We start from the raw sequence: 110,422 nt of genomic DNA, 5'->3' as shown, positions 1-110,422 counted from the left end.
CATCGCACACGGCGATGGCCTAAGGGACCGGCGCCCACCGAACCCAGCCGTCACCGAACCCATCCGTCACCGGATCCAGCGTCACCGGATCAATCCAGGCTGCGTCCGCCCTGTCCCAGGTGGGCCCGATTCATGGCTTCGATTTCTTCATCGCTCAGGTCGTCGAAGCTCTTGGCCTCGTGCTTGTCGCTCCGGGAGAACCGGACGAACATCAGGATGATGAGTGGGAGATCCACGGTCTCCGCCAGGAACCACATCAGGTCTCCGGCGAGTTGCTGGTCGCGCAATGGTGAGGGGAACCAGGCTGGCTGATTGCCCAAAACCGACGTGGCGCCGTCGAGGATTCCCGGGCTGAGCCGCATCAGGACCCCAGGCACTGCGTCGGCGAGCAGCTCAATGAATACAAAGATGAACTCGACCACAATGAGCGATCCAGTGCGTCCTGCGCCGTCTTCCATGATCGGCACGGTCATGAGGAGTCCCATAACGGGCACCAGCAGGGTCAGAATGATGTCGGCGGCGGGGTTGGTCCGGAGCACGTAGAAGAACGGGGTCAGGAACAGCGTGAACATGGCGAGGCCCAGCAGCGCCGCCACGAGCGTGTTGCTGAGCATGCGGACAAGTCGGTGCCGGAGGACCGTTTCCAACCTTGCCGCCCCCACGGGGCCAAGGGTCTGCCGTGCAAGCGTGAGCGGCTTGCCCAGGCCAATCAACAGCGGGACCACAAAAAGATAGGACGTCACCTTGAGGGTGAAGGCCCACCGCAGATCGTGGCTGTAGGTGCCCGGGAATCCGAAGCTCAGTGCCGCGAAACTGCCCAGGCCGAGGACGAAGAAGGCCAACGAGTTCCACAGGGGCCAGCGGATATCCCGGCGCTTGGCGGCAAGCAGGCCCTTTGAATACAGGGCGACCGCGGCAACAAGAATGACCAGGGCTGGCCAGTTCATTGACCAGGCGCCCAGCACGGCATCCAGCGGTGGCATGTTCAGCGGCCCCTGCCGGAAGGCAGGGCGCTCAGCCCGGCGCTACGGTGGGTTTTGTCGATCTTCATGGTGTTCCTCCAGCGCGTTCCCGGTTTGCCGCATGGTGCGCGAATCGGCGTTTCGTGTTGTGCCCTGAACCGGGTGCACCGTATCCATGTTACGGAGTCGCGCCAAGCATGGCACGCCGCAGGAGACGCGGGCGCCCGGCCTCGGCTAATCTCGCATTATGGAAAAGGCTGACATCACGTTCCGTACCCGCAAGTGGATACGTCCGGAGGACCTCAACGCCAACGGCACGCTGTTCGGTGGAAGCCTGTTGAAATGGATCGACGAGGAAGCGGCAATCTACGCCATCCTCCAACTTGGAAACGGTCGCGCCGTCACCAAGTACATCTCCGAAATCAACTTCGTCAGCTCGGCCGTGCAAGGCGATCTGGTGGAAATGGGCCTCACGGCGGTCCGTTTCGGCCGGACATCACTGACCATGCGTGCGGAGGTGCGCAACATGATCACCCGGGACAGCATCCTGACCATCGAGGAAATCGTGTTCGTCAACCTCGGGCACGACGGCCGGCCGGAACCGCACGGTTACACGGAAATCACGTATGACCGCGACCGCATCCCCACGCACCACTTGACTCAAGCGCTCCAGGAGGACTGAACGCCCGACGTCGGGCCCTCCGAAAGCGGAAGGCCCGCCTGACGGCGGGCCCCAAAAAGCCTTTTCCCCGGAAACGGGTGCTGGCGGCCGCGAGATTCGCGGCCGCCAGCTTGTTGCGGTCAGCGCCTGTCGAAGGTGAGACCGCCCGGGACCTGGAACGTCGGCATGAGTTCCAGCATGCCCACGTTGACGTGGCGCGGGGTTTCGATGGCGTAGTCGAGTGCGTTGACGATGTCGTCAGTGGTCAGCGACTCGTAGCCTTCGTAGTACGTCTTCCATGCTTCTTCCATGGCTTCGGGCGTGCCGCCCATGTTCCGGCCGAAGATCTCGGTTTCCACCCGGCCCGGGCAGATCTCCGTCACGCGGATGCGCTTGCCGACGGTGTCGTTCCGGAGCTGGCGGGAGATCTGATGCACGGCTGCCTTCGTGGCGTGGTACACCGTGTGGCCGTAGAAGTTGTAGACGCCTGCGATCGAGCTGATGTTGATGATGTGGCCAAGGTCGCGCTCCACCATGCCCGGCAGGACCAGCCGCGTGAGCTGGAGCAGGCCCCGAAGGTTGACGTCAATGAGCTCGTCGATGTCCTGCTCGGACGAGTCCAGGAGGTTGCCGGGCCGGGAAACTCCGGCGCAGTTGACCAGGACATCGACCTTCAGCTCGCTCACGACGGCGGTCAGGGCCGCCGTGTCGGTCAGGTCCACAACGTGCGGGATGGCACCCGTACGATCGGCCAGTTCGCTGAGGCGTTCCTCGTTGCGGGCAACTGCGTGAACAGTCAGGCCCCTCTTGGCCAGCCGCTCGGTGATTGCGGCACCCATACCGGTTGACGCTCCGGTGACGAGGGCGGTGTTGTAGTCGGAAAAAGACATCTGTTCTCCAAAAGGTGGGACTGGAAGGCACGAGCTGTGCCCGGAGGTCAGCGGCGCCTAAGCGTCGCGCAGGGGTTCGTGTGCCCGGTCCTTGACCGTGCTCACGGCTGCAAGCGTGCCGAGGGCCGTGATGACCGCGTAGAAGGCCGGCATGTAGATGTTGCCAGTGCTGCTGATCAGCCAGGTCATCAGCAACGGAGCAGTTCCACCGAAGAGCGCGGAGGAAATGTTGTAGCCGAGGCCGTAGGCGGAGTACCGAACCCGGGTGGGGAACAGCTCAACGATCAGGATGTGGATGACGGCCGTGTGGCCGGCGAAGACGATGGCCATGATGGAGGCACCAAGGATGGCCAGGCCCATGTTGCCCGTTGCGATGAGGGCGTAGGACGGGATGCCCAGGATGGTCATGGCGATGGCGGAGCCGGCGATGACCTTCTTGCGGCCGATGCGGTCGGAGAGGGCGCCCATGAAAGGAATGGCGATGCAGATGACAACCAGGCTGCAGGCGGTGATGAACAGTGCCTCGCCGATGGTGAAGTTGAGCTGCTTGCCCTTGAGGAACGTGGGCATGTAGGAGAACAGGACGTAGTAGCCGGAGCCGTTCATGAGCGGGATGAAGAGCGCCAGAACCATGGCCCGGCGGTGCTCAGCGGACTGGAAGGCTTCCTTGAGCGGGTTCTTGGAGAGGCCGCCCTCTTCCTTGAGCTTTGTGAAGTTGGGGGTGTCCGCGATGGCCTTGCGGATGTACCAGCCGATGACGCCCATGGGAATGGCGACCAGGAACGGAATGCGCCATGCGAAGGAGCCGAAGCCACCGCCGTCGATCGCGGACTGGGTGAGCCACGGAGACATGGAGAACGCCACGAGGGTGCCGGTGAGCAGGGCTGCGAACGACGCGATCTGTGCGTAGGAGGTGATGATGCCGCGCTTGCCTTCGGGGGCGTGCTCAGCGAGGAAGGTCATGGCGCCGGCGGCCTCGCCACCGACCGAGAAGCCCTGCAGGAGCCGCAGCAGGACGAGCAGGATGGGAGCCGCAATGCCGATAGCCGCGTACGTGGGCAGGATGCCGATGCCCGCGGTGGCCACGCTGATCAGCAGAATGACGAACACCAGCAGCTTTTGCCTGCCGATCCGGTCGCCCAAATAACCGCAAACCACGGCGCCAAGGGGGCGGACGAAGAACGACACTGCATAACCTGCGAAGACGAACAACAAGGCGTTGTCCGGGTTGCCTGGGGCGAGGAACACCAAGGCGAGCGTTCCTGCCATGAACGCGAAGATGCCGTTGTCATAGAGTTCCACGAAGATGCCAACGCAGCCTGCGGTGACAACCTTGCGCGTTTGACGGCCTGTGAGCCGTTCATGCTGCACTTGCGCAGCGTTGGTGTTAGCGGTCATGACATTTCCTTCTCGATGTTGAGCGTAGCAACGCCTCTTGGTTTTGACGACAGGTTTTTAGCTGCATGCCGCAACCGGGAGGTCCTGCCACTGGGGTCGGCATCCAATGCCTAGTAGTCCGAAGACTGTGTTGACGGATTCGCGGAGGGTTTCAAGCTGCGCCCGCGAGCGCCGGTGGGCGGAGGTTGCCTCCGCCACGGTTGTTTTCCTGAAGTGGACCTTGTCGCCCGGGCGTGCTTGCGCAAGGACGTCCAGGCCATTACTGGTGACCACTGCGAGGACCGGATAGCCGGCGGTGACGCCGCGTCCCCGATGCAGCACCAGCAACTCTTCCCGGGAAGGAACTTCGACGGCGCCTACCGGCACGCCGCGCGAAAGCACTTCACCGCTTGAGGTTCTTTCGGGAAGCTCGCCGCCGAGCCTCAGGCCGATGTGATTGCTCCGGCCACTCACGGCGTATTCCAAGGTGAAGAGCAGCTCGGCGGAATCGCCGAATTCGGCGACATCCGGACCATCGGTCACGTCGACCATCAGTTGCTGCCCCATGTTCGGCCGTTCCAGACCGAGCCGGAAGAGCGGAAGGTCGAAGTACGGTTGGCGGACAGGGCCCACGCTGCGGCGGGTCAGGAGTGTGGTTCCTTCCTTGAGCTGCAGGCCGAAGCCCACAACGGTGTCCGGAGCACAACTGCCCAACAGCATCGGCGCCTCCACGGAGCCGTGGACGGCCAGGTAGGCACGAAGGCCCCGGTTGATTCCCCGGATAGCCACGGTCTCGCCCGCACGGACCGAAACCGGTTCCCACTGGCTGCAAGGACGCCCGCCGACGGTGAGTGCCAGCGGAGCGCCCGTGACTGCGATCAGGATGTCCGAGTTCGCTTTCATCCTGAAGTCGAGGGCAGTGATCTCCACCAGGGGATCGTTGTCCAGGTTGCCGGCCAGGATGTTGGCGGCTCGGGCCGAGTACTGGTCCAGGGCGCCATTCACGGGAAGTCCGAAGCGGGGTCCACGGAACCGGCCAAGGTCTGTGACCACGGCGTTGCCGGGTTGCTGGATGAGGATGTGCCCGCTCATGGCCTGGGTTCCAGTTCCTTGCCGACGTAAGAGTCGAACTCTCCGGCCTCGATACCGCGGAACCGGAGAATGTCGCCTGGCTTGTAGGGCACCAGTGGTTCGCGGCGAATGTTCAGGACGGTCAAGGGAGTCTGGCCGATGACGCACCAGCCACCGGGCGCGGACGCTGGTGCGATGACGGCTTGGCGTCCGGCCACAGCCACGGCTCCGGCCGGGACGCTGAGCCGGGGATCCTTGAGGCGCGGCACAGGCTTCGGGAAGCCGGGGCCATCCATCATCGGCGAGCCTGCCGGCGCGCCGAGGCAGCGGACGGTGTAGGTCTTTTCGGTGTGGAGCCGGATGACTTCCTCGGTGGAGATGCCCTGATAAGCGGCGACATTCTCCAGGTCGGGGCCGAATTCGCCACCGTAGGCCACAGGAACATCAAACTCACGGGGCGCCGTCGAGGCACCGGCGGACCGGCCCATTTCGAGGAGTCCCAGCTTTACGAACGCTCGAACCTGACGGGCCGACACAAGCACGGGGTCGAATTCCACCAGTACGGAATCGTAGGTGGGTACCGCACCGTGAAGTCCCTCGGCGCCGCAGCTTTCCAGCCAGTCGGCAAGACGGTGGACCGTGAGCCAGTTGTCCTCGCTTGCTTCAGCAAGTGCGACGACACGCAATGCGGAGTCTCCGGATTCGTAGATCTCGGTGGGAGCCGCCGTGAGAACGGACATGTCAGGCCGCCTTCCTCTTGGCATCCATGACTTCGGTCAGCGGGGCGATGCGCACGCCTGCCGAAATGAGTTCCGAGCGGATGAGCCGGGCGAGTCCGACGGCGCCGGGGTTGTCTCCGTGAAGCAGGACAGTGTCCGTAGAGATGTCGATGTCGGTGCCGTTCGCGCACCGGATCTTGCCTTCGCACACCATGCGGACCGTCCGCTCGACAATTGCCGAGGGGTCGTGCAGCACGGCGCCGGGCTGGCTGCGCGGGACCAGCGTCCCGTCTTCCTGGTAGGCACGATCGACGATGCCCACGATGGCCACGTCCAGGCCGGCGGAACGCGCCGCCTTCGCCAACTCGCCTTCCTGCGCGACCACGATGAGTTCGTTGTCCACGCGGGCGGCGGCTTCAGCCACGGCCGCAGCGTAGTCCTCACGGACGGCGACGAGATTTCCCAGCCGGCCGTGCGGCGCAAGGTGGCTCACCTTGGTTCCGTGGAAGGCGGCGAAGCCGTTCAGGGCGCCCAGTTGGTAGAGCACGTCGGCGCGTACCTCGTTGGCAGTCAGGCCCATGTCCCGGCGCCCGAAACCACGCAAGTCAGGGAAACTCGGATGGGCTCCGATACCCACTCCGCGGCGAACGCATTCAGCGACGGTTGCGTCCATGATGTCGGGATCGCCCGCGTGGAACCCGCAAGCGATATTGGCACTTGAAACGATCTCCAGAAGATCGGTGTCGCTGCCTATGGTGTAGGCACCGAATCCCTCTCCAAGATCCGCTACAAGATCAATTGTCGGGTTCACGTGGTTCTCTTTCCATGGTTCTGCATTAGGGTCCGGTATTTCCATTCGAGCGGCTGGAATATCGGAAGAATTGAGTTGCCCCTTCGATTGGAAGTGTTTAGCTAAAATTCTTCAATCAGAGGAACTGCGGTAATTCTTTGGTGATAGAAGTCTCGCACCCGTGAACTTCGGGCACAAAGACCTATTCGCTATCACGGGATAGCCTCTGGTTATGACCTACGGCACACTTGCTGATGGCGGGGTATATTTGGGTATCGGGACAATTCGGTTGATGGGGAGTCAACGAACTGCCAAGCAATGCTTGGGAAACGCCACCATGGGGATGTGGATCTCAAATTTAGTAGCTGAGAGACAGGTCACACAAAGATGGATTGTGTGTCCCTACATAGAATTTCCTTATGGCATCCTGGCCCCATTGAGGGCTTGGAGGAAGGCAGACCCATGGACACGCGGAAGCTCTCGTATTTTGTAAAGATCGTCGATTCGGGGAGCATTACCAAGGCGGCCGCTGCGCTCCACGTCGCCCAGCCTGCCCTCAGCCAGCAGGTGTCGGCGCTGGAAAGCGACCTGAAGCAGCGACTCTTGATCCGCAGCAAGCAAGGAGTCGAGCCAACCGCCGCGGGACACACGCTCTATCGCCATGCCCAGACCATCCTGCGGCTCGTTGAACAGGCCCGGCAGGACGTGGCGGCATCCGGGGCGGCGCCGTCGGGCAGGGTCTCGATCGCCATCGCACCGTACAGCATGGCTTCCAGCCTGACGCCGCAGATCATCCGCGAGGTCGGCCGGCGATACCCGGACATCGTGGTGCACTTGACCGAGATCTTCGGCGGGGTGTTGAGCGAAGCAATCAAGAACGGCCGGCTCGACATGGCGTTGATCTACGAGCCGGGGAAGATCCGCGGGGTGCAGTTCACCACCATGATCGTGGAAGACCTGCACTTGGTGACCCATGAAGACGTCGATGTGGCGCACGGACGCTCTACTGTCACGCTTGAAGAAGCCAGCGGCCTTGGACTATTCCTCCCCGAAAAGAACCACACCCTGCGCCAGATCATCGAGAAAGGACTGGCCGATCAAGGCTTGCCCCTGCGGCTCGTAGGAGAAGTGGAGTCGGTTCCCTCCCTGGTCCGGCTCATCCGTGCAAACCTCGGGGCCACCGTCCTTCCAAAATCCGCCGCTGATGCGCTCTTCCCCGAGGAGAACTTCAAGGTCCTGCGGATCGTCGAACCGGCCCTCCAGAGCAAGATTGCCCTGTGCACCCCCGACCATGAGCCGCTGTCCGAAGCCGCCTCTGCCGTGCTAATCCTGGTCAAGGAGATGCTGCAGCAGCTGATCAGCAAGTACGCAGCCGATCCATCCGAGGCTTGATCCATCCATAACATTGCCTTATCCGGACAGACATCTTTGGTCTTATTCACGGACGCTTTTATTTCCTAATATCGAATTGGCAAGTAATTCGAAAGCGGTTCTCGGATTCCGTGAACCCAATCAAAGGAACAGCGGTGAAAAAGATCAGCCAGACCCGGTGGGCTTCGAATCCAACCCTCGGAACGATCAGCGCACGGACCGGATTCCACTGCCCAAGGAATGGTTTCTGGCGTCCCTTGGGCGGGGTGGGCGAACCCCTCTTCGTCTTCGAAGGAAGCCTCATGCCGGCTCATGCCGGACACAGCATCGAGTGGTACCTGGTGGACGCCCGGCCAGGACACCCCGGACTGGACTGACCCGGCTTTCCACCCAAGGCGCCTTGCCCCCAGGCAAGGCGCCTTCTTCGCGCCCGGAGACTTCGTGCCCGGAAACGGGCACGCAAAAGCCGGCCACCGCATTCGGTGACCGGCCTTGGCATGCCAATCAGTCTTCGACCAGGAGTCCCTTGGCCTTCAGCTTCTCCGTCAACCCGCACAACTCGATGGTGGTGCCTCCGGCGTGGTAAGCCTTGATCAGCTCGCGTTCGGCGTCGTCCCGGGCCTGGGAGAGCGCGATGACCTCCTCGGCTTCCTCACGGCGGACGACCACGACGCCGTCAGCGTCACCGCGGAGGATGTCGCCGGGGTAGACGATTTCATCGCCGAAAACGAGCGGGTGGTTGATGGGCCCGAGGGTTTCCTTGACCGTGCCCTTGATGCAGACGCTGCCCGAGAAGACCGGGAGGCCGAGTTCGATGAGGTCCTGGGTGTCCCGCACGCCCGAATCCGTCACCATGGCCGCGATGCCCTTGGCCTTCATGGCGTTGCCCAAGACGTCGCCGAAGGTTCCGGCGTCGGAAAATTCCTGCGCACCGACCAGGACCACATCGCCGGCCTGGGCGTAGTGGATGGCGACCTGCAGCATGAGGTTGTCCTGGGGTGCGCAGGCCACGGTCACGGCCGGGCCGCAGAAGGACATCGAGCGGTCGATCGGCTTGATCTTGGAGCTCAGGGCGCCGCGGCGGCCTTGGGCTTCGTGGATGGTCGCGGAGGAGAACGCCGCGAGGCGGCTGACGACGTCTGCGTCCGGCCTCTGGAACTTGGTTTTGACGTGGATCATTTCCTGAATCTTTCTCTTGGCTGGCTCTGGGGGTGCCCGTGCGGCTTAGTTGAGGGCGCTGACTGCCTTGCGGATCGAGTCCACGCCGGCGTTGATGGTCTCCAGCGAAGTGGCGAAGGAGATCCGGAAGTAGGGGCCAAGGCCATACGCCGAGCCCTGGATGACGGCGACCGCGGCCGCATCGAGGAGGTACATCGTGAAGTCCTGGTCGTTCTCGATGACCGTGCCGTCCGGAGCTGTCTTGCCGATGACGCCGCCGCAATTCACGTAGGCGTAGAAGGCGCCCTCGGCCGGGGCCACGGACAGTCCGTCAATGGCGTTGAGGCCTTCGACGGCGACGTCCCGGCGCTTGCGGTACACCTCCACGCTGTCCCGGACGAATGACTGGTCGCCGTTCAGCGCTGCTGCCGCCGCCGCCTGACTGACCGACGACGGGCAGGAGGAGGTCTGCGACTGCAGCTTGTTCATCGCCGCGATCAACGGCGCCGGACCCACGCCGTAGCCAAGGCGCCAACCGGTCATGGCATAGGCCTTGGAGACGCCGTTGACCAGGAGGATGCGGTCGCGAAGGGACGGAACAGCCGTGACGAGGCTCGTCACCCGGCCATCCCCGAAGTGGATTTCGTCATAGATCTCATCGGTGAGGACGTAGACGTTCGGGAATTCCTCAAGGACGGAACCGAGCTCCCGCAGTTCTTCGCGAGAGTACACGGCGCCCGTTGGGTTGGACGGAGCGTTGAGGATGAGCCATTTGGTCTTCGGCGTGATGGCTTCGCGGAGGGCGGCCGGTGTGAGCTTGAAACCTGTGTCTTCGCCGCAAGCGACGATCACGGGCGTGCCGTCGTTGGCGAGGACCATGTCCGGGTAGGAGACCCAGTACGGCGCCGGGACGATGACTTCGTCACCCTCGTTGAGCGATGCCATGAGTGCGACGTAGATGACTTGCTTGGCTCCGCCGCCGATGGTCAGCTGGTTCGCTTCGTAGTGCACGCCGGTATGGCCTTCAATCCGGCGGAGGATGGCGGTCTGCAACTCGGGGGTTCCGGTCACCGAGGTGTATTTGGTCTGGCCGGCGTTGATCGCTTCGATAGCGGCCGCCTTGATGTGCTCGGGGGTGTCGAAGTCCGGCTCGCCGACGGTCAGGTCGATGATCGGGATGCCTTCGGCTCGTAGTTCACGGACACGGGCGGCGGCCGCAACGCTCGCTGAGGACTTGATGCGTGTGACCCTCGACGCCGGCAGGTACTCGGACATTGTCTTCTCCAGAATCGTGAAACTCAGGATTCGGGTGTCGAATCCCCAATTTCGAGACTAGGCACTGCCGGGCGCCGTGGATAAGACCTAATGTGCGTGGATCAATAAGAGACTCTTATGACCACCGCTCCCGTATGGGAATTCCACCCACCATTCGGGAACTTTGTGTCCCATATGGGAAATCTTCTATGCACTTTCCTTATGGGTTCACGCGGTATTGGTATTTCCGCAGCCCTGCGAAAGCCGCCTAGATTTCATAGATCAGAACTTCGCGAAGAGTCCGAAAGGGATCCAATGCCAGCCCAATCCGGGTCCCTTCGGGGCGCGCCAACCACCGGCAGGTACACCTACCGGGCCAAGGTTCCAGTCCGTCCCCCAGCCGAGGCCAAGGAGGAGCGCACCAAGCTTACGCATGCCCTCGAGGCGCACAGGCAGCTCCTCTCCCATGCTTTGAGCGCCATCCGCACCATGACCGCAGCGCGGAACGAGATGATCGCCCAGGCCCTTGAAGACGGGCTCAACTTGGCCACAATTTCAGCGCTGACCGGAGAAAACATTCGAGCTGTCCGGACCATTGGCTTGGCTTATGACGACCTCCACCCGAGTGGGCTTCCGCGAAGCGCCCATGTGGATGCCCTGAGGGCGAAAAGCGAGCAACTCAAAGCGGCCGAAAAGCACCGCGACCGGATCGTTAATCAGCGGGAGGCGTTGATCGTCACGGCGCTCCGCACCCAAGCCTGCGATGACCTTGAACTTGCTTCGCTGACCGGGCTGACGCCAGAGCATATCCGCAGATCCACGCGGGGCATCGCGCGCTCCGCCTAGCTTCCGCGGGCGAGCTTCCTGTACCTCTAACCCAACTGACTAACAGTTGTTGTCGTTATGAGGCGTCAAAACGACAACAACTGCGAGCTAGTTGGGAGAGCTCACTTCGTTGGCTCTTTCCTTGCCACGGGCGTCCTGCAGCTGAACAGTTCCTGTGTTCCTGTTTTCCTGGCGATGAGCACCGTCAAGGCGCGGGCTGCCGGAGAAATCGGTTCAAAATGTTGGATCGATCGCGCACCAACGTTCCAGATGCGCAGTACGCCCAGCACCCGGTCGTGCTCATCCGTGGCAACCAAGGGCGGACTTCCCTGCCCTGCCATGGGCCTGCGTTTCCAGCACAGGCTGACCACCGTCGCGTGCTCCCAGAATTCCACGGCGGTAACGAAGAATTCGCGTCCCTCATCGTCCAGGAACAACCCCGACTGCGGGACGTAAACCGCCCGAAGATCGTACTCCACAGGGCCTGACCGCTTTTCAGCCGGCGGTTGGGCGGTGGCTGCAGATTGTTGACGACTGAGATCTGGTTGCGCGACCACGGCATGCTCCATTGAAATTGCGGACGGCCCCTCCACGACCGCCCCCGAGCGGCCTCGGGATATCCAATGTAGCTCCGTCCAAGGACCTCGGGAAGAGTACCGACTACCTACCTAGTTCAGTAGCTCGACGGCGCGACACCTGTCCCGCCAAGGGGCGCTCCGCCGTCGGGCGCTGTTGGGATGAACTTGTCCGCGAGCGCTTCGGTGCCGCGCGCCAGGAGCGCGACATCGGCGCCGACCAGCACGAACGACGCACCGGCGCCCATATACGCACGCGCCGTAGCCTCGTTGAAGGCGTTCACGCCGGCCGGCTTGCCCGCGGTCTTCGCCGCGGCGAGGCAGCGCTCGACGGCGGCACGCACCTTCGGGTGCTCCTGCTCGCCGAGCACGCCCATGGATGCCGCGAGGTCGGAGGGCCCGACGAAGATGGCATCGACGCCGTCGACGGCCAGGATCTCCTCCACGGCGGCGACCGCGGCCTCGGTTTCGATCTGGACCGTGACGCTGACCGTTTCGGAAGCGCGGGCAAGGTAGTCCGGGATGCGGTTCCAGCGCGAGGCGCGGGCCAGGGCCGAGCCGACGCCCCGGACACCGTGCGGCGGGTAGCGCACTGCAGCGACGGCGGCCTGTGCTTCCGCGGCGGAGTTGACCATGGGGATGAGCAGGTCCTGCACGCCCAGGTCCAGGTATTGCTTGAGGAGCACGGTGTCGTTGACCGGAGGGCGGACCACGGCCTGGACGGGGTAGCCTCGGACGGCCTGGAGCTGGGCGAGGATGGATTCGAGGCCGTTGGGGCTGTGTTCGGCGTCGATCAGGAGCCAGTCCAGGCCCGCCCCTGCACACAGTTCGGCAATCAGCGGGCTGCCGGAACACACCCACATCCCGGCAAGGGGCCTGTCGGCGGCGGCCAGGGCTTCGCGGAACGTGCGGTCTGGTTCTACTCGAACCGGCATGTGACAACTCCCAAGGGTCCGTAGTCTGCGTGGACGGTATCGCCTTTGTACACCCAGAGCGGTCGGGTGAAGGAGCCGGCGAGGATGATCTCCCCGGCCTTCAGCCCGTCCCCGTGCGGGGCGATCTTGTTGGCGAGCCAGTGCACGCCGTTCGCAGGGTGGTCCAGGACCCCGGCAGCGACGCCGGTTTCCTCCACGACCTGGTTCTTGTACAGGATGGCCGAAACCCAGCGGAGGTCGACGGCGTCCGGGCGGACCGGGCGCCCGCCCACCACCATGGCGCCCATGGCCGCGTTGTCCGAGATGGTGTCCACGATGGTCCGGCCCTCCATTTCGATCCTGGAATCCAGGATCTCAAGGGCCGGAACCACGTAGTCGGTGGCGTTCAGGACGTCGAAGATGGTGCAGCCCGGGCCCTTGAGCCCGTCCTTGAGCACGAACGCCAGCTCTACCTCGACGCGCGGATGGGTGTACTGGTCCCACGCCACGGAGCAGCCGGTTTCCAGGACCATGTCGTCGAAGATCGCGCCATAGTCGGGTTCGGTGATGCCGGTGGCGTCCTGCATGGCCTTGGACGTCAGCCCGATCTTGCGGCCCACCAGCTTCCGGCCCGCTTCCTCGTTGCGGCTGCGCCATAACTGCTGCACGGCGTAGGAATCCTCCACCGTCATTCCGGGGTAGCGGGCAGTGAGTCGCGGAACCGGGGTCCGGCTCCGGCCGGCCTCCAGTAGTTCGTCCGCAATGGTTTCTATCGTCTTCGGGTCAAGCATCTCCACACTCCGTTCGGCCATCCTGCGGTCAGCATACGTTGAGGGCTGCGGGCCTAGAGCTGCGAGCCGACCTTGAAGCCTGCAGTGGCGCCGTCGTCCTGGCGCGTGTAAGAGAAGCCGTCGGCACCCACGGTGACCGCCATTTCGCTCTTTTCCTCGCGGACGACGACAGGCTGGGGGTTGCCGTCCAGGTCCAGGACGAGGGAGGCCTCGGTGTACCAGGAGGGGACCACCGGGTTGCCCCACCAGTCGCGGCGCTGGTTGTCGTGGACGTCCCAGGTGACCGTGGGGTTGTCCGGATCGCCGGTGTAGTAGTCCTGGGTGTAGATCTCAATGCGGTGCCCATCCGGGTCCAGGATGTACAGGTAGAACGCGTTGGACACACCGTGCCGGCCGGGGCCACGCTCGATCCGGTCGCTGATGCGCAGGGCGCCCATCTTGTCGCAGATCTGGATGATGTTGTGCTTCTCGTGCGTGGAGAAGGCGATGTGGTGGAGGCGTGGGCCGTTGCCGCCGGTCAGGGCGGTGTCGTGCACGGTCTGCTTGCGGTGCATCCACGCGGCGTACGTGACGCCGTCGGAATCCTTGATGTCTTCCGAGACGCGGAAGCCGAGGTCCTCGAGGTAGGCCCGGCCCCGGGGCACGTCGGGGGTGACCTGGTTGAAGTGGTCCAGGCGGACCAGTTCACCGGCGGAGTAGAGGTCGTAGCGCTGGGTGAGGCGTTCGACGTGCTCCACGTCGTAGAAGAACTCGTACGGGAAGCCCAGCGGATCCTCGACGCGGACGGAGTCGCCGACGCCCTTGGTGAAGCCGTCCTTACGGCGCTCCACCCGGCAGCCGAGCTCGCGGTAGTAGGCCTCGGCGGCGTCGACTTCGGCCGGGGACTTCACCCGGTACGCGAACGCTGCCGCGGCGGCCACCGGTCCCTTGCGGAGGACCAGGTTGTGGTGGATGAACTCCTCGAAGGAGCGCAAGTAGATGGTGTTCTCGTCCTCCTCGGTGACGTGGAGGCCGAGCAGGTCCACGTAGAACTCGCGGGACTTGGCGAGGTCCGTGACCACGAGTTCGAGGTAGGCGCAGCGGACGATATCCGGTGCCGGGACGGTGGGAGTGGGGACGAAGTTGGTCATGGGATTCTCTCTTCTTTGAAAGGGTGTCACCCAACTGACTCGCATTTGTTGTCGTTTTGGAGCCCCATAACGACATCTACTGCGAGTTAGTTGGGAAGGGGGAGCGCTTAGGCGCCGAACTTCGGGGTGTGCACAGCGCCCAGGGTGATGTGCACGGCTTGCTGGTCGGTGTAGAAATCGATGGAGCGGTAGCCGCCTTCGTGGCCCAGGCCCGAGGCCTTCACGCCGCCGAAGGGGGTACGCAGGTCCCGGACGTTGTGGCTGTTGAGCCACACCATGCCGGCCTCGACGTTCTGCGCGAAGTTGTGGGCGCGGGTCAGGTTCTGGGTCCAGATGTAGGCCGCCAGGCCGTATTTGGTGTTGTTGGCCAAGGCGAGCGCTTCGTCGTCGTTCTCGAACGGCGTGATCGCGACGACGGGTCCAAAGATCTCCTCCTGGAAGATCCGCGCGTCGGGCGCGACGTCGGCGAACACCGTGGGTGCGATGTAGTTGCCTTCCGGGAGGTGCTCGGGGCGTCCGCCGCCGGCGAGCAGGCGGCCTTCGGACTTGCCGATCTCCACGTAGGAGGCGACCTTTTCGTAGTGCTCGGGGTGGACGAGGGCGCCGACCTGGGTCTTGGGGTCGTGCGGGTCGCCGACGACGATGTTCTTCGCGCGGGCGGCGTACTTTTCGCAGAACTCGTCATAGATGGCGCGTTCGACGAGGATACGCGAGCCGGCGGTGCAGCGTTCTCCGTTGAGGGAGAAGACCCCGAACAGGGCGGAATCGATCGCGGCGTCGAGGTCGGCGTCGGCGAATACGACGCACGGGGACTTGCCGCCGAGCTCCATGGACAGGCCCTTGAGGTTGGCCGCGGCGTTGCGGAAGATCGTCTGGCCCGTGGTGGTCTCGCCCGTGAAGGAGATCAGTGGCACGTCCGGGTGCTTGACGAGGGCGTCGCCGGCTTCCTCGCCGAGGCCGTTGACCAGGTTGAACACACCATCGGGCAGGCCGGCGTCCTTGAAGATCTGCGCCCAGAGGGAGGCCGAGAGTGGAGTGAACTCGGCCGGCTTGAGCACCACGGTGTTGCCAGTGGCCAGGGCGGGGGCGAGCTTCCAGGACTCGAGCATGAACGGGGTGTTCCACGGCGTGATCAGGCCCGCGACGCCGATCGGCTTACGGTTCACGTAGTTGATCTGGGAGCCCGGGACCTTCATGGCGTCGTCGAACTGGGCCACGATCAGGTCCGCGAAGAAGCGGAAGTTCTCGGCGGCACGCAGGGCCTGGCCCTTGGCCTGGCTGATCGGCAGGCCGGTGTCGAAGGTCTCGAGCTCGGCGAGGCGTTGTTCCTGGGCTTCGACGGCGTCGGCGATCTTGTTCAGGACGCGGGCACGCTCGCGCGGCTTCATCTTCGGCCACGGACCGTTCACGAAGGCTTCGCGGGCGGCAGCGACGGCGAGGTCGATGTCTTCCTTTTGGCCGGCCGCGGCCGTGGCGTAGTTGCCGTTGGATACCGGGTCCAGGACGTCGAAGGTCTTCCCGCTGACCGAGTCAACGAACTGGCCGTTGATGAAGTGCTGGATGTGGGAGGGAAGGTCCTTCGGGACGTAATGGGTGGTGGTTTCTGGTGCAGTGAACGTCATTGTTTTTCCTTTGCTATTGGAACGCGGGGTCACTTACGGCCCATGTCGGGGCGCTTAATGGGCGCTAAGTGACCCCGCGTTGCTTTGTGCGAGGTACGCATCCAAGGTTGCGCTGCGGTGGCGGCGGGCGGCTTGTTCGATGGTGTCGGCGTCGGCATGGCTTTCGATGAGCTGTAGCAGTGCCTCGTGCTCCTTGACGGATTCCTGCGCGCGGCCGGGGACAAAGCGGAACGTCGAGGCCCTGATCGAGGCGAGCCGGTTCCAGCCCCGGTGCACAAGGTCCAGGATGTGCGGATTGGGACAGTGTTCAAAGAGCACGCTGTGGAAGTCCTGGTTCAGTGCCGTGAAGCGGACCGGGTCGAAATGCTCCAGGCAGTCGCGCATCTCCGCGTTCACCGCACGGGCCCGCGCGATCGCCACGGAATCGATCAGCGGTGCGGACAATGCCGTCGCCGCTCCTTCGATGATGCTCAGGGTCTGCATCGTGTAGAGATACTCGGTGGGATCGATCCCGGAGACCGTGGCGCCGACGTTGCGTTCGAACTTCACGAGACCTTCGGCCTCCAGGCGCCGGATCGCCTCACGGACCGGAACCACGCTCACGCCGAGGTCCTCGGCGATCTTCGCCAGCACCAGGCGGTACCCCGGGGTGTACGTGCCCTCCACGATGCGCGCCTTCACGGCCGCATAAGCCTGCTCGGACTTGCTCCCGGTCTTCTCGCCCAAAGCGACGCTCCCGACGGCGGTTTCAGTCACCTTCGGCTCCTTCCCACTGTTCGTAACGGGCACGCCACTGGGCGTTCATCGGATAGAGACCGTCTACGCTGTTGCCCTGCTTGACCATCTCGAAGATGAAGGCTTCTTCCTTCTCCTGCTCGATGCACTCATCCACCAGCTCCCCCGCGATGGCCGGCGGAATCACCAGGATGCCGTCCGAGTCGGCCACGATGATGTCCCCGGGCTGGACCGTAGCCCCGCCGCAGGCGATGGTGATGTCCGTGTCCCACGGGATGTGCCGGCGGCCCAGCACGGCGGGGTGCGGATTGGCGAAGTAGGTGGGCATGTCCAGTCCTGCCACCGCGGAATAGTCGCGCACGCCGCCGTCGGTGATGATGGCCGCGGCGCCGCGCATCTGGGCACGCATTGCGAGGATGTCCCCGATGGTCCCCGCGCCCTTTTCGCCGCGGGCCTCCATGACCAGGATCTCGCCTTCGTTGACGGAATCGATGGCACGTTTCTGCGCGTTGAATCCTCCGCCGTGAGTCTTGAAGAGGTCCTCGCGGTTGGGAACATAGCGCAGCGTCCGGGCGAGCCCCACGACGCGGCGGTCCGGACGGGTGGCCTGCAGCCCGTCGATGCTCACGTTGTTCAGTCCGCGCTTGCGCAACTGGCTCGACAGGGTGGCCGTGGCCACGGACTCGAGTTTCTTCTTCAGCTCCGGGGTCAGGACGGGCGCGACGGCGGAGAGCCCGGCCGCTTCACGGGAACCGTAGGCTTCCTCCCGCTGGGTGTCATCGGACTTGGGCCGGGCACCGAAGTCCGCGAACGGCGTCGTACCTTCCGTCACTGTGGTGGCCAGGCGGCCGCTGCTGAGCGCGCCGGCGGTGACTTCGACCTCGACGACGTCGCCGGGCCGGGCGACGGAGGCGCCGGCCGGGGTGCCGGTCAGGATGATGTCGCCGGTTTCGAGCGTGAGGAGCTGGGACAGGTCGGCGACGAGGCGCGCAAAGGGGAACAGTAGGTCTTCGGTGGTGTCGTCCTGGACGAGTTCGCCGTTGTGCCAGGTGCGGATCCGCAGCCCGGAGGGGTCGACGTCGGCTGCCGGGATGAGCGCGGGGCCCACCGGGGTGAAGCCGTCCCCGCCCTTGGACCGGAGGTTGGAGCCTTTGTCCGCGTAGCGGAGGTCGTAGACGCCGAGGTCGTTGCTGGCGGTGACCCACTCGACGTGGCTCCACGCGTCCTCCAGGCTGACCCGACGCGCGGGCTTGCCGATGACCAGCGCGATCTCGCCCTCGTAGCCGAGGAGTTCACAGCCGGCCGGACGTTCCACCGTTGAGCCACTGATCGCGAGGGAGGACGATGGCTTCAGAAAGTACGACGGCTGCTCCGGCGTACGGCCGCGCTGGGCTGCCCGGCTGGGGAAGTTGATGTGCACCGCGATGACCTTGCGGGCCGCGGCCAGGATGTGGTCGGTGACCTGTTCCAAGATTTACTCCTCATCGAGTACGAAATCGTATACGAAAACTATGACCCGGGAGCTTCGGAACGTCAACCCCCTCGGATCCCGGAGCTTGTTTCCCGATCCGGAGCTTCAAGCAGCCGCCCCGGAAACAAGCTTCCGAGCCGAGGACCGCCGCAAAGGCCTTGTCCCCCACCCCACGCCTGCCGTATAGTTTGTATCCAATTCAGGGTTCAGATAGAGAATTTACAGTTCTATAATTGAACAACCACACAACGAAGTGAGGATATCCATGCAGTTCCACCACCACGGTTACGTGTCCGGTGACCCGCGAGTCCAGGCGGCTGCCGGCGTCGGCATCAACCGGCCGGCCGACCTTCCCGACGAGGTCGACGTGCTCATTGTGGGCAGCGGCCCCGCGGGCATGCTCGCCGCGGCGCAGTTGTCCCAGTTCCCGGGAGTCACCACCCGGATCGTGGAACGCCGCCCGGGCAGGCTCGCGATCGGCCAGGCCGACGGTATCCAAGCCCGGAGTGTGGAAACGTTCCAGGCCTTCGGCTTCGCCGAACGGATCATTGCCGAGGCGTACCGGATCACCGAGATGGCATTCTGGAAGCCGGATCCCTCGGATCCCTCCCGCATCATCCGGACCGCGCGGGCCCTCGACGATCCCACGGGAGACATCAGCGAATTCCCGCACCTCATCGTCAATCAGGCGCGCGTGCTGGACTACTTCGCCGAGTTCATGGCGAACTCCCCTGCCCGCATGTCCGCCGATTACGGATACGAATTCCGCGGCCTCGAGGTCACCGGCGAAGGCGACTACCCAGTCACCGTCACCCTCCTCCACACGGCAGGACCCAACGAAGGCCAGGAGCGTGTTGTCCGGGCCAAGTACGTCGTGGGGGCCGATGGCGCGCGGAGCAAGGTGCGCGAGTCGATCGGTTGCACGCTTGCCGGCGACCAGGCAAACCACGCCTGGGGCGTCATGGACGTCCTGGCCGTCACGGACTTCCCCGACATCCGCACGAAATGCGCCATCCAGTCCGGCACGGGCGGCAGCATCCTGCTGATTCCGCGCGAAGGCGGCCACCTCTTCCGCATGTACGTAGACCTCGGCGAAGTGAACCGGAACGACAACCGCTCCGTACGCAACACCACCATCGACGAGATCATCGCCAAGGCCAACGAAATCCTCCATCCCTACACGCTCGATGTCCGCAACGTCGCCTGGCACAGCGTCTACGAAGTGGGCCACCGCCTCACCGACAGGTTCGACGACGTCCTGCCGGACGAGCGCGGCACCCGCACACCGCGTGTGTTCATTGCAGGCGACGCATGCCACACCCACAGCGCCAAGGCCGGCCAGGGAATGAACGTCTCCATGCAGGACGGCTTCAACCTGGCTTGGAAGCTCGGACATGTACTCGAAGGGCGGAGCCCGGAGAGCTTGCTGTCCACGTACTCCGCCGAACGCCAAGTCATTGCCAAGAACCTCATCGACTTCGACAAAGAGTGGTCCACGCTCATGGCGAAGAAGCCCGAAGAATTCGAGGATCCCACCGAACTGGAGAACTTCTACGTGAGCACCGCGGAGTTCCCTGCCGGCTTCATGACCCATTACGCTCCCTCACCGCTCATCGCCGAGCCCGCGCACCAAGACCTGGCCACGGGATTCACCATCGGGAAGCGTTTCAAGTCTGCGCCCGTGGTGCGCGTCTGCGACACCAACCCGCTGCAACTCGGGCACCAGGCCAAGGCTGACGGACGGTGGCGCATCTATGTGTTCGCGGACGCGTGCGAAGCTGGCGCGCCGTCGGCCGTCGTCGACTTTGCCGAGTGGATCGCGAACTCGCCGGGCTCGCCGCTGGCCGGAACGCCGTCGGGCGCTGACCGGGACGCATGGTTCGACGTGAAGGTGATCTACCAGCAGGAGCACACGAGCATCGACATCGGGGCTGTACCGGCGGCATTCAAGCCGCAGGTCGGACCGTTCAAGCTCACGTACCTCGAGAACGTCTACGGCACCGATCCTTCGGCAGACATCTTCGAGCTACGCGGCCTTGACCGCGGCGGAGTTGTGGTGGTGGTGCGGCCGGACCAGTACGTCGCGAACGTTTTGCCCTTGACCGCGACGGCGGAACTCGCCGCGTTCTTCGCGCCCCTCCTGCGATCGGGACGGACAGCGGCAGTGTGAGCCGTTGGCGCGTTCCGGCATGCGGGACCAACGCAAGGGTTCATTCTGTCGGTGCCCCGTCGTAGGGTACCGGCATGGACATCATCATGGTTCCCGGATTCTGGTTGGACGCTTCTTCATGGTCGGAGGTCACGCCGCCGCTTGTTGCCGCTGGGCATACAGTCCACCCGCTCACGCTGCCCGGGCTGGAGGCCGTTGACGCCCCACGGTCCGGCATCGGCCTCAGGGATCACATCGAGGCAGTAGTGGCGGCCGTCGACGCCGTTGGCAATCCCGTTGTGCTGGTCGGCCACTCAGGGGGAGGCGCCATCATCCACGGCGCCGTCGACGCCCGCCCGGACCGCGTGGTCCGGGCGGTGTACGTGGACAGCGGCCCTCTGGGCGAGGGCGGCGTCATCAACGACGAACTGCCGGTTGAGGGCGATGCCGTGCCCTTGCCCCCATGGGAGCTGTTCGAAAATGAAGACCTCGTGGACCTCAACGAGGAGCTACGGGCGGCCTTCCGTGCACGCGCCATCCCGGAACCAAAGAACGTGACCACAGACAAACAGCGTTTGCACGATGTGCGCCGCTACGACGTCCCGGCCACGATCATCGCGTGCGAGTTCCCCTCCAGCCTGCTCGGCGAATGGATCGAATCCGGCCACCCCTTCGTAGCTGAGCTCGCGCGCATCAACGACGTCGAATTCATGGACCTGCCCACCGGGCATTGGCCCCAGTTCACCAAGCCGCTTGAACTCGGCGAGGCCATTCTTGCGGCGGTTGAGCGGAGGGGGTAGTCACCGCACCGAATGACTCGTTGTTGGCTTGCGGTAGCTGTCCACCGTGGCCTCCAACGCTTCCTCCCAGGGTGTTGCCGTAACACCCAACACCTTCCGGGTCTCCTCGGAGTCGATCACGAAGGGCATCGTGAATTGGTAACTGGAAGCTGACATCTCGCGCATGATCGGAAGGACGGTGCCGAGGGCCTTAAGTGACCACTGCGGGATCGCTGCCACCCGGCCTTTCACGCCCCAACGCTCATTCACCTGCCGCACGATTTGCGTGCGCGGGGCGGAGGCACTCGGCACATGCCAAGCGCGGCCCCATTCGCCGGTGTGGTCGGCAGCAGCGATCAGCGTCGCGGCGATATCGGGAAGGAAGCTCCAACTGTGCTCTAGGGCGGGATCCCCAACGACGCGCGCCGTTTTGGAGGCCAGGAGCGGTTCGAAAAAGCTGGCACCGAGGTGGGTCGACATTCCGACCGCTCCTGGGCCGAAGTAGTCGCTCGCCCGAACCTCGACTGCCCGGATTTCACCGCGTTCGTGCGCTGCGAGGACTTTCTCCCAACCCGCTTTGCGCACAAGGCCCTTCTTCTCGGTGGTGGCGAGCCGTGAATGCTCGGTCATCGGGCCGACCGGCTGCCCGTAAGCATAGAGGTTGCCCATGAGCACAAGCGCGGCCCCGGAGTCACGGGCCGCAGTAATCACGGCGTCGAAGATCGGCGGCCAGTCGGCTACCCAGTTGGTATAGGGCGGGTTGGTGCAAACGAAAATCGTGTCGGCTCCCTGTGCAGCCTGTGTCACGTCGGCCGGGTTGCTCGCGTCCAGTTTCACGGGGGTTACCCCGGAGACCGTGGTGCCGCTGCGCGTACCAAGTGTTACCTGGTCTCCACGGGCGCACAGCTGCCTCGCGAGCGTTCCGCCTATAAGTCCGGCCCCGAGGATGAGATGGCTTGCCACGATGGTTTCTCCCTAACTTTCCGGCGATGCTTTACTGGTGACGTCATCCGTAAGCACCACGGAACCCCTCACCCTTGACAAGGTCCGATGGTGGAATGAATGATACGAGCCTCACCAGCTTTGTCCCTACCGGTGGTCAATAGCTGTATTGGTGTCTAACAATGTCGAAAGAGCGCATTGACAGTAATCGTGTGGGCGTGTTTTTCAGTCGGGCTGCTTGGGTTGCTCCTGAACTGGATGAGTGTGATCGGAACGCTCATTGTGCCGCGGCCGCTGCACAGCAACCTTTCACGGGTGACCCATTTGGTCACCGCGAAAATCTTCTTTGTCATCACAAAACCCGTCACCTCGTACGAAGCGCGTGATCGGATCCTTGCCTGGCAGTCTCCGATGGCGCTCTTCGTCCGCCTGCTGGTTTGGGTGATCCTGTTCGATCTGTCGTTCAGTCTGCTGCTCCTTCCTTTCGTCGACGGCGACTTCTGGCAAGCCTCAAGCGAAGCCGGCTCCGCAATGTTCACCCTCGGCTACGCTGCCCCATCCAATGTCGGCAACACGGTGTTGGTCTACATAGCCGCGTACACCGGGTTGATCGTCATCGCATTGCAGATCGGTTATCTGCCCACGCTCTATTCGGCCTTCAACAGGCGTGAAGCGGAGGTAACGCTCCTGGTATCGAGGGCAGGCTCACCCTCATGGGGACCGGAGCTTCTGGTGCGCACGCGGTTTGGCATGGCCGCTCAAACCAGCACCAGCGAACTCAGCGAGCTTTACCAAAGGTGGGAGCGATGGGCCGCGGATGTCGCCGAATCACACAGCACGTACCTCACTTTGGTGTGGTTCCGTTCGCCTTCACCGCAATCGAACTGGCTCAACTCCCTCCTCAGCGTCATGGACGCGGCCGCGTTGCAGCTGTCCCTCAGTCCGGGATCTGCCCCGAGCACCCGGGCGCGGCTGGTCCTTCGGATGGGGTTCACCTGCCTGAACCAAGTGGCGCGGGCCATTCGTATCCCGGTCGAGGAAGATCCCGATCCCGATTCCGAACTCGACGTTAAATTCGAAGACTTTCAAACGGCCGTGGAGCTCCTGCAGACCGTCGACTACCCGGTGGAAGTAACAGCGGAACAAGCCTGGCCCCATTTCAGGGGTTGGCGCGTCAACTACGAAAAGGTCGCGTACGCGCTGGCCTACGCGATCGACGCCCCGCCGTCAATGTGGAGCGGACCACGACGCTTCGCGTCCGAACCGATCCCGCCGCACCGGCCGAAGAACCGCACTTCCAAAGACGTCAAGCCGGATGATCCGCAAATGATTGCCCAAAGGAAGACACGGTGACAGCGAGGTGCAAGGATGGCACCACGAATGACCGTTGAGCCCCATCGAAAAGGAGAAGCACCATGCCCATGATCGACGTGTACGCCACGACAGGGACCTTCGCCGACAAGCACCAGCTCGCGATTGATCTGGCAGCGACGGTGATGCGCGTGGAGCAGGTGCCGGATATCCCGATGTTCCGCAAGAACACCGCGGCGTTCGTCCATGAACTCCCGGCGGGAGACCTGTCGAACGTCGACGGCGACAGCAACTACGTGCGCGTGCAGGTCCTCACGAACGCGGGCGCCTTGGACCGCGACAAGCAGCTCGTCTTGGTCGAACAGCTCACCGCGCTCGTCGCAACCGCCGCCGCGGACCCGACCCTGCCCGATCGAACCTGGGTCCTGCTCACGGAAGCGCCCGACGGCGGCTGGGGCCTCAACGGCCACGCGAACACCAACGAGGAACTCATCGCAGCCGCACGTGCGCAGATTGCCTCCCTCCAAGGGCAAACCCCGCAGGCCTGACTCCGGGCAGCAAATCCGGGCGCAACCGGGGTGGGGGCGCCAAGCGCCCCCAAACGCGAACCTGGCTACTCGGCAAATACCTGCTTGGCGACCGCCATGGCGGACATCGCCTTCGGCCAGCCCGCGTAGAACGCCAGGTGCGTAATAGCCTCGCTCAATTCGGCTTCGCTGAGTCCGTTGGCCTTCGCAAGCCGCAAGTGTCCAAAAAGCTGCTCGGTGCTGCCGCTTGTCACGAGACAGGCAACGGTAATCAGGCTCCGGTCCCGCTTGGCCAACTCGGCCCGTTCCCAGACGTCAGCGAAGAGAACGTCGTCGGTAAGTGAGGCCAGTTTTGGCGAGATGTCTCCAACGAGTTGCTGGGCACGGGATTGTTCGGTCATGGGGTTCTCCTCGTTAGTGATTCGTTCAGGGGTGCGGAAGGTCCGGCTTCAGCGGCCTCCACGGGCGCCCAGCTGTTGAGCAACCGGAGTCCCTCCTCGGACCGGGAACCCGGTTCGGCGGCATAGATGAGCAGGGTCAGGCCCTCGTCCGTGGTCAGCTGCATGGCCTCGTAAGTGAGTTCCAGATCGCCGACCACGGGATGCCGAAGGCGCTTGGTGCCGTTGCGGTGGACGAGGACCTCGTGTGAGGCCCAAAGCTGGCGGAAGGGTTCACTGTGGGTCGCGAGTTCACCGATGAGGTCGGTGAGGCCCTTGTCGTAGGGGTGCTTGCCGGCCTCGGTGCGAAGCGTTGCAACCATGCCGCGGGCCATTTCCGGCCAATCAGGATAGAAGTCCCCGGCGCGTGGATCCAGGAAAAGGAATCGAGCGGTGTTTCCCGGCCGTCGGGGATCGACGAAGATCGGCGCATAGAGCGCCCGTCCCAGGCGATTGCCGGCAAGGAAATCGGCTTTGCCGTTCCTGACCCAGGCCGGTGCGCCGATCGAATCGAGTATGCGCTGCACTGCCGGGCGTACGTGGAGAGTCGCCGGGCGCGCGCGGCGGGTGCCGTTGCTGTTGGCTGTGTTGGCGAGATCGTAGAGGTGGGCGTGCTCAACCTCGCTCAGCTGGAGCGTGCGCGCAACCGCGTCGAGAATGCTCTCCGAAACACCGGAGAGATTGCCACGCTCCATGCGCACGTAGTAATCCACGCTCACGCCTGCCAGCATCGCCACTTCCTCGCGGCGAAGGCCCTTGACGCGCCGGTTACGCCCGTAGACGGGAATCCCGGCCTGTTCCGGGGTGACCCGGGCGCGACGCGATGTCAGGAAGTCCTGCACCTCGGTCCTGTTGTCCATTCCGTACCTTAATTTCGACGACGGCGACACACGGCTACGCGATTCAGGCCTGGCCGGCGGGGCGGAGCAGGATCTCGTTGATGGTCAGGCGCGAGGGGCGGCTGACGGCGAACGCGATCACTTCGGCGATGTCCTCGGCGGTGACGGCCACCTGGCTGTACATCGCCTCGGCGCCCGCCCTGGTCTGCTCATGCGTGATGTGGCTCGGCAGCTCGGTGGCAACCGCTCCGGGTTCGATGACCGTGACGCGGACCCCCGGTTGAAGTTCCTGCCGCAGCGATTCCGACCAGCCGTTGATGCCCCACTTCGTCGCGGCATAGACGCCATTGCCGGGCCGGGCCGTCCTGCCCGCGACCGAAGAGATGTTCACCAGGTCCCCGCCGCCGTCGCGGAGCTGGTCCAAAAAGACCTCCGTCGCGGTGATGGCCCCGATGAGGTTCACCTCGATCATCTGGCGGTAGTCCTCCTGCTGATCCGAAGAGAATGGACCGAGCAGCATGATCCCCGCGTTGTTGACCAAGACGTCGGTCCCGCCGAACTCTGCCTTGACCCGCTCCGCGGCCGCCACCAAGGAGCCGCGATCGGTCACATCCGCCTCAATGGCGATCGCACCATCTCCGAGCTCTTCAGCCAACGCCCGAATCCGGTCGGCCCTCCGTGCGAGCAGCGCGACCCGGTACCCATCGGCGGCCAGGGCCCGCGCCGTGGCGGCGCCGATTCCTGATGACGCTCCGGTGATGACGGCAACCCGTCCTTGTCCAGTAGCCATGGTTTGTCCCTCTTTCAGTGAAAGCTTTTCGACTTGCTTTCCATCCTAGGAACGCACATGGGAATGAGGCAGGGTCGGCTATTACCTGTTTCCCGATGACTCCGTGGGACCGGATTAGAGCCGTGGATATCTTCTGAGGCCAACCACTCCGCCCGCGGCAATCAGGGTTCCGCCGAAGGCCAACAGGATTCCAGCGACCGAGACGCTTGGAGCGATGGGATGGTCGCCCTGGGCGGGGGTGCCGGGGTCAATCCGGGACGCGACCGCGGCCGAGGTTGAATTTTGCACCGAGGGGCTCGGGTTGGAAACGGTCGGCGTCGGAACTGCTGCCACGGTTGTAGCGGGTGGTGCGACCTGGGTGGGGCTCGGCTGCGCGGTCACCGCCGGCGAGGGCGTTGACGCGCCACCGGGAGGAACTACGACGCCGGGATCCGGCTGGGGTTGCGGTTGCAGTGGTGGGCTGGGCGTGGCGGACGGGGTGGGTTTGACCGACGGCCGGGGGGACTGGGAGCCGCTGGGAGCACACATGCCAACCACACCTAAGAGGCCCTGTGAACTGCAGTTTGCGGCCCCTGCGGTCTCCGCGGGCGCCAGTGCCATCAGGCACAACGCGAAAGGGAGCGCGACAAGGGCAACTTGAACCTTCCGGCGAGTCATGGCTTCGACTCTACCTACTCTGCGGCAACTTGGCAGGCAGCCGGCGTTGGCCTCAGTCCCGGAGCTGCCCCAGAATCCGGGCCAGCTCGGCGCGATCTTCTGCGCTGAGCCGGGCAAAGTACTCGGAGGACTTGCCACGCCGTTCGGCGCTGATCTTCGAAAAGAGCTCCTGCCCGTCCGCCGTGGCGGCGACGAGGGTGGCCCGCCGGTCCGTGGGATCCGGATCGCGACGGACGAGGCCTTTGACTTCGAGTTGGTCCACCACTTCCGTGGCCGATCGCGGCGCAATGCGCAGCCGTTCCGCCAGGTCCTTCAACCGCATCGGATCCCCCGGTGCGGGGCGCATGAGCGTCATGAGCGCCCGCCATTGGTGCGGCGTCAGCTCCCACGGCGACAGCTGCTCAGCCCAGGTCCGGCGCAACCCCCGGAAAGCGGCATGGAAGAGATCGCCAAGGTCGGCGGAATCAGAGGGCTGTGAGTGCATGCCGTCAGTCTAACAATTTGACCCGTAACCACATAGTGAGGTAACCTCTGTATTAGTAGGCGCGATTCCCGTGCCCCGCTCGCCACTGGAGGTGGTGCTTATGACGGAGAACATACTCACCCAAAATCCCCATCGACCGGGCGCTGGAGCCCGAGGTCCCGGCCGCGGCCCCGCCCGCCTCAATCCTGCGGACCGCACCCAGCTAAATCAGCATCCCGTGAGCCTCAAACGGATCGCGGCGCTGTTCACCCCGCACAAGGCGACCATCGCCGTCGTCGTACTTCTCATCAGCGCTTCCAGCATCATCGGCCTGGCGCAGCCGTTCCTGGTCCGCCACATCATCGACGTCGCGTTGCCCAGCAAGAATCTGCCGCTTCTCGCGTGGCTGGCCGCCGGCTTGATCGCCGTGGCCGCCGCGACCGCGCTCATTGGCGTGCTGCAGACCTGGATGACCACGGGCATGGGCCAGAAGATCATGCACACCCTGCGCACGCGTTTGTTCACCCATCTGCAGAAGCAATCGCTCGGATTCTTTACCCGGACCCGCAGCGGCGAGGTGCAGTCGCGGTTGAACAACGACATTTCCGGCCTTCAGCAAGTCATCACCTCCACCGCGACCGGCGTTGCCTCCAACCTGACCACGGCCATCGCCACCGCGATCGCCATGGTGGCCATTTCGCCCGGGCTCTCGCTCCTGTCCCTGATAGTGATCCCGCCGGCCGTCTGGTTCACCCGCCGGGTGGCCCTGCTCCGGCGCAACATCACGTCCACACTGCAGGGCGAACTGGCCACCATGAACACGCAGGTCGAGGAAGGGTTGTCGGTCTCCGGCGTCCGGCTTTCCAAAACCCTCGGCACCACCAAGCGCGACGCCCACCGCTATACCGAAAGCTCCAAACGGCTGATTGGCCTGGAGATGCGCTCCCAGCTGGCAGGCCGCTGGCGGATGTCAACCATGGGCATCATCTTCTCGGCCATCCCGGCGCTGATCTACCTGGCCGCCGGGCTGCCCGTCACCAGCGGAGGCATGACCATCGGCACGCTCGTGGCGTTCACCGCACTGCAGGGCGCCATCTTCCGCCCCGTGATGAGCTTGCTGGATCTCGGCGTCCAGTGGGTCACGGCGATGGCCCTGTTCAGCCGCATCTTTGAGTACCTGGATCTGTCTCCCGAGATCACTCCCCCGGCGCAGCCCGTCCCGCTGGACCCGGCCGCAGTGCGCGGCGAGGTCCGCTTCGAGGGGGTCCGTTTCGCGTACGACGGCGGCACTGACGTTCTGCTCGACGTCGACCTCACGCTTCCGGCCGGCACCAGCACCGCAATCGTGGGTCCCACAGGCTCCGGCAAATCGACGCTGGGCTCGCTGGTCCCGCGCCTGCATGACGCCACCGCCGGGCGGATCACCATTGACGGCGTCGACGTGCGCGACATCGCTCCGGAGGAGCTGACGAAAATCGTGGGTGTGGTGTCCCAGGAGACGTACCTGATTCACGACACCATCCGGGAAAACCTGCTCCTCGCTGCACCCGGCGCGGACGACGCTGTCCTGTGGAAAGCGCTGGCCTCGGCCCAGATCGCGGATCTGATCGCAAGTTTGCCCGACGGTCTGGACACGATGGTCGGGGCCCGGGGCCACCGGTTCTCCGGAGGGGAACAGCAGCGCTTGGCCATTGCCCGGACCATCCTGCGCAATCCCAAAGTTCTCGTCCTCGACGAGGCCACGTCCGCCCTGGACAACGCCACCGAAGCCCATGTCCAGGCAGCGCTCGACCGGCTGGCGGTTGGCCGGACTACCCTGACCATCGCCCACAGGCTCTCGACGGTGGAGAAAGCCGATCAGCTCGCAGTGCTCTCCGGCGGTGCCATCGTGGAGTTCGGAACTCCCGGGCAGCTTCGCGATACCGGCGGCGCGTATGCGCGGCTCGTCGAAGCCGGGGAGACCGTGGCGTTGGCCGGGTCCGAGGCGGCCTGAAAGCCCGCCTCACGGCATGAACCGGTACCCGATCCCTACCTCGGTGATCAGGTGGCGCGGGTTCCCGGGCTCCAGTTCGAGTTTCCGCCGGAGCTGCGCCATGTACACGCGCAGGTAATTGGCTTCCTTGGCGTAGGCCGGGCCCCACACCTCGCTGAGGAGCTGCTGCTGGGTGATCAGTTTCTCGGGATTGCGCACGAAAAGATCCAGGATCCTCCACTCCGTCGGCGTCAGCCGGACGTCCTCGCCGTCGCGCGTCACGCGTCTCATGGCCAAGTCCACCGTGAACGCTTCAGTCACGAGCACAGGCGCTTCCTCGCCCGGATCCGTGGTGCGCCGCAGGACGGCCCGGAGCCGCGCCAGCAGCTCGTCAAGCCCGAACGGCTTGGTGATGTAGTCGTCCGCTCCGGCGTCCAGGGCTTCCACCTTGTCGTCGGAGCCGTGACGTGCGGAGAGGACCAGGATGGGCACGCTGCTCCACTCACGCAGGCGCGAGATGACCGTGGTTCCGTCGATATCCGGCAAGCCCAGGTCGAGGATCAAGACGCCCACCGGGTGCTGGGCGGCAGAGCGCAAGGCTGATTCGCCATCGGACGCGGTGGCCACGTTGTAACCGTGGGCTTGGAGCGTAATCCGCAAGGCCTTGACGATATGGGGATCGTCGTCCACTACCAGGACGTTGCTCATATCGTCTCCTTGGAGGCGCTATCCGGACTGCCCGACGGCGGCATGTGGCGGCGTTGCAAGAGAACCGATTGCGCTTCCATGGGTGCTTGCGCGTCCGCGTGCGGGAAAGCGATCCCCGTGGATAGCGGAAGTCGGATCACCATGGTCAGGCCGCCGCCCGGAGTCTCTTCCGCAGTGAGGGTGCCTCCCATCGCTTCCGTGAATCCCTTGGCCACGGCGAGTCCCAAGCCAACCCCGGTGGTGGAAGGGACGTCGTTGAGCCGCTGGAACGGTTGGAACATCCTGACCACGCTTTCGGCGGGGACCCCTTGGCCGTGGTCGATGATACGAAGTTCCCCGGACGGCCTCCCGTCCAGGGTGGACGAACTGAAGCCACCCGCGGCTCCCACCAGCACAACATCGGAATCCGGGGCGTACTTGATGGCGTTCTCCACGATGTTCGCGATGACGCGCTCCAGCATGCCGGCGTCGGCGTCGATCTCCGGCATATTGCCCGGCAGGTCCACCCGCACCCGGCCCGGCGGCACGCCATGGAGGGCTGTGGGGATCACTTCGTACCAGCGCACCGGGCGAATCAGTGCGTTCACGGAGTCAGAGGTAATGCGGGACATGTCCAGGAGATTCCCCACGAGGACGTCCAGCCTGTCCGAGCATTCCTCGATGGTTGCCAACAGCTCCTGTTCCTCCTCCGGCGTGTAATGGACGTTGCTTTGCCGCAAGCCGCCCACGGCCAATTTGATCCCGGCCAGCGGAGTCCGCAAGTCATGGGAGACGGCCCGCAGGATGGACGTGCGCATGGTGTTGCTCTCGGCCAAGCGCATGACCTCACGCCGGCTCGCTGCGAGTTGTCGCCGCTCAAGTTGCGCCGAAAGATGCGCTCCGAAAGCGCTGAGCAATCGGCGGTCGCTGGCCGGCAGGATGCGGCCGGACAGGACCAGCCGGGTCCCGGCGTCGATCTGCTCCGTATTTTCGCCGCCGTCGGCAGGGAACGGCGCCGCCTCTCCGGCCTTCGCGACGAGGCGCCACCCGCTGGCAGGGACGGTGCCGGCCGAACCCGCGGCCCTGTACAACGCCGCGCCGCGCATCTGGAACACGTCCAGCGCTTGCTTCAAGAGTCCTTCGACGGTGTCCTCGGCGCTCGACGCCCCACGCGTGAGGTCACCCAGGGTGGTGGCCTCGGCACGGGCGCGGGCGGCTTCCTTGGAACGCCTCGCCGAGACGTCCACGACGGCGGCCACAGCGGCTGAAACGCCCACGAAGACCAGCAAGGCAAGAATGTTCTCGGGATCGCTGATGGTCAGGGTTCCCACGGGCGGTATGGAGAAGAAGTTCACCAACAGGCTGCTCCACAAGGCACCGAGCAGGGCGGGCCATAACCCGCCGACCAGTGCCACGGCAACCGAGCCCGTGAGCTGGACGAGCACCGCCGTCGCAATGCTGTGCGAAGGACTCGCGGCAAGGAGGAGCTGCAGAAGAACGGGAAGGACCACGGCCATTGCAAGGCCGACGATCACCCTGGTGCGGCCAAAGTCCCGCTGCCGCGGACGGTCGACGCCCCGTCCACCCAAAGGATGCGAAACCATGTGCACGTCAATATCGCCGGAGTCCCGCACCACCCGGTTGCCGATCCCTCGGCCCGTCAGCCGGGCAACGAGGCTCCGGCGTCGCGAAATCCCGACGACGATCTGGGTCGCGTTCACGCTGCGGGCGAAGTCAAGCAAGGCCTTCGCTGGATCCTCCCCCGCCACCGTGTGGTAGCTGCCACCCAAATCCCGGACCAACAAGCGCTGGGCTTCCAACGCCTGCGGGGATTCCGATGCCACGCCATCCGCGGCGCGGACGTGCACCGCGAGCAAGTCGCCGCCGTTGACGCGCTTGAGGATCCGGGCAGCCCTGCGGACGAGGACTTCCCCTTCGGGCCCGCCCGTGAGGCCGATGACTATGCGTTCGCGGGCGGGCCAGCTCGCCTCGATCCCCTGCTCCGAACGGTACTTCGCAAGGCCTTCATCCACGCGGTCGGCCAGCCACAGCAGCGCCAGTTCCCGCAAAGCCGTCAGGTTGCCCATCCGGAAGTAGTTGGACAGCGCGGCGTCGATCTTGTCCGCCGAGTAGATCTTGCCGTCGCCCAACCGCTGCCGCAACAGCTCCGGTGAGATGTCGACAAGGTGGATCTGGTCGGCACGCCGCACCACGTCGTCGGGCACTGTTTCCGCCTGCCGGACGTCGGTGATGGCACTCACGACGTCACCGAGGGATGCCAGATGCTGCACGTTGACGGTGGAGAGGACGTTGATGCCGGCGTTGAGCAATTCCTCGACGTCCTGCCAGCGCTTGGGGTTGCGGCTTCCGGGGATGTTCGAGTGGGCGTATTCATCGACGACGGCGGTGCGCGGCTTACGTGCCAGGACCGCGTCGACGTCCATCTCTTCAAAGCTGGTGTCCCGATACGCGATTCTGTGCGGTGGAATGACTTCCAGTCCGTCCATCAAGGCCCGGGTGTCGCTGCGCCCGTGATCCATGGCGAAAGCCACCGCCAAGTCTTCGCCACGCCCGCGCAGCCGGTGGGCCTCTTCAAGCATGGCGTAGGTCTTCCCCACCCCCGGGGCTGCCCCGAGGAAAATGCGCAGCGTTGCCCGTGCCATGTGGTCATTCTTTCACTTGTTGAACGCGGGGGTTGCCCGCCGGGCTGGCCGCGCTCCCTTGGCCGATTTCCTCTATTTGACGGCCGCTGCTGCGACGTCCAGGTTCAACTCCGTGACGTTCACGGACGGCTGTCCCAGGAAGGCCTCGAGTCCCGTAACCGTCCGGCGGTCCACCATGGCCTGCACGGTTTCAGGACTCAACCCGTGCGCCTTGGCCACCCTGGGCACTTGGAGGCGGGCATAGGCTACCGAGATCTGCGGATCGAGCCCGGAACCGCTCGCCGTCACGGCGTCGGCTGGAACGTCGGGCTCCTTGACCCCTTCCGCGGCGGCGACGGCGGCGCGGTTGGCTTTGACGGCGTCGAGCAGTTTGGGATCGTTGGGTCCCAGGTTGCTGGCGGTAGACGCGCCCGGGTCCCACTTGGCCGCCGAGGGGCGGGCGTGGAACCACAGCGGGTTCTGGATGCCGGCGTCGTTGGCGGAGACTTGGGCAATCAGTGCCGAAGCAGCGGGCTTTCCGGATGCGTCCCGCACGATGGAGCCGTTGGCTTGGAATGGCGCAACGGCCTGGCCGATACCGAAGATCGCCAGCGGGTAGATCAATCCAAGGACGACGGTGGCCAGGACCAGGAACCGCAGGGCCGTTCCTGCTTGCCGCAGATAGCCGGGAAGGGTGTTCATGGTAGCTCCTAGCCGATACCGGGGATGAGGGAAATGAGCAGGTCGATGAGCTTGATCCCGATGAAGGGAGCCACGAGTCCGCCGAGGCCGTAGATTGCGAGGTTCCTGGCCAGCGCCTGGTTCGCCGAGACGGCACGGTATTTGACGCCGCGCAGGGCGAGCGGAACCAGGGCGATGATGATCAAGGCGTTGAAGATCACCGCGGACAGGATGGCCGAAGAGGGCGAGGCCAGGCCCATGATGTTCAAGAGCCCGAGTCCGGGAAAAGCGCCCGTGAAGAGGGCTGGGACGATCGCGAAGTACTTTGCGACGTCGTTGGCCACCGAGAACGTGGTCAGGGCGCCGCGGGTGATGAGCAACTGTTTGCCGATGCCCACAATGTTGATGAGCTTTGTGGGATCCGAGTCCAGGTCCACCATGTTGGCCGCTTCCTTGGCAGCCGGGGTGCCCGAGTTCATGGCGACGCCGACATCCGCAGCGGCGAGCGCGGGGGCGTCGTTGGTGCCGTCGCCGGTCATGGCCACCAGCCGGCCGTGCGCCTGTTCGTCCTTGATGACGGCCAGCTTGTCCTCGGGGGTAGCCTCGGCGACGAAATCGTCGACGCCCGACTCCGCGGCAATTGCCTTGGCCGTGATGGGGTTGTCGCCCGTGATCATGATCGTCCGGATGCCCATCCGGCGCAGTTCGGCGAAGCGGGCGTGCATGCCCGGCTTGACCACATCGGCGAGGTGGATCGTGCCGAGGACCCGGGCTCCGCCGTCGTGCCCGACGCCGGCCACCAACAGCGGGGTGCCGCCCTGGGCGGAGATTTCCCGCACCTTGCGGTCCACCTCGGCGGGCGTCTGGCCGCCGGCGTCCGCCACGAACTTCGCGACGGCGGTTGCGGCGCCCTTGCGGATCTTCCGTCCATCGAGATCCAGGCCGCTCATGCGCGTGCTTGCGCTGAATTCGACAACCGCGAACTCTTCCGAGCCCTTTAGTAGAGCGGCAAGGTCCGGGCCGCCGACGCCCTTTTCCGCTGCGAGATCCACGATCGAGCGACCCTCCGGCGTCTCATCGGCGAGGCTGGACAGCCGGGCCGCTTCGATGAGTTCAGACGTCTCGACGTCGTGGGCGGGGAAGAAGTTGACCGCCCGGCGGTTGCCGTAGGTGATGGTGCCGGTCTTGTCGAGCAAGAGGGTGGTGATGTCTCCCGCGGTCTCCACGGCGCGGCCGGACGTGGCCAGGACGTTGTGCTGCACTAGGCGGTCCATGCCGGCGATGCCGATGGCCGGCACGAGCGCCCCGATCGTCGTCGGGATCAGGCAGACGAGCAGCGCCACCAGGACGATCGGCGACGGGGTTGCCCCCGGCAGTGAAGCGAACGGCGCCAAGCTCATGGTGACCGCCAGGAAAACGATCGTCAGCGAGACAAGGAGGACGTGGAGTGCGATTTCGTTGGGCGTCTTTTGCCGGACGGCGCCTTCCACAAGCTTGATCATCCGGTCGATGAACGTTTCGCCCGCTTCAGCCGTAATGCGCACGGCGATGCGGTCCGAAAGGACCTTGGTACCGCCGGTCACCGAGGAGCGGTCGCCTCCGGATTCGCGGATGACGGGCGCCGATTCACCGGTGATGGTGGATTCGTCCACGCTCGCCAGGCCTTCGATGATCTCACCATCGGAAGGGATGACGTCCCCGGCTTCGCAGATGACGACGTCGTTCTTCCGCAGTTCCGTTCCCGGCACTTCCTTGAGGGTGCCGTCCTCCAGGCGAAGCCTTGCAACGACGCCTTTCCTGCTGGCCCGAAGACTGTCTGCCTGGGCCTTGCCGCGGCCCTCGGCGATGGCTTCCGACAAAGTACCGAAGAGCACCGTCAGCCAAAGCCAGATCGTCACGGAGATGCCGAACACGGCGGGTTTGAGGATGCAGATGGCCGTGCAGAGAGCCGCCCCCACCAACACGGTGAACATCACCGGAGAATGGATCATCTGGCGCGGCCCCAGCTTCCGTACCGCGACCGGCAAGGCGGTCCGGATGCTGGCAAAGTCGAGCTTGGCCGGTGCCTTGGTGTGGTGCTTGTGCTCCCCCGGAGTGCCCAGGGGATTTCCGTCGGCGTAGGTCTGGGCGGCGGTGTCCGAGGCTAATGCCGTGTTGGACCGGGTCATTTGAGGAGTCCTTCTGCGAGGGGGCCTAGGGAGAGGGCCGGGAAGTAGCTCAGGGCGGTCATGATCACCGTGACGCTGAGCAAGAGGGAGCCGAAGAGCCAGCCGTGGGTGGGGACCGTGCCGGACGACGCCGGGATCCTGGGCTGTTTCGCGAGGGAACCCGCCAAGGCAAGCACCAGCACCATGGGCAGGAAGCGGCCAAGCAGCATCGCGATTCCAAGCATCGTTGACAAGTACGGGCCGGAGCTGGTGATCCCGCCGAAGGCCGAGCCGTTGTTGTTCGCCCCGGAGGTGAACGCGTAGAGCACTTCGCTGAATTGGTGCGGACCGGAGGCCGGGGCGTTGGCCATGGCGTCGGGGAGCAGGACCGTGACGCCGGCCGTGGCCAGCACCACCACCGGCGTCACGAGGATGTACATCGCCGTGAGCTTCATTTCCCGGGGTCCGATCTTCTTGCCCAGGAACTCCGGGGTGCGGCCCACCATGAGCCCGGCGATGAACACGGAGACAATCGCGAGGATGAGCAGGCCGTAGAGCCCGGATCCGGTGCCGCCCGGGGCAACTTCGCCGAGCATCATGTTCACCATGGTGATGCCGCCTGCCAGCGGAGGGATGGAATCGTGCGCGACATTGATGGCGCCCGTGGACGTCAGCGTGGTGGCCGTGGCAAAGATTGAACTCTGGGCCGCGCCGAAGCGCTGCTCAAAGCCCTCCCCCAGACCGCCTGCCGCTGCGGTTGCCGTCCCCTCAGCACCGGCAAAGGCCCAGCCCATCAGGACGGTGGACGCCAGCCAGAGCGTGCCCATGACCCCCACTACCGTGTATCCCTGCCGTTGGTCTCCCACCATGCGGCCATAGGCGTACGGCAGAGCGGAAGGGATGAGAAGGATCAGGAAGACCTGGAACATGCTGATGAAGACGTTCGGGTTCTCGAACGGGTGCGCAGAATTGGCGTTGAAATAGCCGCCACCGTTGGTGCCGAGGATCTTGATGGCCTCCTGGGAGGCTACCGGCCCACCGGGGATGGTCTGGGTGACACCTGTTGCTTGGTTGACGACGTCGGTGGACCAGAAGTTCTGCACCACACCGCCGATCACCATCACGACGGCCGCGAGCGCAGCCATCGGGAGCAGCACGCGGAACGAAGTGCGGGCCAGGTCCACCCAGAAATTCCCCAGCTTGTCCGTCCGGGTTCGCGCGATGCCGCGGATCAGGGCCACCACCACCACGATTCCGACGGCGGCGGAGAGGAAGTTCTGCACGGCCAGCAGGCACATCTGCACGAAGATGCCCATGGTGGTTTCAGGCGTGTAGGTCTGCCAATTCGTGTTCGTGGCAAAGGAAATGGCCGTGTTCATGGCCGTCCACGGATCCACGCCCGGGAGGGAGTTGTTCCCAGGGAGGACGCCTTGGAGCCGCTGGAGAAGGAACACCACAAGGATGGACACCGCAGAAAAGACCAATACACTGCGCAGGTAAATCGACCAGCGCTGTTCGGCCCCGGCATCCACCCCGGCCAGCCTGTAGAACAGCCGCTCCACGCGGGTTGACTTCTTGCCCTCAAACACGCGGGCAAGATAGACGCCCAGGGGCTTGTGCGCCAAAACCAACAGCAGGAGCAGGACGGCCACCTGGGTGACGAAGGAGGCAATGCTGAAAACCATCCGGAATCACCACTTTTCCGGGTGGATCAAGACGGCCAGCAGGTAGCCGAACAGACAAAGGCCCGCAATGAACAGGACCAACCACATCACGGCGTCCGCGCTCACTGCCCGTTCACCGGCCCATCGCCGTCGACGATTTTGCCCAGAAGGTGGGCAATCCACATCACGATCCCCATGGACACCACGAAGATCCCCACAACAGCCACGTCGGCCATTGGAACGTCCTTTCATCAACGCCCCGTTTGCGGGGCTGATGCCAGTCAACTCCTCGGGTGGCGGTGAAAATCGGTTCCTGATGGTTCCTTAACACCGCAGGGCCGAATCTTGACGGCTTCTTAACAGGTGCGGCTTCTTTCGGCAGCCCCGCGGCTTCCGGGACATCGCCGTTAAGGATTCATCAAGATCGGCTTCAACCAGCGAAAACACCTGTAGTCGGTGCTATCTTCAGCAATGATCGCGGTGCCTGCGCGTCGCGCGGAAAGGACACCATGACTACCTTGAGCAGGCCACCTGCTGATCCTTCGGCATCACGGCCAGGGGGCATGGCCTCGTTGCGGACATGGCTGCTGTTCGGACTGCAGGACTCCAAAGGATCGCACCAAGGCCCCGGCGCGGTGGGCGATTCCCATCTGAAGAAGCATTCGTGGTGGCAGGTCATGTGCCTCACTGGCGTCGACTATTTCTCCAGCCTGGGTTACGCGCCGGCCATCGCCGTACTCGCCGCTGGCGTGATTTCCCCGATCGCCACCTTGGTCCTGGTTGGCCTCACTTTGCTTGGCGCCCTTCCGGTCTACCACCGGGTGGCGGGCGAAAGCCCCCGCGGTGAGGGATCAATTGCCATGTTGGAGCGCCTGATGCCCCGCTGGACCGGCAAGTTCTTCGTCTTGGTGCTGCTGGGCTTCGCCGCGACGGACTTCATGATCACCATGACCCTTTCCGCAGCAGACGCCACTGCCCACCTGATCGAGAACCCGATTGCGCCCAGCTGGTTGCAAGGCCAGAATGTCGCGGTCACGCAGTTCCTGCTAGCACTACTCGCCGCCGTCTTCCTGCGGGGATTCAAGGAAGCGATCGGTGTCGCCGTCGCCCTCGTCGCCCTTTATCTGAGCTTGAACGTCGTGCTCGTGGTGGTCACATTGGCAGAAGTCCTTACCCATCCCGTGGCTGTCACCGACTGGTGGACGGCGCTGTCCTCCTCCCACGGAAACCCGCTGATGGTGGTTGCCATTGCCTTGTTGGTCTTCCCGAAACTGGCGCTGGGCATGTCCGGCTTCGAGACCGGCGTCGCCGTCATGCCGCAGATCAAAGGGGCCCCCAGCGACACCGAAGACAATCCCGTCGCCCGCATCAAGGGCGCCCGGAGGCTCCTCACCTCAGCCGCGGTGATCATGAGTTCGTTCCTCCTTGCCACCAGCTTCATCACGGTGGTGCTGATCCCGGAGAAGGAATTCCAGCCCGGCGGCCAGGCGAACGGCCGCGCCTTGGCATTCATGGCGCACGAGTACCTCGGGGTGGGGTTCGGCACCGTCTACGACCTGAGCACCATCGCCATCCTCTGGTTCGCAGGCGCCTCGGCCATGGCCGGCCTTTTGAACCTGGTCCCCAGGTACCTCCCGCGCTACGGCATGGCTCCGGAGTGGGCCAAAGCAGTGCGTCCGCTGGTCCTGGTGTTCACCCTCATCGGGTTCCTGATCACTTTCCTGTTCAACGCCGACGTCGACGCCCAGGGTGGCGCGTACGCGACCGGTGTTCTGGTGCTGATGACCTCGGCAGCCGTGGCGGTGACGCTCTCGGCCCGCCGTTTGAGGCAGCGCAAGCGCACGATCGGCTTCGGCGTCATCGCCGTGGTCTTCCTCTACACCACGGTCGCCAACATGTTCGAGCGTCCCGAGGGCATCCGGATCGCCGCGATCTTCATTGTGGGCATCATCGTGATCTCCCTGCTTTCCCGGATCCGCCGTTCCTTTGAACTACACGCCACCCACGTCCACCTGGACCGCCAGGCACTGGAATTCATGTCCACCAACCTGAGCGGCCCGATCGCTCTCATCGCCCACGAACCCCTCCGCCTCACCGCCGAGGCCTATAGGGACAAACTCACCTCAGCCATCGAGGTGAGCCACATCCCGGTGGACTACCAGGCACTTTTCCTCGAAGTGATCGTGGACGATTCCTCCGACTTCGAAACCGCGCTTGAAGTCCGTGGAATCACGCGCCACGGACACCAGATCCTGGAAGTCCACGGCCCCGTGGTCCCCAACACCATCGCGTCAGTGCTGCTGCACATCCGCGACGTGACCGGCCTCATGCCGCACATCTACTTCCGCTGGACCGAAGGAAATCCGGTCATCAATCTCCTGAAGTTCCTGTTCCTCGGCGAAGGAGAGATTGCCCCGGTCACCCGCGAAGTCCTGCGGGAAGCCGAACCCGACATCAGCCGCCGACCCTGGGTCCACGTCGGCTGAGCGCGGCTTCGCGGCGCCCCGGGCGGGTGCTGTCAGGGCCGCTCGGGAACCTCGCCGTTCGCTACCGCCTCTATCCAGTCGACCGCCTCGTCCGAGAAATAGAACCCCGAAGGCCCACTCCGACCAACCCACCACGCATCGGAGGTGACGATGCCTCCAACTTGGGTGATCTCGGCAACCACATCCGGGGGGACCGCGTCGCCGTTGTTCTCGATCAGCCATTTCCGGGTGGACGGCTTCAGCTTCGGCCACCAGTGCTCGATACTCATGGCCGAAGTCTGACATGCCTGCCCCCATTTGCTCGAGCCCTGACCGTTAAGAGAGTGCTAAATCTGTGACTGCGGGTATATGGATCCCATTAAGATCCGGGAGGCCGCTTCGTTTGGTGATGTGATGAAAGCGAGGAATCCAAGACCAGCGGGGCCTTGGACCGGTCCTCCCAGGAGATGGATTCACCATGAAGCGCATTGCCTTGATCAAGGGAACGGCACTCGATGCCGCGGTCCCGGGCACGCGTCCGAAAGACTACGTCGTGGTCGATGACATCGGCGAGTTCACCTACTACCCGTCCGAGACCGCCATGCTGGAAGACCTTGAGTACGTGGACGAAGCGGCCTGCATCCTCGACCGGGAAGGCAACGACTGCAGACTTACCTTGGACAAGGACAGGAACCTGTGCCTTGGCCCGTCGTTCGGGCCGGTGGAATTCAGCTGGCTCCGCCAGGCGTGGATGAACAGCCGGCACCGGAATCTGCAGACTCATCGCTTGCAGCGTTTCTACCCCTTGAGCCGGGAGGCCCTCGTGGCCGAATTGTTTGAAACCCTCACCCTCGAACGCGCCCGCAATGCCAACGGGACACCGTGGGTGCTGGACGTAGGTGGGGAAGAAACGCACCCGGCCACGCTCAGGGATGTCGATGGGGTCCTCGCGGGGCTGGACCATCTTGAAGAGGCCACGGTGCGGGACCCTTTCGGCCATGAGTACCGGCCCGTCCGACACCAAACACACCGCTACCTCGCCCCGGGCGCTGGTTCGATCTACTACGTCGAGGTTCCAGCGCTCAGGACGCGCAATTAGCCAGCTGACAAGGAAAAGGCACGACGACACCCGGATACGCGCCGCGTCAGTCATTCGGGGTGTCGCCGGCGAGCATCCGTGTCGCCAGCCGCGCGTCGCCAGCTACTTCCCGCCCGGCCAACCCGTGTACGACTCAGCCAGGTACGCCCGGGCGTGCCGGGACGAGACCACGGAGCGGAGCTCGCCGAGCTGGCGGGCACGGCCGAAGTCGTCCGAACCGGGAACGGTGTGCAGCATGGACGTCATCCAGTAGGAGAAATGCTGGGCCTTCCAGACACGTTCCAAGGCACGGTCGCTGTAAGACTCGAGCAAGCCGCCGGAACCGTTCGAGTAGAAGGATTCCAGGCCTTCGAAGAGCATTTTGACATCGTGCAAGGCCAAATTGAGGCCCTTGGCACCCGTCGGCGGGACAGTGTGGGCGGCGTCGCCGGCCAGGAACAGGTTCCCGTGGCGCATCGGGGCGTGGACGAAGCTGCGGAACGGCAGGACCATCTTCTCCAGGACAGGTCCCTCCTTGAGCTCAAAACCGTTTCCGTTGACGCGTTTGCGGAATTCGGACCAGATGCGCTCGTCGTCCCAATCGGCCACGTTTTCCTTGGGGTCGCATTGGAAGTACATGCGCTGCACGTTCTCGGTGCGCTGGCTGATCAGGGCGAAGCCGTTCCTGGAGTTGGCGTAGATCAGTTCGTCCGAGCTGCGCGGGGCCTGGGCGAGGATGCCGAACCAGGCGAAGGGGTATTCGTGGAAGTACCATTTCCGGGTGGCCTCGGGGATCTGGAAGCGGCAGTGGCTGCGGGAACCGTCTGCGCCCACCAGGAAGTCCGCCCGGATCTCGAATTCCTGGCCCTCGGCGTCGGTGAACCAGACCTTCGGTTTCCCTTCGAGGTCGTGGATGGCGGTGTCCGTGACGCCGTACCGGACGTCGCCGCCGTCGTCCTTCCGCCGCGCGGCGAGATCGAGGAAGACCTCCGTCTGCGGGTAGAGCCACACGGACTCCCCCACGAGCTCCTTGAAGTCGATCCTGTGGCTTTCGCCGTTGAAGCGCAGTTCGATCCCGTCGTGCCGGTCGCCGTCGCGCAGCACCCGGTCGGATACCCCGCTTTCCACGAGCAGGTTCACCGAGCCGTGTTCCAGGATTCCCGCACGGACTGTTTCGGCGATCTGCTGATGGCTACGGACCTCGATGACGGTGGATTCGATCCCCGAGGTGGCCAGCAGATGGGAAAGCATGAGGCCGGCCGGGCCTGCGCCCATGATGGCCACTTGGGTGGTGATGATCTTGCGTGCCATGGTGTTCCTCGCTTCATTGCGGAATCGCGCCTCACGGGCTGCGGTGGTTCTGCTGATCAGTGTGACCCCCGCCGCATGGTCGGCGTTATACGAATTCCGTTCAACGGAAATACTTAGGCGTCCCGTCGCTCCCCAAGTTGGCGGGCGATGCCGCGTGCCGCAGTCTGCAGCGCAGGCACCAGGGCCTGCAGGCGCATTTCCGCGAGCGGAACCACGACGCCGAGCGCGGCTACCGTGCGCCGCTTGCGGTCCGTGACCGGCACCGCGATGCCCCACGTGTCCGGATCCACCACGCCCGCGAGCTGCGCGTACCCCTGCTGGGCGGTTTCCGCCAAAAGGTGACGGACGACGTCGGCCGTCACCTTTCCCGCGGGGTCGCTGAACTGCTTGAGGTACTCGGCCTGCTGTTCCCGCGGCTGGCCAGCCATCAGTGCCAGCCCGGCCGAAGAGATGTGGACCGGCATGCGGCCGGCAACGCGGGCGCGGTTGGCCACAGATCCCCGGCGGGACAGACGCTCGACGAACAACGCTTCCCAGCCATCGAGCACGGCAAGGTTCACGTTCTGGTTCAGCACCTGCTGGATATCCTCCATGAACGGCAGGGCCGCTTGCCGGAGGGCCAGGGTTGGCGAATTCCGGTTCACGAGTTCCCACAACCGCAGGCCCAAGCGGACACTACCGCCTGCCCCGAGCTCCAGGAGTCCATGATCGGCGAGCTGCCGGACCAATCGATGGGCGCTTGTGAGGGGCAGGCCGGCGGTGTCCGCTACGTCGGAAAGCCGTAGGGACGTGGAGCCTTCGGGGAACGCCTCGATGATCCGGACGATGCGGTCCACCACTGAATCGCCCGATGCCGAGTTTGCCACTGCGCCTTCACCACTTCCACGTTTTCCATTGAATGGTGACCTAGCTTAGACCGGCTCAGGCGCATCCGCTGAGCCGTCCCGGGTTTCCCGCCGCGAGATCTCCAGGCCGATCGCGTCGTAATGCGCCAGCACTACCGGAGAGACAGGCGTGTTGGGCTGGTCCAGGAGGCCAAAGGCGAAATCGCTCGCGGCAAGAAGTTCTTCATCGGAGCACTTGTCGAGCGGCTGGAGTCCTGCCGCATCGATCGAGGCGGCGAACTCGCCGGTGATCTCGATCGATTTCACTCCCGTTGCGGCCCCGAGCGGGAAACCGGCAGGCTTGTCCGTGAATTCGAGTGAAACTCCGGATCCGGTGGCGAGGCCGACTTCCGTGGTACCGCCGTCGATCGCATTGAGATCATTGCGGAGCCCCGCCAAGGCCTGCGATTCGACAATCGCGGCGTGGGAAAAGCCCACTCTGATGTGGGAGGTGATGCCCATTCGCCGGATCCGGCGAACGATGTGTACGAGTGCTGGCCTCGAATCTTGATTCAGGCTCCCCCGAACGTCGATTTCGACGGCGTCGGTGGAAACATCGAATTTTACGAGGGCGTGCAATCTACGGTCCATAGGTACTCCAAATAAGGGTGTCTATGGCCGACGGCTCAACCTTGAGAAGGTTATCCTCTGGCACCGCCGTTGTACACCCCGCGAGGTGACCAACTGCGGGCCGGACTCACCCTGCCCGGGTGCGTCCCGGCTCCTGGGCCGGTTCTTCGAAGTGGGTCAGGGTGCCCGCGGCGTCAACGGAATCCACCAAGGACTTGGCGATATCGCGGAGTTTCACGTTGCGGTTGCTTGAGGCCTCCGTCAGGATCCGGACGGCGTCCTCCTGGCTGCAGCGGCTCTGTGCCATGACAATTCCAACAGCGATATCGATGACCGTGCGGGACTCCATTGCTGCCCGGAGATTCTTTGCACTATCCGCATGCAGGGCGAACCTGATCGCAAGACGCAGGGCCTGCGATACCTCACGGGTGTACCCGCGGGCCCGATCTGCGGCCCTTTCGTCGAACTTGTGCGGGGCCTCGGAGTACAGGTTGAGCGCCGCTTTGGCCTCTCCCTCCAGGTCGAAAGGCAACGACAACACAGACCTCAGTCCGTGCGACGCAACGGCGTTCGCATAGTCAGGACCCCATCGGTTCTCCTCGAGGAGGTCCGGCACGTGGACTTCGCGTTCCTCTTCGGCTGCCGTCAAGCATGGCCCCTGGGCCAAGGAGTACTGGATCTCGTCTACTTCACGGGCTTCATCACTGCTCCAACCAATCGTGAGTGCCTTCCGCTCGCGCAAGAGCGTGATCCCGCAGAGCGCGTCATCGCCGTCGCCCGCCATCTGGTGGGCAGAAAACCGCGCCAGTTCGTTGAGGAAGTCCTCGAAGTCGGCGCTCTCCAGGATCAGGTTCTGGATCCGGTCGATGGTGGTCCAGGTGGAATCTGCAGGAAGCATGGCACGTTCTCCCGATGAATATGCTGATTGGGGCATGTGGAAATAATAAGTCCCTTTACATAAGGTCCCACACCGCTGGCGATTGAGAAATGCCTAACGGGAAAGGAGTTCCCGGAACCGCGACCATGCCCCGGGCGCCAAGACCACCACGAGGCCGACGACGGCCCCGATCACCGTCTCGACGATGCGGTCCCGTAGCAAGACCCCTGGCGGTACGTTGGCAACCAGCAAAGTGGAAATGAGCGCCAGCGGCGTGACGAATATCTGTGCCACAAGATATTGGCGCGCGATGAAGAGTTCGGCCCCGAACTGGCATGCGGCAATCACCAACACCATCTGCCATGGCGCCGGGCCGAGCCAAAGAATTCCGGCCAACACCAGCAATCCCAGCAGGGTTCCCACGATCCTCTGGATTCCCCGTTGCACCCGATGCCGGGTACTGCGCCCTACCAACGGAACCACTGCCGCCACCATGGCCCAATAGCCGTGTCCGAACCCGAGCCATTGCCCGGCCAAGGTAGCAAGCGTTCCGGCCAGACCGGCAGCAACGAAGTAGCCCAACCCCTCCAGCCACGCAGCCCGGATTTCCTGCGGCAACAGCCTTTCCGCAAGTGGCCGCTTCCAGGGTGTCCGATGGCTCGGGACCAGGCGCGCCGACATCCCGATCAGCAAAGCCAACCCAGCGGTCACAACGGCGGCAAGCATCCCCTCCCAAAGCGGCGGCTGCTGGGGCACGGAGGCGATCGCGGCAAAAGCGAAAATGTGGAAGAGGGAACCTGCTGGGCGAAGCCGCCACAGGGCAGTCACCACGGAGCAAAAGGCTGCAACCAACGTGGTGCCGAGCGTGAGGATCCACACGTAGGCGTCCGAGCCCTGTCCAATCCTGGCGGTGAGGGTGGCGAGCAGGATGATGCCGAGCAGGAGCGAGCCGGCCCGGAGCTGGCTTCGAAAACGGTGGCTATGGGGCTCGTTGCGGCCATAGATATTCGTGAACGCCGCAAAGCTGGCGAAAACAACAAGGTCCAGCCGCCCGAACAGCACGAGGGTGATCAATGGCAGGAAGACGCCCACAGCGCAGCGTACAGCCGGGTGATGGTCCTTGTTGCCGGGACCGATCCTGAACATCTCCGCCAGGGCGTTCACTGGATTGCCTGCCTCTGTTTTGTTTCTCTTGAGCGCTGTAGGGCTCAACTAATCCCCACCGCCACCCTCGCCTCGCAAGCTCGGCCAGGGAACCCTGGCGGCGTGGGCCCACGACGGCGGCACCGGCATCCGGTCCGAGCTTACGCCGGACGGCCCCAGGAAGCCCGATCGCCTTCCGTTGAATGACATAAATATTGCCGTGGGTGTGACCCCTGAACGGCTTCGATTGATAGTCTCGTTTCGGTTGTCACCAGCCAGGCCGGGGGCTCATTCCGGCCACCTCACCCGTACCCATTCACCGGAGGTCATTCCATGCTCAAAGGTTTCAAGGACTTCGTTCTTCGCGGCAACATTATCGAGTTGTCCATCGCCGTCGTCATCGGCACCGCCTTCACCGCCCTGGTCGCAGCGTTCACCACCAACATCATCAACCCGGTTATCGCAGCCGCCGGCGGAGTCAACGCGCAGGGACTGGGCTTCTCCATTTGGCCTGACAACGCGAAGACCTTCGTCAACTTCGGCGCCGTCATCACCGCGTTCGTCACCTTCCTGATCACGGCCGCCGTGGTGTACTTCATCTTCGTGGCGCCCATGAACAAGATCAACGAACTGACCAAGCGCCGCGCCTCCATCGAAGAGCCCGAGGACGAACCGCTTCCGGCCGACACCGCCCTGCTTGTTGAAATCCGCGACCTCCTGACGGAGCTCAACGCCGCCAACAAAAGCGACGAGAGCGCCCGCTAAGTTCGGGCCCTAGGGCCAGTTCGGCGCATCCGGTCGGCGCCGAACTGGTCCCGCTCAGGGCTGCCCAAGATCGTGACGCAGGCGCAATCCGCCTGAAACAGGGTTCGGGCACGATGGTGCCATGAAGCCGAACAAGAGGACTTCCGTTACCGCTGAGCTCTCCTGCGAAGTGTGCGGCCAGATGCCCGAGGCTCCGAAGGCCAGGGTCACCGTGGCCCAAATCGCGGTGATGCTTCCCATCGAACTTCTTGTCCACGCCATTGTGGTTGAAACGCAACTGCCTTACCTGGCCAAGGTGCTCCTCCTGACCGTGACCGCAACGGTCCTGGTCATTTGGGTTGCCGAGCCCTCCGCGGCCAGGATCCTGCGGCGCTGGATCCACGCGCCTGCCCTCCGCCATCGCAGGAAGCTCCATTCGGCACCGGCGCTTTGGCGGGCGAGGACTGTGCTCCGCGACCAGCCAGGTTCCCTCCAACGCATCACCCACTCGCTGGCCCGGACGAACATCAACATCCTCAGCATCCATGTGCACCCCATGAATGGGACCGTCATGGACGAATTCGTGCTGTCTGCCCCCGGCCACCTCGGCGAGCAAGAGCTACTGGCAGCGCTCGACGACGGCGGCGGCCGGGATTCGCATGTGTGGCCTACCACTGCACTCGCCATGGCGGACGGCCAGACAAAGGCCCTGAGCCTGGCTGCCCGGATCGCCGGCAACCCGCACGAACTGCCGCTGGCGGTTGCGGAACTCCTCTCGGCGAAAATCGTCACCCCGGACCCTGAAGGATCGGCCGCCAGGGCGCGCGCCGCCGTCGGGCCCTCCACGACGCTCCTCAAGATTCCGACCGCATGGCACGGGCCGCTCCTGTTCTCCCGACCGGACGAACCGTTCACGCCGGCGGAATCGGCACGCGCACATCGGCTTGCCGAGCTGGCGGAAATCCTGGCGCACACCCGGAGAGGCAGCCGACCCTGAGCAGCCCCGCGCCGAGATTTCGACACCCTAAACGCCTCGTGACCCGGAAAATGCCGATCGACACCGGTATTCCAGCGTCGCAGGGTATTTTCCGCGTCGCGTAGCCATTTGCGCGTCGGTATCCCATCCGAGGCACCTTCGCGCACGCCGCCGCCCGGGACCAAGCCCGGCCAGCACTCGGTCACATTCTGTTTCTTCGCTTTGTATACCAAAACTCTTGACAGTGCGCCGGGTCACATCTACTTTTGATTTTGGGATCCCAAGGCGGGATCCCAAATCGAACTCAGCGGACCGGCAGCGTCCCTCCTCCCAGAAAGAGGACCGGCCGCTACAGTTGCCGCCGGCGTGAGTCCAGCTGCCGAGGCAACCCGCACCCAGCTCAACAATTCAAGACTTCCCCGCTCCTCAAACTCCCCCGAAGGAGAAACTGTGTCTCTCCAAAACACCGAAACAGAAGCGCACAACGTCGAAGGAAAAGCAGAAGGAAAGGACGGCGTGCAGCGACGCACGAGTGTCCGCTGGAGGCTCTTCGTCCTGCTGCTGATCCTGGTAGCCGTCAACTACATCGACCGTGGCTCCATCTCTGTGGCGTTGCCCATCATCCAAAAGGAATTCAACCTCGCACCGGAACTCGTCGGACTCCTCCTTTCGGCGTTCTTCTGGACCTATGCCCTCATGCAGATCCCGGTCGGCTTGCTCATCGACAAGTTCGGGCCCCGCAAGGTCGTCACGGCGTCGTGCATCGGCTGGGGTGCCGCAACGGCGGCATCCGGCCTGGCCGGCGGCTTTCTCAGCATGTTCATCGCCCGCCTGGGTATCGGCGTCGCCGAGGCTGGAGTCATGCCGGCCGGCGGCAAACTCAACGCCATCTGGATGCACAAGAAGGAGCGCGGCCGCGGCGCCACGATCCTCGACGCAGGCGCCCCGCTCGGCGCCGGCCTGGGCGGCATCCTCATCACCTGGCTCATCGCTTCAACGGGCAGCTGGCGCTACTCGTTCATCATCGCCGGCGCCGCGACGGTCCTCATGGGCTTGGCTGTCTGGTGGTACGTCCGCGACAATCCCCGCAACCACAAGGGCGTCAACGACGCCGAGGCCGCCTACATCGAGGCCTCCCACGCCGAAGAAGACGCGGAAGCCAAGAGGGACGGTGTCAAGGGCAAACGCGCGCTCCTCCCCTACCTGAAGTTCCGCTCCTTCTGGGCCATGTGCTTCGGCTGGCTCGGATTCAACGGCGTGTTCTACGGCCTGCTGACCTGGGGCCCGCTCTACCTGGCCCAGGCCAAGGGCTTCAACCTGAACGCCATTGGCTGGTCCACCTTCGTGATCTTCGGCGCAGGCTTCGTCGGTGAAATCCTTGGCGGCACCATCGCCGACAAATGGCGTGCGGCCGGAGCCTCGGCAAACAAGGTAATGCGCACCCTGCTGGGCATCTCCAGCGTCGTGGTGGTTGGCGGCCTGGTAGGCGTCACCATCGTGGCCGACCCGACGACGGCGGTTGTCCTGCTGTCCGTGGTCATGTTCTTCCTCCGCTGGGTCGGCCTGTTCTGGAGCATTCCCGCCATCCTGGGCGGCCGAACCAACTCGGGTGTCCTGGGTGGCGCCATGAACTTCAGCGGCAACATCTCAGGCTTCGTCACCCCGATTGTGGTAGGCCTGATTGTCGGGGCCACGGGTTCCTACACCTGGGCGCTCCTGTACTTTGTCGGTTCCGCGATCATCATGGGCGTCTCCGTGCTGACGCTGGACTACGGCAAACGACTTCCGGTCTAACTCGCCTGACCGGACTGGCCGGACGGTCCTGAACCACCGCTAGGCCAGACGCAGCCGGGGCAGCCGGGCGCAATGACTCAAGAGAACACGAATGGAGCAAAGATGCTGATTGCAGATGAAACCCCCGCCACGGACCGCCCCCTCCGGGAAGCCGTGCGGGACACCATCCGTTCGCGAATCTTCGAGGGTCATTACGCGCCCGGCACCCGGCTGGTGGAGCGGGATCTCGCCGCCGAATTCAACGTGTCGCGGCTCCCTATCCGCGAAGCCCTCCGCATGCTGCGCCAGGAAGGCCTCATCCAGGACCGCGCCGCCCGCGGTGCCGAAGTGGCGGGGCTGAGCCCCAAGGACGTAGAGGACCTTTTCGACGTCCGCCAGTCACTCGAAGTCCTCGCCTGCCGCCTGGCAGCGGCCCGCGCCACGGACACGGACCTCACACACCTGGCAGGGCTCCTCGATGAGGCCGATCGCTTCCTGGCGAAAGGCTCCATCCTCGAGGCGCACCGCGCCAACAGCGAATTCCACGATGCGATCACGGCCATCGCCAACAACGATTTTCTCCGCACCGCGTTGGAACCGCTCCAAGGGCGCATGCACTGGCTTTTCCGGCACGTGGACGACCTGCCGGAACTCATCCAGGAGCACCGCGAACTCTATGCCGCCATCGCCAGCGGCGATCCCGAGCGCGCCGCAACCCAATCGGCGTCGCACATTGGAAAGTACCGCGAGCAGTTCCCCCGGAACGAGCCCGCCACGGAACTCAAATTGCAAGGCAAACGACCATGAAATTGCTAGTTATCAATCCCAACATCAGCGCGGATGTCACCGCGCTGATCGACGCCGAAGCCCGCCGCTCGGCGGGAACTGACACCGAGCTGATCGTCAGGACCGCCGGACATGGCGTCGAGTACATCGAGACCCGTTTCGAGGCCCTCATCGCAGCCGGAGCCGTCGCCGAAATCATCGCCGAGCACTCTTTCTCTCCCGACGAAGGCGCCGATCCCGAAGCGGACCGCATCGACGGCGTCGTGGTTGCAGCATTCGGGGACCCCGGGATGCCAGCGCTCAAGGAACTCACCGACGTGCCGGTCATCGGCATCACGGAAGCCGCACTCTGCGCCGCGGCCCTGCAGGGCCAACGCTTCTCCATCATCGCCATTTCGGACCGCATCACCGCTTGGTACAGGGATTGCGTGGAGCATTTCGGACTTGGCAGCCGTCTCGCCTCGATCCGTTCCATCAACCAGAGCCTCAACGGCATCGGCACCGTGCAGCAGGATTTCAAGGAAACCCTCCTGGCACTGAGCCGGCAGGCGGTCGCGGAGGACGGCGCCGACGTCGTCATCCTGGCAGGTGCGCCGCTTGCCGGACTCGCGCGCGAGCTCGAAGGACAGATCCCCGTGCCCGTGGTGGACGGAATCTCCGCCGGGATCCGCATGACCGAAGCGGTCGTGGCCCTGCAATCCGGCTTCCACCGCCAAGGCGCTTTTGCGCCGCCGCCCGTCAAGCATCGCCAGGGACTGTCCGAAAACCTCGACGCCGCCCTGACCGTCATCCAGTCCGCCGCTCGCGCCTCAGTTACCGGCACCGTCGGCGCCCCCGCCGGAAAGTAGGATCACCGTGACCATCCCCGATCTCGTCATCGCCCACGGCACCGTGGTCAACAGCTTCGGCCGCCAGGGCGCCCACATAGTCGTCGACGCCGGCCGCATCACCCAGCTCATCGACGCCGCGGAGCCGGTCCCCGCCGCCTCACGCACCATCGACGCGTCCGGCAAGCTCGTGATCCCCGGCGGCGTGGACGGCCATTGCCACGTGGCCCAAGTGACCGGACGCCTCCGCACCTTGGATGACTACCGGACCACCTCGACGGCGGCACTGTGGGGCGGCACTACCACCATCATCGATTTCGGTATTCCGCGTGACGCCCAGGAATCCCCGCTGGACGCCGTCCTGAACAAGAAGCGCTTGGCCGCCGAGTCCCGCTGCGACGTCGCGCTGCACGGTTCGGTGGTCAGTTGGGACGAGACCGTGCCTTGGCAGCTGGAGCAGCTCGCGGCCGAGGGCGTCCGTTCGGTGAAGATGTACACCACCAACCGCGGCTCCACCATGGCCGACGGCGACACCATCCTGAAGGTCATGCGCGAAATGGTGCGCCTGGACGGACTGACCTACATCCACGCGGAGCACGATCCCATCATCGCCGACTGCACCGAACAGCACGCCGCGGATGGCCGGATCGGCATCGGGCACCTGCATTCCACGCGGCCCGAGCTCGCCGAGGAAATCTCCGTCAAAGAGACCCTCGCCATGGCCGAGTACACCGGTGCGCCCGTCTACTTTGTGCACCAGTCGACGCCCGGGGCGGTGGATCTGGTCACCGAGGCCCGCGGTCGCGGCCAGGAAGCCTACTCCGAGACCTGCCCGCACTACCTGACGCTGGATGACACCGTCTATGGCTCAACATTCCCCGAATGGTACGCGTGCTGCCCGCCGATGCGCAGTGCCGAAACCGTAGCCGCGCTGAAGGAACGCCTCGAAGCCGGAGCCATCCACACCGTGTCCTCGGACCACTCCTGCTACGACCTCTCACAAAAGCGCGAGCGCACCGACGATATCCGCTTCATGCCGCACGGGCTGCCCGGCGTCGAAACCAGAATGCCTGTCACCTTCACCGCGATGGCACCCAACAGCACGGTGGAGGACTTCGTCGAGGTCTTCTCGGCCGGCCCCGCGCGGATCAACGCCGTGCCAGGCAAGGGCACCATCGCGGCAGGGTTCGACGCCGATCTGGTCATCTTCGATCCCGCCGAAGAACGCGAGGTCGACGGCGGCGCGCTCCACATGGGAACGGACTTCTCGCCTTTCGAAGGCAAGACGCTGAGCGGCTGGCCCGCCGTCGTCGTCTCCGCCGGACGCGTGGTAATCGACGACGGCGGTTTCCACGATCCCGGCCCCGTGGGGCGTTTCGTTGCCCGCAACGGCTTCGCAGCCCACCGCGATGCGGGGCCCGCTCGAAAATCGCCCTCTGTCCCCGTCACCGTTTCCGCCTAGGAGAACCATGCCTTCCGCACACCGCCCCACCCGCATCGGCATGATCGTGCCATCGTCCAACACCTGCCTGGAGCCGCAGAGCTATCCGATCCTGGGTGACCGCCAGGACGTCACCATCCACTTCACGCGGATTCCGGTTACCCGGATTGCGCTGGACGATTCCTCGGACAAACAGTTTGATCCGTCGGTCATGAGGGAGGCCGCCGCGTTGCTTGCGACGGCGGACGTCGACGTCATCGCGTGGAACGGAACCTCCGGTTCCTGGCTCGGTGCCGCCCACGACGAAGCCCTGGTCCGGGAAATCACGGAGGCCACCGGGATCCCGGCCACGACCTCCACTTTGGCCTACCTGGAAGCCTTCAAGGCGTCCGGCACGGCGAGGATCGGCATGTTCACGCCCTATACAGGGGACGTGAACCAAGCCGTCATCGAGTCATTTGCGCGCGAGGGAATCGAGACGGTGGACCACCGCCACCTGGACCTCAGCGACAACGAGTCCTTCGCCCGGGTCACGGACGCGGAAATGCTGCCGGGGTCCTTGGAACTTGCCGCCTCGAACCCGGACGCGCTCATTTATTTGTGCACGAACCTTTACGGCGCCAACATCACCGCGGAAGTGGAGGAAACCACCGGAGTGCCGGTGCTGGATTCCGTAGCGGTGACGCTATGGCACTGCCTCAAGCTTGCCGGGGCGCCGTTATTGGCACCCACGTGGGGCCGGCTGCTTGCAGAACTGCCTTAGGAAAAGTGCCCTACTGTCACAGGGGATGGATGTTCTCCGCCTGGGGGCCTTTCGGGCCCTGGACGACGTCGAACTGGACCCGCTGATTCTCGTCCAGTGATCGGTACCCACTCGAGGCGATTGCTGAGTAGTGGGCAAAAACGTCCGCCGAACCGTCGTCGGGGGCAATGAAGCCGAAACCCTTCTCGGCGTTGAACCACTTGACAATACCTGTTGCCACGGCCATGTTCCTTCTCTGAATCTGACTGGCCATCGGCTTCAAACCCGATGCCCCCGGACGCATACGTCCGCTTCCTCAAAGCTACGTGGCGGGGTTCGGGGGCGCAAGGATCCGCGTTGACTGATTGGAATCTTCCTAGAATCGAACCATGACTATGCAGAGCCACTCGAAAGTCGTAGTTGTCACGGGGGTCGGCCGACGGCGCTCAATCGGGGCGAGCCTCGCGGTCGGTTTGGCGCGCGACGGCTGGGACCTCGCCCTCAACTATTGGCGACCGTACGACGATCGGGTCGGACTGGAGCGCAACGCCGACGATCCTGAGTCCATCGCCAGCGAATGCCGCGCGTTGGGAGTCGCCGTCGAGCTCGTTCCGGGCGACTTGAGCGATCCAGCGGTGCCGGCTGAGCTCATCAGGGCCGCAGGAACTCTCGGCCCGATCACGGCTTTGGTCATGTCGCACTGTGAATCCGTGGACAGTTCGATCCTGACGACCGGCCTCGAGAGCTGGGACCGCCACTTCGCCGTCAACGCCCGCGCGACGTGGCTCCTCATCAAGTCGTTCGCGGAGCAACTTCGGGGGCCCGTTGTTCCGGGCGACGTCGGCGGCCGGATTGTCGCTTTGACGAGCGATCACACCGTTCACAATCTGCCATACGGAGCGAGCAAGGGAGCCCTGGACCGCATCGTCACCGCAGCCGCCGTTGAGCTGGCAGATCTGGGTGTGCGTGCGAACGTGGTGAACCCGGGCCCGATCGACACTGGATGGATGGACGACACGACACGCAGCCGGGGCATTGGGGCGACCCCGGCCGGCCGGCTCGGCACGGCCGAGGACACCGCGGACCTCGTCAGATTCCTGTTTTCCGAGCAGGGCTCGTGGATGAATGGCCAGATTCTTTACAGCAACGGGGGCTTCAAGGTCGGCTGACCCGTTAGAGCAGCCCGACCTTGGTCATCAGCTCGGTGACCTTCTCGCTGTTGAGCTTGGCGGGGTCCACCGAAGGTGCCTGGAGATCCTTGAGGGGCACGAGCTTGGAATTGGCCGGTACGTCGGAACCAACGGTGTACTCGAAAGAGTCACCGTTCTGGAGGACCTGCTGACCTGCTTTGCCCGTGATGAACTTCAGGAACTCCTGCGCTTGGGCCTGCTTCTTGCTGGACGCCAGAACAGCGCCGCCCGAAACGCTGACGAACGCACCAGGGTCCTGGTTCTTGAAGTAGTGAAGAGCAACGTTCTTGCTGTTTTCCCCGGTCTGGGCCTGGTCCACGAAGGAGTAGTAGTGGTACAAAACTCCTGCATCGACCTCGCCTGCGTTCACAGCCGCGAGCACCGGGGTGTCGTCCTTGTAGGACTTGAAGTTGGACTTGGCCGCCTCCAGCCATTTCTGGGTAGCGTCTTCCCCCTTGAGCGCAAGCATCGCGCTGACGATGGCTTGGAAATCGGCTCCGCCTGTGGACGCGCCGATGCGGCCCTTCCATGACGGATCCGCGAGGTCCATCAAGGACTTGGGGAGCTGGTCCTCGCTGAGCTTGGTCTTGTTGTAGGCCAGCACGGTGGAGCGGGCCGCAATGCCCGTCCAGTCGCCGGTGGAGGGCCGGTACTGCGCGGGGACTTGGCTGAGGGTCGCCTGGTCCACCGGGGCAAGCAAGCCGGCACTCGCGATGCGGACCATCGCCGGGGAGTTTTCAGTGAGGAAAACGTCCGCCGGGGAGTTCTTGCCTTCCTCGCTGAGCTGGTTGCTCATTTCAAGGTCGTCACCATTGCGGAGCGTAACCTTGATTCCCGTCTCCTTGGTGAAGGCGGCCACCCATGCGCCGGTGAGGTTCTCATGCTGCGCGTTGTATACGACGATGCCGTCGCCGGATGCCGCGGAACTACCGCTTGCGGTACCGCTTGGTGCGCCGCTGCACGCCGAAAGGGCCAGCAGCGTGGCCGTGGCGGCGGCAAGGACCGTAGCGGATTTGATGCCGAATTTCATGGGGGCCTTTCGGTTTCAGGCTGGGACCGGAATGGTTGGGGTAGCCGCGCCCTTCACGCTGGGCAGCCCGACGAGTCGGGGCCGAACGGCAGCGTGATAGGCAAGGCAATCCTTACTCTAATAACAACATGCCATTGTTGCGTAATTCGCAGCGTGCTGCGGACGTCTGTTACAACAGCTGGACAGAACGGGTGCCAGAATGAAGGAATGCCCAACCCTCAGCAGTCCCAGTCCCAGAAGGCTGAGCTCTTCCGCTCGCTTCACGTTCCCGGCAAACCGTTGGTCCTGAGCAACGTGTGGGATTCTGTCAGCGCCCGCACCGTCGCTTCAGCCGAGGGTGTGCGGGCTTTGGCCACGGCAAGCCATGCGATTTCCGAAATGCACGGCGTCCGCGACGGCGAAAACCTGGACCTCGAAACCGTGATCCGCTGGGCCCGCATCATCAGCACCTCGGTGGACCTTCCGGTGTCGATCGATTTTGAAAAGGGATACGCTCCGACGGCGGACGGGGTGGCGAAAAACGTCCGGCGACTCCTTGAGGAGACGCAGGCAGCGGGCCTCAACATCGAGGACACACTAGACGCGGACGACACGCTCTATTCGCTGGCCGAGGCATCAGATCGAATCTCCGCCGCACGTCGCGGAGTGGAAGAAAGCCAAGTGCCGGCCGTCATCGCGGCCCGGGTGGATGCTCTCGTCGTCGAGCCGGAAAACTGGGACGGCGCAATCGAACGCGCAAACGCCTACCTCCTGGCCGGCGCCGACCTGGTGTTTGTCCGGAGGCTGGCGACGGAGGCTCAGGTAGCGCGCGCGCTCAACGACATTGACGGCCCGCTCTCTGTCATATGCAATCCACGCAGCGTTCCCCTGTCCCGCCTTGCCGAGCTCGGCGTGGCCCGCGTCAGTTTTGGTCCGGCGATGATGGGCCTGGCGCAGTCAGCACTCTCGTCTGCCGCGGCGACTGTGACAGCGCTCGGCGAATATCCGCCCGCGCTGTCCTTCCCCGTGTAATCACCGGCAGGCGAAATCTTCACACTGCCGGCGTAAGGAAACCATTAAGGACCGACGCCGGCCGCTCCGTTTGGTGGTCTGATGAAGGCAGGACGCAACGCCTATCCGGGCTTCGGACTGACCCTCCGTAGGAGCTGATTCACCGTGAAACACACCGACCCCAGCAATGGAACCGCAGACGACGCCGAGCTTGCCGGCGCGGATCCGGCAGACTACGTCGTGGTCGATGAGCTCGGTGATTTCACCTACTATCCGTCCAAAGCCGCCATGCTCAAGGATCTTGAGTACGTTGAGGAGGCGGCCAGCATCCTGGACCGGGCAGGCAACAACTTCCACTTGACGTTGGAAGAGGGCCGGAAGCTGAACCTGGGCTCCTCGTTCGGCCGGGTCGAATTCACGTGGCTCCGCCAAACCTGGATCACTGACCGCCGCCGGGAACCGCAAGCGCATCGGCTGCTGCGCCTCTACCCCACAACGCTGGATGCCCTTCTGGGCGGAATTTTCGAAACCCTCACCCTGGAGGTCCCCGGCAGCGCCACCATTTCGCCTTGGCTCGTGGAAGTGGAGGGAGAGGAGACCCGCCCCGCGACGCTCAGGGACGTCGATGCCTTCCTCGCACGGCTCGATCACCTTGAACAGGTAACTGTGCGCGACCCCTTCGGACACGACTACCGGCCGATTCGTCACTCACCGCACCGCCTCCACGCCCCCGGCGCCGGGAAGATCTACTACGTGGAGATTGAACCCCACGGTGGAGAGGCCGGGAACGCTCCCAAGCTTTCCGAAAACTTGCCCTGAGCTCCTCAGATATGGGATTTCCGCCCGGTAGATGCGTTCTGCGATAGTTGGGGACATGGTGAACGTCCAGACCGAAATACTGATCCAGCGGCCCCGTGAGATCGTGGCAAGTTATGCTTCCGACCCGGACAACGCGCCGGTCTGGTACGTGAACATACGATCTGCACAGTGGCAGACGCCGAAGCCGCTCGCGGTCGGATCCCGGGTTGCCTTCACCGCACGATTCCTGGGCCGAAATCTGGACTATGTCTACGAATTCACCGAGCTTGTCCCCGGCCAGCAGCTCACGATGCGCACAAGCCAAGGTCCTTTCCCGATGCGGACCACCTACACCTGGTCCGATGAGGATGGTGGCACCCGCATGACCCTCCGCAACACAGGTGAACCCTCCGGGTTCTCTGCGCTTGCAGGCATCGTCATGGCCCCAATGATGCGCGCGGCAATGCGCAAGGACCTGGAGAACCTCAAGAAAATCCTCGAAGCCCGCTAGAACGACGGCACCCGAACCCTCCAATACAGCCGCGAATCGCGGCCGCATTTATTCGATGCAATTGCTGGCGAATTTCCTCTGTCGCGTGCAAGGATGACCCATACGATCGCCGCGGTCCACATTGGGGGAAACTTGACCGAAAATACCAACCTGCCGGAAAACACGAAGCCCGGCAGTTCCGAAAACGGCGCATCGCAGCGTCCACAGCCTGAGTTCGGAATGGGCGCCCCGGGTGCCTCCGGCCCGCAGGTTCCCTCTTGGCATCCCGAAGCCAACCAAGCCCAGGCACCAGCATGGCCGCCCGCCCGCCCGATTCGAACCGCCGAAAACGTGGGCCGGGGTGCACTTTTCGCCCTCCCGGCCCTCCCGATCGGCGTCGTCCTGTGGCTCGTCATTTGGAATTTTGGCTGGATGTCCTCACTGGTCACCTTCGCCGCCGCCGCGATGGCGGCCCGTTTCTATGTCATGGGAGCCGGCGGCCTCAGCCGAAAAGGCGTGTGGGTGATAGCGGGCATCACGGCTGCTACCGCGATTTTGTCTTTCGTAGCCGGAATCTGGCTCGATGCCGCCAAATACATCACCAGCCAGCCGCTTTCTTTGATCACCAGCTCCGAGCCTTGGGACCTGATGAACTACAACCTGGCGAACAACCCGAATTTCGTGAAGGGGTACATGGGCGACTTCTTCATGGCTCTGCTCTTCGGCGCCTTGGGCTGCTTCTTCACGCTCCGACGCATGTTCGCCGCCACGAGGAACAGCTAAGCGCGCAGCAGGAAGCGGCGGCCGCGAACATTCGCGGCCGCCGCTCCCACCATTAGCGTTGGGCCCTAGGGCACGACGGCGACCACGTCGATCTCGACGAGGAAGTCACCCAGGAATGAACCCACCGTTGTCCGGGCCGGGTAGGGGATTTCGACGAACTTTTCGTAAACGGCATTGAATCCGGCAAAGTCGCGGCCCGGATGGTGCAAGTGCACCGTTGCTTTGACGACGTGGGAGAAGTCCAGTCCGTGCGCGGCCAAGACGGCTCCCAGGTTCTTCATGGCCTGGAGCGTCTGCTCTTCAATGGTGGTTCCCACGGTGTCACCGCTAACAGGGTCGTGTGGGGTCTGGCCAGCGGTGTAGAGGAAGCCGTTGGCGGCGATCGCTTGGGAGTAGGGACCGGCCGGGCCGGGTGCGAGCTCGGTGGTTATTTGCTTACGGGACATTGGATTGGTTCCTTTCCGGTGCCGGGCGTTGGCCGGCCGGGGTGGCAGATGTCTTAGAGGACTTTGGACAGGAAGGCCTGGGTGCGTTCGTGCTGCGGGTTGCCCAGGACGTCCTCAGGCCTGCCGCTTTCAACAACTACCCCTTGGTCCATGAAGACCACTTGGTCGCTGACTTGGCGCGCGAAGCCCAGTTCGTGCGTGACCACCACCATGGTCATCCCGGCTTCGGCCAGGGACTTCATGACATCGAGCACTTCGCCCACAAGCTCCGGGTCCAGCGCCGAGGTCGGTTCGTCGAAAAGCATGAGCTTGGGCTTCATGGCCAGTGCGCGGGCGATCGCGATCCGTTGTTGCTGCCCGCCGGAGAGCTCCTGGGGATAGGAATGCCCCCGGTTGCCGAGCCCTACCCGGTCCAGCAAGGCCTGGGCTTCCACGACCACTTCGCTTCGGGAGCGTCCCAGGACGTGTATCGGCGCTTCCACGACGTTCTCCAGGACTGTCATGTGTGGGAAGAGGTTGAAGCGTTGGAAGACCATCCCTGCGGTCAGCCGGGAACGGGCGGTCTGCCGTTCCTTCATTTCGTAGAGGCGTCCGTTCCGTTCGGAGTAGCCGACCAGGTGCTCGTCGACGTACAGGCGTCCGGCGTCGACCTTCTCCAGATGGTTGATGCATCGAAGGAAAGTTGTCTTTCCGGAGCCCGACGGGCCGATGAGGCAGGTGACGGAGCCCCGTTCGACCTTCAGGTCAATGCCCTTGAGGATTTCCGTCGAACCGAAGCTTTTGCGGACTCCTTGGGCTTCCACCATCGCGGTTGTCATCGTGCTGTCCTTGTCTTGAGCCGGCGCGTCCGTCGCGGTGCGGCGTCGAAGCCGCGGCCGTACCGTCGTTCGAGTTTGCTTTGGAAGAAGCTCAGGATTGTCGTCATGAGCAGGTACCAGAGGCTCGCGACGATGAGCAGCGGGATGGTCTGGTAGTTGTTGGCGTAGATGATCTGCGCGGAATACAGCAGGTCGGAGATGGCCAGGACGCTGACCAAGGCGGTGCCTTTGAGCATCGAAATGACCTGGTTGCCGGTGGGTGGGAGGACCACGCGCATCGCTTGCGGGAGGATGACGCGGCTCATGAGCTTGCTGCCGTTCATGCCGAGTGCGCGGGCGGCGTCGTACTGGCCTTTGTCCACGGATCCGATGCCGCCCCGGATGATCTCGGCCATGTAGGCGGCCTCATTCAGGGACAATCCGAGCAACGCCGCACCGAGCGGAGAGACGAGGACGTTGGCCGAACCAAGGACCACGGAGGGGCCGCCGAAGGGCAATCCGAAGGCGATCACGGGATACAGGGCGGCAATGTTGTACCAGAAGATCAACTGCACCAGCAGCGGGGTTCCGCGGAAGAACCAGATATACGCCCGGCTGATGGTGTTGACGATCGGGTTGGCCGAAAGCCGCATGATCGCCAGGACAGTGCCAAGGGAAATGCCGACGCTCATGGAAACCACGGTGAGGAGGATCGTGAGGCCGGCTCCCGTGATGATCTGCGGGGCGAAGAGATAGGAGGCGACGACGTCCCAGTGGTACCGCTGGTTTACCGCCACGTCCCACGCTGCACTGAAGGCGACAAGGATGAGGACGACGGCGATTGCCAGGCGGACGGGGTGCCGGAGCGGCACCACGGGGATGGAGTCTCCCGGGGCCGCGGAAACGCTTTGCCTTGTGTCGGAAATGGAGTGTTGTTGCATGATGGTCACCTCTTATTGGGCGAAGTTGACGCGGGCGTCGGTAATGGCGCTGGACTCGAGGCCGTACGTCCCGAGGACCTTGGCGTAGGAGTCACTCTTGATCACGGCGTTGAGGGCCGCAGAGACGGACTTGACCAGGCCGGAGTCCTTCGGCATGCCGACACTGACCGGCGCGAAGCCGTATTTGGCGGCGATCTCGATCTGCGGGTTCTGGGTCGCGGCGAAGTTCAGGATGGGCGAATCAGCAAGCACGGCGTCGAGGCGGCCGCTGGTCAGGGCCGAAATGGCCTGGCGGGTGTCCTGGAACTCGTTGGTCTGGATCTTGTCCTTGCCGCCGTCCGTGCACGATTTGTCGAACCCGGGGACGTCGACTGTGAGCTGGTAGGAGCCGGTCAGGACTCCGACCTTCTTGCCACAAAGCGCCTTTTCATTGAGGCCCAGCGGATTACCCTTCGCCACTGCGACGGTGCTGCCCATCTGCATGTAGTCGACGAAATCCAGGACCTTCATGCGCTCCGCCGTCGGGGTCATCGAGGAGACGGTCATGTCATACCGCCCGGCCGCGATCCCCGGGATGATGGAATCGAAATTGGCCACCTGGATCTCGACCTTCACTCCGAGCGCCTCTCCGATAAGCCGAGCGACATCGGGGTTGGCACCCGTCATCTCCTGGGTGCCTTCCCGGTAAAACTGGGTCGGCGGCTCGTTCGTGGGGATGGCCACGCGCAGGACCTTGCTCGCCTTAATGGATTCCGGCAGCAACTGCGCAGCGGCCTGGTTGACGTCGAGAGCGGGGACGCTCGCGTCCTGCCCGGGTGCGCCGCCTGGCGACACTGCCGAGGTGGCGGACGTTGCCGGGGAGCAAGCGGTCACGGCAAACAACAGTGCTGCGGTTGCGACGGCGCCGGTAACACCGAGCCTGGGGCGTTTCATGGTTGGGGATTTCATCGGGAGGACCTCGTTTCTGCGTAGGCCATCTGGGCCTCGGGGGTGGGGGTGATGCCTGGGAATGCCTCGCTGCGGTGCCGGATCAGGTCACGGCCTTCTTCCCGGAGTTCCTGGATCGTGGAGACTCCGAGGAGCATCATGGTGCGGGTGATTTCGGCCGCGAACAGTTTCAGGACGTGGGCTACTCCGGCTTGGCTTGCGGCTGCCAGTCCGTACAGGTAGGGGCGGCCGATGGAGCAGGCGTCGGCTCCGAGGGCGATGGCCTTGACGACGTCGGAGCCGCGGCGGATGCCGCCGTCGACGATGATTTCGAGCCGGCCAGCCACCTTCCCGGCAATCTCCGGAAGCACATCGAGCGGCGATGCCATGTGGTCCAGTTGCCGGCCGCCATGGTTGCTGACCTGGATGGCGTCGATACCAAGTTCGGCCGCGAGGACGGCGTCCTGCGGATTGACGACGCCCTTGAGGATGATGTGACCGTTCCAGCGCGACCTCAGGTCACGGATGTCGTCCCAGTCCGTCGGTTCGTAGGACCCGGCCAGGAGGGTCCGCCACATGTCGGGACTGCTGGAGAGCGGGCCTTCGGGAATCTCGGCGTCGAGATTCGGGAACGCGATCGCATCGTTGGCCAGGAACCCAAAAGCCCACCTGGGATGCAGCGCCCCTTCGACGACAGTCTTGGGCTTGATCGACGGCGGCGCGGTGAATCCATTGCGGTAGTCCCGTTCCCGGTGGCCGATCGCCCGGCAATCGACGTTGACCAGAAGCGCTTCGTACCCGGCATTCGACACCCGGTCCAGAACGCCTTGGAGGAGGCCCTTGTCCGCGGTCGGCTCGATATTGAACCATCGGCGAAGGCCCGGGGTGGCGGCACTGACGTCCTCCATGGTGGTGGTGCTCAAGTGTGCCAGTCCGTAGGGGACCCCTGCTTCAAGGGCAGCGCGAGCGACGGCGGTCTCGCCGTCGGGGTGGAAGAGCCGGGTGCCGCCGGTGGGCGAGAGCGTCAACGGCATCGCGACCGGGCCGCCCAGGAGGGTTGACCCGAGGTCAAGATGCTCCACCGAGCCCCACTTCGGGAGGAAGGCCCAATCGTCGAAGGAGGAGCGGTTGCGCTTCAGGGAGGCCTCGTCCTCGCCGCCGCCCTCGATGTAATCGAACACGCTTCCCGGAAGGCGCTTCGCGGCCAGTTTCCTCATGTCCTCGACGCTGTAGCAGCGCCGGGACAATCGCTCGGACACGGACCGGGCGGGTCCCTGCACCGAGGCCAGCGCCCTGATGTCCTTGAATCTCATTTTTCTGATCCTCTGTTTTTTGGGGGAATTCTCTTTCGGTACCTTCCTCAATGGTGATGTAGATCTCTCCCCTTCTACATGTCGATTCCTCCATAAGATCTCCTTGCAGCATGTGATATCTTCCAAGCATGGATACGAAGGAAGGGCGCCGCGCAGAGCCCGATCTCCAGGCCGCCGTCGTGCGACTGTCCGATTGCATCCAGCTCATGCAGGCCGATTTGGTGCACGCGAATCCCACCCCGGACAACCTCGGACATCCCGTCTCGGACGTACTCATGTACGACCCCATGGACGAATGGGCCAGCATCGACGGCAGGATCATCCTCGCCGTCGGACTCAAGTGCGGTTCGCCGGATTTCGACCAGCTGCTCCACCGGGCGTCGAACAGCAACGCGGCCGGAGTCATCGTCAAGGCCCATGGGGCGCCCTTGGAGGAGCTGCGCTCTGCCGCGATCCGCCACGACCTTGCTGTCCTCATCGCACCTGACGCAGCCGATTGGACACGGCTCGTGGCACTGGCCAGGGCATCAGTCATGGGCGCGGCAGTGGACTCGGTGTCCGGCGTCCGCCTCGGAGACCTTTATGCGTTCGCCAACGCCGCCGCCTCCATCACCAACGGCGCGGCCAGCATCGTGGATCCGCTCGGCAGGATCCTCGGTTACTCCACCCTGCCCGGCCAGCCCATCGACGAGCTTCGCCGCGTCACCACGCTCTCGCTGCAGGAGATCAAACCGCCGGCATTCGACGTGGACTTCAAGACCGTTTACGCGTCCGGCCGGGCCGTGCTCATCCCCGGAATCGATGAGGAGATGGCCAGGCTGGCCCTTGCCGTGAGGGCCGGTGGAGAACTCCTTGGCTCGATCTGGATCATCGACCCAGGCGAGGACAAGCGGGAAGCGGCCCTTGAGGCACTCGACAGGATGGCACCGCTGGCCGGATTGCACATGCTCCACGCCCGCTCTGCTTCCGACTTCGGGGAACGCCGGAACGGCGACCTGATCCGGACCCTCATGGAGGACCCTGGTCACGCTCCCTTTGCCGCGGCCCAACTCGGGCTCGAATCCTCGGGTGGGCTCGCCGTCGCGGCCTTTTCCATCGTCCGGCCCGAAACAGGCAGCCTGGAGTCGGTGCGTGAAATCCATCGCTTGCTGCACTTGGTGACCACTGTCTGCAACGTCCAGTTCAACGCCAGCCACAGCGCCCTCATCGACTCGGTGGTCTACGCGCTTCTGCCCTCCGACGGCGCCACCTCAAGGGCAATCCACCGGCGTGTGGTCCATGAAATCGGAGCCTACGGCCACACGATCAGCTCCTATCCGATCATCGCTGCCGTCGGCGGGATCGCAGCCCGCGTGGAGGAGCTGCCAGGATCCCGGTCGGAAGCCGTGCAGACACTCCAGTACCTGCTCCACCAGCAATCGACGAAGCCTGATCCCGCGGGCTCTCCCTCCGTCGGGCTGTTCGAGGACTACAGGATCCCCCTGAATCTGCTGAAGGTCGGGGCGTTCATCAGCGAGAGCGGATTTGCCGAGCTCGACGACATCGCGAAAATCCAGGCCTACGACGCCGAACAGCAGACCGACTATCTGGACACCTTGCGGGCGTACATGGCCTCGAACGGAAGTATCTCCGCGATGGCGGCCAGCCTCCACGTGCACAACAACACCGTCCGGTACCGGATCTCGCGCTTGGCCAAGGACTTCGGCCTCGATCTGGACGACCCGCAGAAGCGGCTCTGGCTGTGGCTGCGCCTCACCACCATGGACCTCGCGGCTGAAGCGGAATGGCCGGTAGCGTCAACAACGTCCAAGTAGCGGGGAGTTGGTTCAGCCGTTGGTGAGGGTGACGTCGTCGAGGTACATCCAGGGCCGGTCAAGTCCTTCCCGGATTGCCTTCGCCCGGACGTGGGATTCTGCTCAATCATTCGAATGGACAAATTCCGGGCCCGCGGAGTCAAGGGGCCGGCACCTTTGGCGAAGGGAGTGATCCAGCAGAATGCGACGGTGTCCCTCTCGCGCTCACGTTTGTCCTACAGCCCTCGGCGGATTCAGCCGTTGGTGAGGGTGACGTCGTCGAGGTACATCCAGGTGTCGTCGGCGGGGGTGGAGCCGTCGAGGTGGACGTTGAACCAGAGGGTGATGGTCTGGCCTTTGTAGGCGGTGAGGTCGGCGGTGAGCTGGGTCCAGGTGCCGTTGTCATTGCAGAGTTTGAAAAGACTTCCCAGGGTGGTGCCGCTAGTAGATCGGACTTGTGCTTCCATCCAGTCGTATTGGCAGGCCGTGCCGGAGCAGACGTCTTCCTGGCTGTGGGGCTGGTACCAGAAGGACAGGGTGGTGGTTCCCGTGGCGGGGATGGTGATGGTCTGGGACAGGTTGCTGTCTCCGAGGGGTTCGGCCCCGGAGGCCAGGCCCAGGAGCGCGGAGCCGGTGCCCGTGTGGGCGATGGTGGAGGCCACCGGTGCCCTGACGCCGCCGGCGATCCATGAGCTGAGCCCGGATTCGAAGCCGCCGTTGATGATGGCCGAGCTGGTGGTTCCGGTCGGGGTGACCGGTGCGGACGCGGTCGACGCCGGGGAGGTGCCGATCGCGTTGGTGGCGGTGACGGTGAAGGTGTAGGCGGTGCCGTTGCTGAGCCCGGTGATGTTGGTGCTGGTCGCGGGCGGGTTTCCGGTGATGGTGACCGGGGCCAGGGTGGTGGTGCCGGTGTGCGGGGTGATCGTGTAGGAGGTGATCGGGGAGCCGTTGTTGGCCGGGGCGGTCCAGGACACGGCGGCGGAGGCGTTGCCCGCGGTCGCGGTGACCCCGGCGGGGGCGGCCGGTGCCGTGGAACCCGCGGTGGGCGTGACGGGGAGGGAAGCGGTCGACGCCGGGGAGGTGCCGATGGCGTTGGTGGCGGTGACGGTGAAGGTGTAGGCGGTGCCGTTGCTGAGCCCGGTGATGTTGGTGCTGGTGGCGGGCGGGTTGCCGGTGATGGTGACCGGGGCCAGGGTGGTGGTGCCGGCGTGCGGGGTGACCGTGTAGGAGGTGATCGGGGAACCGCCGTTGGCCGGGGCGGTCCAGGACACGGTGGCGGAGGCGTTGCCCGCGGTCGCGGTGACCCCGGTGGGGGCTGCGGGTGCGGTGGGGGTGGTCTGGTTGTTGGTGATGGCGACGTCGTCGAGGTACATCCAGGTGTCGTCCGCGGGGCTGGAACCGTCGAGGTGGACGTTGAACCAGAGCACGACGGTCTGGCCGTTGTAGGCGGAGAGGTTCGCGCTGAGCTGGGTCCAGGTGCCGTTGTTGTTGCACAGTTTGAACAGGCTGGCCAGGACGGTGCCGCTGGCGGTGCGGACTTGTGCTTCCATCCAGTCGTAGCGGCAGGCGGTGCCGGTGCAGGTCTCGTCGGCGGTGTGCGGCTGGTACCAGAAGGACAGGGTGGACGTCCCGGAAGCCGGCATCGTGATGGTCTGGGACAGGGTGCTGTCCCCGAGCGGTTCGGCCCCGGAGGCCAGGCCCAGGAGCGCGGAGCCGGTGCCGGTGTGGGCAACGGTGGAGGCCACCGGTGCCCTGACCCCGCCGGTGGTCCAGGAGCTGAGCCCGGATTCGAACCCGCCGTTCACGACGCCGGGAACCGGTGCGGTCGGTGTCACGGGCGCCGAGGCCGCGGACGGCGCGGACGTCCCGACGGCGTTCGTCGCTGTGACGGTGAACGTGTAGGCGGTGCCGTTGGTGAGGCCGGTGACGGTCGCCGTCGTCGAGGGCGGATTACCGGAGACCGTCACCGGAGCCAGGGCCGTGCCGCCGGAGGAAGGCGTCACGGAATAGGAAGTAATCGGGGACCCGCCGTTGGCAGGCGCGGTCCAGGACACCGCCGCGGACGCGTTGCCCGCCGTCGCAGCCACCCCGGTCGGGGTCCCCGGAACTGACGGAGCCGTGGGGGTGACGGGCGCCGACGCGGCGGACGGCGCGGACGTCCCGACGGCGTTCGTGGCGGTGACGGTGAACGTGTAGGCGGTGCCGTTGCTGAGGCCGGTGACGGTCGCCGTCGTCGAGGGCGGATTACCGGAGACCGTTACCGGAGCCAATGCCGTGCCGCCGGAGGAAGGCGTCACGGAATACGAAGTAATCGGGGACCCGCCGTTGCCCGGAGCCGTCCAGGACACCACCGCGGACGCGTTGCCCGCCGTCGCGGCCACACCGGTCGGCGCGGCCGGCGCCGTCGAGGCAGCGGGACTGACATCGATCATCGAGTAGTCATCCGTGGTGATCGAGCCGTTGGATTGGATGTTCAGTCCGTAGCTGATACCGGAGGCGCCTGCCGGAAGCGCAGGTGTGGTCCAGGTGATCTGGGTCCAGTTGCTGCTCGCGTTGAACAACGGGCTTGCCGTCCAGTAGGTCCAATACCCCGTTCCGGTGCGGTAGTAGACCTCGAATTGGGTGATGACATTGGATTTATACCAGGCGCTGAGTTGATAGATATGGCCCGGAGTGCCCGTGGGTGAGCAGCCGCCAAGGTCCAGGGCCGGCAGGAGTTTCGCGTCACCGCTGACGTAGCCGCTCATGGTCAGCAGTTCCGCGTTGTTGCCCGTGTGGCCGGGCGAGACCACTGAGAAGCTGGGCGTGTTGGTGCCGTATCCGCCCGCGGCCCAGCACAGCGGGATCCCGCTGGTAAGCGTCTCGAGGCTCGGGTTCTGGATCATGTTGGTTCCCTGTGGTGGCGGCGGTGGCACCGGCGGGCCGGAGACGAGGGGCTGGACCGGGCCACCGATTACCTGGTCAACCGTCTTGACGGCAACGCTGCCTGCCGTCTGTTGTTGCGCCAGCCAGGAGGCGAATTGGTTGAACAGACTGGGGCTGATGGTGAGGGTCGGATCGGTCCCCACCGCGATGTGGTGGAACGTCAATTGAACCCAGCCGCCGCCGGCCGCCTGGGCCCTGGTGACGGAGTTTTCAAGGTTGGACAGCGTCCAGGTGCTGTCCACTTCCTCCGGCGCGGCGGTGTCATAAGGGTTGGCGGGCGGGATCGTCTCGGCAGCCGGTAGCCCGGGATCGTCCTTGCTGTAAAGGTCCCCGAGCCCGCGAGCGCTGTTGAAACCGCAATTCTTCACGATGGTCTGCACGGCAGGATCCAAGGAAGCGAAGGGGTAGGCGAAGCTGGTGACTTTGAAGCCCATGTTTGCCAGGGCAACACGGCCGTTGCACACCTGCCGGGTCACTTCATCCGATGTCAAGGTGACCAAGTCGGGGTGCGTGACGGTGTGCCCGGCGATCTCATTGCCGTCCGCATAGAGCTGCTGCAGGTTCGCCGACGTGAAATAGCTCGGCTGATCGATCCATCCGGAGACTGTGTAGAAAGTGCCGTGAAGCCCCAGGTTCTTCATGGTGGTAGCGGCGGTCAATTGGTCCGCGTTGCTGTCATCAAAAGTCAGGGAGATGATGGTGTTCGCAGCCGCATGCGCCGGCAACGCAAAGCCACTAAGGAGTGCAAGGACCATTGCCGCGCACGCTCCGACGGCGGCCCACCGGACCCGGAAGCGCCGCTTAACCGTCTGCTCATGCGTCGAGGAACCAGCCACTCCACTCACCGTCCATTCGAAGCCGGGGCAACCGTCAAGGATGGGAGCATTCCCACCCTAGGTCTTCGGGAATGATAGGGCGATGAATCCGGCCACGTCTTGAGTGGGCTCACCCGGCCGGCAGCAGCTGCGGGCCGCGATCCTGAGTGTGCTCACCTGATTCGGCGGTAGAGAGGCTCGCGAGCAGCCTCGGGTTGGTTAACTAAGCTTGAGCGCCTTGACCGCACTCAACACCTTGGTGAGGGATTCCTTGGCGTCCCCAAACAGCAGCGTGGTCTGGGGTTCGTACATGAGTTCGTTCTCGATACCCGCGAATCCCGGACGCATGGAGCGCTTCAGGAAGACTACTTGGCGCGCATCGGCCACTTCGAGGATGGGCATGCCGTAGATCGGCGAACCCACGGTGGTTTTCGCCGCGGGATTGACGACGTCGTTCGCACCGACAACCAGGGCCACGTCGGCCGTCCGGAATTCCGAGTTGATCTCGCCCATTTCCTTGAGGGACTCATACGGCACATTGGCTTCGGCAAGCAGGACGTTCATGTGCCCGGGCATGCGGCCGGCCACCGGGTGGATCGCGAAATCCACGTCGATCCCCCTCGCCTCCAAGGCGAGGGCCAGCTCCGCCGCCGTGTGCTGCCCCTGGGCCACGGCAAGGCCGTAACCGGGAACGATGATGACCCGTTGTGCATAGCCAAGGAGCACGGCCACGTCTTCCGGGCTGGAAGAGCGGACCGGGCGGTCGCTCACCGCCGTCGACCCCGCCGTCGAGCCGCCCTTGAACGCTCCGAAGAGGATGCCCGCAACACTGCGGCCCATGGCCGCAGCCATAGCCCGGGTGAGGATGGTGCCCGAAGCGCCCACCAACGTGCCGGCCACAACCAACAGCACGTTGCCAAGCACCAAGCCCGAGGCGGCCACGGCGAGGCCGGTGAAGGCATTCAGCAAGGAGATGACGATCGGCACATCCGCGCCGCCAACCGGGAGCACAAGCAGCACGCCCGCCGCCAGACCGAGCAGCAAAAGCACCAGCGCGAGCGCGATGGAACCACTGAAAACAACGGCGACGGCGACACCCACCGCCGCGAGCAGCACCGCTCCCATGAGGGTCGGCAGGCCCGGAAACACCACCGGGCGGGTGGTCATGAGCTCCTGGAGCTTGGAAAAAGTGATGGCGGAACCTGCGAACGACACTGCCCCCACCAGCAGCGTGAAGACAATGGCCACACGCACCCAGTGGTCCTCGGTGTGCGCGAGTTCCAGAAGCGCAACAAGCGCCGCGGCGCCGCCGCCCACGCCGTTGAACAGCGCCACGAGCTGCGGCATCTGGGTCATCTTGACTTGCCGCGCGACCGGCGCGGCCACGCCCGAACCGACCACCATTGCGCCCAGGATCCAGGGAACATTGTCCATCTTGACGGACATGAACACCGTGGCGACGGCGAGCGCCGCACCGAATGCGCCCACGAGGTTGCCTCGCCGGGCGGTTCGCGGGGAGTTGAGACCCTTGAGGGCGAGGATGAAGCAGACGGCAGCGGCGAGGTAGAGGAGCGAGGTCCACACCGGATCGATGGGTGTCATCGCGAACGCTCCTTCGACTCAGCCTCGATGCGCTCGGGCTTACCGCCGGGCGGCGGTGCCATGCGTTTACGGCCGCGGAACATCTCCAGCATGCGGTCCGTCACCACGAAGCCGCCCACCAGGTTGGCGGTGGCGAGGACGACGGCGAGCAACGCCACCGCGAGGACCCACGGATCCGAGGCCTGACCGGCGACGATGATCGCCCCCACCAGGATGATTCCGTGGATGGCGTTGGCCCCCGACATCAAGGGAGTGTGCAGCGTGCTGGAGACCTTGGAGACCACTTCGAAACCAACGAAGATGGCCAGGACGGTGATGGTGAGCAGGGCGATACCGTCCATCAGGAGACCCCTTCGTTGGCGGTGCTGACAGGTTCCGCCGTCTCGGCGGAGAGCGCCGCAAGGGCGTCCGCCGTCGGACCGTGCCGCACCTTGCCGTCGTGCGTCAGGCAAGCACCCGCCACCACCTCATCGCCGAAGTCCGGGACGACGGCGCCGTCACACGTCATCAGTGCCAGCAGGTTCGCGACGTTCTTCGCGTAGAGGCGTGATGCGTCCGCCGGCATGGCGGACGCGGCATCCTTCATCCCCACGAGAGTGACTGTGCCCTGGCCGTCCGCCGTCGGGATTTGAAGATCCAGGCCCGGCACCGAGCCTTCCACGTTGCCGCCGGACTCCGCGGCGAGGTCCACGACCACCGAGCCCGGGCGCATGTGCTGGACCATCTCGCGGCTCACCAGGAGGGGGGCCCGCCGTCCGGGGACCGCCGCCGTCGTGATGAGAACGTCCGCCTGGGCCACGTGCGGGGCAAGCAGCTCACGCTGCAGGGCGCCGCGATCTGCGCTGAGTTCGCGTGCGTAGCCGCCGGACGATTCGGCCGCCTCGACGTCGAGCTTGATGAAGGTGCCGCCCATGGATGCGACCTCGTCCGCCGAAGCGGGCCGGATATCGTTCGCAGAGACTCGTGCGCCCAGCCTCTTCGCTGTACCGATCGCCTGCAGGCCTGCCACGCCCGCACCGAGCACCAGCACACGGGCCGGGGGAATCGTTCCGGCGGCCGTCATGTAGAGCGGGAAGAAGCGCGGGAGGCGCATAGCCGCCTCGAGCACGCAGCGGTATCCGGCCACGAGGGCCTGGGACGTGAGCGCGTCCATGGATTGTGCCCGGGAAATGCGCGGCACCAACTCAAGCGCGAAGGAGGTCACGCCCGCATCGGCGAGCGCGCGGACGGTAGGAAGTTCCGACGACGGCGAGGCCAGGCCCACGGTGATGGCGCCCCGCCGCAGCGCGGCCGCCGTCGTGGCTTCGAGGGGGCGGACGTGCGCGTAGACGTCCAGTCGGGCAAGATCCAGGGCGGGGACGATGAGGGCGCCTGCCTTCCGGTAGTCCTCGTCGCTGTGGCCCGCGGCGGTTCCCGCTCCGCTTTCGACGACGACTTCCAGGCCGAGTCCGGCCAACTGCGTGACGGTCTCCGGCGTCGCAGCCACACGCCGCTCACCGTCCAGGCGTTCCCGAGCTATGCCAAGTTTCACCCGCGCTCCCTTTCCGGAACCCCGATGTCCTTCCGAACATCATCGTCCCGAGCCGTTGTTGGCTTGAGTCTAGGACGGCGAAGGCCCGGGCGGGAGTAGGTTCCGGGGTCGCGAGCCTGATGTATGGATATCCACACTCTGTACGGTGTTGGTATATCCATACACCGACCCGGGCCATTCCCATCTTTGGGCCGCTCAATTAGGCTCGCTGTGGGCTGGGAGCCTCCAGTTACCGCACCGTCGATGAGCCGGTTCCGGCCGCGCCGTCGGGAAGGAACATTGCCATGGCCACGTACAAGATCGGATACTTCGTCGGCAGCCTTTCAAGCCGCTCCATCAACAGGGTCCTGTCGAAGGCGCTCATCAGCGTGGCGCCGGAAGAACTCGAATTCACTGAGATCCCCATCAAGGACCTGCCCCTGTACAGCCCGGACTACGACGCCGACTACCCGCCTGCCGGCCGGGCCCTCAAGAACGCGATCGCGGCGTCGGACGGCATCCTGTTCATCTCGCCGGAATACAACCGCTCCGTCCCCGGCGCCCTGAAGAACGCCATCGACTGGGGATCCCGGCCCTGGGGAACCAACTCCTTCGCGCGCAAGCCAACGGGCATCATCGGCACGTCGCCCGGCAGCATCGGCACGGCCGTGATGCAGGCGTCCATGCGTAACGTCTTGAGCTTCCTTGACGCACCCCAGCTGAACTCCCCGGAGGCCTACATCAAATTCGATCGCACAGCCTATAACGAGGACGGATCGGTCAGGGACGAAGGCTTGGCATCCATCCTCCGCCACTATGTGGAGGAATACTGTGCGTTCGTTGAGCGCGTCTTGGCTGCCAACGCCCCGGGACACATCGGCGACCAACACCCGGATGGCGCCAAGCTGACCCGGTAGCGCGGGCCGGGTTACAGCCTCAGCGCGTCCAGAGAATGACCTCGTGGGTGGGACCGGCGAACTGGCTGGCTGGGTGGAAGCCGAGGTGGGTCAGCTTGGCGGCGTCAGCGCCGGCGTCGGGCTTCTTTTGGGGCGTGGTGACCAGCCACACCCTGGACGATCGGGCGACCTGATCCTGCACCGCATCGAAGGGGAGCTGGAGTGACCACGGGGACGTCAACCGTTCGGGTCCGGTCACTGCAGCGATGTCCCGGACGTTGCGGAAAGACGCCGGGTAGCCGGAGAGCGCGTTTCGTCCGGATTCGATCGGGTCTCCCGGGCTGTCGTCGAACAGGATCCCATCTCCCGGTGTGCTGTGGCCGTCGATGGTGCCGGCGATGAAGGAGAAATCGTCGATGACGAACTTTCCGTTGGGCTGCCGTTGCGAAACGTAGATCGGAGCGGCAATCCCTGCCAGCAGCACCACCGCGGTGACTTTTAGCCAGACCCGCGGCAGGTTCCCGAGGGCACATGCGAGCAGGATCGCAAAGGCGGGAACCGTGGAAATCAAGTACTTCGGCGTGTATGCCGGTGAGACCAGGAAGGAGTAGACGAACACGGCGACTGTCGGCAGGACGACGCCCGGCACCGCGAAGAGCATTGCCCGGGTATACCGCTTCCATCCCGTGACCAGCAAGGCCGCGACGAGTAGCCATGCGATTCCGGCCAGCACGACGGCGAGCGATCGCACCCATTCCTGGTCCGGCGTCGTGAAACGTACCACGGTCTTGTAAGGGAAGAATTGCTCCACGAAGACCTGGGCGAACATTTGGGCCGGAGTGGTGTTGATCCAGCTGATCTGCGCCGCCGCCTGGGTGCGGGCAAGCAGGAAGAGCGGGACGGTCAAAGCGAATATTCCGGCAGTTGCTACGCTCAGGACGATCCTTGACCGCCGCGTTCGGGACATAAGCATGCCGGACAGCCACAGCGATCCGACCGCGAGCACGGCATACATGTGCAGATACACGGCTACGACGCCCACCACAACGTAGACCACAGCAGTGAGGATCCGGGCGCGTTCCGTCAGGAGCAGCATCATCCAGCCAAGAACGGCAACCACTGCGGCGCACATCGCGTAGGAACGGGCCTCGATTCCCATCGCGGTCATCCTCGGCAGCACGGCGAACGCCAAGCCGGCGGCAAGGCCCAGCCAGCGGCTGTGCAGCCGGGTCCCGATCGCGACGACGGCGGCCACGCCGACGCCTACAGCAACGGCACTCGGAAACCGCAAGGTCAAAGGGTTTGTCCCCACAACGCTCAACCAGCCATGCATGAGCCAGTAGTACAGCCCGAAGACACCGTCGATGCGCCCTACGATGGCAAACAGTTCCTGGCTCGAATGGTTGGCCACGTAGGCGGTGGCAGCCTCGTCCCGCCAAATCGATGGGATCCAGCTTCCAGCGAAGGACAAGAGAAAACCGAACAGTCCAGACCATAGGGGATCCAGCCGTGGAGAGAATCGCTGCCGAACCCGATGGCTCTCCAACGCCAGGTCAGACATGGGACTCCTCAGGACGGTGCGACGCTCCAAACCACTCTAACGTGCTGGTTCGGGCCCCCTGACGGCTATCGTGTCCGCCCCTACTCCCCGGTTAGCCCGTCTACCGACTCCCGGAGGAGGTCGGCGTGGCCGTTGTGTCGCGCGTACTCCTCGATCATGTGGAGCACGATCCATCGCAGGCTGGGTGCCCGGCCGTCGGACCACGTGCGGGCGGCCGGCCGGTCCAGGCCGCCGTCGTCCATTGCTTCGGCGGTCAGCGAGCGGGAGCGTTTCACGGTGTCGTGCCAGAGCGTACGGAGCTGCTCCGGAGAGTCCTCGGCGGCCGAGTGCCATTCCCAGTCAGGGTCGGCCTTCCAGTCCACGGTGTCCCACGGAGGCTGGCGGTCCCGGTCGTGCAGGCATTGGGAAAACCAGTGCTCCTCGACATAGGCCAAGTGCTTGAGCAGGCCGCCGAGGGTCATCGACGTCGGAGACACGGTCGCCCCCAAGCCGGATGCGTCGAGCCCCGAACACTTCCACTCGAAGGTGGCTCGCTGGTAATCCAGGAAGCCCAGCAGGGTGGCGGCCTCATCGGCTGCGAGGGGAGGTTCCGGTCGTCCTTGCTCATCCACGTCGGTCATGGGCCGTGAGCCTACGCGCCGCAACGCGCCGTGGCAACGACCCCAAACGCTAATGCTTCGCCGAGACGTCCTGCGATATCGCCTGCGCAGTTCCGACGATCTGTTCCCGGACCGATTCGAGGTACGCCTCGGGGTCCGGCTGCGCGGCGACGTTTTGGGCTTGGAGCGAGACGTTGACCGCCGCTGCCACGTGTCCGGCATTGTGATTCCACACTGGCGCAGCGATGGACATGAGCCCGAGTTCCAGTTCCTGGTCCAGGAGGCACCACCCCTGCTTTCGCACCCGGTCCAGCTCGGAAACCAGCTCTTCGCGGGACGTGATGGTCCGCGGCGTCAGGGCCTTGAACTCCACGTCGCCCAAATATTCGTCCAGTTTCTGCTGCGGCAGCCCGGCCAGAAGCACCCTGCCCATGGACGTGGCGTAGGCGGGGAAACGGGTGCCCACCGAGATCCCCACCGTCATGATCCGGCGCGTGGTCACGCGGGCCACGTAGAAGATGTCCGCTCCATCCAGCACCGCGGCCGACGTCGACTCCCCCAGCTTCAGCGACAACTCCTCAAGGTGCGGCTGCGCGAGCTGGGGCAGGGACAACGCCGACAAGTACGAATAGCCAAGCTGCAGCACCATGGCCGTGAGCGCGAAAGTCTTGCCGTCCGTGCGGACATAGCCCAGCTCCACCAGGGTATGCAGGAACCGACGGGCCGTGGCACGCGTCAGGTTGGTACGCGCCGCCACCTCGCTGAGCGTCATGACAGGGTTGGCCGCGTCGAACGCACGGATAACGGACAAGCCACGTGCCAGCGACTGCACGTACTGGTCACTCGCCTGGGGAGCACCTGCCTGCGGCACTCCGGCTACTGCTGCGTCGGTCATGGTTACCAATCTTATTGGCCCCGTTTAGACGCCGACGACGGCGCCCGCCGCCTTCTCGTCGAAGGGCACCAGCGGGACCGGCACCAGGGCTTGGAGTTCCTCGAAGGTGCAGCCGAACGTCTCACGCACGGTCACGCCGTCGGGCCCTATCAGGAAGACCGCTTTGTCCGTGTACACGCGCGTCACGCAGCCCACGCCGGTGAGCGGGTAGGTGCAGGTGTCCACGAGCTTGGATACGCCCTCGCGGGTCAGGAGCGTCATCATGACGAACACATCCTTCGCGCCGGTGGCCAGGTCCATCGCCCCGCCGACCGCCGGAATGGCGTCCGGTGCTCCGGTGTGCCAGTTGGCGAGGTCACCCGTGGCGGACACCTGGAAAGCGCCGAGCACGCAGATGTCCAGGTGGCCGCCGCGCATGATCGCGAAGGAATCGGCGTGGTGGAAATAGGAAGCGCCTGGGAGTTCGGTGACGGGGATCTTGCCGGCGTTGATGAGGTCGCCGTCGATCTCCTCTCCCTTGGCCTCCGGACCCATGCCGAGCATCCCGTTCTCCGTGTGGAGCGTGATGTTCTGCTCTTCCGTGAGGTAGTTGGAGACCAGCGTGGGCTGCCCGATGCCGAGGTTCACGAACGAACCCGGCGCGATGTCCCGCGCAACGAGCCGCGCGAGGTCGTCGCGGCCGAGGGGTGTTGTTGAGGTTTGGATGCTCATGTCAGGCCACCTTCACGATGCTGTTGACGTAGATTCCGGGGGTCACCACGTTCTCCGGGTCCAGGGCACCGGTCGGGACGATCTCGGACACCTGGACGATGGTGTGCTTGGCCGCCGCGGCCATGATGGGGCCGAAGTTCCGGGCGGTCTTCCGGTAGACGAGGTTGCCCTTGCCGTCGGCCTTGAGCGCCTTGATCAGCGCGACGTCGGCGTGGATGGGCGTCTCGAACACTTGCAACTTGCCATTCAGCAGGCGGGTTTCCTTGCCTTCGGCGAGCATGGTGCCGTAACCGGTGGGGGTGAAGAACCCACCGATCCCCGCGCCCGCTGCCCGGATGCGCTCGGCCAGGTTCCCCTGCGGGACGAGTTCCAGTTCGATTTCCCCGGCCTTGTACTTGGTGTCGAAGTGCCAGGAATCGGACTGCCGCGGGAAGGAACAGATCATCTTCCGGACCCGTCCTTCTTTGATGAGCAATGCAAGGCCCTGGTCGCCTTGGCCGGCGTTGTTGTTCACGACGGTAAGGTCCGTGGCGCCGGAATCGAGCAGCGCGTCGATGAGTTCGAACGGCTGGCCCGCGTTCCCGAAGCCGCCGATCATGACGGTGGAGCCGTCCTTGATGCCCGTGACTGCTTCGCCGACGGTGTCAATGAATTTCAACATGTCCTCTAGGCTCCATTCCCGGCAACGCCAGCGGTGACGTTCTCCAGCACCACGGCCAGACCTTGTCCGACGCCGATGCAGATCGCCGCGACTCCCCAGCGCTCACCGGAAGCCTGCAGGCTGCGGGCCAGGGTCCCCAGGATCCGGGTGCCGGAGGCGCCCAGCGGGTGGCCCATCGCAATTGCACCGCCGTGCCGGTTCACAATGGACGGGTCGATCCCCCACGCATCGATGCAGGCCAGGGACTGCGCGGCGAAGGCTTCGTTGAGTTCGACGGCGCCCACCTGCTCCCAGCCGATGCCTGCCTTCGCGAGTGCCTTGTTGGCGGCCTCCACGGGGGCGTAGCCGAAGAACTGGGGATCGTTTCCGTGTGCCCCGCGGCCGGCGATGCGGGCGAGCGGCTCCAGTCCGAGCAGCCCGGCGGCACTTTCGCTGCCGATCCAGGCTGCGGAGGCGCCGTCGGACAGCGGCGAAGCGTTCCCCGCTGTGACCGTGCCGCCTGTGGTCTTACCTGCGGCGGCGTCGCTGGATTCGGGACGGAAGACGGTCTTGAGCCCGCCGAGCTTCTCCGCCGTCGAGCCCGCCCGGATACCTTCGTCACGGACCAGCTCGGTGCCCGGAACCGGGGTCACCAGCTGGTCGTAAAAGCCCTCATCCCACGCCGCGGCGGCGAGGTTGTGCGAGGCCGCGGCGAACTCGTCCTGCAGCTCCCGGCTGATCCCGTATTTTTCACGCAGGCGTTCCGTGGCCTCGCCCAGGGAGATGGTCCAGTCCTTCGGCATCGCCGGGTTCACCAGGCGCCAGCCCAGGGTGGTGGAGGCCAGGGTCATGTCGCCGGCCGGGTATGGCTTCGAGGTCTTGGGCAGCACCCACGGGGCACGCGACATGGACTCGGCGCCGCCCACCAGCACCAGTTCGGCGTCGCCGGCGTTGATCTGGCGGGAGGCGATGATCGCCGCGTCCAGCGACGAGCCGCACAGCCGGTTGACCGTGGTGCCGGGAATCGACGTCGGGAGTCCGGCCAGCAGCGTGGCCATGCGGGCGACGTTGCGGTTCTCCTCGCCGGCGCCGTTGGCGTTGCCGAACACCACTTCGTCGATGCGCTCAACATCCAAAGCGGGGGCGCGCCTCACGGCTTCGCGCACCACGTGGGCCGCGAGGTCGTCCGGCCGGACCCCGGCAAGGCCCGAGCCGAATTTTCCAAAAGGTGTGCGCACGGCGTCGTACACATACGCCTGGTTCATGGGTCTCCTCTAAGTGTCTGTAGTCCCAACTGACTCGCAGTTAATGTCGTTATGAGGGCTCAAAACGACATCTACTGCGAGTCAGTTGGGTGGGATGGGGGTTTCAGGGGCCGCGGGGGCTTCGGGGGTCGCGTCGAGCTCCTCGAAAACTCCCTGCGCGGTCTTGAATGCTGTGTTGGCGGAAGGAACTCCGCAGTAGATGGCGGTCTGCAGCAGGATTTCCTTGATCTCGTCCCTGCTCAGCCCGTTCGTGATGGCCGCGCGGATGTGCATGGCCAGTTCTTCCCAGTGCCCGTGCGCCACCATCGCGGTGATAGTCACGGCAGAGCGCATTTGCCGCGTCAGGCCGGGCCGGGTCCAGATGCCTCCCCAGGCGATGCGGGTGATCATGTCCTGGAAGTCACCAGTGAATTCGTCTTTCGCGGCATTCGCCCGGTCCACATGGGCGGCGCCGAGCACTTCGCGGCGGACCACCATGCCGGCGTCGTAGATTTCCTGCGAGGAGGCGTCGCGCTGAACGGCGCCCTGCGAAGAATCAGTGCTCATTGTCCGGCCTCCGTCATGAACGTCCGCATGAGGTCCGCGACGACGGCGGGCGCCTCCGCAGGTGCCAGGTGACCGACGCCGTCGAGCGCCACAGCAACAGCGCTGCCGCCGCCTGCGTTGATGCCCGCAGCAATTTCTTCAGCGAACGACGGCGGCGCAACAGTGTCCTCGACGCCCGCCAGTGCCTGCGTGGGGACGGTGATGCTGCCGAGCTCGGCGCGGACGTCGAATCCGGCAAGGGCCTCGCAGCAGAACGCGTAGCTGAAGCGGTCTGCGTCCCGCAGGGCATGCAGGAGGCGGCTGCTGACCACAGGCTGGCGCTCCATAAAACCCGGAGCGAACCAGCGCTCCGCGGAACCCTGGATCATCACCGCGGTTCCTTGCGCACGAACGGTTTCGGCGCGTTCCAGCCATCCCTCGGGCGTGCCTAGCTTCGCTCCAGTGCACTGCACGGACAAGGATTTGAGCCGTTCTCCGTGCTTGATGCCGAGCTGAAGGCCGGTGGCGCCGCCCAGGGAGTCGCCGGCGTAGTGGAACACGGCGCCGGGCGCGATCGAGTCCACCAAGTCAATCACCGCGTCCGCCAGCTCGGCGACGCTGAACGTTTCGGAGGCCGCGGGCGAGACGCCGTGGCCGGGCAGGTCCCAGCCGATGACGTCGAACTCGTTGCCAAGCAGGGCGGCCGCCTCGGTCCACAGCACGGTGGACGTTCCGAGCGAAGGCCCCACCACCAGGAGCGGCTTCTCCCCGAGGGTGCGCTGCGGGGGCAGCAGCACCGCCTTGACGATGGGCTTAGCCACGATCGGCTCCCTTCGGATTGGTGTGTGCGAATTCCGGGTAGGCGGCAAGGATGCGGCGGCTGATCCCGGCAGCCTCGCCGACGTAGTTCGCCGGGTCAAGAAGGTCCTGCAGTTCCTCGTCGGACAGCTTGCTGACCGGGACGGCTTCGCGGAGGAGCTTGGTGTAGATCCGGGCCTGCTCTGCTGCGGGTGCCTGGAGCGTCTCATCCACGACGGCCTGCAGCTTGGCCTTGGCCTCGCCCCTGTCGGCTCCGAGGAGCGGAGCAACCGACGATGCAACGGCTTCGCTGAGCAGCAACGACCCGGAGATTTCCAGGTTGCGGCGCATCGCCTCGGGGAAGACGCGAAGTCCTTCGGCAAGCTCCCGCAGCTGCGTGGCTGCGCCGAGTGCGAGCCGAAGCAAGCCCCGCACGGCAGGCCATTCGCTATGCCAGGCACCGTCCGGGCGTTCGTCGTTGAAGTTCGCCGCTGCCAAGTGCAGCTGCGCCGCCAAGCCAGGAGCCTGGAGCGCCGCGCTGCGGATGAGCACTGAGAACACCGGGTTCTGCTTTTGCGGCATGGCCGAGGAGACGCCGCGGCCCGGGGCCAGCGGCTCACCCAGCTCGGCAACCTCGGGGCGGCTGAGGAAGAGCAGGTCCGAGGCGATCTTGCCGAAGGAATCCGTCAGCGAAGCCAAGGAGTCGCCAAGCGCAGTGACGGGAAGGCGGTTCGTGTGCCACGGCGCAGGAGCGGGAGCCAAGCCCAGTTTCCCCGCCAGGGCATCAGCTAGGTCAAAGGGACTCGACGACGAGCCTTCCGTGAGTACGGTACCGGCAGCCAGGGTGCCGCCGGCGCCGCCGAACTGCACGGGCAACTCCAACGCTTCGAGGCGACGGGCCGCGGCGGCCACTCCGTGGAACCATTGCGCCGCCTTGAGCCCGAAGGTGAACGGAAGCGCGTGCTGCGTCAGGCTCCTGCCCACGCACAGCGTGTCCGCATGCTGCTCCGCAAGGGCGGCGAGCGCCGTCGTCGTACCTTTTACTTCGGCGAGAAGCGCTGAAACCACGCGGTGTGCGAGCAGCATCAGGGCCGAATCCAGGACGTCTTGGCTGGTCAGGGACGTGTGCACGCCGACAAGCGCGCTAGCGTCCAGCCCTTTGACCCTGCCGCGGAGATCGGCCAGCAGCGGAATGACCGGGTTGGCGCCGCCTTGAGCGCGTTCGGCAATGGACGCGGCGTCGTAGGCCCAGGATTCCGCGGCTTCGGTGACGACGGCGGCAGAACCGCTGGGCGCGAAGCCCGCCTCTTCGAGCACGGATGCCCAGGCGGCCTCGACGTCGAGGATGGCGGCGATCACCGCACGGTCACCCGTCAGCGCCACCACCGCGGGCGACGCCGACACCGGGCTGAGCAGCCCGAAATCGCCGTCCCCACTCATCGGGAGGCGCCTTCGAAGTCGAGGAAAACGGTCTCGTTCTCTCCCTGCAGGCGCAGATCCCATGTAAGGCCGCCATCCGCCTCACGGCGCGCGATCAGGGTGCTGCGGCGCTCGGGATCGAGGGAAGTGAGGAGTGGATCCGCAGCGAGCGCTTCCTCGTTCTCCGGCAAGTAAATGCGCGTGAACAGGCGGTTCATCAGGCCACGGGCAAAAACGGCGACTGAAATGAACGGCGCCGCTCCCGCTTCAGTGGGTCCGGGGTTGACCGTGGTGAAGGTGAACACCCCGGAGTTGCCGACGGCGGCACGGCCCCAGCCGGTGAAGGTGTAGCCGTCGCGGACCAAGGAGCCGGTGCGCTGGACCACGTTGCCTTCGGCATCGGGCTGCCAAATTTCCAGGATGGCATCCGGGATGGCTTCGCCGGCGCCGTCGTACACGGTGCCTTGCAGGCGGATGCTTCCTGCGCTGCCCGGGGCGAGGAGCTCGTTGTCCTTATTAAAGGGGAGCGCGTAGCCGTAGAACGGGCCAACCGTCTGGCCGGGTGTGGGTGTCAGCTTGCTCATGTCCTACTCCTCATCTCCGGCGTCGCCAAAGGCTTCGTTCTCGGTCCAGGTCCGCTTCGAGCCGCTCAAGACGATGTCCCAGTTGTAGCCGAGCGCCCACTCGGGGCTCGTGAGGTCGTGGTCGTACTTGGCGACGAGGCGGTCGCGGGCGTCCTGGTCCACGATCGACTGGTAAATAGGGTCCAGCGGGAACAACTGGTCGCCCGGGAAGTACATCTGGGTGATGATGCGCTGCGTGAAATCCGTGCCGAACAGCGAGAAGTGGATGTGGGCCGGTCGCCAGGCGTTGAGGTGGTTCTTCCAGGGATAGGCGCCGGGCTTGATGGTGGTGAACCGGTAGGAACCGTCCGCTCCCGTAATGCAGCGCCCGACGCCGGTGAAGTTCGGGTCGAGCGGCGCGGGGTGCTGGTCGCGCTTGTGGATGTAGCGGCCGGCAGCATTGGCCTGCCAGATCTCCACGAGCTGGCCGGCAACCGGGCGGCCGTCGCCGTCGAGCACTTTGCCTTGCACGATGATCCGCTCGCCCTGGGGTTCGCCGTTGTGCTGGATGGTGAGGTCCGATTCCAAGGCGTGCACGTCCTGGTGCCCGAAGGCCGGCGAATACAGCTCGATGGTCTCCGGGTCCGCGTGATGCAGGCTCTTGGTGGGGTGGCGCAGAATGCTGCTGCGGTACGGCGCGAAGTCCAGGCGGGGCTGGGTCTCCGGCGCGGCACCGTCTTTGAGCGCCCGGGCGTACGCTTCGCCGATGGCCTTGATCTCGGCGCTGAGATCCGCCTGGGTTTCGGCTGCGGCGTCCAACGGCGCGTGCCCGGCATGCGGTTCGGCCGCCGGTACGAGCTCGTCGTCTTGGTAGTGCCCGGCATTTGCGTCTAGCAGCACGGCCGGCTCCTTTCGGGTGGTTGCTTTCCTGTTTTCTGCTTGCGTTTCTGCTGGTGTTTCTGCTTAGCGGTGCTCGTGGCGGGCGTGAAGCGAGTCGTACTGGACGGCGTGCCGCACGGGGGCGTTGGGGGCGCCGTAGCCGTCGTAGTTGCTGCGGCGTTCCACCATTTCGAAGAACACGCTGCCCACCGTGGCGGTGTAGAAGTGGAGGAATTCACCGTTGGCGTCCCTGTCGTAGAGAAGGTTCAGTTCTTTGAGGGTGGCCAGGAACGCAGGATCCAGGGCGAAGCGCGCATCCAGGTCCTCGTAGTAATTGGCCGGAATCCGGAGGAAGTCGAGTCCTCGTGCCCGCGCAGCCCGCGCCGTGGCCACGAGGTCGTCCACCGCGAAGGCGATGTGTTCCTGGTAGCTCTTGCGGGCGCCGTTGCCTTGCTGGCCGGGCCCTTGCTGGCCTGGACCTTGCTGGATGACGGGAGCAAGGTTCAGGACCAGGCGCACGGCGCGGTCCGACGTCACCATGACCTGCGAGCGGACCAGGCCGCTGGGGCTCGGCACTTCAGCGAACGGCTGCGGTTCCAGCGCGAGGGCGCTCGTGTAGAAGAGGACGGCTTCGTCGAAGTGCTGCCACGGCTGGGCCAGGTTCACGTGGTCGATCACGGCTTGCGCTCCCGCTGAAGGGTGCTCGAGGCCTTCGCCGAATTCATGCGTCCATGCCGCGGTCCCGTCCGGGCTGCCTTGGCAGAGGAAGATCTCGGTGGAGTCCGGGGCGGCGATGCCTTGGAACACTTCCTCGTCCGCCTGGACTTTGCGCGGCACCACGGGGGCCTTGAGTTGCTGGGCGCGGGCGGAGGCAATCACCGGAGAGTCGACGTCGAACCCCAACGCCGCGATAGCGGGTTCGCTGTGCGACGGCGCCTGTTCGTTGATGATGACGCGCGCCTGCCCCATGGACCACAGCTGCACGTCCTTGGTCCGGTGCCGGCCGTCGAATTCGAAGCCGAGCTGGCCCAAGAGCGTTTCGAGCTGTGCGGGCTCATCGGTTTTGACTTCGGCGAAGTTGAACCCGGCCGGTTCGGCCACCTTGGGCAGCGTGGCCAGTTCCATGGGATAACGACGGCGGCCGGCAGCGTTGGCGGGCAAGTCACCGCCGGCGCCTGCGGGCACGAGGGATGCCGCATCCAGCCATTTGGCGCTTTGTTCCTCAAGCCAGATCAGCGAGCGCATCGCGTCGACGGCGGTGCGCTCCACATCGGATTGACGGAAAACGTCGTTGAAGACCTCCAGCGAGACCGGGCCGGAATAGCCCGCACGGGCCACGTGGCCCATGAACTTGTCCAGTTCGAACTGCCCTTCGCCCGGGAACACGCGGTAGTGGCGGCTCCAGGACAGGACATCCATGGAGAGCTTCGGGGCGTCGGCCACTTGGACGAAGAAGATCTTTTCGGGCTTGATGGCCTCGATGGGCGCGGTGTCCCAGTCCCGGGAAAGGATGTGGAAGGAGTCCAGGCAGGTGCCCAGGTTGGGGTGGTCCACCGTGTCCACCAAGCGGTGCGCATGTTCGTAGTCGTTGACGTATTTGCCCCAGGCGAGGGCCTCGTACGCTACTTTGACGCCGTGGTCCCCGGCCAATTGGGCGAGGCGGGAGAGCTGCTCGGCCCGGAGGTCGTCGTCGTCGATCGTGGCGGTTCCCACGTTGGTGCACACCAGGATGGTGTCCATGCCGAGGCGGGACATGAGCCTGAACTTGGCGTCCGCCCGGCGGAGGTTTTCCTGCAGGATGTCTTCGGAGACGCTGTCGAAGTCGCGGAACGGCTGGTAGAGATCCAGGCCGAGTCCGAGGTCCGCTGCCATCTTCCGCACGTCCTCCGGGCTGAGCGGCGAGGTGACGAGGTCCTGTTCGAAGATCTCGATGCCGTCGAAGCCCGCGATGGCGCAGGCCTGCATCTTTTCCTTGAGCGTCCCGGAGAGGCAGACGGTGGCGATTCCCGTGCGCATCAGTGCCCCGCTCCGGCGAGTGCCTTGTCGGCCTTGGACTCTTCAGCCTCGGCTTCTTCGGCACCCACCAGCTCGAGGAAATGCGCCCGCATGCGTTCCGGATCGGCGTCGCGGCCGGTGAAGATGCGGAAAGCGTCGGCGGCCTGCCCCACAGCCATGCGACCGCCGTCGAGCACGCGGCAGCCCTTGGCGCGGGCCTCGAGCACCAGCCGGGTGTCAATCGGCCGGTAGACAATGTCGGCCACCCAGTGCCGGGACTCGACGAGGGACATGTCCAGTGGGAGGCCTGGATGCGCGGCCATGCCCACCGGGGTGCAGTGCACCAAACCGTCGGCGAGCGGCATGAGTTGCGGCAGCTCCGCCGTCGTGCGCGCCGTGACGGTGCTGCCCGGGAACAGGGCTGCGAGTTCCGCCGCCCGTTCGGCGCACCGTGCGGGGTCAACGTCCACAAGGTCGAGTGTCTTGACCCCCGCGGAAAGGAGGGCATAGGCGACGGCGGAGCCGGCTCCGCCGGCGCCGAGTTGGACGACGCGCTCCAGGCCGGCGTCGGGAAGGCCGCTGGCCAAAGCTGAACCGAAGCCGGAGAAGTCCGTGTTGTGGCCGATGAAACGCCCGTCCTCGATCAGCACCGTGTTCACCGCGCCGAGCCGCCGGGCGTCCTCGGAAACCTCGTCCAGGAACGGCAGCACCAGTTGTTTGCACGGATGCGTGATGTTGAGTCCGTTGTAGCCAAGCCGGGAGGCGGCGGTCAGCAGGTCGCCGACGGCGGAGCCGGGCAGGGAGAGCTCCAGCAGGTCGATGGGCCGGTACAGGTAGCGCAGCCCCTGGATGTCGGCCTCCCTCTCATGCATGGGCGGCGTCAGCGAAGGCGATACGCCTTCCCCGATCAGGCCCACCAGGAAGGATTCGGCTCGGTTGCTCATGCTCATTGCTCCTTTGACAACTGCACCCGCGGATTGGCTCTCCCTGGAGTCCTTCGGGACGTCCAGAGCCTGCTGCTCCGCCGGGCGGTATGAATCAGACTACACAAATTGTTCATATATTGCACTTGTGTTCTTATCGCGAACAAAAGTGATGGCTATTATCGCTGCGGCAGGCGGTCTGCAAGCTCGGATGCCGCACTCTTCAGCAAAGGGACCACGGCCACGAGTTGCTCCACGCTCATCCGGAAAACAGGGACTGCGGTGGCAAGCGAGGCGAAGGCAACGCCCTGGGAATTGAGGACGGGGACCGCGACGGCGCGCATGCCCACCTCGTTTTCCTCGTCCATGATCGCGTAGCCCTGGCGCCGCACCTTTTCGATTTCCAAGCGGAAAGCGTCGCGGTCGGTAATGGAGAACTCCGTCAGTGGCTCCAACTCGAGCTCTTCCACCAATTGCTGCCGCTCGCCGTCGTCCGCGAAGGCAACAAGCGCCTTGCCCACTGCCGTGGTGTGGAGCATTCCAAGGTGCCCCGGATCGCTGGTGACCCGGAACATCTGCGGGCCGTCCACTTTGTTGACCGTGAGGTGGTGGTGGCCATCGCGCACGGAAAGGATGGTTGCCTCGCCGGTCCCCTCCGTCACGCGTTGCAGGATGGGCCGTGCGGTGCCGGCGAAGCCGTGATGGTTTGATACCCGTTGACCGAGCTGGAAGACCCGAAGTCCCAGGTGGTAGCGGCGGCCGTCGGCCTCATAGTCGACGAATCCATCGCGGGTCAGGGATCCGAGCAGCCGGTAGGTCGTACTGAAGGGCAGCTCCGCCTGGCGCGCGAGCTCGGAGGCGCTGGCGCCCTTCGGCTCATTGCCCAGCAATACGAGGAGGCCCAGGGCCTTGCCGATCATGTCGGTCTTTGTGTCTTCCTTCACATCCATAACTAAAGATTGCCACATCGTGAGAGCTATATCTAGATGGTGAGTAAATATCTTGACAAGTGACTGCGCTCACAGTCATCATTGCTATATCGCACAAGTAGCTCTCACAATGTGGCTACAGTGTGAGGCCGCTGCCGGACCTACACCGACGTTCCAGGTACGCACATTTCAGCCAGATGCGACATCGCCGTCACACAAAGGAACACCATGAGTCACACGATCCCGTCTACGACGCCGGGCACCGCCACGGCGGGAACGCCGAAGAAGGCCGCTCTCGCCAGCTTCCTCGGTAGCGCCGTCGAGTATTACGACTTCTTTATCTTCGGTTCGGCCGCGGCCTTGATTTTCCCGCATGTCTTCTTCCCCAGCGCCGACGCCAACGCAGCCATCATGTCTTTCGCGACATTCGGCTTTGCGTACGTGGCAAGGCCGGTCGGAGCCATCATCCTGGGGCACTTCGGCGACCGCATCGGCCGCCAGCGCGTGCTGATGTTCACCTTGGTGCTCATGGGCGGTGCCACGTTCATCATCGGCTGCCTCCCCGACTTCAAGGCGATCGGCTGGTGGGCCCCTGCGCTACTGGTCTTCGCACGCCTTTGCCAAGGCCTCTCGGCCGCCGGTGAACAAGCCGGAGCTTCGTCCATGACACTGGAACACGCTCCGGACAACCGCCGCTCGTTCTTTACCTCCTGGACCCTTACCGGAACCCAGGGCGGCCAGATCCTCGCAGCATTGGTCTTCATCCCCGTGGTGGCCCTCCCCGACGAGATCAAGTACGGCATCGGCTGGCGGATCCCGTTCTGGCTCAGCGCCGTGGTGGTCCTGGTAGCGTTCTTCATCCGCCGCACCCTGCATGAGCCGCCGGCATTCGCCGAGGCCAAGAAGAACAACCAGATCGCCAAGCTTCCCGTGGCCGACCTCCTCCGGCTGCACTGGGCCGACGTCGTGCGAGTTATCTGCTGCGCCTTCATCTCCGCCGTGAGCACCGTCTTTGGCACCCTGGCCATCGCCTATGCCAAGGACGTGGCACACGTGAACAGCACCATCACGCTGTGGCTCGTCGTGGCGGCAAACGTCGTCGCGCTCGGCACCCAGCCGGTGTTCGGCAGGATGGCCGACCGGATCGGCCGCAAGCCCGTCTTCATCTACGGCGCCGTAGCGAGCGCCATCATGACGCCCGTGTTCCTCTTGACGCTCGAATCCGGAAACGTGCCGCTCATGTTCCTCGTGTCGGTGGTGTACTTCTCCCTCGGATACGCCGCCGCAAACGCAGTGTGGCCCTCCTTCTACGGCGAAATGTTCAGCACCAAGGTCCGCTTCTCCGGACTCGCCATCGGAACGCAGATCGGCTTCCTCATGGCAGGCTTCGCCCCGACCATCGTCACCGCAATCGGCGGCACCAAGGCCGGCGGCTGGGTCCAGATCAGCATCTTCACCGGCGTCATCTGCGTCATCGCAGCGGTCTCCGCGATGACAGCCCGCGAATCCTTCAAGACCCCGACGGCGGAACTCGGCCTGAAGTAAGGGCTCGCCTTCCACATCCCATCCGTTGTTCCGTACCTGTCGTTTTGGGCCTCCAGAACGACAGGTACGGAGCAACGGATTTTCCTTTTACCCGGCCGAAATCACCCGGCAACATTGGGCCGCCACACTGGAATAGCCGGCAAATGCTGGCAGCTCCAGCCAGGGAGGCCAACCATGTTGAAGGAAGTATCAACCCACCCCACACGAATCCGCGCGCTTGACCAGCTGCACCGCGGCGACCAGATCGAAGCCCGCCTCTCCGTCGGACCCTCCTACGATGACGTTGTCATCCGCAGGGGTCGCGTCCAGGAAACGGCCCCGGGCATCGGCGTCGTCTGGATCATGGATCAGCTGACGGGCCTGCGCAAGGCCATCAATACCGACGAGTGCACAGTCTGGCGAGTGGCCTGACCTGGCCCCGAACCGCTCAGCCGCCAGCCACGGACTGGATGATCAAGACCTCCTGGCCGGCCGCAACCTCAGTAGCCAGACCCTTCAGACGCCGGACCTCCTCGCCGTTCACGTAAATATTCACGTAGCGGCGGAGCGAACCGGTTTCATCCCGGATCCTCCGGGCCAGCACCGGGTAGTCCCCGGTCACGGCATCAAGCAAGCTTTCCACGGTCACAGCTCCGTCGGCGGGCGTAGTCAGGTAGGACTGCCCGCCGGCGAGGGGCTGGAGAACGCTGGGCAACAGCACGGTGATATCGGGCAAGGTCCGTCCTAGGCCGGAACACCGGAAGCTGCGGCGGCAGCGGCGAATTCGGCCGCAACATCCGGGGAAACAACACCGGCGACAACCGCGGCCCGCACGCACAAGACATCAGGTAGATGCGAGGCGACTTCGATGAAGGACTCGCCTTCGTCGGCGCTGGCGTAGACCGAACCGCCGCGCGTTCCGAAGTACACCCCGGTGGGTTCAGCTGAATCCACCGCGGCTGCGTCACGGAGCACGGCATTGTATTCGTGGTCCGGGAGGCCCACATCCAAGCGCTTCCACGACTCGCCGGCGTCGTCGGTGCGGTGCACTGCAAGCCGGCCGTCCGGCGGAATCCGCTCGCTATCGGCCTTGATCGGGATCACCCAGGCGGTGCCTTCGCGACGCGGGTGGGTGAGCATGACGAAGCCGAAATCCGCCGGGAGGCCGTCTGCGATGGAGATCCAGTTCTCACCGTTGTCATCTGTGCGGTAGACGCCGTGGTGGTTCTGGGCATACAACCGGCCTTCGACGGCGGCATCCGCGGCAATCTTGTGCACGCACTGGCCGAACTCAGGGTAAGGATCCGGCATGAAGCGGACCTGGATCCCCTTGTTGCGGGCCTCCCAGGAGGCTCCGCCGTCGAGTGATCGGTAGACGCCTCCAGTGCTCATGGCGACGTGGACGTTTTCCCCGGAAGGGTTGACGACAATCGAGTGGGCTGCAGCACCGCCGTATCCGGCTCCCCACTCACTGCGATGCGGGTGGTCCCACAGGCCGCGGTTAAGTTCGAAGTGCTCGCCGCCGTCGGTGGACTTCCAGACGGAGATCGGCTCGCAACCGGCCCAGACCACCCCGGGGCGCGAGGCGGAATCGGGGTAGATCTGCCAGATCCGTTCCAGAGCGGCGTCGGTGCCCTCCGGGAATTTGATGGCGCCTTGCTCGGGCTCCGTCCATGTGGCGCCCAGGTCATCGGAGTGGGCCACGGTGGGACCCCAATGTTCGGAGCGCACGCCCACCATGATCCGTGGTTTGTCCCCGCGCGTATCGATCCCGATGCTGGGAATCTCGCTCATGAGGAAGTGCGGACCGGAAAGGGACCATTCCTTGCGGTCTGTGCTGCGCGCCAGCCACAGTCCTTTTTTGGTCCCGATCGCCAAGACATAACTCTCTGCGGTAGCCATGAACCCCATGCAACCATCCCCACGCGGGAGCCGCAACGGTTTTATGAACCGGTCTACGAATCCGTCTCAGTCCACGAACTCGGACTGGGTCTCGATGAAGTCCCAGTCGGCGTCGCTCAGCCCGCCGGCCAACTCCTCAAGGCGCGGGCCACCGACATCGGCAATGCGCTGCAGAACTTCCAGCGGAAGCTCCGCGGCACGCAGGTTCTCTCGCAGCCATTCCTTGCTCTTGAGGTCTATGTCCAGCCACCACATGAAGATCTCCACGTGGACCACCCCTTCCTGTGCAAGTTAACGCTAGGCCCGCGCCGGGTGCTCTACAAGGGGCCGCCGAGCTGATCAGACACCGGACTTCGGCGTGAATTCGGGGCTGGAAAAAGTAAACTGAAAGTAGTTATTCAGATTGGTAGCGGAGTGCTGTCGGGGCACGTAAGCTAATTGTCAGCAGGAACCCCAAGAACCTGCTCCAAAGTCCGCTCCGGAGTGCGTATCCCCCAATAACGCACTCCGGAGCTCTTTGTTTAAGCCCGGGTTACGGGGCGGCGCGCTGGGTGGTGGCCACGCGCCGTCGGGGTCCGTGCGCCTCGGGGGCCGTGCGCCTCGGGATCGACCCGCTGCCGGTTACGGCGAATTCCCCGGCATGGTGGCACTATTGGGTGATGCCCTTCATGCGCGTTCCTAGGCTCAAGAGGGCGTCTTCCAGCAAGAAACGCCAAACAACCCGTCTGGCATCCGCCTCAACCGGATGGTGGCTGCTGGTTGTCGTATTCATTGAGGCTGCGGTCGCCTTGTCCATCCGCCTGCCGTTGGCTTTCGGGCTTCCGCCGTGGGTCGGCTTGGACGGATCAACCGGATTCCCCGCGCTTCTGGCGCTGCTGATTGTGCCGCTGGTGGTGTTGGCGGCGTGGCGCCTCGTGCGGCAGCAGCAGCGGGAGCGAAGCCAGGCGTTCCGGACATCGCGATTGATGGACACGGTGCTGCACACGAGCCAGGACTGGTTATGGGCCACCGGGCCGGATGGACGGTTTACATTCTGCAGCCCGGCCTGCAAAGACATCACAGGGTACGAACCTTCCGAGCTGCTGGGAAGGCACATCACCCGCATCATCGACCCCGGAGACCTGGCGGACGCGCGCTTGGACTGGAAAGCCAGGGAAAGCGGCGACTCATCGTGGTCGCGGGTGGTCACCGTGTGCCGCCACCGTGACGGCAGCCGAGTCGTGATTGACGTTGCCGGAAGGCCGATGCGGGACAGGGACGGGCGCGACTGCGGCTTCGAGGGCACTTGCCGCGTCTTGAATCCCGAGACGGCACGTTCACATGCAGAAGTCACCGCCCGCATCCAGGAATTGCTCACTGACGGTTCACTCATCACAGCATTCCAGCCGATCCGGTGCCTGGAAACGGGCGGCGTCATCGGAGTCGAATCCTTGACGCGGTTCAGCGGATCCCAAGAGCTGTCCCCGGAGGTGCGTTTCGTGGAAGCCGCCTCGGTCGGACTGGACATCGAGCTCGAAATCCTGGCGCTCCGGACCGCGCTGACCACCGCCGCAGGGCTCCCGCCGGGGCTGTACGTAGCGGCAAATCTCTCACCCCGCGCATGCCTCGACTCCCGCCTGGCGGCTGCGATTGTGGAGTCGGCCATCCCTCCGCGGCGCATCGTGCTTGAGGTCACCGAACGCCACGAGGTAGGCAACTACGGCCCGCTCGCGGAGGCGCTGGCACCTTTGCGGCGTGCGGGCCTGAGAATCGCGGTCGACGACGCCGGCGCCGGCTTTGCTTCCATGCGCCACATCCTGCAGCTCAAGCCGGACCTCATCAAGCTCGATCGCGAGATCATCGCCGGCATCGACACGGATCCGGGGCAGCGGGCCCTGGGGGCGGCAATGGTGGGGTTTTCCTCCGAAATCGGGGCTGCCCTGGTAGCCGAAGGTATCGAGACCGAGGCTGAGCTGGCTGCGGTCACAAAGCTGGGGATGACCGCGGCCCAAGGCTATCTGCTGGGCCGCCCTTCGCTCAGTCCGGAGGACTGGGCGGGATGGGGCTAGGGGTGGGCGGTTCCCGCCCATACCCCCCGGGGGTACTTGATTAATACCCCTAGGGGGTATAGCTTTGCACCATGAGCACGATCGATGTGAATCCGGTGGACCTGAACAACCCGGCTGACTTGAACAATGGCCAGCACGGCTACTCTCCCAACAAGGACGCATACTTGCGCCGCCTCAAGCGGATCGAGGGCCAGGTACGCGGCATTGCGCGCATGGTTGAAGAGGACAAATACTGCATCGACATCCTCACGCAGGTCTCTGCAGTCACCAAGGCACTGCATGCCGTGAGCCTTGGGCTCGTGGAGGAACACATCGGGCATTGCGTTGTCGGAGCTGCCTCCGAGTCGGATCCCGTCGTGCGGGCAGAGCAGATCGACATCAAGGTCAAGGAAGCAGCCGATGCCATCGGGCGCCTGCTGCGGTAATCCCGCAAGCACTCACCTCACCATTCAACTCACTACCAAGGAGCACTCCATGGGCCACACCGCCACCATCCAGACGAACGTCAGCGTTTCCGGCATGACCTGCGGGCACTGCGTTTCAGCCGTCAGCGAGGAAATCGAGTCCTTGGCGGGAGTGGAGAATGTCGAGATCGATCTGAATGCCGGCGGAATCTCCACTGTCACCATCACCTCCACCCAGGAGCTATCGCCGTCGGAAATCGGCGAAGCCGTCGCCGAAGCCGGCTACCTGGTAGTCGCCAACGAGGCCTAGGGGCCAATGTGAGCAATCACGACATCCTCCACCAAACGGGGACGCGAATCATCGAGCTCGACATCGAGGGGATGACATGCGCATCCTGCGTGGCCCGCGTGGAGCGGAAACTGGGCAAGCTCGACGGCGTGGAAGCTTCAGTCAATCTCCCCCTCGAATCAGCCCACGTCACAGTCCCGGACAACGTCACGGACCAACAAATCGTGGACACCGTCAACGCAACGGGCTACAAAGCCAGAATCCGCGAATCGCGCCCAAGCCACTCCGTCGCCCAGCCCCCCGCCCAGTCCCCCGATCGCGAAACCGATATGCTCGGCGCGCTCGCTCCTTCGTCGCTTAGACGCGCGCTGCCGCATACCGGCCCCGCGATCGAGTCCGGCACCGAAAGCAGCACCGGCGACGACGGCGCGATGGAACATAACCACAGCGGCGGTGACCCGGCGCACGAGCGCGCGCAGGGAGATATGCGGCAGCGTGCGTCTAAGGGAGGAACGACCGAGCACGCAGAGCATGTGGCCCGTGGCGCTGCGGCAGGCGACAACGGCGCCCACGAAGACCACATGCATCATGGACCAGCAGCGTCGAAATTGCGTCCCCGGCTGATCGCCGCCGCGGTTCTGACGGTCCCGGTCTTCGCCATCTCGATGATTCCGGCCCTTCAGTTCCCGCAATGGGGTTGGGTCGCCGCGTTGCTGGCCCTTCCCGTGGTGACGTGGGCGGCCTGGCCCTTCCACCGCGCCGCCGCCATCAACGCACGCCATTTCGCCTCGACCATGGACACGCTTGTCTCCATTGGCGTCCTGGCCGCGTACCTCTATTCCGCGTGGCAGCTCTTTGCGAACCCCACGATGACTGAACACCCCGGCATGGAATCCATGGGAGGCACGAGCGGTGGCCTGTACTTCGAAGTTGCGGCCGTGGTCACCACGTTCCTGCTTCTGGGCCGCTTCCTTGAGGCCAATGCCAAAGCGAAGGCCGGCGATGCCCTCAAGGCGCTGCTGAACCTCGGAGCCAAGGACGCAACGGTGCTGCGCGACGGCGTCGAGCACAAGATCCCGGCCGAGCAACTCGTAGCGGGGGACATCTTCGTGGTCCGCCCGGGAGAGAAGATCGCTACAGACGGCTTGGTGACGAGTGGTTCGTCTGCCGTGGATGCCTCGTTGGTCACGGGTGAATCCGTGCCCGTGGAGGTCGGACCGGGGAGCCAGGTCACGGGCGCCACCATCAATGCTTCGGGCCGTCTGCTGGTCCGGGCAACCCGCGTCGGTTCGGACACGACGCTCGCTCAGATGGGGCGGTTGGTCAGCCAGGCGCAGACGGGCAAAGCCCCGATTGCACGGCTCGCCGATCGCATCAGCGCCGTCTTCGTGCCGGTCGTACTGGTCATCGCCGTGGTTACTTTCGCAGTATGGCTCGCCCTGAGCGGGGACCTCAATGCCTCGTTCACCGCCGCTGTGGCGGTGCTCGTGATTGCCTGCCCGTGTGCGCTGGGGCTCGCGACTCCCGTCGGTCTCCTGACCGGGACCGGTCGCGGCGCGCAGCTCGGCATCCTCATCAAGGGTCCTCAGGTGCTTGAAGATACGCGCACGGTGGACGCGATCCTGTTGGACAAGACCGGTACCGTCACGAGCGGCAAGCTGGCCGTTGGACACACCCTGGCCTTGAACGGCCACTCCCCCGCAGATGTCCTGTCTCTCGCCGGCGCGGTCGAGGCAGCGTCGGAGCACCCCATCGCCCACGCCATTGCCACTGCCGCCAAGTCCGCAATGCCCGACGCCGGTCCGCTCCCCGCCGTGAAGGACTTCAGTTCCGCCCCGGGCGGCGGAGTCCGGGGGATGGTCGCGCTGAACGGAGCCGGAAACGGCGCCGAACGAACGGTGGTGGCCGGCAGGACCGGCTGGCTTGAAGACAACGGAATCTTCCCTGACGATGCACAGCGCGAGGCACTGGCAACTGAGGAAGCCGGTGGCGCTACCGCCATCTGGGTTGCTGTGGACGGGAAGCCTGCTGGAATCGTGACCCTCCGGGACACGGTCAAGCCCGGTTCGCGTGCGGCAATCGCGAAGCTCAAGGAACTGGGGATCCGTCCTCTGCTACTGACCGGAGACAACGCCGCCGTCGCCGCACAAGTGGCCACCGCCGTCGGGATCTCGCCGGAAGATGTGTTCGCGGGGGTCCTGCCGGAGGGCAAAGTGGACGCCGTAAGGAAGCTTCAGTCCCAGGGGTCCACTGTGGCCATGGCTGGGGACGGGGTCAACGACGCCGCAGCCCTGGCACAGGCCGATCTGGGCATCGCGATGGGGTCGGGCACGGACGTCGCCATCGAGGCTTCGGATCTGACCGTGATGGGCAGCGACCTCGGCCAGCTGGTGCAAGCCATCGAGCTGTCCCGGAAGACGCTCACCACCATCAAGACGAACCTGTTCTGGGCGTTCTTCTACAACGCGATTGGCATCCCCGTGGCTGCCCTTGGCTTGCTCAACCCGATGATCGCCGGCGCCGCCATGGCTGCGAGCTCGGTCCTGGTGGTCGCTAATTCGTTACGGTTGCGGTCGTTCGCGAAGTAGCCCGCGCCCACCCAACTCCGCGCCCACCCAACTCCGCGCCCACCCACCCAACTAACTCGCAGTTGTTGTCGTTTTGACGCCGCATAACGGCAACAACTGCCAGTCAGTTGGGGGAAGCAAGCCCAGTCAGTTGGGGGAAGCTAGGCCGTTCCGAAGCGAACGGCTGCGCGGGCCCTGGCTTTGGCTGCCTCCTCGTCGCGGTTGCGAGCCGGTGCATGGGTCACGAGGGAATCGAGAAGGTGCTGGGTGATATGCGCGATCTCATGGACGGCCTCGGCGAAGGCCTCCTCGTTGGCCTTGGACGGCTTGGTGGTGCCACTGATCTTGCGCACGTATTGCAGTGCTGCGGCTTCCACCTCCGCTGAGGTGGCTCGTGGCTCGAAATTGTGGAGGGTGTGGATATTCCGGCACATATCAACATGCTAGGCCCTGCCCTCCCTCAAGGCTCGGTTTTAGGGGACCCGCTCGGAAGGAACCGGCTCGACGTCGTTCGCGTGGTCAAGCTCCAGGGCCGCTTCGCCGAACACGGCATCACGCTTGTCCGCACGTAGCTCATCGATTCGCACCAACACCACTCCGCACACGATGAGTGCCCCGCCCACCAGCTGGATGGCTCCGGGCAATTCGGCCAGCAAGAGCCAAGCCCACACCACGGCGAACAGCACTTCGGTGAGCGAGACGAACGATGCAACCTTGGAACCGAGGCTCCGGGCTGCCATGATCCCCGTGACGTAGGACAGCACGGTGGACAGGATGACGAGGCCGGCGATCGAGACCCACCACGGCGTGGTCCACGGCCCGAGTTGCGTGTCCGCGGTAGCGAAAGTCATGGATACCAGACCGGTTCCGCCGGCAATCCAGATAAGGATTGAGCCTGCCATGAGACCGCCCGAAGCCAGCACGATGGGTGGCAACGTGTCGTTCTGCTTGGCCGTGATGAAGAAATAGATGACCAGGCAGACAGCCGCGGCCATGCCCCACAGGACGCCGACGAAGTCCACCTTCACGGCGCCGGTCAGGTCAAGCACCAGGACGAGTCCGCCGAGGGACAGCAGCGTTCCAATGGCCGTGAGGGCCCGGGGACGGCGTCGGCTAGCGGCCCACAGCCACAGGACGATCATGGTTGGCGCGAGGTATTCGAGCAGGAGGGCGACGCCCACGGACAGCCTGGACACCGCGTTGAAGTAGAAAAGCTGGCACCCTGCAACACCGATGACGCCGAACAACAGGATGGTGAGCCAGTTGTCTTTGAGTTGGTGCCAACGGCCCCGGAGGGCAATGACGGCAGGGATCACCAAGATGAGTGAAGCGCCGCTCAATCGGATGGCAACTGCCGCGCCGGGGGTCCACCCCGTTTCCAGGAGGGACTTGGCGAACGAGCCGGACAAGCCGAAGACCGCTGAAGAAAAGAGCGCGAGCCCCAGGCCCGACGCCATGAAGCCCGCAGCACCAGCCCGGTTTGTTGCAGCTGACACAGCAGCCTCCTGTCAGGAGTAAAATGGGTTACGCTGCTGACACTACCTCCGAGAGATGTAAGGAGTCAAAGTGCTTTTTGCACCTGACACTGAAGTGGCGCTTCGAAGCGTGGTCAATTTGATCAATACGGCCGCCAACGGCGCCGAATCCCTCATGAGTGCCGCCGAGCTCCACGCCTTCCTCGACGCGGAAGAATTCACAGGGACCAGGGAAGGGAACGAGGCCGAATTGGCCAGCGTGAAGCGACTCCGCAGCCAGCTGACCACCTTGTGGACGGCCGACGAGGACGCGGCCGCGAAGACCGTCAACCAGCTCCTCACCGATGCGCGCGCACTCCCCCAATTGGTCAAGCACGATCATTGGGATTGGCATTTGCACGCCACCACCCCCCAGGCGCCCCTCGCGGAACGCATGGGCACCGAAGCCGCCATGGCGCTCGTGGACGTCATCCGCAGCAAGGAAATGGACCGCCTGCGGGTATGCGCGGCAGACGATTGCGACGCCGTCGTGCTGGACTTGAGCCGCAACCGATCCAAGCTCTATTGCGATACCGGCAACTGCGCCAACCGAACGCACGTGGCCGCATACCGGGCCCGGAAGGCCTCGGGGACGGAGTGAGGGGGCGCGGGCGTCACGCGGTGCAACTTTTCAGGGCGCACGACGGCGGCCTGCCGCGGGTTTCCGGGGTTCCCGCTTCGGCCGGCCGGCAAAAATTTGCGTGGCGTGACGGATCGCGGGAGTAAGACGGCCTACTTGGCGTCGGGGGTTTCCGTCTCGCCGCTGGGGCGGGGGGATGCCTGGCCGGGCTTCCTGGAACTTAGGTTGACTCCCGAGCCCTTGCCGAGGTGCTCGGCGTTTTCCTTGTGGCTCATGGAAAGCATCGCAGCGAGGACGAGGCTCACAATGAAGGCGATGCCGGCACCGGTGAAGGCGAGGTCGAAGCGCGGAGTGCGGGCGCTGCCCCCGGAGGCGAAAATCAGCACGGCGAAAAAGGCCAAGACACCCCAAAACGCGGAGAACATCAGCGGTCCCTTAACCGAGGTCCGCATCTTGCGCGGCTCTCCTGGTTTCTGGTCAGCCAAGGTCATTCCTCCAATGTGGGTGCTGGCGCCGTCCGCGCCTTGAGAGTTCTACGCAGGGTAGAACGTACGACTACTAGTTTACGGCCTCGGCGGAGGGGGTTTGCCCATCGTGCCGCAGGCTCAGCCCGGACAGTACCCACAAGACTCCCGAGATGATGGCGCCGCCACCGGCAACGCCGAGAAGCGCATGGGCTCCCAGGCTGATGAAGAACGGCAAGGCCACGGCGGTGCCGATGCCCACCACGCCGGAAATGATCCAGTCGCGGGCGAGCACGTGGCGTCCGCGCTGGCGGAATCCCTTGACCAGTTCGAACGCCCCGAGCACCAGCAATCCTACAAGCGCTGAAACGCCAACACCCGTGTCGGACTGCGTTATCAAGGCGCCTACCCCTGCCAGGCCAACGACGACGGCCGCGGCCGCCGGAATGCTCGCGGCCAGGAATGCCGCACCCCCGGTTGCGAGCAGGTAGAGCCCGGTAGCCCAAGCCAGAACGTGAACGGACGGCGAGCCCCAGAAGACAGTCACGGCTCCAAACACCAGCGCAACACCGGCGCGGAGAAGTACGGGCTTCCAGAGCCCGGTTGCCATGGGCGTGGATGAAGTCGCTGAAGAGGTGGGGAGAGTCACCTGTCCAGTTTAGTGCGAACCGAGGACCATCCATTTGTCAGACCGGGACCGCAGCCCCAAGGTGACCCCGCGCGCAGCCATGTAGCCCAGCGCGAAGGCCACCCAGAGCCACACGAGCCCCGCCGCGCCGTCGGGCCTTGTCAGGTGGACTGCCGCCAAAAGCGGCAGATAGACCGCGAGGTTCACGACGCCGGCAATCGCCAAGTAGCGGGCATCGCCCGCGCCGATCAGGACGCCGTCCAGAACGAAGACGTAACCCGCGAGGGGCTGCCCGACGGCGAGCACCCACAGTGCCGCCGTGAGCGCGGACTGGACCCCGGCGTCGGAGGTGAAGAGGAAGCCCGCCCAGGGCCCAGCCACCGCGAGGAGCACACCGGTCACGACGCCGAAGCCCACACCCCAGCGGATCATGGTGCGGGTGAGTTCGCGCGCCCTGGCCGGGCGGGAGGCACCGAGTTCCTTGCCGATAAGGGCCTGCGCGGCAATAGCCAAGGCATCCAGAGCGAAGGCAAGGAAGGAGAAGATGGTCATCGCGAGCTGGTGGGCGGCAAGGTTCACGGACCCTTGGGACGTGACCACCAGAACCGTGGCCAGGATGGCCAGGCGCAGGCTGAGGGTGCGGAGCATGAGCCATGAACCCACGGTGGTCATCGTGCGGATTCCGCGCCAATCGGGCCGTAGCGAAACACCGTGGCGCCGGGCATTCCGTCCCACCATCACCAAATAGACGGCAGCCATGGCCCATTGCGCGATGCTGGTTCCGATGGCCGAACCGGCCACCGACAAGTGCAGCCCGTAGACGAGGATCCAGTTCAGGCCAATGTTCGCAGCGAACCCCGCGGTTGCGACCACCAAGGGGGTACGGGTGTCCTGCAGTCCGCGGAGCACGCCGGTGCCGGCGAAGATCAGGAGCATGGCGACGAGTCCCGGCATGGACCAGCGCAAATAGTCCACCGCATATGTCCGCACCTCGCCGCTGGCTCCAAGCAGCCCCACCAGCGGCTCAGCCGCGAGGAAGCCCGCCACCGCCAGGACGGCACCCAGCAGCAAGGCCAGCCAGGCGCCGTCGCGCCCTGCGGCCAGCGCTTTGGCGAGTTTTCCGTCCCCGATGGCCCGTGCCACCGCGGGAGTCGTTGAATATGCCAGAAAGACCATAAGTCCGACCGCCGTGTACAGCAGGGTGGAGGCGAGCCCGACGCCGGCGAGCTGAGGGACCCCGAGGTGCCCCACAATAGCGGAGTCGGCCAAGAGGAAAAGGGGTTCGGCAATGAGCGCCCCGAAGGCCGGGACAGCCAGGCGCAGGATCTCGCGGGCCGTGGAGGGCGGGGTGGGACGGGTCACTGTTTGAGGCACTTTCCCAGCCTAGCGGGACGCCAGCATGTAGCTTGATGAGGTGTCGCTCGAGCATCCCATCACCGCCCCTCATCGCGCTGGCGACGCCGAAACGGGCTGGCGACTCCCGAATCCGGGCGTCGGCAGCCCGTGTGCGTGACACCGATCGGCTTGCGCGTCGCAGGTCCGTTTGGGCGTCGCCGGCCCGTCACAGTGCGCGCCGGCATCCACGCCGTCGATACACTCACGTCATGAGCGAGCTCCCCTCCCACTCCGTCACGCTGCGGTTCCTTGCCTCCCCCACCGACGTCGGACACAGCGGGTCCGTCGACGCCGGCACGGTCCTTGAGTGGGTGGACAAGGCCGCGTACGCGGCAGCTGTTGGCTGGGCGAAGTCCTATTGCGTCACGGCCTATGTGGGAAACATCCATTTCGCCGATCCCGTGAACAGCGGAGACATGGTCGAGGTGGAAGCGACCATCGTCTACACGGGCCGCTCGTCCATGCACATCCGGACCATCGTGTCCTCCGGCGACCCCAGGGGCGGCCCGGCCACGATGCGCAGCCAGTGCCTGGTGATCTTCGTTGCGGTCGGTCCGGACGGCCGTCCGGTCCCGGTCCCCCAGTTCGAGCCTTCGACGCCGGAGGAAATCGAGCAGCGCGATAACGCCCTCGCACGGATCGCCGTGCGGGAAAAGATCGTCGAAGCCATGAACGCACAGGAATATACCGACGCCGGCACTGCCGAGCGCGTAGTTCTTCGCTTCATGGCAGCGCCCACCGACGTGAACTGGGGCGGGAAGGTCCACGGCGGCATCGTCATGAAGTGGATCGATGAGGCCGCCTACGTCTGCGCTTCCCGCTATTCCGGCAAGGACACGGTGGCCGTGTTTTCCGGGGGCGTGCGCTTCTACCGCCCCCTGTTGATCGGCGACGTGGTGGAAGTGGAAGCAAGGCTCGTCTACACGGGCCACAAGGGCATGCACGTTGCCGTGCACGTGCGCTCCGGAAACCCGAAGAGCCGTGAGATGAACCTGACCACCTACTGCCTCACGGTCATGGTGGCCCGGGACGAGACCGGCACGTCCGTTCCGATCCCGCCGTGGGAACCGGAAACCGACGAGGATCGCCGCCTTCACGCCCATGCCCGCGAACTGCTGGAGATCCGGGGACGGGCCCCCGGAAACCGGATGCCCGATCATTTGCTTAACGGCGGGTAGGCAGTGCGAGGATTGGCGTCCACCCATATCGAAGGATCCCGATGAAAACGCCGAGTCCATTCCGCAGGCCGTTCGCAGCACTGTTGCCGGTGGTCATTGCGACCGTGGCGCTCGGCGGGTGCGCCACTGGCTCGGCGACTCCAGCCGGCCCGTCCGGAACTGCCGCGTCCCCGTCCGGAGCGGCGGCGTCCCCGTCGGGACCTGCCGCGTCACGGCTCGACCCGAGCACGGAGGATCTCTCCTGGGACAACGGAAACAGGATCCTGGGGGACGAAAACGGTGGACACACTCCAGACATCGGCACCACCCTCGGTGATCCGACGTCCGGGTGGCAGACAGACAACAGCAGTGTTGCAACAGACGGGGTGACGACATTCGCCTCGCAAAAAACGCAATGCAAAGTCAGGATGACCCAGCTGCGCAATCAGCCGTCCGAACTGGTCGCCGGGGACGATAGGGCATCGACCCTGAAGGTTCTCTCCATCCTGGCCCCGGGCCAGAAGGACCTCGTCGCAAGCGCCAAGGACACCACCCTCAGCTACGGCGCTTCCGGCAACCGCAACGCGGCCATGCTGTCTGTCAGTTTTCAGTCAGGGAACACCTACGATTTCACGGCCATCCGGACGTTCAGCAAGCCGGCCGTCACCATCGAGGTCGAAGCGATCTGCCCGACCCTGGACACACTCAAATCAACCTGGTCCGAGATCCACAAGAGCATCACGATCAATGCGCAGTAATCTCCGGCCCGGACGAAACGGGCCTCGTCGTTGAGCCGGGCGCCCTTTTAGAATCCGCCGCCGCCAGTCTCGCCCGCCATGTTGGCGAAGCGGGAGTAGTGGCCTTGGAACGCAACCACGATGTCCTTGGTGGGACCGTTACGGTGCTTGGCGATGAGGATGTCGGCCTCGCCGGCGCGGGGAGACTCTTTGTCGTAGACGTCTTCGCGGTGAAGCAGGATGACCATGTCGGCGTCCTGCTCGATGGAGCCCGATTCGCGCAGGTCCGAGACCATGGGCCGCTTGTCCTGGCGCTGTTCGGATCCACGGTTGAGCTGCGAGAGCGCGATGACCGGAACCTGGAGCTCCTTGGCCAACAGCTTGAGGGCACGCGAGAATTCGGAGACTTCCTGCTGGCGGGATTCCACTTTCTTGCCGGAACTCATGAGCTGGAGGTAGTCGAGGATCACCAGTTTGAGGTCGTGCTGCTGCTTCAGGCGGCGGCATTTGGCCCTGATTTCCATGAGGGACATATTGGGGCTGTCATCGATGAACAGCGGGGCGTCGTTCATGCGGCCCATGGTGGTGGCGATCTTGGACCACTGTTCGTCCTTGATGGTGCCCTTGCGCAGGTCCTGGAGGCCAATGGTGGCTTCGGCGGACAGCAGGCGCATCGCGATTTCGTTGCGGCCCATTTCCAGGGAAAACATCACGGTGGCAAGGTTGTTCTTGATCGCAGCGGAACGGGCGAAGTCAAGTGCGAACGTGGACTTACCGACGGCGGGGCGCGCGGCGATCACAATCATCTGGCCCGGGTGCAGACCGTGCGTGAGCTCATCGAGTTCGTAGAACCCGGTGGGGACCCCCGTCATGCCCTCTCCGCGGTGGCCGGATGCCTCGATCTCGTCAACGGTGGATTCCATGACGTCCTTGAGCGCCACGTAGTCTTCCGCAGTGCGGCGTTCAGCCACGGCGTAGATCTCGGCCTGGGCCTGGTTGACGAGGTCTTCCACCTCTCCGTCCTGGCCGTAGCCCATCTGGACAATCTTGGTGCCGGCGTTGACGAGCCTGCGCAGGACAGCGCGCTCAGCCACGATTTCAGCGTAGTAGCCGGCGTTGGCCGCCGTAGGCACGGTCTGGATGAGCTCGTGCAGGTAGGCGGGGCCGCCGATCCTGTTGATCTCGCCGCGTTTGGTCAGCTCATCGGACACCGTGACGGCGTCGGCAGGTTCGCCACGGCCGTAGAGATCGATGATGGACTCGTAGATCGTTTCGTGGGCCGGACGGTAGAAGTCATGGCCGCGGACAATCTCCACGACGTCGGCAATGGCGTCCTTGGACAGCATCATGCCGCCGAGAACCGATTGTTCAGCGGGAATGTCCTGGGGAGGTTTGCGGCTGGCGTCCGATGTCCGGCCGCCCTCGATCGAATCCAAGTGCGTAACTGACAAAGCCGTCCTCCATTTGTACCGCGGCAGATAACTGTTTCCGGCGGTGCGGTAGGCCAATGCCCCGGTGTGGGTTGCTCCGACCGCGCCGTTGATGCCGGCTGGTCCAAACTGTCCCTCAAGGCACCGACAATTTTGGTTTCCCCGAGATTTCCACAGCTTATCCACAGACGGGTCCGCGGGCGCGCTGCTTACCGACGGCACCAAGGCGCCGTCCATGAGAAACAGGGGTTTTCCAAGTACCTAAAGCAGGTACTCAGCCACGTTAGCCCTGCTTTTCCGGGGCACCAAGCCGGGCCTGTGGATAAAGTGTGGAATACATACCCCTACTTGTGCACAGTCTGTGCATGACCCTGTGGAAAGAGAAATTCTTTTTGCTGCAAATAGCCTCTGAACTGGGAAAACGTTCTTCGTGCCATGTGGAACAAAAGTATTTTCTTCAGCGGATCATCCACAGGCCGATATGCGCAATCCACACCCAGCCCCGCGCCCAACGGCCCGGAGGGCGATAAATATGCCAGAAATGTGATACTCCCCACAACGCCTTCCAGAATTTGACAGACGGCTCTCAGAAGCTATGCCAAAGTAGGAATGTGCTGTGGATAACTGCGTTCTGACATAAGCTCTAGGTATGGGTTTCACTGTGGGGGATGTACTGCTGGTCGCAACGCCTGTTGTCATCCTTGTGGCTGTGATTTGGGCCCTGACGGCGGCATTCAAACCACGTAACTCCGGGTTGTCCGACGCTGAGCGCTATCAACGGGAGCTGGCTGCCCGCTCCGCAGCCCACCAGGCCGCCCAAGTCCAGGCGGCGACGGCGGCACGTGCCCGCATCGATGCGTCTACCAGGCCGAGCCAGAACGCGCAGCAACAGTCCCAGCAGGACAGCCAGTCGCGGGCGGCACTGAGGGCGCAAGCCGGGGCCGGCCCGGGGGTCGGCCAAGCAGGCTACAACACCCCCATCCTGCCCAACGGGCAGTTGAACCCACAGTTCGCCCTGCAATTGCAAGGCATGGTCCGCAGCGGGCAGAAGATTCAGGCCATCAAGCTCCTGCGCCAGCAAACCCACTCGGACTTGTTGACCGCCAAGAACTACATAGATCGGCTTTAACGCATGTCATCCCTACTCGTTCCGGTCTTGATCCTGGCGGCCGTCGTCGTCGGGGTGCTCCTGATCAGCCGCGTGGTCTCCCGCCGCTCCGCGGAACTCCGCGGCATTGCCGCCACGGGCAAAGCAGCCGTGGACCCCGTCGAACTGGCCCGCGAGGCCGCTGCGAAGCTCACGGAAGATCAACACCGGCAGCTGTACTCCTTGATCGCCCAAGGTCAGGCCATGGCGGCCATCAAGCTGTACCTCAGCGCCACCGGAGAAGGCCTGCGCGCCTCACGGGACGCCGTCGGCGCCCTTGCGGCGCACCCACAGCCTTTCCGCAAGCCCGAGCCCGCCCCGCAGGACCTCATGCCCGACGACGACGAACCGGAGCACTTCCCGTACCGGTACCGCGCAATCGTCAGCAAGGGCGACGTCACACGCGAAGTGAGCAGCAACATGCTCAACGACGAGATCTACGGACGGATCCGCACCCTGGCCAAGAGCGGCGACGTCGAAGCGGCAGCCTTGGCCCTCACCAAGCATTCCGACATCAGCATGAAGCAGGCCCGGGAGTTCATCGAGCTGCTGGACGACTAGCGCCAGGAGCGCGGGCAGGCCAGGCTCGGCTAGCGTCCCGCAGTGATCCCCGCGAGCAGCTGCTCAAAAGGCAGGGATTCCATCGCGTCCGCCTTGCGGTGCGGCTGCTCGCCGCTCAGGAGCCGGGCCAGCTCGCCAGCCGCCCGGTCCACGCGGACCGAGAGCGGCGACGCGCCGTCGTCGGCATTTCCCCAATCCTGGGGTCCTGCGAAAACCGACGTCTGGGTGATCCGGGTGCGGAGGTAGGTGAAGAGCGGCCGCATGGCGTAGTCGAGCACCATCTGGTGCCGATCGGTGCCGCCCGTGGCCCCGAGAAGGACCGCTTTGCCGTCGAGGGACTTCGGGTCCAGAACGTCGATGAAGGACTTGAACAGCCCGCTGTATGAGGCGCTGAAGACGGGCGTGACGGCGATGATGCCATCGGAATCCTCGACGCCGGCGATCACCTCCGCGAGGCGCGGTGCGGCATAGCCGGTGACGAAGTTGTTGGCTATATCCACCGCCAGGTCCCGGAGTTCGATGACGTCCACTCGCACCTCGTACCCGGCATCCCCCAGCTGGCGCTTGGCCGACGACGCGAGCTGGTCTGCAAGAAGCCTGCTCGACGATGGTACGCCAAGTCCGGCGGAAAGGACGGTTATGCGGCGGGTCTCCATGGCGATCTCCTGTTGCTGGGCGGTTCGATGGCTTCAAACCAGAGTACATGCGTTTGCATCTATACTCCCAAACTGTGCCCCCGCTCCGTTTATTCCCCGGCTAAAGCCGGACTGTCCCCTGGATGCACATCACCGAACTTCCACCCACCCAGATGTCGCCGTCTTCCGCTTTGACGTGGATGCGTCCCGCCCGGCCCAGCGCCGTCCCCTGAGCGGCGAGGTATTGCTCTGGTGCCCGGCCGCTGCCGATCAGCCACTGGGCAGCCCCCGCGTTGAAGCTTCCCGTGACCGGGTCCTCCACCATGGCGTCTCCGGGAATGAACGTCCGGACTTCGAAATCGACGCCGGCACCCGGTTCATGGGGACCGATCACGCCGACCTTCAGGTCCCCCAACGCGGCGAGTTCCGGCTCAAGGCCCAGGACCTGCTCGGCCGATTCGAGCAGTACGCCGATCCATTGCGGGCCGTTGACCAGCCACGAGGCATCCAAGAGCGCCGTTTGGGGCAGGCGGAGTCCGGCGGCCAACTGTTCCATGATTGCCTCGCCCATGGGCCCGGAGCGGGTCAGCGGCGGGGCGGCGAAGGCGAGCCGGCCGCCGTCGAGCTTTACCTTGACCAATCCTGCGCCGCATTCCTGTACGAGCATCCCGTCCTGCTTCGGCACTCCGCCGGCCGCGAGCCACGCGTGCGCCGAGCCGAGCGTCGGATGTCCCGCAAAAGGAAATTCCTCGCTGCCCGTGAAGATCCGGACGCGGTAATCGGCCATGGGATCGCTCGGCGGCAGCAAGAAGGTGGTCTCGGACAAATTGGTCCAGTTGGCAAAGTGCTGCATCCGCTCGGCGCTGAGCCCCTCCGCATCGACGACGACGGCGAGCGGATTGCCGAGGTACGGCACGTCGGTGAAGACATCCACTTGCGAGAAGGGCCTGGTGCGCATGGTTTCAAGGTTCACGGCAGCAGGCTATCACCGGGCTGACACGGCTACCGTGGTCTGCGAGACTACGGGAATGTCAGGGAACAAGACCATGCCGGGCAACGGCCCCGTTGAAGACTTCCTCGCTGCCGTGGAACATCCGGTGCGGCGCGCAGACGGTTTCGCCCTGTTGGACCTCATGCGCGGCATCACCAGCCAGGAGCCTGTCATGTGGGGCCCGAGCATCGTTGGTTTTGGGAATTACCACTACAAGTACGCGAGTGGCCGCGAGGGCGACTCCCCCGCCGTGGGCTTCTCGCCGCGGAAAGCCAACCTGGCGCTGTACGGGCTCAGCTACGGGCCCGACGCCGGGCGGCTGCTCCCGATGCTCGGCAAGCACAAGACGGGCGCCGCTTGCCTCTACGTGAACAAACTCGACGACGTTGACGTTTCCGTCCTCGCGGAGATGGTGCGCACGGGCTACAGCCACGTCATGGCGGAACTGCACAGCCTTCCCTAGCGAGCGGCTTCCCCGGAAAAGCAAAGGACCCCCGTCTCCGGAAACCGGGGACGGGGGTCCTTCGAGCTACGTCAGAGACTATTTCCCTGCAACGACCTCGAGGTCGATGACAGCGGAAACATCCTCGTGCAGGCGGACGTTGGCCTGGTACGAACCAAGGGACTTGATGTGGTTCGGCAGTTCAACGTTGCGCTTGTCGATGGAGCCGAGGCCAGCGGCCTCAACTGCAGCAGCGACATCAGCCGGCTTGACGGTGCCGAAGAGACGACCGGACTCGCCGGCCTTTACTACGAGCTTGACCTTCTTGGAAGAAAGCGCAGAAGCCTGGGCCTGTGCAGCTTCAACCGAAGCGTGGGCACGAGCAGCGCGGGCAGCCTTGATGGACTCAACCTGCTTCTCGCCACCCTTGGTCCAGGTCAGAGCGAAGCCGCGGGGCAGCAGGAAGTTACGTGCGTAACCGTCCTTGACCTCGACAACATCGCCAGCAGCACCGAGACCGGTTACTTCGTGGGTCAGAATGAGCTTTGCCATGTTAGTTAATCCCTTCCTTAGCCGCGGCCAGCGCCGGAGTAAGGCAGCAGAGCAACTTCGCGGGCGTTCTTGATTGCCTGGGCGATTTTGCGCTGTTCCTGCACCGTGACGCCAGTGACGCGACGGGCGCGGATCTTTCCGCGGTCGGAGATGAACTTGCGCAGCAATGCTACGTCCTTGTAGTCGATGACGGTGATGTCAGCGGCCTTCAAGGGGTTGGACTTTGGTTTGGGCTTACGGAGTTCAGCCTTAGCCATCGTGGAGCTCCTTTTCTATGGAGCCCGTGGATATGGATCCACGGGATGGTGGTGCTCGACGGCGGTTGCCACCCGGGTGCCTCGCGGCACTTCCGGCGGGTTCCGGCGTCGAACTTGTGAGTATTTAGAAGGGAGGTTCGGAATCCGGGCCGTTGCCCCATCCACCCGCATTGCTGACGCCCGGGGTAGCCCAGGGGTCTTCCTGCGGTGCGGATTGGCCGCCGCCCCATGTTCCGCCGGAGTTGCCGCCCTGGTTTGCACCAGCGCCACCACCTCCGAAGCCGCCGCTGTTGTTGCCGCCGCCGAAGCCGCCCTGACCACCCTGACCGCCGGAGCGCTGGGTGCGGTTGACCTTGGCGTTGGCGTAACGCAGGCTCGGGCCGATTTCATCGACTTCGAGCTCGATAACGGTGCGCTTCTCGCCTTCCTTGGTTTCGTAGGAACGGCTCTTCAGGCGGCCGGAAACGATCACGCGCATGCCCTTGGTGAGGGATTCGGCGACGTTTTCGGCTGCTTCGCGCCATACCGATGCGCGGAGGAACAGGGTTTCCCCGTCCTTCCACTCATTGGACTGGCGGTCGAAGGTCCGGGGAGTAGAAGCGATGGTGAAGTTCGCTACCGCCGAGCCTGACGGTGTGAACCGCAGTTCGGGGTCATTGGTGAGATTACCGATGACCGTAATAGTGGTTTCGCCTGCCATCTACTGCCTCCTTGTTCGTTCCTGCGGGGTAAAGAATGAAAGCCGGGAGCTGAAATTACTCAGCAACGACCTTCTGCTCTTCGGGGCGGGTGATCTTGGTGCGCATGATGGTCTCGTTGAGACTCAGCTGGCGGTCAAGTTCCTTGGCGGTTTCCGGCTTGGCGGTGAAGTTCACCACGGCGTAGATACCTTCGGACTTCTTCTTGATGTCGTAAGCAAGGCGACGGCGGCCCCAGATGTCAACCTTTTCGATGGTTCCACCATCGGTGGTGATGACACTGAGGAACTTCTGAAGCGTCGGCTCTACCGTACGCTCTTCGACCTCGGGGTCGATGATTACCATCAATTCGTAAGGACGCATATGTGAACCCACCTCCTTTGGGCTAAGCGGTTACGGCATTTCCGTAACAGGAGGTTCATTTGCGATGAACAGTGCTGGTGACCGCTTCCAGAAGCGGAAGCAGGGCGCAGCACAGACTTCAATATCTTAGTCCATTTCCCGTGTCTAAGCCTATTCGGCGTGTCGACAAGGTGGAATGAGCCGCGTCGCCTATGTGGATAACCCAGGTATGGGGATAACCCGCGTGGAACGGCGACACCAGCCTCAGGCAGACTGAACCCATGACCGTCCTCAAATCCGTCGCGCTGTTTGTCCTCGCGGCCATCGCCGAGATCGGCGGAGCCTGGCTCGTATGGCAATCGATCAGGGAGGCCAAACCATGGTGGTGGGCAGGCCTTGGGATTGTGGCGCTGGGCATCTACGGCTTCGTGGCGGCGTTCCAGCCGGACGCACACTTCGGCCGTGTCCTCGCGGCCTATGGCGGGGTGTTCATCGCCGGATCGTTGGCTTGGGGAATGCTCCTTGATGGATTCCGACCGGACCGCTGGGACATCATCGGGGCCATGATCTGCATCCTGGGCGTCGCCGTGATCATGTTCGCGCCCAGGCCGGGCAACTAAGCCGGGCAGGCACTAACCCGTCACGCAGCGCAACTTTCTGGACCGTCCGACGTCGGGATCCCCCGGTTTTCCGGGGCGCGGCTCCACGCCGGACGCCAAAAGTCTGCGTGGCGTGACGCCGGGGCCCGCAGCCGGGCGTGCCATGATCGGACTATGAACGCCGCAGCAAAGAACCAGCGTCCGAAGTCTGCCCGTGCCAAACGTTCCCAAATGCGATTCGGGCTCATGATCCTCACCGGCGTCGCAGCAGCGGTAGCGACCGGGATATGGGGTCAGTGGATCTACGCGCCGGCCGCCGGTTGGGCAGTGGCAGCGGCGGTCTACAACATTTTCGTGTGGACAGTCATCACCCCGATGAAGGCCGATCAGACGAGAACCCATGCCACGGAAGAAGATCCGCGGCGCTCCACCGCTGACCTCCTGATCCTGTGCGCCGCCGTCGGCTCCCTCGCAGCCTTCGTCCTGGTGATGTTCGGAGCGAAGGATGCGCACGGCGTCGACAAATTCATGCTCGCCCTGCTGGCCCTCGGCGGCGCGGTGGCGTCGTGGCTCCTGGTGCACACCCTCTTCACCCTGCGCTATGCCGAGGTGTACTACACGTCAGATCCGCCGCAGGGCATCGAATTCAACCAAAAAGAACCGCCGCAATACACGGATTTCGCCTACATGGCGTTCAGCCTCGGGATGACCTACCAAGTCTCGGACACGTCGATCACCACCAGGGCAATGCGGTCTGCAGCCTTGCGGCACAGCCTGCTCGCCTACGTTTTCGGCGTCGGGATCCTCGCCACCACCATCAACCTCGTGGTGAGCCTCGCATCCTGAGCTAGATCGCCGTCCGGAAAAACAACTCCGCCACCGTGGCCAGGTGGCGCGGGTCCTCAACGCCGCACAGCTCACGTGCCGAGTGCATCGACAGAAGAGGCACTCCGACGTCGACCGTCCGGATTCCCAGGCGGGTTGCCGTCAGGGGACCGATGGTGGAGCCGCATGGGACGTCGTTGTTGGAGACGAACTCCTGGTAGGGCACGCCCGCCTCGCCGCACAGCCGCGCCCAGAACGCGGCACCGGTGGCGTCCGTCGCGTAGCGCTGGTTGGCGTTGATCTTGAGGAGCGGTCCGCCGTTGAGGATGGGACGGTTGGCGGGATCGTGCCGCTCGGAGTAGTTGGGGTGGACGGCATGGCCGGCATCCGCGGAAACACAGAACGACGCCGACAACGCCTGGCGCCGTTCACTCACCGTGGCGCCCAATCCGTCGGAGATCCGGGTGAGGATGTCTTCGAGGATGGGTCCGCAGGCGCCGGAACGCGAGGCGGAGCCGATTTCTTCGTGGTCGAAGGCAGCCAGGACGGCGATAGGGCCGTCGGCCGGTGCTCCCGAGTCGGAGTGCGCAATAAGGGCCGCGAGCCCGGCGTGGGTCGAAGAGAGGTTGTCGAGCCGTCCCGAAGCGAAGAGCTCGCCTTTGGCACCGAACTGCTCAGGCGCCTGGGTGTCCGCGACGACGATGTCGTAGCCACCGATCTGCGCCGGATCCACCGAAACCCCGGCCACGGAGTCCGCCAGGATTGCCAGGACGTCCGCGGCATCGGGATCGCCGAGGCCGAACACCGGGTTCATGTGTTGTTGCTTGTCCAGCGTGAGGCCATCATTGACGGCCCGGTCCAGGTGGATGGCCAACTGCGGAAAGCGCAGGAGCGGCCCGGTGGCCGTAAGGTGCTGGGTGCCGTCCAGCATCACGAGCCGTCCGGCGAGCCGAAGCTCGCGGTCCAGCCAGGAGTTCAACAAGGGACCGCCGTAGACCTCCACGCCAGCCTGGAGCCAGCCGAATTTGCCCGTCGTCGGCTTGGGCTTGAGCTTGAAGGACGGAGAATCCGTGTGGGCGCCAAGGATGTTGAATGCAGTGGTGGCGGTAGCGCCTTCCGGTGTCACCCAAGCGATGAGGGCGCCGTCCCGGATCACGTAGAAGCTG

At 64.5% G+C, this 110,422-nt stretch carries 114 protein-coding genes (2 of these 114 only partly in view); 40 read left to right on the top strand and 74 right to left on the bottom strand.

Going from position 1 to position 110,422, the window contains the following annotated elements; genetic code table 11:
• Window positions 1-23 carry the 3' portion of a GNAT family N-acetyltransferase gene (locus ACSBOX_RS00805; protein ID WP_442544359.1) on the top strand. It extends 481 nt beyond the left edge of the window, so 23 of the gene's 504 nt are visible here — the last part of the coding sequence; the start codon falls outside the window, past its left edge; the stop codon is at window positions 21-23.
• A gap of 66 nt (window positions 24-89) precedes the next feature.
• Here ACSBOX_RS00805 and ACSBOX_RS00800 read toward each other — a convergent pair whose 3' ends face one another.
• Complete coding sequence (locus ACSBOX_RS00800) at window positions 90-983, bottom strand: cytochrome c oxidase assembly protein (RefSeq protein WP_442544358.1); 894 nt, start codon at window positions 981-983, stop codon at window positions 90-92.
• A gap of 226 nt (window positions 984-1,209) precedes the next feature.
• Between ACSBOX_RS00800 and ACSBOX_RS00795 the strand changes: the two genes are divergently transcribed.
• Window positions 1,210-1,644 carry an acyl-CoA thioesterase gene (locus tag ACSBOX_RS00795; RefSeq protein ID WP_078107214.1) on the top strand — a complete coding sequence of 145 codons (435 nt, stop codon included), beginning with the start codon at window positions 1,210-1,212 and terminating at the stop codon, window positions 1,642-1,644.
• Window positions 1,645-1,763: 119 nt separating this feature from the next.
• Here ACSBOX_RS00795 and ACSBOX_RS00790 read toward each other — a convergent pair whose 3' ends face one another.
• From ACSBOX_RS00790 to ACSBOX_RS00770, 5 genes are read right to left on the bottom strand one after another with little or no spacing between them, the layout of a single operon-like run.
• A complete protein-coding gene (locus ACSBOX_RS00790; RefSeq protein WP_078107213.1) occupies window positions 1,764-2,513 on the bottom strand; it encodes an SDR family oxidoreductase in 750 nt (249 codons plus the stop codon).
• Window positions 2,514-2,570: 57 nt separating this feature from the next.
• Window positions 2,571-3,911 carry an MFS transporter gene (locus tag ACSBOX_RS00785; RefSeq protein WP_078107212.1) on the bottom strand — a complete coding sequence of 447 codons (1,341 nt, stop codon included), beginning with the start codon at window positions 3,909-3,911 and terminating at the stop codon, window positions 2,571-2,573.
• A gap of 57 nt (window positions 3,912-3,968) precedes the next feature.
• Window positions 3,969-4,982, bottom strand: a complete 1,014-nt coding sequence (locus tag ACSBOX_RS00780; RefSeq protein WP_442544357.1) for a biotin-dependent carboxyltransferase family protein — start codon at window positions 4,980-4,982, stop codon at window positions 3,969-3,971.
• Window positions 4,979-5,701 (bottom strand): 5-oxoprolinase subunit B family protein, encoded by a 723-nt coding sequence (locus ACSBOX_RS00775; RefSeq protein WP_442544356.1) that lies wholly within the window; start codon window positions 5,699-5,701, stop codon window positions 4,979-4,981. Before ACSBOX_RS00775 ends, ACSBOX_RS00780 begins: the two co-directional genes overlap by 4 nt.
• A gap of 1 nt (window position 5,702) precedes the next feature.
• Window positions 5,703-6,491, bottom strand: coding sequence for a LamB/YcsF family protein (locus ACSBOX_RS00770; RefSeq protein WP_442544355.1), 789 nt, complete (start codon window positions 6,489-6,491; stop codon window positions 5,703-5,705).
• A 441-nt stretch (window positions 6,492-6,932) separates the two neighbouring features.
• Here ACSBOX_RS00770 and ACSBOX_RS00765 point away from each other — a divergent pair, with 441 nt between their 5' ends.
• Window positions 6,933-7,862: a LysR substrate-binding domain-containing protein gene (locus tag ACSBOX_RS00765; RefSeq protein ID WP_442544354.1), complete on the top strand. Its 930-nt coding sequence runs from the start codon at window positions 6,933-6,935 to the stop codon at window positions 7,860-7,862.
• Window positions 7,863-7,996: 134 nt separating this feature from the next.
• Window positions 7,997-8,218: a hypothetical protein gene (locus tag ACSBOX_RS00760; protein ID WP_078107201.1), complete on the top strand. Its 222-nt coding sequence runs from the start codon at window positions 7,997-7,999 to the stop codon at window positions 8,216-8,218.
• 127 nt (window positions 8,219-8,345) lie between these two features.
• On the opposite strand, the gene ACSBOX_RS00755 is transcribed toward ACSBOX_RS00760, so the two are convergent.
• Together ACSBOX_RS00755 and ACSBOX_RS00750 are read right to left on the bottom strand one after the other, a co-directional pair.
• Entirely contained in the window at window positions 8,346-9,020 is a 675-nt protein-coding gene (locus tag ACSBOX_RS00755) for a 4-carboxy-4-hydroxy-2-oxoadipate aldolase/oxaloacetate decarboxylase (protein ID WP_364536690.1), read from the bottom strand.
• A gap of 45 nt (window positions 9,021-9,065) precedes the next feature.
• The gene (locus ACSBOX_RS00750) at window positions 9,066-10,274 is read right to left on the bottom strand and encodes an aspartate transaminase (protein ID WP_442544353.1); all 1,209 of its coding nucleotides are present in this window, start codon (window positions 10,272-10,274) and stop codon (window positions 9,066-9,068) included.
• Window positions 10,275-10,568: 294 nt separating this feature from the next.
• Between ACSBOX_RS00750 and ACSBOX_RS00745 the strand changes: the two genes are divergently transcribed.
• On the top strand, window positions 10,569-11,099 hold the full coding sequence (locus tag ACSBOX_RS00745; protein WP_442544352.1) for a hypothetical protein: 531 nt from the start codon (window positions 10,569-10,571) through the stop codon (window positions 11,097-11,099).
• A gap of 101 nt (window positions 11,100-11,200) precedes the next feature.
• Here ACSBOX_RS00745 and ACSBOX_RS00740 read toward each other — a convergent pair whose 3' ends face one another.
• The 7 genes from ACSBOX_RS00740 to ACSBOX_RS00710 form a co-directional block, all read right to left on the bottom strand.
• A complete protein-coding gene (locus tag ACSBOX_RS00740) occupies window positions 11,201-11,557 on the bottom strand; it encodes a hypothetical protein (protein ID WP_442544351.1) in 357 nt (118 codons plus the stop codon).
• Window positions 11,558-11,751: 194 nt separating this feature from the next.
• Window positions 11,752-12,588, bottom strand: coding sequence for an HpcH/HpaI aldolase family protein (locus ACSBOX_RS00735; RefSeq protein WP_442544350.1), 837 nt, complete (start codon window positions 12,586-12,588; stop codon window positions 11,752-11,754).
• A complete protein-coding gene (gene hpaH, locus ACSBOX_RS00730) occupies window positions 12,573-13,358 on the bottom strand; it encodes a 2-oxo-hept-4-ene-1,7-dioate hydratase (protein ID WP_442546093.1) in 786 nt (261 codons plus the stop codon). The genes ACSBOX_RS00735 and hpaH overlap by 16 nt, the downstream gene beginning before the upstream one ends.
• A gap of 53 nt (window positions 13,359-13,411) precedes the next feature.
• Window positions 13,412-14,488: a 3,4-dihydroxyphenylacetate 2,3-dioxygenase gene (gene hpaD, locus ACSBOX_RS00725; RefSeq protein ID WP_442544349.1), complete on the bottom strand. Its 1,077-nt coding sequence runs from the start codon at window positions 14,486-14,488 to the stop codon at window positions 13,412-13,414.
• A gap of 107 nt (window positions 14,489-14,595) precedes the next feature.
• Window positions 14,596-16,110, bottom strand: coding sequence for a 5-carboxymethyl-2-hydroxymuconate semialdehyde dehydrogenase (hpaE, locus tag ACSBOX_RS00720; protein WP_442544348.1), 1,515 nt, complete (start codon window positions 16,108-16,110; stop codon window positions 14,596-14,598).
• Between the two features lie 54 nt (window positions 16,111-16,164).
• Window positions 16,165-16,866 (bottom strand): GntR family transcriptional regulator, encoded by a 702-nt coding sequence (locus ACSBOX_RS00715; RefSeq protein ID WP_442544347.1) that lies wholly within the window; start codon window positions 16,864-16,866, stop codon window positions 16,165-16,167.
• Window positions 16,859-18,316 carry a fumarylacetoacetate hydrolase family protein gene (locus tag ACSBOX_RS00710; RefSeq protein ID WP_442544346.1) on the bottom strand — a complete coding sequence of 486 codons (1,458 nt, stop codon included), beginning with the start codon at window positions 18,314-18,316 and terminating at the stop codon, window positions 16,859-16,861. Before ACSBOX_RS00710 ends, ACSBOX_RS00715 begins: the two co-directional genes overlap by 8 nt.
• A 265-nt stretch (window positions 18,317-18,581) precedes the next feature.
• Between ACSBOX_RS00710 and ACSBOX_RS00705 the strand changes: the two genes are divergently transcribed.
• The gene (locus ACSBOX_RS00705) at window positions 18,582-20,486 is read left to right on the top strand and encodes an FAD-binding monooxygenase (RefSeq protein ID WP_442544345.1); all 1,905 of its coding nucleotides are present in this window, start codon (window positions 18,582-18,584) and stop codon (window positions 20,484-20,486) included.
• A gap of 74 nt (window positions 20,487-20,560) precedes the next feature.
• Window positions 20,561-21,265: an alpha/beta fold hydrolase gene (locus ACSBOX_RS00700; protein ID WP_442544344.1), complete on the top strand. Its 705-nt coding sequence runs from the start codon at window positions 20,561-20,563 to the stop codon at window positions 21,263-21,265.
• Here ACSBOX_RS00700 and ACSBOX_RS00695 read toward each other — a convergent pair whose 3' ends face one another.
• Complete coding sequence (locus tag ACSBOX_RS00695; RefSeq protein WP_442544343.1) at window positions 21,266-22,207, bottom strand: NAD(P)H-binding protein; 942 nt, start codon at window positions 22,205-22,207, stop codon at window positions 21,266-21,268.
• Between the two features lie 237 nt (window positions 22,208-22,444).
• Here ACSBOX_RS00695 and ACSBOX_RS00690 point away from each other — a divergent pair, with 237 nt between their 5' ends.
• Both ACSBOX_RS00690 and ACSBOX_RS00685 read left to right on the top strand, forming a co-directional pair.
• Window positions 22,445-23,539, top strand: a complete 1,095-nt coding sequence (locus ACSBOX_RS00690; RefSeq protein ID WP_442544342.1) for a hypothetical protein — start codon at window positions 22,445-22,447, stop codon at window positions 23,537-23,539.
• 62 nt (window positions 23,540-23,601) lie between these two features.
• Window positions 23,602-24,045 carry a hypothetical protein gene (locus tag ACSBOX_RS00685; RefSeq protein ID WP_442544341.1) on the top strand — a complete coding sequence of 148 codons (444 nt, stop codon included), beginning with the start codon at window positions 23,602-23,604 and terminating at the stop codon, window positions 24,043-24,045.
• Window positions 24,046-24,110: 65 nt separating this feature from the next.
• Here ACSBOX_RS00685 and ACSBOX_RS00680 read toward each other — a convergent pair whose 3' ends face one another.
• The 5 genes from ACSBOX_RS00680 to ACSBOX_RS00660 form a co-directional block, all read right to left on the bottom strand.
• Window positions 24,111-24,425 carry a carboxymuconolactone decarboxylase family protein gene (locus ACSBOX_RS00680; RefSeq protein WP_442544340.1) on the bottom strand — a complete coding sequence of 105 codons (315 nt, stop codon included), beginning with the start codon at window positions 24,423-24,425 and terminating at the stop codon, window positions 24,111-24,113.
• Window positions 24,422-25,321 (bottom strand): helix-turn-helix transcriptional regulator, encoded by a 900-nt coding sequence (locus ACSBOX_RS00675; RefSeq protein WP_442544339.1) that lies wholly within the window; start codon window positions 25,319-25,321, stop codon window positions 24,422-24,424. Before ACSBOX_RS00675 ends, ACSBOX_RS00680 begins: the two co-directional genes overlap by 4 nt.
• A 43-nt stretch (window positions 25,322-25,364) precedes the next feature.
• Window positions 25,365-26,090: an SDR family oxidoreductase gene (locus ACSBOX_RS00670; RefSeq protein ID WP_442544338.1), complete on the bottom strand. Its 726-nt coding sequence runs from the start codon at window positions 26,088-26,090 to the stop codon at window positions 25,365-25,367.
• A 114-nt stretch (window positions 26,091-26,204) separates the two neighbouring features.
• On the bottom strand, window positions 26,205-26,747 hold the full coding sequence (locus ACSBOX_RS00665) for a hypothetical protein (protein ID WP_442544337.1): 543 nt from the start codon (window positions 26,745-26,747) through the stop codon (window positions 26,205-26,207).
• Between the two features lie 52 nt (window positions 26,748-26,799).
• Entirely contained in the window at window positions 26,800-27,231 is a 432-nt protein-coding gene (locus tag ACSBOX_RS00660; protein ID WP_442544336.1) for a MarR family winged helix-turn-helix transcriptional regulator, read from the bottom strand.
• Between the two features lie 100 nt (window positions 27,232-27,331).
• On the opposite strand from ACSBOX_RS00660, the gene ACSBOX_RS00655 reads away from it, so the two are divergent.
• On the top strand, window positions 27,332-29,203 hold the full coding sequence (locus ACSBOX_RS00655) for an ABC transporter ATP-binding protein (protein WP_442544335.1): 1,872 nt from the start codon (window positions 27,332-27,334) through the stop codon (window positions 29,201-29,203).
• Between the two features lie 9 nt (window positions 29,204-29,212).
• Here ACSBOX_RS00655 and ACSBOX_RS00650 read toward each other — a convergent pair whose 3' ends face one another.
• From ACSBOX_RS00650 to ACSBOX_RS00625, 6 genes are all read right to left on the bottom strand, one after another.
• Entirely contained in the window at window positions 29,213-29,890 is a 678-nt protein-coding gene (locus ACSBOX_RS00650) for a response regulator (protein WP_442544334.1), read from the bottom strand.
• Window positions 29,887-32,532, bottom strand: a complete 2,646-nt coding sequence (locus ACSBOX_RS00645) for an ATP-binding protein (RefSeq protein ID WP_442544333.1) — start codon at window positions 32,530-32,532, stop codon at window positions 29,887-29,889. The genes ACSBOX_RS00650 and ACSBOX_RS00645 overlap by 4 nt, the downstream gene beginning before the upstream one ends.
• Window positions 32,533-32,604: 72 nt before the next feature.
• Entirely contained in the window at window positions 32,605-33,213 is a 609-nt protein-coding gene (gene kdpC / locus ACSBOX_RS00640) for a K(+)-transporting ATPase subunit C (protein WP_442544332.1), read from the bottom strand.
• 8 nt (window positions 33,214-33,221) lie between these two features.
• Complete coding sequence (kdpB, locus tag ACSBOX_RS00635) at window positions 33,222-35,360, bottom strand: potassium-transporting ATPase subunit KdpB (RefSeq protein WP_442544331.1); 2,139 nt, start codon at window positions 35,358-35,360, stop codon at window positions 33,222-33,224.
• Window positions 35,357-37,024 (bottom strand): potassium-transporting ATPase subunit KdpA, encoded by a 1,668-nt coding sequence (gene kdpA / locus ACSBOX_RS00630; protein WP_442544330.1) that lies wholly within the window; start codon window positions 37,022-37,024, stop codon window positions 35,357-35,359. The genes kdpB and kdpA overlap by 4 nt, the downstream gene beginning before the upstream one ends.
• A gap of 6 nt (window positions 37,025-37,030) precedes the next feature.
• Complete coding sequence (locus ACSBOX_RS00625; protein ID WP_231497388.1) at window positions 37,031-37,111, bottom strand: potassium-transporting ATPase subunit F; 81 nt, start codon at window positions 37,109-37,111, stop codon at window positions 37,031-37,033.
• 401 nt (window positions 37,112-37,512) lie between these two features.
• Here ACSBOX_RS00625 and ACSBOX_RS00620 point away from each other — a divergent pair, with 401 nt between their 5' ends.
• Window positions 37,513-39,489 (top strand): amino acid transporter, encoded by a 1,977-nt coding sequence (locus ACSBOX_RS00620; RefSeq protein ID WP_442544329.1) that lies wholly within the window; start codon window positions 37,513-37,515, stop codon window positions 39,487-39,489.
• Window positions 39,490-39,521: 32 nt separating this feature from the next.
• Here the strand turns inward: ACSBOX_RS00620 and ACSBOX_RS00615 are convergent, their stop codons facing one another.
• Window positions 39,522-39,758 (bottom strand): hypothetical protein, encoded by a 237-nt coding sequence (locus ACSBOX_RS00615; RefSeq protein WP_442544328.1) that lies wholly within the window; start codon window positions 39,756-39,758, stop codon window positions 39,522-39,524.
• Between the two features lie 188 nt (window positions 39,759-39,946).
• Between ACSBOX_RS00615 and ACSBOX_RS00610 the strand changes: the two genes are divergently transcribed.
• The gene (locus tag ACSBOX_RS00610) at window positions 39,947-40,567 is read left to right on the top strand and encodes a hypothetical protein (RefSeq protein WP_442544327.1); all 621 of its coding nucleotides are present in this window, start codon (window positions 39,947-39,949) and stop codon (window positions 40,565-40,567) included.
• A gap of 102 nt (window positions 40,568-40,669) precedes the next feature.
• Here the strand turns inward: ACSBOX_RS00610 and ACSBOX_RS00605 are convergent, their stop codons facing one another.
• The 5 genes from ACSBOX_RS00605 to ACSBOX_RS00585 form a co-directional block, all read right to left on the bottom strand.
• A complete protein-coding gene (locus ACSBOX_RS00605) occupies window positions 40,670-41,857 on the bottom strand; it encodes a 4-hydroxybenzoate 3-monooxygenase (protein WP_442544326.1) in 1,188 nt (395 codons plus the stop codon).
• A 113-nt stretch (window positions 41,858-41,970) separates the two neighbouring features.
• Complete coding sequence (locus ACSBOX_RS00600; protein WP_442544325.1) at window positions 41,971-42,723, bottom strand: IclR family transcriptional regulator; 753 nt, start codon at window positions 42,721-42,723, stop codon at window positions 41,971-41,973.
• 45 nt (window positions 42,724-42,768) lie between these two features.
• On the bottom strand, window positions 42,769-43,332 hold the full coding sequence (locus ACSBOX_RS00595) for a hypothetical protein (RefSeq protein WP_442544324.1): 564 nt from the start codon (window positions 43,330-43,332) through the stop codon (window positions 42,769-42,771).
• 106 nt (window positions 43,333-43,438) lie between these two features.
• Window positions 43,439-44,209, bottom strand: coding sequence for a GAF and ANTAR domain-containing protein (locus ACSBOX_RS00590; RefSeq protein ID WP_442546092.1), 771 nt, complete (start codon window positions 44,207-44,209; stop codon window positions 43,439-43,441).
• A 93-nt stretch (window positions 44,210-44,302) separates the two neighbouring features.
• Window positions 44,303-45,352, bottom strand: coding sequence for an FUSC family protein (locus tag ACSBOX_RS00585; protein WP_442544323.1), 1,050 nt, complete (start codon window positions 45,350-45,352; stop codon window positions 44,303-44,305).
• Between the two features lie 312 nt (window positions 45,353-45,664).
• On the opposite strand from ACSBOX_RS00585, the gene mscL reads away from it, so the two are divergent.
• The 7 genes from mscL (at window position 45,665) to ACSBOX_RS00550 (ending at window position 52,641) form a co-directional block, all read left to right on the top strand.
• Complete coding sequence (mscL, locus tag ACSBOX_RS00580) at window positions 45,665-46,096, top strand: large conductance mechanosensitive channel protein MscL (protein ID WP_442544322.1); 432 nt, start codon at window positions 45,665-45,667, stop codon at window positions 46,094-46,096.
• 121 nt (window positions 46,097-46,217) lie between these two features.
• Window positions 46,218-47,072, top strand: coding sequence for an ACT domain-containing protein (locus tag ACSBOX_RS00575; RefSeq protein ID WP_442544321.1), 855 nt, complete (start codon window positions 46,218-46,220; stop codon window positions 47,070-47,072).
• A 429-nt stretch (window positions 47,073-47,501) separates the two neighbouring features.
• Window positions 47,502-48,845: an MFS transporter gene (locus tag ACSBOX_RS00570; RefSeq protein ID WP_442544320.1), complete on the top strand. Its 1,344-nt coding sequence runs from the start codon at window positions 47,502-47,504 to the stop codon at window positions 48,843-48,845.
• Between the two features lie 102 nt (window positions 48,846-48,947).
• The gene (locus ACSBOX_RS00565; protein ID WP_442544319.1) at window positions 48,948-49,631 is read left to right on the top strand and encodes a GntR family transcriptional regulator; all 684 of its coding nucleotides are present in this window, start codon (window positions 48,948-48,950) and stop codon (window positions 49,629-49,631) included.
• Window positions 49,628-50,458 (top strand): aspartate/glutamate racemase family protein, encoded by an 831-nt coding sequence (locus ACSBOX_RS00560; protein WP_442544318.1) that lies wholly within the window; start codon window positions 49,628-49,630, stop codon window positions 50,456-50,458. The genes ACSBOX_RS00565 and ACSBOX_RS00560 overlap by 4 nt, the downstream gene beginning before the upstream one ends.
• 7 nt (window positions 50,459-50,465) lie before the next feature.
• Complete coding sequence (locus ACSBOX_RS00555) at window positions 50,466-51,899, top strand: amidohydrolase family protein (RefSeq protein WP_442544317.1); 1,434 nt, start codon at window positions 50,466-50,468, stop codon at window positions 51,897-51,899.
• A 7-nt stretch (window positions 51,900-51,906) separates the two neighbouring features.
• A complete protein-coding gene (locus tag ACSBOX_RS00550; RefSeq protein WP_442544316.1) occupies window positions 51,907-52,641 on the top strand; it encodes a maleate cis-trans isomerase family protein in 735 nt (244 codons plus the stop codon).
• Window positions 52,642-52,657: 16 nt separating this feature from the next.
• Here the strand turns inward: ACSBOX_RS00550 and ACSBOX_RS00545 are convergent, their stop codons facing one another.
• On the bottom strand, window positions 52,658-52,861 hold the full coding sequence (locus ACSBOX_RS00545) for a cold-shock protein (protein WP_078107248.1): 204 nt from the start codon (window positions 52,859-52,861) through the stop codon (window positions 52,658-52,660).
• 148 nt (window positions 52,862-53,009) lie between these two features.
• Here ACSBOX_RS00545 and ACSBOX_RS00540 point away from each other — a divergent pair, with 148 nt between their 5' ends.
• Window positions 53,010-53,789: an SDR family oxidoreductase gene (locus tag ACSBOX_RS00540; RefSeq protein ID WP_442544315.1), complete on the top strand. Its 780-nt coding sequence runs from the start codon at window positions 53,010-53,012 to the stop codon at window positions 53,787-53,789.
• Window positions 53,790-53,793: 4 nt separating this feature from the next.
• Here ACSBOX_RS00540 and ACSBOX_RS00535 read toward each other — a convergent pair whose 3' ends face one another.
• The gene (locus ACSBOX_RS00535; protein ID WP_442544314.1) at window positions 53,794-54,840 is read right to left on the bottom strand and encodes an iron ABC transporter substrate-binding protein; all 1,047 of its coding nucleotides are present in this window, start codon (window positions 54,838-54,840) and stop codon (window positions 53,794-53,796) included.
• Window positions 54,841-55,047: 207 nt separating this feature from the next.
• On the opposite strand from ACSBOX_RS00535, the gene ACSBOX_RS00530 reads away from it, so the two are divergent.
• From ACSBOX_RS00530 to ACSBOX_RS00515, 4 genes are all read left to right on the top strand, one after another.
• The gene (locus ACSBOX_RS00530; RefSeq protein ID WP_442544313.1) at window positions 55,048-55,851 is read left to right on the top strand and encodes an isocitrate lyase/PEP mutase family protein; all 804 of its coding nucleotides are present in this window, start codon (window positions 55,048-55,050) and stop codon (window positions 55,849-55,851) included.
• Window positions 55,852-55,995: 144 nt separating this feature from the next.
• On the top strand, window positions 55,996-56,649 hold the full coding sequence (locus ACSBOX_RS00525; RefSeq protein ID WP_442544312.1) for a hypothetical protein: 654 nt from the start codon (window positions 55,996-55,998) through the stop codon (window positions 56,647-56,649).
• A 55-nt stretch (window positions 56,650-56,704) separates the two neighbouring features.
• A complete protein-coding gene (locus ACSBOX_RS00520; RefSeq protein WP_442544311.1) occupies window positions 56,705-57,139 on the top strand; it encodes an SRPBCC family protein in 435 nt (144 codons plus the stop codon).
• A 93-nt stretch (window positions 57,140-57,232) separates the two neighbouring features.
• A complete protein-coding gene (locus tag ACSBOX_RS00515) occupies window positions 57,233-57,901 on the top strand; it encodes a hypothetical protein (protein ID WP_442544310.1) in 669 nt (222 codons plus the stop codon).
• 65 nt (window positions 57,902-57,966) lie between these two features.
• Here ACSBOX_RS00515 and ACSBOX_RS00510 read toward each other — a convergent pair whose 3' ends face one another.
• From ACSBOX_RS00510 to ACSBOX_RS00490, 5 genes are read right to left on the bottom strand one after another with little or no spacing between them, the layout of a single operon-like run.
• Window positions 57,967-58,347: a RidA family protein gene (locus tag ACSBOX_RS00510; protein WP_442544309.1), complete on the bottom strand. Its 381-nt coding sequence runs from the start codon at window positions 58,345-58,347 to the stop codon at window positions 57,967-57,969.
• A gap of 53 nt (window positions 58,348-58,400) precedes the next feature.
• Window positions 58,401-59,165, bottom strand: a complete 765-nt coding sequence (locus ACSBOX_RS00505) for an amino acid ABC transporter ATP-binding protein (RefSeq protein ID WP_442544308.1) — start codon at window positions 59,163-59,165, stop codon at window positions 58,401-58,403.
• Entirely contained in the window at window positions 59,162-60,085 is a 924-nt protein-coding gene (locus tag ACSBOX_RS00500) for an amino acid ABC transporter permease (protein ID WP_442544307.1), read from the bottom strand. Before ACSBOX_RS00500 ends, ACSBOX_RS00505 begins: the two co-directional genes overlap by 4 nt.
• Window positions 60,086-60,097: 12 nt before the next feature.
• On the bottom strand, window positions 60,098-61,033 hold the full coding sequence (locus ACSBOX_RS00495) for an ABC transporter substrate-binding protein (protein ID WP_442544306.1): 936 nt from the start codon (window positions 61,031-61,033) through the stop codon (window positions 60,098-60,100).
• Window positions 61,030-62,325, bottom strand: a complete 1,296-nt coding sequence (locus ACSBOX_RS00490) for an alpha-hydroxy acid oxidase (protein WP_442544305.1) — start codon at window positions 62,323-62,325, stop codon at window positions 61,030-61,032. Before ACSBOX_RS00490 ends, ACSBOX_RS00495 begins: the two co-directional genes overlap by 4 nt.
• Window positions 62,326-62,453: 128 nt before the next feature.
• Here ACSBOX_RS00490 and ACSBOX_RS00485 point away from each other — a divergent pair, with 128 nt between their 5' ends.
• On the top strand, window positions 62,454-64,139 hold the full coding sequence (locus ACSBOX_RS00485) for a PucR family transcriptional regulator (RefSeq protein ID WP_442544304.1): 1,686 nt from the start codon (window positions 62,454-62,456) through the stop codon (window positions 64,137-64,139).
• Window positions 64,140-64,372: 233 nt separating this feature from the next.
• On the opposite strand, the gene ACSBOX_RS00480 is transcribed toward ACSBOX_RS00485, so the two are convergent.
• The 4 genes from ACSBOX_RS00480 to ACSBOX_RS00465 form a co-directional block, all read right to left on the bottom strand.
• On the bottom strand, window positions 64,373-67,798 hold the full coding sequence (locus ACSBOX_RS00480; RefSeq protein ID WP_442544303.1) for a fibronectin type III domain-containing protein: 3,426 nt from the start codon (window positions 67,796-67,798) through the stop codon (window positions 64,373-64,375).
• Between the two features lie 279 nt (window positions 67,799-68,077).
• Window positions 68,078-69,460, bottom strand: a complete 1,383-nt coding sequence (locus ACSBOX_RS00475) for an NAD(P)(+) transhydrogenase (Re/Si-specific) subunit beta (protein ID WP_442544302.1) — start codon at window positions 69,458-69,460, stop codon at window positions 68,078-68,080.
• A complete protein-coding gene (locus ACSBOX_RS00470; protein ID WP_442544301.1) occupies window positions 69,457-69,801 on the bottom strand; it encodes an NAD(P) transhydrogenase subunit alpha in 345 nt (114 codons plus the stop codon). The genes ACSBOX_RS00475 and ACSBOX_RS00470 overlap by 4 nt, the downstream gene beginning before the upstream one ends.
• Window positions 69,801-70,991: a Re/Si-specific NAD(P)(+) transhydrogenase subunit alpha gene (locus tag ACSBOX_RS00465; protein WP_442544300.1), complete on the bottom strand. Its 1,191-nt coding sequence runs from the start codon at window positions 70,989-70,991 to the stop codon at window positions 69,801-69,803. The genes ACSBOX_RS00470 and ACSBOX_RS00465 overlap by 1 nt, the downstream gene beginning before the upstream one ends.
• 284 nt (window positions 70,992-71,275) lie before the next feature.
• Here ACSBOX_RS00465 and ACSBOX_RS00460 point away from each other — a divergent pair, with 284 nt between their 5' ends.
• The gene (locus ACSBOX_RS00460; RefSeq protein ID WP_442544299.1) at window positions 71,276-71,887 is read left to right on the top strand and encodes an NADPH-dependent FMN reductase; all 612 of its coding nucleotides are present in this window, start codon (window positions 71,276-71,278) and stop codon (window positions 71,885-71,887) included.
• A gap of 19 nt (window positions 71,888-71,906) precedes the next feature.
• Here the strand turns inward: ACSBOX_RS00460 and ACSBOX_RS00455 are convergent, their stop codons facing one another.
• From ACSBOX_RS00455 to ACSBOX_RS00390, 14 genes are all read right to left on the bottom strand, one after another.
• A complete protein-coding gene (locus ACSBOX_RS00455) occupies window positions 71,907-73,427 on the bottom strand; it encodes a glycosyltransferase family 39 protein (RefSeq protein ID WP_442544298.1) in 1,521 nt (506 codons plus the stop codon).
• A gap of 80 nt (window positions 73,428-73,507) precedes the next feature.
• Window positions 73,508-74,047 carry a DinB family protein gene (locus ACSBOX_RS00450; protein ID WP_442544297.1) on the bottom strand — a complete coding sequence of 180 codons (540 nt, stop codon included), beginning with the start codon at window positions 74,045-74,047 and terminating at the stop codon, window positions 73,508-73,510.
• A gap of 49 nt (window positions 74,048-74,096) precedes the next feature.
• On the bottom strand, window positions 74,097-74,921 hold the full coding sequence (locus tag ACSBOX_RS00445) for an IclR family transcriptional regulator domain-containing protein (RefSeq protein ID WP_442544296.1): 825 nt from the start codon (window positions 74,919-74,921) through the stop codon (window positions 74,097-74,099).
• A gap of 24 nt (window positions 74,922-74,945) precedes the next feature.
• A complete protein-coding gene (locus ACSBOX_RS00440) occupies window positions 74,946-75,632 on the bottom strand; it encodes a 3-oxoacid CoA-transferase subunit B (protein ID WP_442544295.1) in 687 nt (228 codons plus the stop codon).
• A gap of 1 nt (window position 75,633) precedes the next feature.
• On the bottom strand, window positions 75,634-76,293 hold the full coding sequence (locus ACSBOX_RS00435) for a 3-oxoacid CoA-transferase subunit A (RefSeq protein WP_442544294.1): 660 nt from the start codon (window positions 76,291-76,293) through the stop codon (window positions 75,634-75,636).
• A gap of 5 nt (window positions 76,294-76,298) precedes the next feature.
• Window positions 76,299-77,537 (bottom strand): thiolase family protein, encoded by a 1,239-nt coding sequence (locus tag ACSBOX_RS00430; protein WP_442544293.1) that lies wholly within the window; start codon window positions 77,535-77,537, stop codon window positions 76,299-76,301.
• Window positions 77,538-77,618: 81 nt separating this feature from the next.
• Window positions 77,619-78,083, bottom strand: coding sequence for a 4-carboxymuconolactone decarboxylase (gene pcaC / locus ACSBOX_RS00425; RefSeq protein ID WP_442544292.1), 465 nt, complete (start codon window positions 78,081-78,083; stop codon window positions 77,619-77,621).
• Window positions 78,080-78,883: an alpha/beta fold hydrolase gene (locus tag ACSBOX_RS00420; RefSeq protein WP_442544291.1), complete on the bottom strand. Its 804-nt coding sequence runs from the start codon at window positions 78,881-78,883 to the stop codon at window positions 78,080-78,082. The genes pcaC and ACSBOX_RS00420 overlap by 4 nt, the downstream gene beginning before the upstream one ends.
• Window positions 78,876-80,300 carry a lyase family protein gene (locus ACSBOX_RS00415; RefSeq protein WP_442544290.1) on the bottom strand — a complete coding sequence of 475 codons (1,425 nt, stop codon included), beginning with the start codon at window positions 80,298-80,300 and terminating at the stop codon, window positions 78,876-78,878. Before ACSBOX_RS00415 ends, ACSBOX_RS00420 begins: the two co-directional genes overlap by 8 nt.
• Window positions 80,297-80,863 carry a protocatechuate 3,4-dioxygenase subunit alpha gene (pcaG, locus tag ACSBOX_RS00410; protein WP_442544289.1) on the bottom strand — a complete coding sequence of 189 codons (567 nt, stop codon included), beginning with the start codon at window positions 80,861-80,863 and terminating at the stop codon, window positions 80,297-80,299. The genes ACSBOX_RS00415 and pcaG overlap by 4 nt, the downstream gene beginning before the upstream one ends.
• Window positions 80,864-80,866: 3 nt before the next feature.
• On the bottom strand, window positions 80,867-81,739 hold the full coding sequence (pcaH, locus tag ACSBOX_RS00405) for a protocatechuate 3,4-dioxygenase subunit beta (protein WP_442546091.1): 873 nt from the start codon (window positions 81,737-81,739) through the stop codon (window positions 80,867-80,869).
• Between the two features lie 66 nt (window positions 81,740-81,805).
• Window positions 81,806-83,737, bottom strand: a complete 1,932-nt coding sequence (locus tag ACSBOX_RS00400) for a bifunctional sugar phosphate isomerase/epimerase/4-hydroxyphenylpyruvate dioxygenase family protein (RefSeq protein WP_442544288.1) — start codon at window positions 83,735-83,737, stop codon at window positions 81,806-81,808.
• On the bottom strand, window positions 83,737-84,660 hold the full coding sequence (locus tag ACSBOX_RS00395; RefSeq protein ID WP_442544287.1) for a shikimate dehydrogenase: 924 nt from the start codon (window positions 84,658-84,660) through the stop codon (window positions 83,737-83,739). Before ACSBOX_RS00395 ends, ACSBOX_RS00400 begins: the two co-directional genes overlap by 1 nt.
• 158 nt (window positions 84,661-84,818) lie before the next feature.
• Window positions 84,819-85,589 carry an IclR family transcriptional regulator gene (locus ACSBOX_RS00390; RefSeq protein ID WP_236813786.1) on the bottom strand — a complete coding sequence of 257 codons (771 nt, stop codon included), beginning with the start codon at window positions 85,587-85,589 and terminating at the stop codon, window positions 84,819-84,821.
• Window positions 85,590-85,796: 207 nt separating this feature from the next.
• Between ACSBOX_RS00390 and ACSBOX_RS00385 the strand changes: the two genes are divergently transcribed.
• Both ACSBOX_RS00385 and ACSBOX_RS00380 read left to right on the top strand, forming a co-directional pair.
• On the top strand, window positions 85,797-87,113 hold the full coding sequence (locus ACSBOX_RS00385; protein ID WP_442544286.1) for an MFS transporter: 1,317 nt from the start codon (window positions 85,797-85,799) through the stop codon (window positions 87,111-87,113).
• Between the two features lie 174 nt (window positions 87,114-87,287).
• The gene (locus ACSBOX_RS00380) at window positions 87,288-87,524 is read left to right on the top strand and encodes a hypothetical protein (protein ID WP_442544285.1); all 237 of its coding nucleotides are present in this window, start codon (window positions 87,288-87,290) and stop codon (window positions 87,522-87,524) included.
• Window positions 87,525-87,540: 16 nt separating this feature from the next.
• Here the strand turns inward: ACSBOX_RS00380 and ACSBOX_RS00375 are convergent, their stop codons facing one another.
• The 3 genes from ACSBOX_RS00375 to ACSBOX_RS00365 are packed head-to-tail and all read right to left on the bottom strand — an operon-like array spanning window position 87,541 to window position 89,261.
• Complete coding sequence (locus ACSBOX_RS00375) at window positions 87,541-87,828, bottom strand: MoaD/ThiS family protein (protein WP_442544284.1); 288 nt, start codon at window positions 87,826-87,828, stop codon at window positions 87,541-87,543.
• Window positions 87,829-87,836: 8 nt separating this feature from the next.
• Window positions 87,837-89,003: a WD40/YVTN/BNR-like repeat-containing protein gene (locus ACSBOX_RS00370; RefSeq protein WP_442544283.1), complete on the bottom strand. Its 1,167-nt coding sequence runs from the start codon at window positions 89,001-89,003 to the stop codon at window positions 87,837-87,839.
• 57 nt (window positions 89,004-89,060) lie between these two features.
• Window positions 89,061-89,261 (bottom strand): hypothetical protein, encoded by a 201-nt coding sequence (locus ACSBOX_RS00365; protein ID WP_078107243.1) that lies wholly within the window; start codon window positions 89,259-89,261, stop codon window positions 89,061-89,063.
• A gap of 392 nt (window positions 89,262-89,653) precedes the next feature.
• Here ACSBOX_RS00365 and ACSBOX_RS00360 point away from each other — a divergent pair, with 392 nt between their 5' ends.
• The 4 genes from ACSBOX_RS00360 (at window position 89,654) to ACSBOX_RS00345 (ending at window position 94,323) form a co-directional block, all read left to right on the top strand.
• Window positions 89,654-91,042: a sensor domain-containing phosphodiesterase gene (locus ACSBOX_RS00360; RefSeq protein ID WP_442544282.1), complete on the top strand. Its 1,389-nt coding sequence runs from the start codon at window positions 89,654-89,656 to the stop codon at window positions 91,040-91,042.
• 71 nt (window positions 91,043-91,113) lie between these two features.
• Window positions 91,114-91,467 (top strand): metal-sensitive transcriptional regulator, encoded by a 354-nt coding sequence (locus ACSBOX_RS00355; RefSeq protein ID WP_442544281.1) that lies wholly within the window; start codon window positions 91,114-91,116, stop codon window positions 91,465-91,467.
• A gap of 49 nt (window positions 91,468-91,516) precedes the next feature.
• Entirely contained in the window at window positions 91,517-91,756 is a 240-nt protein-coding gene (locus tag ACSBOX_RS00350; RefSeq protein ID WP_059388821.1) for a heavy-metal-associated domain-containing protein, read from the top strand.
• Between the two features lie 71 nt (window positions 91,757-91,827).
• Complete coding sequence (locus ACSBOX_RS00345; protein ID WP_442546090.1) at window positions 91,828-94,323, top strand: heavy metal translocating P-type ATPase; 2,496 nt, start codon at window positions 91,828-91,830, stop codon at window positions 94,321-94,323.
• Between the two features lie 140 nt (window positions 94,324-94,463).
• On the opposite strand, the gene ACSBOX_RS00340 is transcribed toward ACSBOX_RS00345, so the two are convergent.
• Complete coding sequence (locus ACSBOX_RS00340; RefSeq protein ID WP_059388822.1) at window positions 94,464-94,736, bottom strand: DUF2277 domain-containing protein; 273 nt, start codon at window positions 94,734-94,736, stop codon at window positions 94,464-94,466.
• A gap of 39 nt (window positions 94,737-94,775) precedes the next feature.
• Window positions 94,776-95,798, bottom strand: a complete 1,023-nt coding sequence (locus tag ACSBOX_RS00335; RefSeq protein ID WP_442544280.1) for an EamA family transporter — start codon at window positions 95,796-95,798, stop codon at window positions 94,776-94,778.
• A 70-nt stretch (window positions 95,799-95,868) separates the two neighbouring features.
• On the opposite strand from ACSBOX_RS00335, the gene ACSBOX_RS00330 reads away from it, so the two are divergent.
• Entirely contained in the window at window positions 95,869-96,417 is a 549-nt protein-coding gene (locus tag ACSBOX_RS00330) for a CGNR zinc finger domain-containing protein (RefSeq protein WP_442544279.1), read from the top strand.
• Between the two features lie 131 nt (window positions 96,418-96,548).
• On the opposite strand, the gene ACSBOX_RS00325 is transcribed toward ACSBOX_RS00330, so the two are convergent.
• From ACSBOX_RS00325 to ACSBOX_RS00315, 3 genes are all read right to left on the bottom strand, one after another.
• Complete coding sequence (locus ACSBOX_RS00325) at window positions 96,549-96,887, bottom strand: hypothetical protein (RefSeq protein WP_442544278.1); 339 nt, start codon at window positions 96,885-96,887, stop codon at window positions 96,549-96,551.
• 67 nt (window positions 96,888-96,954) lie between these two features.
• Entirely contained in the window at window positions 96,955-97,509 is a 555-nt protein-coding gene (locus ACSBOX_RS00320; protein WP_442544277.1) for a hypothetical protein, read from the bottom strand.
• Window positions 97,510-97,518: 9 nt separating this feature from the next.
• Window positions 97,519-98,862 carry an MATE family efflux transporter gene (locus ACSBOX_RS00315; protein ID WP_442544276.1) on the bottom strand — a complete coding sequence of 448 codons (1,344 nt, stop codon included), beginning with the start codon at window positions 98,860-98,862 and terminating at the stop codon, window positions 97,519-97,521.
• Window positions 98,863-99,092: 230 nt separating this feature from the next.
• Here ACSBOX_RS00315 and ACSBOX_RS00310 point away from each other — a divergent pair, with 230 nt between their 5' ends.
• Both ACSBOX_RS00310 and ACSBOX_RS00305 read left to right on the top strand, forming a co-directional pair.
• On the top strand, window positions 99,093-100,061 hold the full coding sequence (locus tag ACSBOX_RS00310) for an acyl-CoA thioesterase (protein ID WP_442544275.1): 969 nt from the start codon (window positions 99,093-99,095) through the stop codon (window positions 100,059-100,061).
• 41 nt (window positions 100,062-100,102) lie between these two features.
• Window positions 100,103-100,798: a hypothetical protein gene (locus ACSBOX_RS00305; protein ID WP_442544274.1), complete on the top strand. Its 696-nt coding sequence runs from the start codon at window positions 100,103-100,105 to the stop codon at window positions 100,796-100,798.
• 47 nt (window positions 100,799-100,845) lie between these two features.
• On the opposite strand, the gene dnaB is transcribed toward ACSBOX_RS00305, so the two are convergent.
• Window positions 100,846-102,228, bottom strand: a complete 1,383-nt coding sequence (dnaB, locus tag ACSBOX_RS00300; RefSeq protein ID WP_059388830.1) for a replicative DNA helicase — start codon at window positions 102,226-102,228, stop codon at window positions 100,846-100,848.
• A 628-nt stretch (window positions 102,229-102,856) separates the two neighbouring features.
• Between dnaB and ACSBOX_RS00295 the strand changes: the two genes are divergently transcribed.
• Both ACSBOX_RS00295 and ACSBOX_RS00290 read left to right on the top strand, forming a co-directional pair.
• On the top strand, window positions 102,857-103,336 hold the full coding sequence (locus ACSBOX_RS00295; RefSeq protein ID WP_442544273.1) for a hypothetical protein: 480 nt from the start codon (window positions 102,857-102,859) through the stop codon (window positions 103,334-103,336).
• Between the two features lie 3 nt (window positions 103,337-103,339).
• On the top strand, window positions 103,340-103,915 hold the full coding sequence (locus ACSBOX_RS00290) for a hypothetical protein (protein ID WP_442544272.1): 576 nt from the start codon (window positions 103,340-103,342) through the stop codon (window positions 103,913-103,915).
• Window positions 103,916-103,944: 29 nt separating this feature from the next.
• Here ACSBOX_RS00290 and ACSBOX_RS00285 read toward each other — a convergent pair whose 3' ends face one another.
• Both ACSBOX_RS00285 and ACSBOX_RS00280 read right to left on the bottom strand, forming a co-directional pair.
• Complete coding sequence (locus ACSBOX_RS00285) at window positions 103,945-104,571, bottom strand: FMN reductase (RefSeq protein WP_442544271.1); 627 nt, start codon at window positions 104,569-104,571, stop codon at window positions 103,945-103,947.
• 100 nt (window positions 104,572-104,671) lie between these two features.
• Window positions 104,672-105,508: a PhzF family phenazine biosynthesis protein gene (locus tag ACSBOX_RS00280; RefSeq protein ID WP_442546089.1), complete on the bottom strand. Its 837-nt coding sequence runs from the start codon at window positions 105,506-105,508 to the stop codon at window positions 104,672-104,674.
• Window positions 105,509-105,578: 70 nt separating this feature from the next.
• On the opposite strand from ACSBOX_RS00280, the gene ACSBOX_RS00275 reads away from it, so the two are divergent.
• Window positions 105,579-106,004 carry a DUF1801 domain-containing protein gene (locus tag ACSBOX_RS00275; RefSeq protein ID WP_442544270.1) on the top strand — a complete coding sequence of 142 codons (426 nt, stop codon included), beginning with the start codon at window positions 105,579-105,581 and terminating at the stop codon, window positions 106,002-106,004.
• Window positions 106,005-106,082: 78 nt separating this feature from the next.
• Here the strand turns inward: ACSBOX_RS00275 and rplI are convergent, their stop codons facing one another.
• The 4 genes from rplI to rpsF all read right to left on the bottom strand — a co-directional run bounded on the left by rplI (window position 106,083) and on the right by rpsF (window position 107,853).
• Complete coding sequence (rplI, locus tag ACSBOX_RS00270) at window positions 106,083-106,535, bottom strand: 50S ribosomal protein L9 (RefSeq protein WP_059388834.1); 453 nt, start codon at window positions 106,533-106,535, stop codon at window positions 106,083-106,085.
• A gap of 17 nt (window positions 106,536-106,552) precedes the next feature.
• Window positions 106,553-106,792 carry a 30S ribosomal protein S18 gene (gene rpsR / locus ACSBOX_RS00265; protein ID WP_003800144.1) on the bottom strand — a complete coding sequence of 80 codons (240 nt, stop codon included), beginning with the start codon at window positions 106,790-106,792 and terminating at the stop codon, window positions 106,553-106,555.
• 124 nt (window positions 106,793-106,916) lie between these two features.
• On the bottom strand, window positions 106,917-107,492 hold the full coding sequence (locus ACSBOX_RS00260; RefSeq protein WP_078107100.1) for a single-stranded DNA-binding protein: 576 nt from the start codon (window positions 107,490-107,492) through the stop codon (window positions 106,917-106,919).
• Between the two features lie 55 nt (window positions 107,493-107,547).
• Window positions 107,548-107,853 carry a 30S ribosomal protein S6 gene (gene rpsF, locus ACSBOX_RS00255; RefSeq protein WP_265978101.1) on the bottom strand — a complete coding sequence of 102 codons (306 nt, stop codon included), beginning with the start codon at window positions 107,851-107,853 and terminating at the stop codon, window positions 107,548-107,550.
• 260 nt (window positions 107,854-108,113) lie between these two features.
• Here rpsF and ACSBOX_RS00250 point away from each other — a divergent pair, with 260 nt between their 5' ends.
• Together ACSBOX_RS00250 and ACSBOX_RS00245 are read left to right on the top strand one after the other, a co-directional pair.
• The gene (locus ACSBOX_RS00250) at window positions 108,114-108,452 is read left to right on the top strand and encodes a YnfA family protein (RefSeq protein ID WP_442544269.1); all 339 of its coding nucleotides are present in this window, start codon (window positions 108,114-108,116) and stop codon (window positions 108,450-108,452) included.
• Between the two features lie 153 nt (window positions 108,453-108,605).
• On the top strand, window positions 108,606-109,277 hold the full coding sequence (locus ACSBOX_RS00245) for a DUF1345 domain-containing protein (protein WP_442544268.1): 672 nt from the start codon (window positions 108,606-108,608) through the stop codon (window positions 109,275-109,277).
• 1 nt (window position 109,278) lies between these two features.
• Here the strand turns inward: ACSBOX_RS00245 and ACSBOX_RS00240 are convergent, their stop codons facing one another.
• Window positions 109,279-110,422, bottom strand: partial view of a M18 family aminopeptidase gene (locus tag ACSBOX_RS00240; RefSeq protein WP_442544267.1) — the 3' portion only. The gene runs 158 nt beyond the window's last position; the window shows 1,144 of its 1,302 coding nt (coding positions 159-1,302); its start codon lies beyond the right edge, outside the window — the gene reads right to left on this strand; the stop codon is at window positions 109,279-109,281.

This window comes from Arthrobacter sp. KN11-1C, assembly GCF_052180225.1.
Classification (GTDB): Bacteria; Actinomycetota; Actinomycetes; order Actinomycetales; family Micrococcaceae; genus Arthrobacter.
Note: the sequence above shows the minus strand (reverse complement) of the source record. Positions and strands in the feature narration are given on the sequence as shown.

Excerpts from the sequence above, each read along its gene's own strand:
- ACSBOX_RS00790 (WP_078107213.1), bottom strand. The coding sequence starts at position 2,513 with ATGTCTTTTTCCGACTACAACACCGCCCTCGTCACCGGAGCGTCAACC.
- ACSBOX_RS00765 (WP_442544354.1), top strand. The coding sequence starts at position 6,933 with ATGGACACGCGGAAGCTCTCGTATTTTGTAAAGATCGTCGATTCGGGG.
- ACSBOX_RS00280 (WP_442546089.1), bottom strand. The coding sequence starts at position 105,508 with ATGCGCACCAGGCCCTTCTCGCAAGTGGATGTCTTCACCGACGTGCCG.
- ACSBOX_RS00575 (WP_442544321.1), top strand. The coding sequence starts at position 46,218 with ATGAAGCCGAACAAGAGGACTTCCGTTACCGCTGAGCTCTCCTGCGAA.
- ACSBOX_RS00775 (WP_442544356.1), bottom strand. The coding sequence starts at position 5,701 with ATGTCCGTTCTCACGGCGGCTCCCACCGAGATCTACGAATCCGGAGAC.
- ACSBOX_RS00455 (WP_442544298.1), bottom strand. The coding sequence starts at position 73,427 with ATGTCTGACCTGGCGTTGGAGAGCCATCGGGTTCGGCAGCGATTCTCT.
- ACSBOX_RS00415 (WP_442544290.1), bottom strand. The coding sequence starts at position 80,300 with ATGAGTGGGGACGGCGATTTCGGGCTGCTCAGCCCGGTGTCGGCGTCG.
- ACSBOX_RS00750 (WP_442544353.1), bottom strand. The coding sequence starts at position 10,274 with ATGTCCGAGTACCTGCCGGCGTCGAGGGTCACACGCATCAAGTCCTCA.
- ACSBOX_RS00755 (WP_364536690.1), bottom strand. The coding sequence starts at position 9,020 with ATGATCCACGTCAAAACCAAGTTCCAGAGGCCGGACGCAGACGTCGTC.
- ACSBOX_RS00565 (WP_442544319.1), top strand. The coding sequence starts at position 48,948 with ATGCTGATTGCAGATGAAACCCCCGCCACGGACCGCCCCCTCCGGGAA.
- hpaD (WP_442544349.1), bottom strand. The coding sequence starts at position 14,488 with ATGACCAACTTCGTCCCCACTCCCACCGTCCCGGCACCGGATATCGTC.
- ACSBOX_RS00475 (WP_442544302.1), bottom strand. The coding sequence starts at position 69,460 with ATGACACCCATCGATCCGGTGTGGACCTCGCTCCTCTACCTCGCCGCT.
- kdpA (WP_442544330.1), bottom strand. The coding sequence starts at position 37,024 with ATGGTTTTCAGCATTGCCTCCTTCGTCACCCAGGTGGCCGTCCTGCTC.
- ACSBOX_RS00385 (WP_442544286.1), top strand. The coding sequence starts at position 85,797 with ATGAGTCACACGATCCCGTCTACGACGCCGGGCACCGCCACGGCGGGA.
- ACSBOX_RS00370 (WP_442544283.1), bottom strand. The coding sequence starts at position 89,003 with ATGGGGTTCATGGCTACCGCAGAGAGTTATGTCTTGGCGATCGGGACC.
- ACSBOX_RS00540 (WP_442544315.1), top strand. The coding sequence starts at position 53,010 with ATGACTATGCAGAGCCACTCGAAAGTCGTAGTTGTCACGGGGGTCGGC.
- ACSBOX_RS00680 (WP_442544340.1), bottom strand. The coding sequence starts at position 24,425 with ATGACCGAACAATCCCGTGCCCAGCAACTCGTTGGAGACATCTCGCCA.
- ACSBOX_RS00620 (WP_442544329.1), top strand. The coding sequence starts at position 37,513 with ATGACTACCTTGAGCAGGCCACCTGCTGATCCTTCGGCATCACGGCCA.
- ACSBOX_RS00690 (WP_442544342.1), top strand. The coding sequence starts at position 22,445 with ATGAGTGTGATCGGAACGCTCATTGTGCCGCGGCCGCTGCACAGCAAC.
- ACSBOX_RS00700 (WP_442544344.1), top strand. The coding sequence starts at position 20,561 with ATGGACATCATCATGGTTCCCGGATTCTGGTTGGACGCTTCTTCATGG.
- ACSBOX_RS00250 (WP_442544269.1), top strand. The coding sequence starts at position 108,114 with ATGACCGTCCTCAAATCCGTCGCGCTGTTTGTCCTCGCGGCCATCGCC.
- ACSBOX_RS00445 (WP_442544296.1), bottom strand. The coding sequence starts at position 74,921 with ATGACCGACGCAGCAGTAGCCGGAGTGCCGCAGGCAGGTGCTCCCCAG.
- ACSBOX_RS00450 (WP_442544297.1), bottom strand. The coding sequence starts at position 74,047 with ATGACCGACGTGGATGAGCAAGGACGACCGGAACCTCCCCTCGCAGCC.
- ACSBOX_RS00400 (WP_442544288.1), bottom strand. The coding sequence starts at position 83,737 with ATGCGCACGGGAATCGCCACCGTCTGCCTCTCCGGGACGCTCAAGGAA.
- ACSBOX_RS00395 (WP_442544287.1), bottom strand. The coding sequence starts at position 84,660 with ATGAGCAACCGAGCCGAATCCTTCCTGGTGGGCCTGATCGGGGAAGGC.
- ACSBOX_RS00430 (WP_442544293.1), bottom strand. The coding sequence starts at position 77,537 with ATGAACCAGGCGTATGTGTACGACGCCGTGCGCACACCTTTTGGAAAA.
- ACSBOX_RS00485 (WP_442544304.1), top strand. The coding sequence starts at position 62,454 with ATGGATACGAAGGAAGGGCGCCGCGCAGAGCCCGATCTCCAGGCCGCC.
- ACSBOX_RS00795 (WP_078107214.1), top strand. The coding sequence starts at position 1,210 with ATGGAAAAGGCTGACATCACGTTCCGTACCCGCAAGTGGATACGTCCG.
- ACSBOX_RS00745 (WP_442544352.1), top strand. The coding sequence starts at position 10,569 with ATGCCAGCCCAATCCGGGTCCCTTCGGGGCGCGCCAACCACCGGCAGG.
- ACSBOX_RS00505 (WP_442544308.1), bottom strand. The coding sequence starts at position 59,165 with ATGACAACCGCGATGGTGGAAGCCCAAGGAGTCCGCAAAAGCTTCGGT.
- ACSBOX_RS00605 (WP_442544326.1), bottom strand. The coding sequence starts at position 41,857 with ATGGCACGCAAGATCATCACCACCCAAGTGGCCATCATGGGCGCAGGC.
- ACSBOX_RS00625 (WP_231497388.1), bottom strand. The coding sequence starts at position 37,111 with ATGTGGTTGGTCCTGTTCATTGCGGGCCTTTGTCTGTTCGGCTACCTG.
- rpsR (WP_003800144.1), bottom strand. The coding sequence starts at position 106,792 with ATGGCTAAGGCTGAACTCCGTAAGCCCAAACCAAAGTCCAACCCCTTG.
- ACSBOX_RS00780 (WP_442544357.1), bottom strand. The coding sequence starts at position 4,982 with ATGAGCGGGCACATCCTCATCCAGCAACCCGGCAACGCCGTGGTCACA.
- ACSBOX_RS00390 (WP_236813786.1), bottom strand. The coding sequence starts at position 85,589 with ATGGATGTGAAGGAAGACACAAAGACCGACATGATCGGCAAGGCCCTG.
- ACSBOX_RS00520 (WP_442544311.1), top strand. The coding sequence starts at position 56,705 with ATGGTGAACGTCCAGACCGAAATACTGATCCAGCGGCCCCGTGAGATC.
- rplI (WP_059388834.1), bottom strand. The coding sequence starts at position 106,535 with ATGGCAAAGCTCATTCTGACCCACGAAGTAACCGGTCTCGGTGCTGCT.
- ACSBOX_RS00515 (WP_442544310.1), top strand. The coding sequence starts at position 57,233 with ATGACCCATACGATCGCCGCGGTCCACATTGGGGGAAACTTGACCGAA.
- ACSBOX_RS00735 (WP_442544350.1), bottom strand. The coding sequence starts at position 12,588 with ATGCCGGTTCGAGTAGAACCAGACCGCACGTTCCGCGAAGCCCTGGCC.
- ACSBOX_RS00345 (WP_442546090.1), top strand. The coding sequence starts at position 91,828 with ATGACATGCGCATCCTGCGTGGCCCGCGTGGAGCGGAAACTGGGCAAG.
- ACSBOX_RS00350 (WP_059388821.1), top strand. The coding sequence starts at position 91,517 with ATGGGCCACACCGCCACCATCCAGACGAACGTCAGCGTTTCCGGCATG.
- ACSBOX_RS00325 (WP_442544278.1), bottom strand. The coding sequence starts at position 96,887 with ATGACCTTGGCTGACCAGAAACCAGGAGAGCCGCGCAAGATGCGGACC.
- ACSBOX_RS00495 (WP_442544306.1), bottom strand. The coding sequence starts at position 61,033 with ATGAAATCCCCAACCATGAAACGCCCCAGGCTCGGTGTTACCGGCGCC.
- ACSBOX_RS00800 (WP_442544358.1), bottom strand. The coding sequence starts at position 983 with ATGCCACCGCTGGATGCCGTGCTGGGCGCCTGGTCAATGAACTGGCCA.
- ACSBOX_RS00480 (WP_442544303.1), bottom strand. The coding sequence starts at position 67,798 with ATGGTCCTTGCACTCCTTAGTGGCTTTGCGTTGCCGGCGCATGCGGCT.
- ACSBOX_RS00245 (WP_442544268.1), top strand. The coding sequence starts at position 108,606 with ATGAACGCCGCAGCAAAGAACCAGCGTCCGAAGTCTGCCCGTGCCAAA.
- ACSBOX_RS00310 (WP_442544275.1), top strand. The coding sequence starts at position 99,093 with ATGAGCGAGCTCCCCTCCCACTCCGTCACGCTGCGGTTCCTTGCCTCC.
- ACSBOX_RS00360 (WP_442544282.1), top strand. The coding sequence starts at position 89,654 with ATGCCCTTCATGCGCGTTCCTAGGCTCAAGAGGGCGTCTTCCAGCAAG.
- ACSBOX_RS00670 (WP_442544338.1), bottom strand. The coding sequence starts at position 26,090 with ATGGCTACTGGACAAGGACGGGTTGCCGTCATCACCGGAGCGTCATCA.
- ACSBOX_RS00675 (WP_442544339.1), bottom strand. The coding sequence starts at position 25,321 with ATGGACAACAGGACCGAGGTGCAGGACTTCCTGACATCGCGTCGCGCC.
- ACSBOX_RS00645 (WP_442544333.1), bottom strand. The coding sequence starts at position 32,532 with ATGGCACGGGCAACGCTGCGCATTTTCCTCGGGGCAGCCCCGGGGGTG.
- ACSBOX_RS00595 (WP_442544324.1), bottom strand. The coding sequence starts at position 43,332 with ATGGACCGTAGATTGCACGCCCTCGTAAAATTCGATGTTTCCACCGAC.
- hpaH (WP_442546093.1), bottom strand. The coding sequence starts at position 13,358 with ATGCTTGACCCGAAGACGATAGAAACCATTGCGGACGAACTACTGGAG.
- ACSBOX_RS00615 (WP_442544328.1), bottom strand. The coding sequence starts at position 39,758 with ATGAGTATCGAGCACTGGTGGCCGAAGCTGAAGCCGTCCACCCGGAAA.
- ACSBOX_RS00590 (WP_442546092.1), bottom strand. The coding sequence starts at position 44,209 with ATGCTTCCTGCAGATTCCACCTGGACCACCATCGACCGGATCCAGAAC.
- ACSBOX_RS00435 (WP_442544294.1), bottom strand. The coding sequence starts at position 76,293 with ATGTTGAAATTCATTGACACCGTCGGCGAAGCAGTCACGGGCATCAAG.
- ACSBOX_RS00380 (WP_442544285.1), top strand. The coding sequence starts at position 87,288 with ATGTTGAAGGAAGTATCAACCCACCCCACACGAATCCGCGCGCTTGAC.
- ACSBOX_RS00530 (WP_442544313.1), top strand. The coding sequence starts at position 55,048 with ATGCCCAACCCTCAGCAGTCCCAGTCCCAGAAGGCTGAGCTCTTCCGC.
- ACSBOX_RS00535 (WP_442544314.1), bottom strand. The coding sequence starts at position 54,840 with ATGAAATTCGGCATCAAATCCGCTACGGTCCTTGCCGCCGCCACGGCC.
- ACSBOX_RS00295 (WP_442544273.1), top strand. The coding sequence starts at position 102,857 with ATGGGTTTCACTGTGGGGGATGTACTGCTGGTCGCAACGCCTGTTGTC.
- ACSBOX_RS00275 (WP_442544270.1), top strand. The coding sequence starts at position 105,579 with ATGTCAGGGAACAAGACCATGCCGGGCAACGGCCCCGTTGAAGACTTC.
- ACSBOX_RS00560 (WP_442544318.1), top strand. The coding sequence starts at position 49,628 with ATGAAATTGCTAGTTATCAATCCCAACATCAGCGCGGATGTCACCGCG.
- ACSBOX_RS00550 (WP_442544316.1), top strand. The coding sequence starts at position 51,907 with ATGCCTTCCGCACACCGCCCCACCCGCATCGGCATGATCGTGCCATCG.
- ACSBOX_RS00460 (WP_442544299.1), top strand. The coding sequence starts at position 71,276 with ATGGCCACGTACAAGATCGGATACTTCGTCGGCAGCCTTTCAAGCCGC.
- ACSBOX_RS00355 (WP_442544281.1), top strand. The coding sequence starts at position 91,114 with ATGAGCACGATCGATGTGAATCCGGTGGACCTGAACAACCCGGCTGAC.
- ACSBOX_RS00260 (WP_078107100.1), bottom strand. The coding sequence starts at position 107,492 with ATGGCAGGCGAAACCACTATTACGGTCATCGGTAATCTCACCAATGAC.
- mscL (WP_442544322.1), top strand. The coding sequence starts at position 45,665 with ATGCTCAAAGGTTTCAAGGACTTCGTTCTTCGCGGCAACATTATCGAG.
- ACSBOX_RS00340 (WP_059388822.1), bottom strand. The coding sequence starts at position 94,736 with ATGTGCCGGAATATCCACACCCTCCACAATTTCGAGCCACGAGCCACC.
- hpaE (WP_442544348.1), bottom strand. The coding sequence starts at position 16,110 with ATGACGTTCACTGCACCAGAAACCACCACCCATTACGTCCCGAAGGAC.
- ACSBOX_RS00440 (WP_442544295.1), bottom strand. The coding sequence starts at position 75,632 with ATGAGCATCCAAACCTCAACAACACCCCTCGGCCGCGACGACCTCGCG.
- ACSBOX_RS00305 (WP_442544274.1), top strand. The coding sequence starts at position 100,103 with ATGAAAACGCCGAGTCCATTCCGCAGGCCGTTCGCAGCACTGTTGCCG.
- ACSBOX_RS00650 (WP_442544334.1), bottom strand. The coding sequence starts at position 29,890 with ATGAGCAACGTCCTGGTAGTGGACGACGATCCCCATATCGTCAAGGCC.
- ACSBOX_RS00490 (WP_442544305.1), bottom strand. The coding sequence starts at position 62,325 with ATGAGATTCAAGGACATCAGGGCGCTGGCCTCGGTGCAGGGACCCGCC.
- kdpC (WP_442544332.1), bottom strand. The coding sequence starts at position 33,213 with ATGAACACCCTTCCCGGCTATCTGCGGCAAGCAGGAACGGCCCTGCGG.
- kdpB (WP_442544331.1), bottom strand. The coding sequence starts at position 35,360 with ATGACCCGGTCCAACACGGCATTAGCCTCGGACACCGCCGCCCAGACC.
- pcaG (WP_442544289.1), bottom strand. The coding sequence starts at position 80,863 with ATGAGCAAGCTGACACCCACACCCGGCCAGACGGTTGGCCCGTTCTAC.
- rpsF (WP_265978101.1), bottom strand. The coding sequence starts at position 107,853 with ATGCGTCCTTACGAATTGATGGTAATCATCGACCCCGAGGTCGAAGAG.
- ACSBOX_RS00660 (WP_442544336.1), bottom strand. The coding sequence starts at position 27,231 with ATGCACTCACAGCCCTCTGATTCCGCCGACCTTGGCGATCTCTTCCAT.
- ACSBOX_RS00655 (WP_442544335.1), top strand. The coding sequence starts at position 27,332 with ATGACGGAGAACATACTCACCCAAAATCCCCATCGACCGGGCGCTGGA.
- ACSBOX_RS00705 (WP_442544345.1), top strand. The coding sequence starts at position 18,582 with ATGCAGTTCCACCACCACGGTTACGTGTCCGGTGACCCGCGAGTCCAG.
- ACSBOX_RS00685 (WP_442544341.1), top strand. The coding sequence starts at position 23,602 with ATGCCCATGATCGACGTGTACGCCACGACAGGGACCTTCGCCGACAAG.
- ACSBOX_RS00510 (WP_442544309.1), bottom strand. The coding sequence starts at position 58,347 with ATGTCCCGTAAGCAAATAACCACCGAGCTCGCACCCGGCCCGGCCGGT.
- pcaC (WP_442544292.1), bottom strand. The coding sequence starts at position 78,083 with ATGAGCACTGATTCTTCGCAGGGCGCCGTTCAGCGCGACGCCTCCTCG.
- ACSBOX_RS00285 (WP_442544271.1), bottom strand. The coding sequence starts at position 104,571 with ATGGAGACCCGCCGCATAACCGTCCTTTCCGCCGGACTTGGCGTACCA.
- ACSBOX_RS00470 (WP_442544301.1), bottom strand. The coding sequence starts at position 69,801 with ATGGACGGTATCGCCCTGCTCACCATCACCGTCCTGGCCATCTTCGTT.
- ACSBOX_RS00610 (WP_442544327.1), top strand. The coding sequence starts at position 39,947 with ATGAAGCGCATTGCCTTGATCAAGGGAACGGCACTCGATGCCGCGGTC.
- ACSBOX_RS00500 (WP_442544307.1), bottom strand. The coding sequence starts at position 60,085 with ATGCAACAACACTCCATTTCCGACACAAGGCAAAGCGTTTCCGCGGCC.
- ACSBOX_RS00290 (WP_442544272.1), top strand. The coding sequence starts at position 103,340 with ATGTCATCCCTACTCGTTCCGGTCTTGATCCTGGCGGCCGTCGTCGTC.
- ACSBOX_RS00785 (WP_078107212.1), bottom strand. The coding sequence starts at position 3,911 with ATGACCGCTAACACCAACGCTGCGCAAGTGCAGCATGAACGGCTCACA.
- ACSBOX_RS00665 (WP_442544337.1), bottom strand. The coding sequence starts at position 26,747 with ATGACTCGCCGGAAGGTTCAAGTTGCCCTTGTCGCGCTCCCTTTCGCG.